Origin of the sequence: Streptomyces sp. NPDC085596 (assembly GCF_044541565.1) — a bacterium.
Taxonomy (GTDB): domain Bacteria; phylum Actinomycetota; class Actinomycetes; order Streptomycetales; family Streptomycetaceae; genus Streptomyces.
In genome coordinates, this window is the sequence record NZ_JBITTC010000004.1 from 307,183 (window position 1) to 420,248 (window position 113,066).

General features: G+C 72.9%; 99 protein-coding genes and 2 pseudogenes (1 of these 101 running past the window's edge). 44 read left to right on the forward strand and 57 right to left on the reverse strand.

The window, feature by feature from the left end:
- From ACIGA3_RS14495 to ACIGA3_RS14510, 4 genes are all read left to right on the forward strand, one after another.
- A protein-coding gene (locus tag ACIGA3_RS14495) for a nitrate- and nitrite sensing domain-containing protein (RefSeq protein WP_399714645.1) crosses the window boundary here: on the forward strand, positions 1–1,396 show its 3' portion. The gene continues 1,124 nt to the left of window position 1, outside the view; the window shows 1,396 of its 2,520 coding nt (coding positions 1,125–2,520); its start codon lies off the left edge, out of view; its stop codon occupies positions 1,394–1,396.
- Positions 1,393–1,830: a roadblock/LC7 domain-containing protein gene (locus ACIGA3_RS14500; protein ID WP_399714648.1), complete on the forward strand. Its 438-nt coding sequence runs from the start codon at positions 1,393–1,395 to the stop codon at positions 1,828–1,830. Before ACIGA3_RS14495 ends, ACIGA3_RS14500 begins: the two co-directional genes overlap by 4 nt.
- Positions 1,831–1,848: 18 nt before the next feature.
- A complete protein-coding gene (locus tag ACIGA3_RS14505) occupies positions 1,849–2,262 on the forward strand; it encodes a DUF742 domain-containing protein (protein ID WP_399714650.1) in 414 nt (137 codons plus the stop codon).
- Positions 2,263–2,453: 191 nt separating this feature from the next.
- Positions 2,454–3,056 (forward strand): ATP/GTP-binding protein, encoded by a 603-nt coding sequence (locus ACIGA3_RS14510; protein ID WP_031180290.1) that lies wholly within the window; start codon positions 2,454–2,456, stop codon positions 3,054–3,056.
- Positions 3,057–3,063: 7 nt separating this feature from the next.
- Here the strand turns inward: ACIGA3_RS14510 and ACIGA3_RS14515 are convergent, their stop codons facing one another.
- Positions 3,064–3,492 carry a PPOX class F420-dependent oxidoreductase gene (locus ACIGA3_RS14515; RefSeq protein ID WP_399714653.1) on the reverse strand — a complete coding sequence of 143 codons (429 nt, stop codon included), beginning with the start codon at positions 3,490–3,492 and terminating at the stop codon, positions 3,064–3,066.
- 92 nt (positions 3,493–3,584) lie between these two features.
- On the opposite strand from ACIGA3_RS14515, the gene ACIGA3_RS14520 reads away from it, so the two are divergent.
- The gene (locus ACIGA3_RS14520; protein WP_399714655.1) at positions 3,585–3,998 is read left to right on the forward strand and encodes a roadblock/LC7 domain-containing protein; all 414 of its coding nucleotides are present in this window, start codon (positions 3,585–3,587) and stop codon (positions 3,996–3,998) included.
- Positions 3,999–4,122: 124 nt separating this feature from the next.
- Complete coding sequence (locus ACIGA3_RS14525) at positions 4,123–5,187, forward strand: DUF6397 family protein (protein WP_399714657.1); 1,065 nt, start codon at positions 4,123–4,125, stop codon at positions 5,185–5,187.
- Here the strand turns inward: ACIGA3_RS14525 and ACIGA3_RS14530 are convergent.
- Both ACIGA3_RS14530 and ACIGA3_RS14535 read right to left on the reverse strand, forming a co-directional pair.
- Positions 5,174–6,040, reverse strand: a complete 867-nt coding sequence (locus ACIGA3_RS14530) for an acyl-CoA thioesterase (RefSeq protein WP_399714660.1) — start codon at positions 6,038–6,040, stop codon at positions 5,174–5,176. The two genes, ACIGA3_RS14525 and ACIGA3_RS14530, sit on opposite strands and share 14 nt — an antisense overlap.
- 19 nt (positions 6,041–6,059) lie before the next feature.
- The gene (locus ACIGA3_RS14535; protein WP_399714663.1) at positions 6,060–8,573 is read right to left on the reverse strand and encodes a DEAD/DEAH box helicase; all 2,514 of its coding nucleotides are present in this window, start codon (positions 8,571–8,573) and stop codon (positions 6,060–6,062) included.
- A gap of 145 nt (positions 8,574–8,718) precedes the next feature.
- Between ACIGA3_RS14535 and ACIGA3_RS14540 the strand changes: the two genes are divergently transcribed.
- Complete coding sequence (locus ACIGA3_RS14540) at positions 8,719–9,513, forward strand: metal-dependent hydrolase (RefSeq protein ID WP_399714666.1); 795 nt, start codon at positions 8,719–8,721, stop codon at positions 9,511–9,513.
- A gap of 15 nt (positions 9,514–9,528) precedes the next feature.
- On the opposite strand, the gene ACIGA3_RS14545 is transcribed toward ACIGA3_RS14540, so the two are convergent.
- From ACIGA3_RS14545 to ACIGA3_RS14565, 5 genes are all read right to left on the reverse strand, one after another.
- Positions 9,529–9,792 (reverse strand): type B 50S ribosomal protein L31, encoded by a 264-nt coding sequence (locus ACIGA3_RS14545; protein WP_399714668.1) that lies wholly within the window; start codon positions 9,790–9,792, stop codon positions 9,529–9,531.
- 42 nt (positions 9,793–9,834) lie between these two features.
- Positions 9,835–10,305, reverse strand: a complete 471-nt coding sequence (locus ACIGA3_RS14550) for a DUF5709 domain-containing protein (protein WP_399714671.1) — start codon at positions 10,303–10,305, stop codon at positions 9,835–9,837.
- Positions 10,306–10,572: 267 nt separating this feature from the next.
- Positions 10,573–12,354 (reverse strand): ABC transporter ATP-binding protein, encoded by a 1,782-nt coding sequence (locus tag ACIGA3_RS14555; RefSeq protein ID WP_399714674.1) that lies wholly within the window; start codon positions 12,352–12,354, stop codon positions 10,573–10,575.
- Positions 12,351–14,204, reverse strand: coding sequence for an ABC transporter transmembrane domain-containing protein (locus ACIGA3_RS14560; RefSeq protein ID WP_399714677.1), 1,854 nt, complete (start codon positions 14,202–14,204; stop codon positions 12,351–12,353). Before ACIGA3_RS14560 ends, ACIGA3_RS14555 begins: the two co-directional genes overlap by 4 nt.
- A 239-nt stretch (positions 14,205–14,443) precedes the next feature.
- Positions 14,444–14,890, reverse strand: a complete 447-nt coding sequence (locus ACIGA3_RS14565; protein WP_399714679.1) for a MarR family winged helix-turn-helix transcriptional regulator — start codon at positions 14,888–14,890, stop codon at positions 14,444–14,446.
- Positions 14,891–15,055: 165 nt separating this feature from the next.
- Between ACIGA3_RS14565 and ACIGA3_RS14570 the strand changes: the two genes are divergently transcribed.
- Together ACIGA3_RS14570 and mltG are read left to right on the forward strand one after the other, a co-directional pair.
- A complete protein-coding gene (locus ACIGA3_RS14570) occupies positions 15,056–16,831 on the forward strand; it encodes an ABC transporter ATP-binding protein (RefSeq protein ID WP_399714682.1) in 1,776 nt (591 codons plus the stop codon).
- Positions 16,832–16,913: 82 nt separating this feature from the next.
- Positions 16,914–17,798, forward strand: coding sequence for an endolytic transglycosylase MltG (gene mltG / locus ACIGA3_RS14575; protein WP_399714684.1), 885 nt, complete (start codon positions 16,914–16,916; stop codon positions 17,796–17,798).
- Between the two features lie 39 nt (positions 17,799–17,837).
- Here the strand turns inward: mltG and ACIGA3_RS14580 are convergent, their stop codons facing one another.
- From ACIGA3_RS14580 to ACIGA3_RS14600, 5 genes are all read right to left on the reverse strand, one after another.
- The gene (locus ACIGA3_RS14580; protein ID WP_399714687.1) at positions 17,838–18,995 is read right to left on the reverse strand and encodes an LLM class flavin-dependent oxidoreductase; all 1,158 of its coding nucleotides are present in this window, start codon (positions 18,993–18,995) and stop codon (positions 17,838–17,840) included.
- Between the two features lie 16 nt (positions 18,996–19,011).
- Complete coding sequence (locus ACIGA3_RS14585) at positions 19,012–20,025, reverse strand: ABC transporter substrate-binding protein (RefSeq protein WP_399715399.1); 1,014 nt, start codon at positions 20,023–20,025, stop codon at positions 19,012–19,014.
- Positions 20,026–20,076: 51 nt separating this feature from the next.
- Positions 20,077–20,832 (reverse strand): ABC transporter ATP-binding protein, encoded by a 756-nt coding sequence (locus tag ACIGA3_RS14590; protein WP_399714690.1) that lies wholly within the window; start codon positions 20,830–20,832, stop codon positions 20,077–20,079.
- Positions 20,805–21,668, reverse strand: coding sequence for an ABC transporter permease (locus ACIGA3_RS14595; RefSeq protein ID WP_399714693.1), 864 nt, complete (start codon positions 21,666–21,668; stop codon positions 20,805–20,807). Before ACIGA3_RS14595 ends, ACIGA3_RS14590 begins: the two co-directional genes overlap by 28 nt.
- A gap of 146 nt (positions 21,669–21,814) precedes the next feature.
- On the reverse strand, positions 21,815–21,898 hold the full coding sequence (locus ACIGA3_RS14600) for a putative leader peptide (RefSeq protein WP_343235472.1): 84 nt from the start codon (positions 21,896–21,898) through the stop codon (positions 21,815–21,817).
- A gap of 122 nt (positions 21,899–22,020) precedes the next feature.
- Between ACIGA3_RS14600 and ACIGA3_RS14605 the strand changes: the two genes are divergently transcribed.
- On the forward strand, positions 22,021–22,446 hold the full coding sequence (locus ACIGA3_RS14605; protein WP_399714695.1) for a YjbQ family protein: 426 nt from the start codon (positions 22,021–22,023) through the stop codon (positions 22,444–22,446).
- Positions 22,447–22,577: 131 nt separating this feature from the next.
- Here the strand turns inward: ACIGA3_RS14605 and ACIGA3_RS14610 are convergent, their stop codons facing one another.
- A complete protein-coding gene (locus ACIGA3_RS14610) occupies positions 22,578–22,967 on the reverse strand; it encodes a hypothetical protein (RefSeq protein ID WP_399714698.1) in 390 nt (129 codons plus the stop codon).
- A gap of 167 nt (positions 22,968–23,134) precedes the next feature.
- The gene (locus tag ACIGA3_RS14615; protein ID WP_399714700.1) at positions 23,135–24,355 is read right to left on the reverse strand and encodes a metallophosphoesterase; all 1,221 of its coding nucleotides are present in this window, start codon (positions 24,353–24,355) and stop codon (positions 23,135–23,137) included.
- Positions 24,356–24,830: 475 nt separating this feature from the next.
- On the opposite strand from ACIGA3_RS14615, the gene ACIGA3_RS14620 reads away from it, so the two are divergent.
- Positions 24,831–25,349, forward strand: a complete 519-nt coding sequence (locus ACIGA3_RS14620; RefSeq protein WP_399714702.1) for a hypothetical protein — start codon at positions 24,831–24,833, stop codon at positions 25,347–25,349.
- Between the two features lie 151 nt (positions 25,350–25,500).
- Here ACIGA3_RS14620 and ACIGA3_RS14625 read toward each other — a convergent pair whose 3' ends face one another.
- The 11 genes and pseudogenes from ACIGA3_RS14625 to ACIGA3_RS14675 form a co-directional block, all read right to left on the reverse strand.
- Entirely contained in the window at positions 25,501–26,154 is a 654-nt protein-coding gene (locus tag ACIGA3_RS14625; protein WP_399714705.1) for a hypothetical protein, read from the reverse strand.
- The gene (locus tag ACIGA3_RS14630; protein WP_399715403.1) at positions 26,151–26,771 is read right to left on the reverse strand and encodes a hypothetical protein; all 621 of its coding nucleotides are present in this window, start codon (positions 26,769–26,771) and stop codon (positions 26,151–26,153) included. The genes ACIGA3_RS14625 and ACIGA3_RS14630 overlap by 4 nt, the downstream gene beginning before the upstream one ends.
- 237 nt (positions 26,772–27,008) lie before the next feature.
- Positions 27,009–27,356: pseudogene (locus tag ACIGA3_RS14635) on the reverse strand (helix-turn-helix domain-containing protein).
- Positions 27,357–28,411: 1,055 nt separating this feature from the next.
- Positions 28,412–29,218: a M15 family metallopeptidase gene (locus tag ACIGA3_RS14640; RefSeq protein WP_399714708.1), complete on the reverse strand. Its 807-nt coding sequence runs from the start codon at positions 29,216–29,218 to the stop codon at positions 28,412–28,414.
- A gap of 49 nt (positions 29,219–29,267) precedes the next feature.
- A complete protein-coding gene (locus tag ACIGA3_RS14645; RefSeq protein ID WP_399714710.1) occupies positions 29,268–30,008 on the reverse strand; it encodes a class I SAM-dependent DNA methyltransferase in 741 nt (246 codons plus the stop codon).
- Positions 30,009–30,051: 43 nt separating this feature from the next.
- Positions 30,052–31,758 (reverse strand): hypothetical protein, encoded by a 1,707-nt coding sequence (locus ACIGA3_RS14650; RefSeq protein ID WP_399714712.1) that lies wholly within the window; start codon positions 31,756–31,758, stop codon positions 30,052–30,054.
- Positions 31,755–35,222: a DUF5682 family protein gene (locus ACIGA3_RS14655; protein ID WP_399714714.1), complete on the reverse strand. Its 3,468-nt coding sequence runs from the start codon at positions 35,220–35,222 to the stop codon at positions 31,755–31,757. Before ACIGA3_RS14655 ends, ACIGA3_RS14650 begins: the two co-directional genes overlap by 4 nt.
- A 5-nt stretch (positions 35,223–35,227) precedes the next feature.
- The gene (locus ACIGA3_RS14660; protein ID WP_399714717.1) at positions 35,228–36,424 is read right to left on the reverse strand and encodes an AAA family ATPase; all 1,197 of its coding nucleotides are present in this window, start codon (positions 36,422–36,424) and stop codon (positions 35,228–35,230) included.
- A complete protein-coding gene (locus tag ACIGA3_RS14665; protein WP_399714718.1) occupies positions 36,421–41,412 on the reverse strand; it encodes a hypothetical protein in 4,992 nt (1,663 codons plus the stop codon). The genes ACIGA3_RS14660 and ACIGA3_RS14665 overlap by 4 nt, the downstream gene beginning before the upstream one ends.
- Complete coding sequence (locus ACIGA3_RS14670) at positions 41,409–42,263, reverse strand: DUF4132 domain-containing protein (RefSeq protein ID WP_399714720.1); 855 nt, start codon at positions 42,261–42,263, stop codon at positions 41,409–41,411. The genes ACIGA3_RS14665 and ACIGA3_RS14670 overlap by 4 nt, the downstream gene beginning before the upstream one ends.
- 108 nt (positions 42,264–42,371) lie before the next feature.
- Positions 42,372–42,764, reverse strand: a complete 393-nt coding sequence (locus ACIGA3_RS14675; protein ID WP_399714722.1) for a DUF5997 family protein — start codon at positions 42,762–42,764, stop codon at positions 42,372–42,374.
- A gap of 58 nt (positions 42,765–42,822) precedes the next feature.
- On the opposite strand from ACIGA3_RS14675, the gene ACIGA3_RS14680 reads away from it, so the two are divergent.
- A complete protein-coding gene (locus ACIGA3_RS14680; RefSeq protein ID WP_399714725.1) occupies positions 42,823–43,581 on the forward strand; it encodes a LysR family substrate-binding domain-containing protein in 759 nt (252 codons plus the stop codon).
- A 50-nt stretch (positions 43,582–43,631) separates the two neighbouring features.
- On the opposite strand, the gene ACIGA3_RS14685 is transcribed toward ACIGA3_RS14680, so the two are convergent.
- Together ACIGA3_RS14685 and ACIGA3_RS14690 are read right to left on the reverse strand one after the other, a co-directional pair.
- Positions 43,632–45,119: an MFS transporter gene (locus ACIGA3_RS14685; RefSeq protein ID WP_399714728.1), complete on the reverse strand. Its 1,488-nt coding sequence runs from the start codon at positions 45,117–45,119 to the stop codon at positions 43,632–43,634.
- A gap of 63 nt (positions 45,120–45,182) precedes the next feature.
- Complete coding sequence (locus tag ACIGA3_RS14690) at positions 45,183–45,662, reverse strand: Lrp/AsnC family transcriptional regulator (protein WP_399714730.1); 480 nt, start codon at positions 45,660–45,662, stop codon at positions 45,183–45,185.
- Positions 45,663–45,924: 262 nt separating this feature from the next.
- Between ACIGA3_RS14690 and ACIGA3_RS14695 the strand changes: the two genes are divergently transcribed.
- Positions 45,925–47,418, forward strand: a complete 1,494-nt coding sequence (locus ACIGA3_RS14695; RefSeq protein WP_399714733.1) for an FUSC family protein — start codon at positions 45,925–45,927, stop codon at positions 47,416–47,418.
- A gap of 158 nt (positions 47,419–47,576) precedes the next feature.
- On the opposite strand, the gene ACIGA3_RS14700 is transcribed toward ACIGA3_RS14695, so the two are convergent.
- Both ACIGA3_RS14700 and ACIGA3_RS14705 read right to left on the reverse strand, forming a co-directional pair.
- Entirely contained in the window at positions 47,577–48,497 is a 921-nt protein-coding gene (locus ACIGA3_RS14700; protein WP_399714735.1) for a sirohydrochlorin chelatase, read from the reverse strand.
- A gap of 153 nt (positions 48,498–48,650) precedes the next feature.
- Positions 48,651–49,658, reverse strand: a complete 1,008-nt coding sequence (locus tag ACIGA3_RS14705; RefSeq protein WP_399714738.1) for an N-acetylglucosamine kinase — start codon at positions 49,656–49,658, stop codon at positions 48,651–48,653.
- 126 nt (positions 49,659–49,784) lie between these two features.
- Here ACIGA3_RS14705 and ACIGA3_RS14710 point away from each other — a divergent pair, with 126 nt between their 5' ends.
- Positions 49,785–50,462, forward strand: coding sequence for a uracil-DNA glycosylase (locus tag ACIGA3_RS14710; protein WP_399714741.1), 678 nt, complete (start codon positions 49,785–49,787; stop codon positions 50,460–50,462).
- Between the two features lie 147 nt (positions 50,463–50,609).
- Here the strand turns inward: ACIGA3_RS14710 and ACIGA3_RS14715 are convergent, their stop codons facing one another.
- The gene (locus tag ACIGA3_RS14715) at positions 50,610–51,695 is read right to left on the reverse strand and encodes a WD40/YVTN/BNR-like repeat-containing protein (RefSeq protein WP_399714744.1); all 1,086 of its coding nucleotides are present in this window, start codon (positions 51,693–51,695) and stop codon (positions 50,610–50,612) included.
- Between the two features lie 203 nt (positions 51,696–51,898).
- Between ACIGA3_RS14715 and ACIGA3_RS14720 the strand changes: the two genes are divergently transcribed.
- Positions 51,899–52,486, forward strand: coding sequence for a hypothetical protein (locus tag ACIGA3_RS14720; RefSeq protein WP_399714746.1), 588 nt, complete (start codon positions 51,899–51,901; stop codon positions 52,484–52,486).
- Positions 52,487–52,632: 146 nt separating this feature from the next.
- Here ACIGA3_RS14720 and ACIGA3_RS14725 read toward each other — a convergent pair whose 3' ends face one another.
- Entirely contained in the window at positions 52,633–54,285 is a 1,653-nt protein-coding gene (locus ACIGA3_RS14725; protein WP_399714748.1) for a DNA alkylation response protein, read from the reverse strand.
- A gap of 73 nt (positions 54,286–54,358) precedes the next feature.
- On the opposite strand from ACIGA3_RS14725, the gene ACIGA3_RS14730 reads away from it, so the two are divergent.
- The 3 genes from ACIGA3_RS14730 (at position 54,359) to ACIGA3_RS14740 (ending at position 60,099) form a co-directional block, all read left to right on the forward strand.
- On the forward strand, positions 54,359–55,105 hold the full coding sequence (locus ACIGA3_RS14730) for a PaaX family transcriptional regulator C-terminal domain-containing protein (RefSeq protein ID WP_399714751.1): 747 nt from the start codon (positions 54,359–54,361) through the stop codon (positions 55,103–55,105).
- 123 nt (positions 55,106–55,228) lie between these two features.
- Positions 55,229–55,738 (forward strand): hypothetical protein, encoded by a 510-nt coding sequence (locus ACIGA3_RS14735; protein WP_399714753.1) that lies wholly within the window; start codon positions 55,229–55,231, stop codon positions 55,736–55,738.
- 8 nt (positions 55,739–55,746) lie between these two features.
- Positions 55,747–60,099 carry an HAD-IC family P-type ATPase gene (locus ACIGA3_RS14740; protein ID WP_399714755.1) on the forward strand — a complete coding sequence of 1,451 codons (4,353 nt, stop codon included), beginning with the start codon at positions 55,747–55,749 and terminating at the stop codon, positions 60,097–60,099.
- On the opposite strand, the gene ACIGA3_RS14745 is transcribed toward ACIGA3_RS14740, so the two are convergent.
- From ACIGA3_RS14745 to ACIGA3_RS14775, 7 genes are all read right to left on the reverse strand, one after another.
- On the reverse strand, positions 60,096–61,439 hold the full coding sequence (locus ACIGA3_RS14745; protein ID WP_399714758.1) for a nucleobase:cation symporter-2 family protein: 1,344 nt from the start codon (positions 61,437–61,439) through the stop codon (positions 60,096–60,098). The genes ACIGA3_RS14740 and ACIGA3_RS14745 overlap by 4 nt on opposite strands.
- A 137-nt stretch (positions 61,440–61,576) precedes the next feature.
- Positions 61,577–62,917, reverse strand: a complete 1,341-nt coding sequence (locus tag ACIGA3_RS14750) for an FAD-dependent oxidoreductase (protein ID WP_399714761.1) — start codon at positions 62,915–62,917, stop codon at positions 61,577–61,579.
- Between the two features lie 114 nt (positions 62,918–63,031).
- Complete coding sequence (locus ACIGA3_RS14755; RefSeq protein WP_399714763.1) at positions 63,032–63,730, reverse strand: TetR/AcrR family transcriptional regulator; 699 nt, start codon at positions 63,728–63,730, stop codon at positions 63,032–63,034.
- Positions 63,731–63,844: 114 nt separating this feature from the next.
- Positions 63,845–64,555 carry an HAD family hydrolase gene (locus ACIGA3_RS14760; RefSeq protein WP_399714765.1) on the reverse strand — a complete coding sequence of 237 codons (711 nt, stop codon included), beginning with the start codon at positions 64,553–64,555 and terminating at the stop codon, positions 63,845–63,847.
- 10 nt (positions 64,556–64,565) lie between these two features.
- Positions 64,566–65,219: a phosphatase PAP2 family protein gene (locus ACIGA3_RS14765; protein ID WP_399714768.1), complete on the reverse strand. Its 654-nt coding sequence runs from the start codon at positions 65,217–65,219 to the stop codon at positions 64,566–64,568.
- Between the two features lie 70 nt (positions 65,220–65,289).
- Positions 65,290–66,222: a M56 family metallopeptidase gene (locus ACIGA3_RS14770; RefSeq protein ID WP_399714771.1), complete on the reverse strand. Its 933-nt coding sequence runs from the start codon at positions 66,220–66,222 to the stop codon at positions 65,290–65,292.
- An 84-nt stretch (positions 66,223–66,306) separates the two neighbouring features.
- Positions 66,307–66,852 (reverse strand): DUF5134 domain-containing protein, encoded by a 546-nt coding sequence (locus ACIGA3_RS14775; protein WP_399714774.1) that lies wholly within the window; start codon positions 66,850–66,852, stop codon positions 66,307–66,309.
- A gap of 175 nt (positions 66,853–67,027) precedes the next feature.
- Here ACIGA3_RS14775 and ACIGA3_RS14780 point away from each other — a divergent pair, with 175 nt between their 5' ends.
- Complete coding sequence (locus tag ACIGA3_RS14780) at positions 67,028–68,572, forward strand: FUSC family protein (protein ID WP_399714776.1); 1,545 nt, start codon at positions 67,028–67,030, stop codon at positions 68,570–68,572.
- 37 nt (positions 68,573–68,609) lie between these two features.
- Positions 68,610–69,164: a MarR family winged helix-turn-helix transcriptional regulator gene (locus ACIGA3_RS14785; RefSeq protein ID WP_399714779.1), complete on the forward strand. Its 555-nt coding sequence runs from the start codon at positions 68,610–68,612 to the stop codon at positions 69,162–69,164.
- A 3-nt stretch (positions 69,165–69,167) separates the two neighbouring features.
- Here the strand turns inward: ACIGA3_RS14785 and ACIGA3_RS14790 are convergent, their stop codons facing one another.
- Positions 69,168–69,560, reverse strand: coding sequence for a VOC family protein (locus tag ACIGA3_RS14790; RefSeq protein ID WP_399714782.1), 393 nt, complete (start codon positions 69,558–69,560; stop codon positions 69,168–69,170).
- Positions 69,561–69,630: 70 nt separating this feature from the next.
- Between ACIGA3_RS14790 and ACIGA3_RS14795 the strand changes: the two genes are divergently transcribed.
- Complete coding sequence (locus ACIGA3_RS14795; RefSeq protein ID WP_399714785.1) at positions 69,631–70,167, forward strand: GNAT family N-acetyltransferase; 537 nt, start codon at positions 69,631–69,633, stop codon at positions 70,165–70,167.
- Positions 70,168–70,188: 21 nt separating this feature from the next.
- Here ACIGA3_RS14795 and ACIGA3_RS14800 read toward each other — a convergent pair whose 3' ends face one another.
- Positions 70,189–70,872 (reverse strand): glycerophosphodiester phosphodiesterase, encoded by a 684-nt coding sequence (locus ACIGA3_RS14800; protein ID WP_399714788.1) that lies wholly within the window; start codon positions 70,870–70,872, stop codon positions 70,189–70,191.
- 342 nt (positions 70,873–71,214) lie between these two features.
- On the opposite strand from ACIGA3_RS14800, the gene ACIGA3_RS14805 reads away from it, so the two are divergent.
- From ACIGA3_RS14805 to ACIGA3_RS14815, 3 genes are read left to right on the forward strand one after another with little or no spacing between them, the layout of a single operon-like run.
- Positions 71,215–72,612 carry a DUF6421 family protein gene (locus ACIGA3_RS14805; protein WP_399714791.1) on the forward strand — a complete coding sequence of 466 codons (1,398 nt, stop codon included), beginning with the start codon at positions 71,215–71,217 and terminating at the stop codon, positions 72,610–72,612.
- A gap of 41 nt (positions 72,613–72,653) precedes the next feature.
- Positions 72,654–73,400: an SDR family NAD(P)-dependent oxidoreductase gene (locus tag ACIGA3_RS14810; RefSeq protein WP_399715406.1), complete on the forward strand. Its 747-nt coding sequence runs from the start codon at positions 72,654–72,656 to the stop codon at positions 73,398–73,400.
- Positions 73,397–74,467 (forward strand): threonine aldolase family protein, encoded by a 1,071-nt coding sequence (locus ACIGA3_RS14815; protein ID WP_399714793.1) that lies wholly within the window; start codon positions 73,397–73,399, stop codon positions 74,465–74,467. Before ACIGA3_RS14810 ends, ACIGA3_RS14815 begins: the two co-directional genes overlap by 4 nt.
- 65 nt (positions 74,468–74,532) lie before the next feature.
- Here ACIGA3_RS14815 and ACIGA3_RS14820 read toward each other — a convergent pair whose 3' ends face one another.
- The gene (locus ACIGA3_RS14820; protein WP_399714795.1) at positions 74,533–75,261 is read right to left on the reverse strand and encodes a lysophospholipid acyltransferase family protein; all 729 of its coding nucleotides are present in this window, start codon (positions 75,259–75,261) and stop codon (positions 74,533–74,535) included.
- Positions 75,262–75,481: 220 nt separating this feature from the next.
- Here ACIGA3_RS14820 and ACIGA3_RS14825 point away from each other — a divergent pair, with 220 nt between their 5' ends.
- From ACIGA3_RS14825 to ACIGA3_RS14845, 5 genes are all read left to right on the forward strand, one after another.
- The gene (locus ACIGA3_RS14825) at positions 75,482–75,871 is read left to right on the forward strand and encodes a TlpA family protein disulfide reductase (protein WP_399715409.1); all 390 of its coding nucleotides are present in this window, start codon (positions 75,482–75,484) and stop codon (positions 75,869–75,871) included.
- A gap of 192 nt (positions 75,872–76,063) precedes the next feature.
- A complete protein-coding gene (locus ACIGA3_RS14830; protein WP_399714798.1) occupies positions 76,064–76,573 on the forward strand; it encodes a flavin reductase family protein in 510 nt (169 codons plus the stop codon).
- 221 nt (positions 76,574–76,794) lie between these two features.
- Positions 76,795–77,580 (forward strand): electron transfer flavoprotein subunit beta/FixA family protein, encoded by a 786-nt coding sequence (locus ACIGA3_RS14835; RefSeq protein ID WP_399714801.1) that lies wholly within the window; start codon positions 76,795–76,797, stop codon positions 77,578–77,580.
- A 54-nt stretch (positions 77,581–77,634) separates the two neighbouring features.
- Positions 77,635–78,597, forward strand: a complete 963-nt coding sequence (locus ACIGA3_RS14840; protein ID WP_399714803.1) for an electron transfer flavoprotein subunit alpha/FixB family protein — start codon at positions 77,635–77,637, stop codon at positions 78,595–78,597.
- 136 nt (positions 78,598–78,733) lie between these two features.
- Positions 78,734–80,002 (forward strand): DUF6986 family protein, encoded by a 1,269-nt coding sequence (locus ACIGA3_RS14845; RefSeq protein WP_399714806.1) that lies wholly within the window; start codon positions 78,734–78,736, stop codon positions 80,000–80,002.
- 5 nt (positions 80,003–80,007) lie between these two features.
- On the opposite strand, the gene ACIGA3_RS14850 is transcribed toward ACIGA3_RS14845, so the two are convergent.
- Positions 80,008–81,057: a LacI family DNA-binding transcriptional regulator gene (locus ACIGA3_RS14850; protein ID WP_399714808.1), complete on the reverse strand. Its 1,050-nt coding sequence runs from the start codon at positions 81,055–81,057 to the stop codon at positions 80,008–80,010.
- Positions 81,058–81,275: 218 nt separating this feature from the next.
- Between ACIGA3_RS14850 and ACIGA3_RS14855 the strand changes: the two genes are divergently transcribed.
- Positions 81,276–82,229 carry an ROK family protein gene (locus ACIGA3_RS14855; protein ID WP_399714810.1) on the forward strand — a complete coding sequence of 318 codons (954 nt, stop codon included), beginning with the start codon at positions 81,276–81,278 and terminating at the stop codon, positions 82,227–82,229.
- Between the two features lie 43 nt (positions 82,230–82,272).
- Here the strand turns inward: ACIGA3_RS14855 and ACIGA3_RS14860 are convergent, their stop codons facing one another.
- Entirely contained in the window at positions 82,273–84,282 is a 2,010-nt protein-coding gene (locus ACIGA3_RS14860; protein ID WP_399714813.1) for an NPCBM/NEW2 domain-containing protein, read from the reverse strand.
- Between the two features lie 173 nt (positions 84,283–84,455).
- Here ACIGA3_RS14860 and ACIGA3_RS14865 point away from each other — a divergent pair, with 173 nt between their 5' ends.
- Together ACIGA3_RS14865 and ACIGA3_RS14870 are read left to right on the forward strand one after the other, a co-directional pair.
- Entirely contained in the window at positions 84,456–84,644 is a 189-nt protein-coding gene (locus ACIGA3_RS14865) for a hypothetical protein (RefSeq protein WP_202448389.1), read from the forward strand.
- A 142-nt stretch (positions 84,645–84,786) separates the two neighbouring features.
- Positions 84,787–85,830, forward strand: a complete 1,044-nt coding sequence (locus tag ACIGA3_RS14870) for an NUDIX domain-containing protein (RefSeq protein ID WP_399714816.1) — start codon at positions 84,787–84,789, stop codon at positions 85,828–85,830.
- A gap of 58 nt (positions 85,831–85,888) precedes the next feature.
- Here the strand turns inward: ACIGA3_RS14870 and ACIGA3_RS14875 are convergent, their stop codons facing one another.
- Entirely contained in the window at positions 85,889–87,244 is a 1,356-nt protein-coding gene (locus ACIGA3_RS14875; protein ID WP_399714819.1) for a dipeptidase, read from the reverse strand.
- Between the two features lie 171 nt (positions 87,245–87,415).
- Between ACIGA3_RS14875 and ACIGA3_RS14880 the strand changes: the two genes are divergently transcribed.
- Positions 87,416–88,681, forward strand: coding sequence for a geranylgeranyl reductase family protein (locus tag ACIGA3_RS14880; protein WP_399714821.1), 1,266 nt, complete (start codon positions 87,416–87,418; stop codon positions 88,679–88,681).
- 12 nt (positions 88,682–88,693) lie between these two features.
- Here ACIGA3_RS14880 and ACIGA3_RS14885 read toward each other — a convergent pair whose 3' ends face one another.
- Positions 88,694–89,149, reverse strand: a complete 456-nt coding sequence (locus ACIGA3_RS14885; RefSeq protein ID WP_399714824.1) for a nitroreductase family deazaflavin-dependent oxidoreductase — start codon at positions 89,147–89,149, stop codon at positions 88,694–88,696.
- Between the two features lie 129 nt (positions 89,150–89,278).
- On the opposite strand from ACIGA3_RS14885, the gene ACIGA3_RS14890 reads away from it, so the two are divergent.
- Positions 89,279–89,971, forward strand: a complete 693-nt coding sequence (locus ACIGA3_RS14890; RefSeq protein WP_399714826.1) for a TetR/AcrR family transcriptional regulator — start codon at positions 89,279–89,281, stop codon at positions 89,969–89,971.
- A gap of 10 nt (positions 89,972–89,981) precedes the next feature.
- Here the strand turns inward: ACIGA3_RS14890 and ACIGA3_RS14895 are convergent, their stop codons facing one another.
- A complete protein-coding gene (locus ACIGA3_RS14895; RefSeq protein WP_399714829.1) occupies positions 89,982–90,761 on the reverse strand; it encodes a DeoR/GlpR family DNA-binding transcription regulator in 780 nt (259 codons plus the stop codon).
- A gap of 122 nt (positions 90,762–90,883) precedes the next feature.
- Here ACIGA3_RS14895 and ACIGA3_RS14900 point away from each other — a divergent pair, with 122 nt between their 5' ends.
- Positions 90,884–91,765, forward strand: coding sequence for an SIS domain-containing protein (locus ACIGA3_RS14900; RefSeq protein ID WP_399714832.1), 882 nt, complete (start codon positions 90,884–90,886; stop codon positions 91,763–91,765).
- Positions 91,766–91,785: 20 nt separating this feature from the next.
- On the forward strand, positions 91,786–92,655 hold the full coding sequence (locus tag ACIGA3_RS14905) for a ketose-bisphosphate aldolase (RefSeq protein WP_399714835.1): 870 nt from the start codon (positions 91,786–91,788) through the stop codon (positions 92,653–92,655).
- On the opposite strand, the gene ACIGA3_RS14910 is transcribed toward ACIGA3_RS14905, so the two are convergent.
- A complete protein-coding gene (locus tag ACIGA3_RS14910; protein ID WP_399714838.1) occupies positions 92,642–93,775 on the reverse strand; it encodes a methyltransferase in 1,134 nt (377 codons plus the stop codon). The genes ACIGA3_RS14905 and ACIGA3_RS14910 overlap by 14 nt on opposite strands.
- Positions 93,776–93,889: 114 nt before the next feature.
- Here ACIGA3_RS14910 and ACIGA3_RS14915 point away from each other — a divergent pair, with 114 nt between their 5' ends.
- The 3 genes from ACIGA3_RS14915 (at position 93,890) to ACIGA3_RS14925 (ending at position 96,577) form a co-directional block, all read left to right on the forward strand.
- Positions 93,890–94,555 carry an alpha-ketoglutarate-dependent dioxygenase AlkB family protein gene (locus ACIGA3_RS14915; RefSeq protein WP_399714841.1) on the forward strand — a complete coding sequence of 222 codons (666 nt, stop codon included), beginning with the start codon at positions 93,890–93,892 and terminating at the stop codon, positions 94,553–94,555.
- A 61-nt stretch (positions 94,556–94,616) separates the two neighbouring features.
- On the forward strand, positions 94,617–95,855 hold the full coding sequence (locus ACIGA3_RS14920; protein ID WP_399714844.1) for an ROK family protein: 1,239 nt from the start codon (positions 94,617–94,619) through the stop codon (positions 95,853–95,855).
- Positions 95,852–96,577, forward strand: coding sequence for an NUDIX domain-containing protein (locus ACIGA3_RS14925; protein ID WP_399714847.1), 726 nt, complete (start codon positions 95,852–95,854; stop codon positions 96,575–96,577). The genes ACIGA3_RS14920 and ACIGA3_RS14925 overlap by 4 nt, the downstream gene beginning before the upstream one ends.
- A gap of 345 nt (positions 96,578–96,922) precedes the next feature.
- On the opposite strand, the pseudogene ACIGA3_RS14930 reads toward ACIGA3_RS14925, so the two are convergent.
- Positions 96,923–97,477, reverse strand: a pseudogene (locus ACIGA3_RS14930) (ATP-binding protein); the annotation flags it as partial.
- Positions 97,478–97,684: 207 nt separating this feature from the next.
- Positions 97,685–98,008: a hypothetical protein gene (locus ACIGA3_RS14935; RefSeq protein ID WP_399714849.1), complete on the reverse strand. Its 324-nt coding sequence runs from the start codon at positions 98,006–98,008 to the stop codon at positions 97,685–97,687.
- A 292-nt stretch (positions 98,009–98,300) separates the two neighbouring features.
- Between ACIGA3_RS14935 and ACIGA3_RS14940 the strand changes: the two genes are divergently transcribed.
- On the forward strand, positions 98,301–99,425 hold the full coding sequence (locus ACIGA3_RS14940; protein WP_399714851.1) for a PLP-dependent cysteine synthase family protein: 1,125 nt from the start codon (positions 98,301–98,303) through the stop codon (positions 99,423–99,425).
- Between the two features lie 35 nt (positions 99,426–99,460).
- On the opposite strand, the gene ACIGA3_RS14945 is transcribed toward ACIGA3_RS14940, so the two are convergent.
- The gene (locus ACIGA3_RS14945; protein ID WP_399714854.1) at positions 99,461–100,309 is read right to left on the reverse strand and encodes a DeoR/GlpR family DNA-binding transcription regulator; all 849 of its coding nucleotides are present in this window, start codon (positions 100,307–100,309) and stop codon (positions 99,461–99,463) included.
- Positions 100,310–100,624: 315 nt separating this feature from the next.
- Between ACIGA3_RS14945 and ACIGA3_RS14950 the strand changes: the two genes are divergently transcribed.
- Positions 100,625–102,973 (forward strand): hypothetical protein, encoded by a 2,349-nt coding sequence (locus ACIGA3_RS14950; protein ID WP_399714856.1) that lies wholly within the window; start codon positions 100,625–100,627, stop codon positions 102,971–102,973.
- A 3-nt stretch (positions 102,974–102,976) separates the two neighbouring features.
- On the opposite strand, the gene ACIGA3_RS14955 is transcribed toward ACIGA3_RS14950, so the two are convergent.
- From ACIGA3_RS14955 to ACIGA3_RS14970, 4 genes are all read right to left on the reverse strand, one after another.
- Positions 102,977–105,421, reverse strand: coding sequence for a right-handed parallel beta-helix repeat-containing protein (locus ACIGA3_RS14955; RefSeq protein ID WP_399714859.1), 2,445 nt, complete (start codon positions 105,419–105,421; stop codon positions 102,977–102,979).
- Between the two features lie 261 nt (positions 105,422–105,682).
- Entirely contained in the window at positions 105,683–106,288 is a 606-nt protein-coding gene (locus ACIGA3_RS14960; protein ID WP_399714861.1) for a hypothetical protein, read from the reverse strand.
- A gap of 203 nt (positions 106,289–106,491) precedes the next feature.
- The gene (locus ACIGA3_RS14965) at positions 106,492–107,316 is read right to left on the reverse strand and encodes an MOSC domain-containing protein (RefSeq protein WP_399714864.1); all 825 of its coding nucleotides are present in this window, start codon (positions 107,314–107,316) and stop codon (positions 106,492–106,494) included.
- 43 nt (positions 107,317–107,359) lie between these two features.
- A complete protein-coding gene (locus ACIGA3_RS14970) occupies positions 107,360–107,833 on the reverse strand; it encodes a DUF6643 family protein (protein WP_399714866.1) in 474 nt (157 codons plus the stop codon).
- A gap of 211 nt (positions 107,834–108,044) precedes the next feature.
- On the opposite strand from ACIGA3_RS14970, the gene ACIGA3_RS14975 reads away from it, so the two are divergent.
- Positions 108,045–109,226 (forward strand): TerD family protein, encoded by a 1,182-nt coding sequence (locus ACIGA3_RS14975; protein ID WP_399715411.1) that lies wholly within the window; start codon positions 108,045–108,047, stop codon positions 109,224–109,226.
- A 7-nt stretch (positions 109,227–109,233) separates the two neighbouring features.
- Here ACIGA3_RS14975 and ACIGA3_RS14980 read toward each other — a convergent pair whose 3' ends face one another.
- Positions 109,234–110,409 carry a glycosyltransferase gene (locus ACIGA3_RS14980; RefSeq protein ID WP_399714869.1) on the reverse strand — a complete coding sequence of 392 codons (1,176 nt, stop codon included), beginning with the start codon at positions 110,407–110,409 and terminating at the stop codon, positions 109,234–109,236.
- Between the two features lie 57 nt (positions 110,410–110,466).
- Here ACIGA3_RS14980 and ACIGA3_RS14985 point away from each other — a divergent pair, with 57 nt between their 5' ends.
- Both ACIGA3_RS14985 and ACIGA3_RS14990 read left to right on the forward strand, forming a co-directional pair.
- Positions 110,467–111,261, forward strand: a complete 795-nt coding sequence (locus ACIGA3_RS14985) for a glutamate racemase (protein ID WP_399714872.1) — start codon at positions 110,467–110,469, stop codon at positions 111,259–111,261.
- 95 nt (positions 111,262–111,356) lie between these two features.
- Positions 111,357–111,902, forward strand: coding sequence for a hypothetical protein (locus tag ACIGA3_RS14990; RefSeq protein ID WP_399714874.1), 546 nt, complete (start codon positions 111,357–111,359; stop codon positions 111,900–111,902).
- 6 nt (positions 111,903–111,908) lie between these two features.
- On the opposite strand, the gene ACIGA3_RS14995 is transcribed toward ACIGA3_RS14990, so the two are convergent.
- A complete protein-coding gene (locus tag ACIGA3_RS14995; protein ID WP_399715414.1) occupies positions 111,909–112,889 on the reverse strand; it encodes an O-antigen ligase family protein in 981 nt (326 codons plus the stop codon).
- Between the last annotated feature and the right edge of the window lie 177 nt (positions 112,890–113,066).

Below are 113,066 nucleotides of genomic sequence, written 5' to 3' on the forward strand. Positions count from 1 at the left end.
CGCTGTCGTCGCCTCGCTCGTGATCTCGGTCCGGATCGGACGCACGCTCGTGGTCGAGCTGGTGAGTCTGCGCAACGACGCTCTGGAGATCGCCCGCCGTAAACTCCCGGCGGCCATGCGGAAACTCCGCGCGGGTGCGGACATCGACATCCGCGCCGAGGCGCCCGCCGGACCGCCCGCGGAGGACGAGACCGGACAGGTGGCGGAGGCCCTGACGACCGTGCACCGGGCCGCCCTGCACGCCGCGGTGGAACGCGCCGAACTCGCCAGCGGCATCTCCGGAGTCTTCGTCAACCTCGCCCGCCGCAGCCAGGTACTGGTCCACCGCCAGCTCAGCCTGCTCGACAGCATGGAGCGCCGCTCCGACGACCCGAACGAGCTGAGTGACCTGTTCCGGCTCGACCACCTCACCACGCGCATGCGGCGCCACGCCGAAAGTCTGATCATCCTTTCCGGAGCGGCACCCGGCCGGGCCTGGCGTATGCCGGTGTCCCTGACCAATGTCGTCCGCGCGGCCGTCTCCGAGATCGAGGACTACGCGCGCGTCGAGGTCCGTCAGCTCCCCGAGGCGGCTGTCATCGGAGCGGCCGTCGCCGACCTCACCCACCTGCTCGCGGAACTGGTCGAGAACGCCGCCCAGTTCTCGCCGCCCCACACCCGCGTGCGCGTGTCCGGTGAACCGGTCGGCAACGGCTACGTCCTCGAAGTCGAGGACCGGGGCCTAGGCATGAGCGCCGAGACCCTCGTGGAGGCCAACCGGCGTATCGAGCAGTCCGAGACCCTCGACCTCTTCGACAGCGACCGCCTCGGCCTCTTCGTGGTCAGCAGACTCGCGGCCCGTCAAGGCATCAAGGTGCACCTGCGCACCTCTCCGTACGGCGGCACCACCGCCGTCGTGCTCCTGCCGACCGCCCTGGTGCACCAAGGCACTTCGGAGCAGCCCGCGGAGAAACCCCCGGCCGACCGAGAGCCGGAACGTGAGTACGCGCGCGTGCCCGACGTTCCCGCGCCGGCCCCGGTCGCGGTGACCACGCAGGCCGAGCGGCCCGCCCTGGCCGCCACCGTGCCACCGCCCGCCGAACCCGCCCCCGACACACCGCCTCCCGGAGTCAGTACCTTGAGGCCCCACCGCCCGCCGGCCGACTCCGAATCCTCGGACGACCTTCCGCGCCGCGTACGCCAGGCCAGCCTCGCGCCCCAGCTCCGCAAGGAGCGCCCAGCCGAACCGGCAGCGGAACCCGAACCTCCCGGCGACGAGGGGCGGACCCCCGAGATCGTGCGGGACCGCATGGCGGCCTACCGCGACGGCTGGGTACGCGGCGGCGGCCGCCGCCCCGGCCGCGTCGCACCAGCGCCCATCACGGGCAGCGACAGCACCGAAGGAGAACCGGCATGATCCAGGAGCCGAACACGACCGCGAACCAGCGATCCGGCGAACTCGACTGGCTCCTGGACGACCTGGTCAGGAGGGTGAGCGAGGTACGCCATGCCGTCGTGCTGTCCAACGACGGCCTCGCGGTCGGAGCCTCCACCGGCCTCGGCCGCGACGACGCCGAACACCTCGCCGCCGTGGCCTCCGGTTTCAACAGCCTCGCCAAGGGCACGGGACGCCACTTCGGCGCGGGCGGCGTCCGCCAGACCATGGTGGAGCTGGACGACGCCTTCCTCTTCGTGGTCTCCGCGGGAGACGGCTCCTGTCTCGCCGTCCTCACGGCGGCGACCGCCGACATCGGCCTGGTCGCCTACGAGATGGCGCGCCTGGTCAGACGCGTGGGCGAACACCTCTACACCGCCCCGCGCGTAGCCTCACGGCCGCCCGCAGCCGGCTGACCGGGAAGGCCGGAACGGATGACCGAGAACCCGCCGGGCGACCTCCGGGACGAGGGCAGCCAGTGGTACGACGGCGAGGCCGGGCCACTGGTGCGCCCCTACGCCATGACCGGCGGACGCACCCAGCCAGGCCCCACCGGCGTGCCCTTCGACCTCATCGCCCTCGTCACCCTCGACCCCGCCGCGCCTGGCACGGACGAGGACAGCACGCTCGGTCCGGAACACCGGACCCTGATCGAGCTGTGCCGCGCCGAGACACAGTCGGTCGCGGAACTCGCGGCGGACGCGGACCTGCCCGTGGGAGTGGTCCGAGTGCTCCTGGGCGACCTGCTGGAACTGGGCTGCGTCACCGTCAGCCGCCCGGTGCCGCCCGCCCAGCTGCCGGACGAGCGGATTCTGCGCGAGGTCATCGAAGGGCTGCGGGCCCTGTAGATGAGCGTTCACGACCGACCCGGCGCCTCTTCGATCGCCGCTCCGCACGCTTCCGGTGATCAATCGGCCGGAAGTCGGTCACATCTGGTGCTTTTCAGTCCGAACCCCCGAGGCGGTGTCGAAGTTGTCATGATGCTGACCTCACGCCCCGAGTACGTCGACCGCAGCCGGCCCTCCCGAGAGAAGTGATCATGGCCTCTGAGCACGTCGAAGCCGCCGACGACATCTCCGCGCTGGCGCTGAAGATACTGGTGGCGGGGGGATTCGGTGTCGGCAAGACCACCCTGGTCGGCTCCGTCAGCGAGATCCGGCCCCTGCGCACCGAGGAACTGCTCAGCGAGGCGGGCCAGCTGGTCGACGACACCGACGGCGTGGACCACAAGGTCACCACGACCGTGGCCATGGACTTCGGCCGCATCACCATCCGCTCCGGCCTCGCCCTGTACCTGTTCGGGACGCCGGGACAGGACCGCTTCTGGTTCATCTGGGACGAACTCTCGCAAGGGGCCCTCGGAGCCGTGGTCCTCGCCGACACCCGCCGTCTGGAGGACTGCTTCCCGGCGGTCGACTACTTCGAGCACCGGCGCATTCCGTTCGTCGTCGCCGTCAACTGCTTCCCCGGCGCACGCCCCTACGGCGCCCATGACGTCTCGCGCGCCCTCGACCTGGACCAAGGGACACCCGTGGTGCTCTGCGACGCCCGCGACCGCGACTCCGGCAAGGAAGTGCTGATCCGCCTCGTCGAGTACGCCGGGCGCATGCACACCGCCCGGCTTCTCGACTCGGTGAGCTGAGCCCGCCTCAGTCCGCGAGGTCCCGCACGGCGACCACGTGATCGATGTGCACCCTCACCAGCAGTTCACCCGGAACGCCGTTGCGGGCGCCGAACTCCTCGGCGCGGTCCTCGCCCATGTACCGCGCGGCGATCCGGGTCGCCCACCGGCGGATGTCGTCCAGATCCTCGGACAAACGGGCCTGGCCGTTCAGCACCACGAACGAGAACGGCGGCCGGTCGTCGTCCACGCAGAGCGCGACCTGTGGGTCACGGGCGAGATTGCGCCCTTTCACTGTCCCCGCACCGGTGTTGAAGACCAGCTCGTCACCGTCGAGCAGGAACCAGATCGGGGCGATATGAGGGCTTCCATCGGCCCTTACGGTCGCCAGCTTGCCGGTTCGGGTGCCGTGCGAGACGAACGCCCGCCATTCCTCGTCGGTCATCTTCTGTGCCATACGCCCATCCTGCTTGCCCGGACGCCGGAGGTGGGGAAGGCTTGCGGAAAGCTCCTCCAGCCAGGGGGAGAGGCCACACGGGGAGACGGAACATGGCGCAGAACCAGGGACTGGGATGGCTCCTGGACGATCTCACCCAGCGCGTGGACCACGTGCGGCACGCGCTGGTGCTCTCGAACGACGGACTGGTCACCGGGGCGAGCACCGGACTACGGCGCGAGGACGCGGAGCATTTGGCGGCCGTGTCCTCCGGACTGCACAGCCTGGCAAAGGGCTCAGGGCGCCACTTCGGCGCGGGCCGCGTCCGCCAGACCATGATCGAGTACGACGACGCCGTACTGTTCGTCACCGCCGCCGGGCCCAGTAGCTGCCTGTGCCTGCTGAGCGGTGCGGAGGCGGACATCGGCCAGATCGCCTACGAGATGACGCTGCTCGTGAACCGGGTCGGCGAACACCTCGGCGTGAATGCCCGGCAGCCCGAACACACTCCGGTATCCGACCTCTGACCTGCGGATTCACGGGAGTTCGGAGGGTTATCCACAGGCTCGCCACGGAGTGCGCGGCTCCGGCTACGGTGTGTGCACGGCGAACGCACAGGGCGTGAGCCGGACTCCACGGGGGAGCAGAGCCATGCCGGGAACCACCATCGCATCCGTGACCACCCTGACCCCAGAACGCCCCGCGCACTGCGCACCGATCCGCGCGGCTCGAGAACTGGGTCTCAAACGCTACGAGTTCGACCTGGCCGTCCAGCTCGGCCGCATCCGCACCGTGCCCGACGTGGGAGGCGGTGGCCGACGGGTCGCTTGGGAGGAGGTCGCCCGTCTCCAGGCGCAGGCCGGCTTTCCCGAGACGCTCCGGGCGCGGGTGCGGATCGTGGGCACCAAGGAGGGCGCCTCACTCATGGGCGTCTCCGAAGGCAGGTTCGCCCGGCTCGCCCGACTGGGGCTGCTGGTGCCGGTGCGCTTCTATCTCAACCGGTACCGGGCCGTGGTGTGGCTGTATCTGGCCGAGGAACTCAGGCAGTTCGTGGCGAACGGTGACCACGCCGACCTGATCAAGGGCAGGACGCCCGAGACACTCAGGAGCCAACTGACGTCCGGGCTCGATCTGCGCCCACGCAACTGGCGGGGACGACACCTCGGATTCCTTCTGCGCCAGGCCGAGGACCCGTGGACGCGAGCCGGAGCCATCGCCGCCTTCCTGCCGGGCGCGGAGATCGCGGAGATCGTCAAGAGTCCCTATGAACGGGCTCGATTGGACCGGCTCCGGCCCTCCCTGCCCGGCCATGGCGCCCCCGGGTCCCCCTCCGCGCTGCTCAGCGAGGAGATCATGACCGCGCAGGACGCGGACGAGATCGCCTGGCTGAGCGCGGACTTGGCGCGACAACTGGAGGCGACGCGCGTGCCGACGCCCGTCTCATCACCAGCCCTGGGCCTGCGCGATCACGCGACGCGACGGCCGCGCGTACGGCGACTGCCCACCGCGCCGGTGGTGCGAACGCCCGCACCGGCAGCGCCGAGCGACATCGCCACGGCGCGCGTCTGCCCCGAGGAACCGACCTCCCGGCCGCTGCCGCGAGGCGGCCACGCGCCCGCACCGGACGCGCCGCGACCGCCCCGAGGGCTGCTGACCTGGCTGTGCCGCAGAACCCCTCGGAGCGCGCCGCCCGGAGACCACGCTAGAGGGACCTGAACAGGCCCTCCTGGACGACCGACACGAGCAGTTGCCCGTGCACGTCGTAGATGCGCCCGCGGGCCAGACCACGGCCGCCGATGGCGATCGGGGACTCCTGGTCGTAGAGGAACCACTCGTCGGCGCGGAACGGACGGTGGAACCACATGGCGTGGTCCAGCGAGGCCATGTCGAAGTTCCGCTGACCCCAGAGGGGCTCGACCGGAATACGGACCGCGTCCAGCAGGGTCATGTCGCTGGCGTAGGTCAGCGCGCAGGTGTGGACCAGCGGGTCGTCACCGAGCGGCCCGACCGCGCGCATCCACACGGCGCTGCGCGGCTCGGCGCCCTCGATGTCATCGGCGTTCCAGCGCAGCCGGTCGACATAGCGGATGTCGAAGGGCTGGCGGCGCGCCATCAGCTCCAGCTGCTCCGGCAGCGCGCCCAGGTGCTTCCGGATCTCCTCGGCCACCGGCGGCAGCGACTCGGGGTCCGGTACCACACGGGCCGGCGGCAGCTGGTGCTCGAACGGTCCTTCCTCAGGCTTGTGAAAGGAGGCGGTCAGATTGAAGATCGTGCGGCCCTGCTGCACGGCCGTGACGCGCCGTGTGGTGAACGAGCGTCCGTCACGGACGCGCTCCACCTGGTACACGATCGGCACGCCCGGCCGGCCCGGACGCAGGAAGTACGCGTGCAGCGAGTGCACGGGGCGGTCGCCTTCCGTGGTGCGCCCCGCGGCGACCAGCGCCTGGCCCGCCACCTGGCCGCCGAAGACCCTCTGGAGGGACTCCTGCGGGCTTCGGCCGCGGAAGATGTTGACCTCGATCTGCTCCAGGTCGAGCAGGTCGACCAGGCTCTCGGCCGGATTCGTCATCGGTGGGTTTCTCCTGTGTTCACAACTGGCCGACATCGGTGACGCGGACGACCGCACGGCCTTCCGCGTCGGAAGCGGCGAGATCGACTTCCGCGCTGATGCCCCAGTCGTGGTCATCATTGGGGTCGTCGAAGATCTGGCGGACGCGCCACAGACCGTTCTGCGGCTCCTCCTTGATCACCAGCAGCTTGGGGCCGCGGGCGTCGGGGCCGGTGCCGAGGTCCTCGTACTCGTCCCAGTACTTGTCCATGGCCTCGCCCCACGCGTCCGCGTCCCAGCCGGAGTCGGCGTCCATCTCGCCGAGTTGGTCGACCTGGTCGAGAGCGGCCAGCTCCACGCGGCGGAAGAGGGCGTTGCGGACCAGCACACGGAAGGCGCGGGCGTTGGTGGTGACGGGCTTCACCTCGTCGGCCTTCTCCTGGGCCTCCTCGGCGGTCATCACCTCGGGGTTGGCCAGCTGCTCCCACTCGTCCAGGAGGCTGGAGTCCACCTGGCGGACCATCTCACCGAGCCACTCGATCAGATCCTGCAGGTCCTCGGACTTCAGGTCGTCCGGGATGGTGTGATCGAGGGTCTTGTAGGCGCCGGCCAGGTAGCGCAGGACGATGCCTTCGGTACGCGCCAGCTCGTAGAGGGAGACCAACTCCGTGAAGGACAGGGCTCGCTCGTACATGTCGCGGACGACCGACTTCGGCGACAGCGGGTGGTCGCCGACCCAGGGATGGCTCTTGCGGTACGTGTCGTAGGCGTGGAAGAGCAGCTCTTCCATCGGCTTGGGGTAGGTGATGTCCTGGAGCCTCTCCATGCGCTCCTCGTACTCGACGCCGTCCGCCTTCATCAGGGCCACGGCCTCACCGCGCGCCTTGTTCTGCTGGGCGGCGAGGATCTGCCGCGGGTCGTCCAGGGTGGACTCGACGACGGACACCATGTCGAGGGCGTAGGACGGCGACTCGGGGTCGAGGAGTTCGAAGGCGGCGAGCGCGAACGTGGACAGCGGCTGGTTGAGCGCGAAGTCCTGCTGGAGATCGACCGTGAGACGCACGATGCGGCCCTCGGCGTCCGGCTTGTCGAGCTTCTCGACGATGCCGCCGTCCAGCAGCGAGCGGTAGATGGCGATCGCGCGGCGGATGTGCCTCAACTGCTGCCTGCGCGGCTCGTGGTTGTCCTCCAGCAGGTGGCGCATCGCCTCGAAGGCGTTGCCGGGCCGGGCGATCACCGACAGCAGCATGGTGTGCGTCACCCTGAACCGCGAGTTCAGCGGCTCCGGATCGGCCGCGATCAGCTTCTCGAAGGTGTTCTCCGTCCAGCCGACGAAGCCCTCCGGAGCCTTCTTGCGCACCACCTTGCGGCGCTTCTTCGCGTCGTCCCCCGCCTTGGCGAGGGCCTTCTCGTTCTCGATGACGTGCTCGGGCGCCTGCGCGACGACCAGTCCGGCGGTGTCGAAGCCGGCGCGCCCGGCCCGTCCCGCGATCTGGTGGAACTCGCGGGCCCGCAGGGTGCGTACCCGGTTCCCGTCGTACTTGGTCAGCGCCGTGAACAGCACGGTGCGGATGGGCACGTTGACGCCCACGCCGAGGGTGTCCGTGCCGCAGATGACCTTCAGCAGACCGGCTTGGGCGAGCTTCTCCACCAGGCGCCGGTACTTGGGCAGCATGCCGGCGTGGTGGACGCCGATGCCGTGCCGTACGTAACGGGAGAGGTTCTGGCCGAACTTGGTGGTAAAGCGGAAGTTGCCGATCAGCGCGGCGATCCGCTCCTTCTCCTCACGCGTGCACATGTTGATGCTCATCAGCGCCTGGGCGCGTTCCACGGCCTGCGCCTGCGTGAAGTGCACGATGTACACCGGAGCCTGCTTGGTCTCCAGCAGTTCGGTGAGCGTCTCGGTGAGCGGGGTGAACCGGTACTCGTAGGAGAGCGGTACCGGGCGCGTGGCCGAGCGGACCACGGCGGTGGGGCGGCCGGTACGGCGGGTGAGGTCCTCCTCGAAGAAGGACACGTCGCCGAGCGTGGCCGACATCAGGATGAACTGGGCCTGCGGCAGCTCCAGCAGCGGAATCTGCCAAGCCCAGCCCCGGTCGCCCTCCGCGTAGAAGTGGAACTCGTCCATCACCACCTGGCCGATGTCCGCGTTCTTGCCGTCACGCAGCGCGATGGACGCCAGAACTTCGGCCGTGCAGCAGATCACGGGCGCGTCGGCGTTCACCGAGGCGTCGCCGGTCAGCATGCCCACGTTCTCGGTGCCGAAGATCTTGCACAGCTCGAAGAACTTCTCCGACACCAGGGCCTTGATCGGAGCGGTGTAGAAGGTGACCTCGTCGCGGGCCAGCGCCGCGAAGTGCGCGCCGGCGGCGATCATGCTCTTACCGGAACCGGTGGGCGTCGAGACGATCACGTTCGCCCCGGACACCACCTCGATCAGCGCCTCTTCCTGGTGGGGATAGAGGGTGAGGCCGCGATCCTGGGCCCACGACTCGAAGGATTCGTACAGGGCGTCGGGGTCGGCGGTCTGCGGCAGCTGATCGATGAGGGTCACGCCCCCATCTTGCCTGGCCGTGCCGTCAACCGGGGAATCGGCTGTGGGCGTCAAGATCATGGAGGCTACGCTGTGTCGCCGACGGAGCATCAGTACCGCAGGTCAACTGGACAGCGGCACACGAGGAATGGGGCGGGACGCGGCCATGATGGGACCAGCACACTCACTGTCGGGGGCCGCGGCCTGGCTCGGCGTCGGAGCGGCGGCCGCCGCCTTCGGACACCCGATGCCCTGGCCGGTCCTGCTGGTGGGTGCCCTGATCTGTGCGGGCGCCGCGCTCGCCCCCGATCTCGACCACAAGGCGGCCACCATCTCGCGGGCCTTCGGCCCCGTGTCCCGCTGGATCTGCGAGATCGTCGACAAGCTGTCGTACGCCGTCTACAAGGCGACCCGGAAGCCGGGCGACGCGCGCCGGTCGGGCGGTCACCGCACCCTCACCCACACCTGGCTGTGGGCAGTCATGATCGGCGCGGGCAGCTCCTTGGTGGCGATCACCGGTGGCCGCTGGGGTGTCCTGGGCATTCTCTTCGTGCACATGGTGCTGGCCATCGAAGGTCTGCTGTGGCGGGCGGCACGTGGTTCCAGCAGCGATGTGCTGGTCTGGCTGCTCGCGGCGACCAGTGCCTGGATCCTGGCGGGAATGCTGGACAAGCCGGGTCAGGGTGCCGACTGGCTGTTCACCGCCCCCGGCCAGGAGTACCTGTGGCTGGGCCTGCCGGTCGTGCTGGGCGCCCTGGTCCACGATCTCGGGGACGCGCTGACCGTGTCCGGCTGCCCCGTCCTGTGGCCGATCCCGGTGGGCCGCAAGCGCTGGTACCCGATCGGGCCGCCGAAGGTACTGCGGTTCCGGGCGGGCAGCTGGGTCGAGCTGCGGGTGCTCATGCCCGCGTTCATGCTGCTCGGGGGAGTGGGCTGCGCGGCGGCCCTCAACTTCATCTGACGAAGCGCCCCCCCGTCAGGCGGTAGCGTCCGGGGGCTTCCCGCCGTACCGGCGCTCGAACCGGTCGATGCGCCCCTCGCTGTCGAGCGTGCGGGCCTTGCCGGTGTAGAAGGGGTGGCTCTCGGAGGAGATCTCCACGTCGATCACCGGGTAGGTCTCGCCGTCGTCCCAGTCGATGGTCTGTTCGCTGACCGCGGTGGACCGGGTGAGGAAGGCGTAGCCCGCCGAGCGGTCACGGAAGACGACGGGACGGTACGCGGACTGCTTGTCCTGCTGCATGGCGGCTCCTCGCACGAGTCGGTGGGACGGGAGGCTTCCGGATCAACCGGGAAGGGAGTCCTCGTCGACGATGTGCACAGCGGCCTCCTCTGCGGAGGCGGCGCCCCCGTCGATGCCCACATCGGTGGCCACGAGCGCGCTCTCCTCGTCCTCGTGCGTGCCCTCGTCGGGGGCCACCAGGCGCCCCGAACGCCGGAGACCGACCTCGTTGTCGAGCAGTTCACCGTCGGTGCCGTCGCAGTCACCGAGGCCGTCGCCGTCGGGGCCGGCCAGATCGGGCAGCTCCTCGGCGAGCCGCTGGTCCAGCGTCTCCCCGGCCGCGCGTTCCGCCGCCGTCACGCCCTCGTGCTCGACCGCCCACGGCCGCTCGGGAGGGGACCAGCCCCGGTCGAGGGGGTCGTCGACACCGTCGGCGTCCAACGTGTCCTCGACGTCGAGCACACCGGAGTCCTCCTGGATCTCGTCGGTGCCGGGCTGGTAGACGTCGTCACCCCATCCGTCGGCGCTGTTCACGGGAACCTCCATCCGGTGAGCACGGCCCGGCGCCGCTGTGGCAGGTGCGGGCCCGTCGGCACACACGGCCCTGGTACCACTCGGAACGGCCGGGAAGACTTCCCCCGCGTTCCGGGCCCTGTGCCTTCGTCCAGCCTTCCACTCCGATTCGGGACCGCGCAACGGCAACGCCGTGCGGCCGGAGAGGGACGGCCGCGGAACCGCCCGCAGCGCAGCCGCCTCGCCCGTCTTCCGGCCGCGGTCCTGCCCGGCCCGGTACACCGCCCCTCATCCGTGCCAGGATCGCCAGAGCGCGGCGTAGGCGCCGTCCGCCGCGACCAGGTCGTCGTGGCTGCCCAGCTCGCTGATGCTGCCGTTCTCGACGACCGCGATCACATCGGCGTCGTGGGCGGTGTGCAGACGGTGCGCGATGGCGATCACCGTGCGCCCGTCGAGGACGCGGGACAGGGAACGTTCCAGATGGCGTGCCGCGCGTGGATCGAGGAGCGAGGTCGCTTCGTCCAGCACCAGTGTGTGCGGGTCGGCCAGCACCAGCCGGGCCAGTGCGATCTGCTGGGCCTGCGCCGGGGTCAGAGGCAGACCTCCGGAACCGACCTCGGTGTCCAGCCCCGTGTCCAGCGCGCGTGCCCAGGTGTCCGCGTCGACCGCGCCCAGCGCCGCCCACAGCTCGGCGTCCCGCGCCTCGGTGCGTGCCAGCAGGAGGTTGTCGCGCAGGGAGCCGACGAAGACGTGGTGCTCCTGGTTGACGAGGGCGACGTGCGAGCGGACGCGTTCGGCGGGCATCCCGGACAGCTCCGCGCCGCCCAGGGTGACATGGCCGGTCCGCGGCGCGTAGACACCGGCGAGCAGTCTGCCCAGTGTGGACTTGCCCGCGCCGGACGGGCCGACCAGTGCCAGCCGGGTGCCCGGCGCGACCCGCAGGGACACCGCACGCAGCACGTCGACACCCTCGCGGTAGCCGAAGTGCACCCGGTCCGCGTCCACGTCCCGCCCGTCCGGTACCAGCGAGGCGTCACCGGCGTCCGGCTCGATGTCCCGGACTCCGACGAGCCTGGCCAGCGACACCTGGGCGACCTGCACCTCGTCGTACCAGCGCAGGATCAGGTTGACCGGGTCGACCAGCATCTGGGCGATCAGCGCGCCCGTGGTCAGCTGCCCCACGTCCATCCAGCCCCGCAGGACGAAGACACCGCCGACCATGAGGACGGAGCCCAGCACGATGACGTGGACGGCGTTGATCACGGGGAACAGCACCGAGCGCAGCCACAAGGTGTACCTTTCCCACGCCGTCCACTGCGCGATTCGCTCGTCCGAGAGGGCGATGCGGCGGGCGCCGAGGCGGTGGGCCTCGATGGTGCGGCCGGCGTCCACGGTTTCCGCGAGCGCTGCGGCGACGGCCGCGTACCCGGCGGATTCCGAGCGGTAGCCGGAAGGGGCACGCTTGAAGTACCAGCGGCACCCGGCCACCAGCACCGGCACCGCGAGCAGGATGGCGGCCGCGAGCGGCGGGGCCGTCACCACGAGCCCGCCGAGCAGCAGAAGCGCCCACACGACGCCGATCGCCAACTCGGGAACGGCCTCCCGCATGGCATTGGACAGACGGTCGATGTCGGTGGTGATGCGGGAGAGCAGGTCGCCCGTGCCGGCCCGCTCCAGTACGCCCGGCGGCAGCCGCACCGAGCGGATCAGGAAGTCCTCACGCAGGTCGGCCAGCATCCGCTCGCCGAGCATCGCGCCACGCAGCCGCACCTGCAGCGTGAAGAGCGCCTGTACGACCAGTGCGAGCAGGAAGAGCCCGATCGTCAGCCCCAGACGGGGGTTCGGGACCCGGTCGGCTACGCGTTCGACCAGGCCGCCGAGCAGGAAGGGCCCCACCATGGAGGCGATGACCGCGATCGTGTTGACGGCGATGAGCAGCAGGAAGGCCCGACGATGACGGCGGAAGAGTTCCGCCACGTAGTCGCGCACGGTCGCCGCCGCGCCGATGGGCAGCGTCGTGGCGGTCGTCGGGGCCGCCGGGTCGTAGGCCGGTGGCGCTACGCCGATCATGCGCTCTCCTCGATCTCTTCGAGCGGTTCGAGAGCGCCCAGGAGAGCGGCTCCGTCGGTGGTGGCTGACCGTTCCCGTGCGGAGGGCGGCCCGGTGGCGTCCTCGGCCTGGCTCTGCTCGTCCTCGGTCTCCCGTGTCACGACGGCGCGGTACCGGGGCTCGGAGCCGATCAGCTCGCGGTGGGTACCCGTCGCCGCGACCTCGCCCTCATGGAGGAAGACGACTCCGTCCGCGCGGTCCAGCAGCAGCGGGGAGGAGGTGAGCACCACGGTCGTGCGGCCTGAGCGCAGTCGGCGCAGCCCGTCCGCGATCCTCGCCTCGGTGTGCGAGTCCACGGCCGAGGTCGGTTCGTCCAGCACCAGGACTTCCGGGTCCGCGACGAGGGAGCGGGCCAGGGCGAGACGCTGTCGCTGGCCGCCGGACAGGGAGCGTCCGCGTTCGGTGATCCGCGCGTCCATCGGGTCGGCGGCGTCCAGCGACCCCTGCACCAGGGCGTCCAGTACGTCCGCGCACTGGGCGGCCGACAGCGCGTCCTCGGCGCGGACGGCGCCGGAGGCGGGTACGTCGAGCAGTTCGCGCAGGCTTCCGGACAGCAGCACCGGGTCCTTGTCCTGGACCAGGACGACGGTGCGGGCGTGGTCGAGAGGAAGCTCGTCCAGTGGCACTCCGCCGAGCAGTACCGACAGGGCGGGCTCGGCGGGATGGCCGCCCAGACGATCGGCGAGGTGGCCCGCCATGTCCGGGTCACCGCACACCACGGCGGTGAATCCGTGTGCGGGGGCGAGCAGACCGGTGACCGGGTCGAACAGATCGCCGTCCGGCACCTCGCTCGCACGCGAGCCGACGATGTCCGTGGGGCGCCCCAACGACAGGACCCGCGCGGCCCGTTGGGCGGAAGGCCGTGAGAAGGAGTACGCCATGGCGATCTCCACGAAGTGCCGCAGCGGATAGTTGACGATCATGACCGCGCTGTAGACGGTGACGAGTTCACCGACCGTGATCCGTCCCTCGCGGGCCAGCTGGACGCCGCGCAGGACGACCACGATCATCAGCAGACCTGGCAGCAGTACCTGAAGCGCCGAGATGACCGACCACATCCGGGCGCTGCGCACCGCGGCGTGCCGTACCTCCTGCGAGGCACGGCGGTAGCGGTCCAGGAACAGTTCCTCGCCGCCGATGCCCCGCAGCACCCGCAGTCCGGCCACGGTGTCCGAGGCCAGTTCGGTGGCGCGGCCGGCCTTCTCACGCTGAACGTCGGCTCGAGTGGTGGCCCGTGGCAGCAGGGGCAGTACCGCGAGCGCGACCACCGGCAAGCCCACGGCGACGATCACGCCGAGCGCGGGCTGATAGACCACCAGCGCGACACAGACCACGACGACCGTCACCGCCGCCGCGGTGAAGCGGGACACCGCCTCGACGAACCATCCGATCTTCTCCACGTCACCCGTCGAAACGGTGACCACTTCCCCCGCGGCGACCCGCCGGGTCAGCGCGGAGCCCAGGTGTGCGGCCTTGCGTGCCAGTAGCTGCTGGAGGCGGGCGGCCGCCGTGATCCAGTTGGTGACCGCGGCGCGGTGCAGGAAGGTGTCGCCCACCGCGATGCCCGTGCCGCACAGCAGCATCAGACCGCCCGTCAGGGCCAGCCGGGTGGCGGAGCGGTCGACGGCCGACTGGACAGCCAGGCCCACGCAGAAGGGGAGGGCGCAGACGGAGACGAAGTGCAGCACGCCCCACAGCAGTGCCTTGCACTGACCGTCCAGCTGGTTGCGCCCGAGCCACCACAGCAAGCGGGGGCCGGAGCGCGCGTCCAGTACGCCGGGATCTGAGTACGGAAGGTCTTGGATCTGCATGGCGTCCCAGTGGCTCGTATCAGGGAGGGGCAGGCTGCGGCGACACCAGAAGGTGGCGGCAAGCCGTGAAAGGTTCGCCTTGCGTGGAGGTGAATTTCAAACGGTTTTCCCCGTGTCGCCCGACCATCACTGGGTTCCGGCCACGCCCCGTCGTCCGACTACGCGCAGATCAAGGACGCGCGGACGAGAAAAGTGAGGATGTGAGGAAAGCGAGGATGAGCGGAGGCCGAGCGGGGCGTTCACCGCTTCGTGGCGTCGCCGTCGACCAGGGTGTCCAGCAGGACGCCGAGTACCTGCCGCTCCTTCTCGGTCAGCGGAGCGAGGATCTCCGCGGCGGCGGAACGGCGCGCTCCGCGCAGTTCGCTCAGAGTGGCGCGGCCCTCGTCCGTCAGCTCGATCCGGGTGACCCTGCGGTTGGTCGGGTCCGGGACCCGGCGGACCTTGCCGTGCGCCTCGAGACCGTCGACCAGGGTCGTCACCGCACGCGGCACCACCTCCAGGCGCTCGGCGAGGTCGGCCATGCGCGGGGGCGAGTCGTAGTGCGCGAGGGTGCGCAGCAGGCGGGACTGGGCGGGAGTGACGCCCAGATCACGCCATTCGAGGTGGCGCTTCTGGATGCGGTGCACCCGGCGGGTCAGCCGCAGCAGCTGCTCGGCGAGCACACCCTCGGGATCTGGGGTCGTCATGCGGGAACAATATCAGGACCCCGCTCATTGTGAGTATAGGTAACAATGAGCTATGCTCAATGATCTGGAGTCGGCCGCCTCCCGGTCCGACCCCCGGTCCGACCCTTCTCGCCTCCGCCTCACCTCCGTAGGAGTCCTTTGAGCCTCGAACGAGAAACGTCCTGGATGCCGCCTCCTGACGCCGGGGAGCAGCCCCGGCAGGTGCGCCGCATCCTTAAACTCTTCCGTCCCTACCGCGGTCGACTCGGGATCGTCGGCCTGCTGGTCGGCGCCTCCTCGCTGGTCTCGGTGGCGACGCCCTTTCTCCTGCGGGAGATCCTCGACGTCGCCATCCCGCAGGGCCGTACCGGACTGCTGAGCCTGCTCGCGCTCGGCATGATCCTCAGCGCGGTCCTCTCCAGCGTCTTCGGTGTCCTGCAGACGCTGATCTCGACCACCGTCGGCCAGCGCGTCATGCACGACCTGCGCACCGCCGTCTACGGCCGCCTCCAGCGGATGTCCCTCGCCTTCTTCACCCGCACCCGCACCGGCGAGGTGCAGTCCCGCATCGCCAACGACATCGGCGGTATGCAGGCCACCGTCACCTCCACCGCCACGTCCCTGGTCTCCAACACCACCAGCGTGGTCGCCACGATCGTGGCGATGGTCGCCCTCGACTGGCGGCTCACGATCGTCTCGCTGCTCCTGCTCCCGGTGTTCGTCTGGATCAGCCGCCGCGTGGGCGACGAGCGCAAGAGGATCACCACCCGGCGGCAGAAACAGATGGCCGTGATGGCCGCCACCGTCACCGAGTCGCTGTCCGTCAGCGGCATCCTGCTCGGCCGCACCATGGGCCGCTCCGACTCGCTGACCGCCGGCTTCGCCGAGGAGTCCGAGCGCCTGGTCGACCTGGAGGTCCGGGCGAGCATGGCGGGCCGCTGGCGCATGGCGGTGATCACGATCGTCATGGCGGCGATGCCCGCGTTCATCTACTGGGCCGCGGGGCTGGCCCTCCAGTTCGGCGGCACCGGGGTCTCGCTGGGCACGCTCGTCGCCTTCGTCTCGCTCCAGCAGGGACTGTTCCGGCCCGCCGTGAGCCTGCTGTCCACCGGCGTTCAGATCCAGACGTCCCTCGCGCTCTTCCAGCGCATCTTCGAGTACCTCGACCTGCCCATCGACATCACCGAACGCGTGGACCCCGTCCATCTCGACGACATCAAGGGAGAGGTCCGCTTCGAGGGGGTCGAGTTCCGATACGACGAGAAGAGCGGCCCGGTCCTCGACGGCATCGACCTCGTCGTGCCCGCCGGAGGCAGTCTCGCAGTCGTGGGGCCGACCGGTGCCGGCAAATCGACGTTCGGCTGCCTGGTGCCCAGGCTGTACGACGTCACCGGCGGCCGCGTCACCGTGGACGGGGTGGACGTCCGTGACCTCGACTTCGACACCCTCGCCCGCGCGGTCGGTGTCGTAGCACAGGAGACCTACCTCTTCCACGCCTCCGTCGCCGACAACCTCCGCTTCGCCAAGCCCGGAGCCACCGACGACGAGCTGCACACGGCGGCCCGCGCCGCCCAGATCCACGACCACATCACCGCGCTGCCGGACGGATACGACACGGTCGTCGGCGAACGCGGACACCGGTTCTCCGGGGGCGAGAAGCAGCGCCTGGCGATCGCCCGCACCATCCTGCGCGACCCGCCCGTCCTCATCCTCGACGAGGCGACCAGCGCCCTGGACACCCGTACCGAGGCGGCGGTCCAGGAAGCGATCGACGCGCTGTCGGCCGACCGGACGACCATCACCATCGCCCACCGGCTCTCGACCGTCCGGGACGCCGACCAGATAGCCGTCCTCGACTCCGGCCGGGTGGCCGAACTGGGCACGCACGATGAACTGCTGGAGCGCGACGGACGCTATGCCGCCCTGGTACGCCGCGACGCTCAGCTCGAACCCACCGGCTGACCAACGGTCATGACGGGCGATCAAAAGCCGACAAGCTGAAGATATGTCGGGTTTGTGGTCATGTGCGTATTACCGTGCCCGCATGCAGACGAAGACTCCGTCACGGAGCATGACGCGACTGACGCGCCGGGGCAAGCTCGTCCTCGTCGGAGCCGCCGCCGTCCTGGCCGGCACCGCCGTGGGGGTGCCGCTGACCCTGTCGGGACTCGGGGACGCGGAGCCCGCCACCCTGGTCATCCCGGAGGGCTGGCGCGCGAGCCAGATCTACGACGCGGTCGACAAGGCGCTGGAGCTGCCGTCCGGCAGCGCCCGCAAGTCCGTCGCCAAGGCGGGTCTGAAGCTGGCGTCCGCCGCCGAGGGAAACCCGGAGGGCTATCTGTTCCCGGCGACCTACACCCTCACCGACGGCACCACGGCCGAGTCGCTGCTCCGGCACATGGTCGAGACGGCCAATCAGAGGTTCAACGGCGCACCGGTCGCGGCCGGGGCGCAGCGCAACGCGATGAACGTCTACGAAGCCGTGACCGTCGCCAGCATCGTCCAGGCCGAGGCCGCCACGACGAGCGACATGGGGAAGGTGGCCCGCGTCGTCTTCAACCGGCTGGAGCGCGGAATGCCGCTCCAGATGGATTCCACCCTCAACTACGCCCTGAAGCGCAACACCATCCACACCAGCATCGACGACACCCGGATCGAGAGCCCGTACAACTCCTACCAGCGCATGGGGCTGCCTCCCACGCCGATCGACAACCCCGGTGAGGACGCGATGCGGGCGGTGACCAATCCGCCGGAGGGGGACTGGCTGTACTTCGTCACCGTCAAGCCCGGCGACACCCGCTTCACGGCCGACTACACCCGGCATCTGCGGAACGTGGCCGACTTCAACGCCTATCAGAAGGCCGCCGCCCGATCGGCCAAGCCGTCCGGGAGTCCGAGCCAGAGCCCGGTCACGCGGCCGCCCCGGTGAGCGGCCGGGGCGGCCGGTGGTGAGCGGTGATCCAAGGGCTCAGCGGCCGCGGGCGACCAGCAGTGGGGCCCCGCGCCCGGTGGTCCGGGACGCCGTGTCGGCGGACAGCAGGCCACGGGCGGCCAGTTCGGGGATCACGCCCTCGCCGAACCAGTACGCCTCCTCCAGATGCGGATATCCGGAGAGCACGAAGTGTTCGACGCCCAGGGCGTGGTACTCCTCGATCCGGTCGGCGACCTCCGCGTGACTGCCGACCAGGGCGGTACCCGCGCCGCCCCTGACCAGGCCGACGCCTGCCCAGAGGTTCGGGTAGATCTCCAGCTGGTCGCGGGAGCCGCCGTGCAGTTCCAGCATCCGTCGCTGTCCCACCGACTCGCTGCGCCCCAGGGCTGCCTGGGCGGCGGCGATGGTGTCGGCGTCCAGGTCGTCGAGCAGCCGGTTCGCCGTCGACCAGGCGTCGGCGGAGGAGTCGCGGGAGATGGTGTGCAGCCGGATGCCGAAGCGGACCGTGCGCCCCTCCCGCTCGGCCAGTGAGCGAATCCAGTCGATCTTCGCCTTCACCTGCGCCGGTGGCTCGCCCCAGGTGAGGTACACGTCGGCGTGGCGGGCGGCCACCGGTCCCGCGGCCTGGGAGGAGCCGCCGAAGAACAGTTCCGGCACCGGGTCCGGCGGGAGGGAGGTGAGACCGCCGTCCACCTCGTAGTGGGCGCCGTGGAAGTCGTACGGCTCGCCCCGCCAGACGCCGCGCACGATGGACAGGAACTCGTCCGTGCGTTCGTAGCGCCGGTCGTGGTCGAGGTGGTCGCCGAAGCGGCGTTGTTCGGCCGAGTCGCCTCCGGTGACGACGTTGAGCAGGAGCCGTCCACGGGTCAGACGCTGGTAGGTCGCGGCCATCTGGGCGGCCAGGGTGGGGGAGAGCAGTCCGGGGCGGAAGGCCACCAGGAACTTCAGGCGTTCGGTGTGCTGGGCGAGGGCCACCGTGGTCAGCCAGGCGTCCTCGCACCAGGTGCCGGTCGGGGTCAGCACCGCCTCGAAGCCCAGCTGCTCGGCCGCCTTGGCTATCTGCGCCAGGTACTCGATGTCGGGGGTGCGCAGGCCGCGGGTCTCGCGGCCGATGTTGGAGCCGTAGGCGTGCCGGTCGACCAGGGTGCGGCCGTCGCCGCCGGTCGGCAGGAACCAGTGCAGTCGTACGGTCATGTCGGAGCCTCCCGTGTCAGTGCTTGGCCGGAGTGGTCGAGGGCGGCAGATCGCCGTTGAAGCGCGGGTCCACGAAGTCGCCGAAGTCGACCTTCTTCGGGATCAGGTTCAGCTCGGTGAAGGTGTCGGCGATCCGCTGCTCGGAGGCGACGAGGGGCTTGTCCACGGCGACGGCGACACGGGTGGCGTTGGTACGGCGTACGGAGGCGAGCGCCACCTCGTACGGCAGCCCCGTGTCCTTGGCCCACACCTTGGCCCACTCCTCCTGATGCCCGTGCACCCAGTTCTGCGCGCGCCGCAGCCGGGCCAGGTAGTCCTTGACGGCAGCGGCCTTCTTCGCGTCACGCAGCGCGCCGGGCGAGGCGACCTGGAAGGCGAGCCCGTTGGTGACACCGTCGCCGGTGGTGAGGACCCGGCCCTGCTTGCCCTGAAGGACCTGCGAGGTGTACGGGTCCCAGACCGCCCAGGCATCGACCTTGCCGGAGTTGAACGCGGCGAGCGCGTCGGCCGGCTGGAGGTACTTGACCTTGATGTCCTTCAGGTGGAGCCCGGCCGCTTCCAGGGAGGCGACCAGTTGGTAGTGGGCGGAGGAGCCCTGGGCGACGGCCACGGACTTGCCCTTGAGCTGCTTCGGGCCGGTCAGCTCGGAGTCGTTCCGGACGAGGATGGCGTCGCCCCGGGACGTGCCGTGCCAGGCGGCCACCACCGCGATCTTGGAGCCGGCGCCCGCCGCGAAGACGGGCGGCGTGTTGCCGACGCCGCCGATGTCCACGGCCCCGGCGTTGACCGCCTCCAGCAGTGGCGGGCCCGAGCTGAAGGTCGACCACTTGATCCGGTAGTCCAGGTTCTTCAGCTCCCCGGCGGCCCGCAGGATGGCCTCGGAGCCGCCCTTCTGGTCGCCGACGGCGAGAGTGACGGAGCCGTGGCCGTCGGTCCGCGTGCCCGTGTCGGCGGCGGAGTCTCCACCGCAGGAGGTGAGCAACAGGGCCAGTGGGAGGAGCAGCGCTGCGGGGACCAGGAGTCGTCGCATGAAGGTTCCGTTCATGGTGCGAGGGTCAAGACGGGAGGAGGTGGGGGAGGTTCAGGCCGCTTCCGCCGCCGGCGTGACACCGAGGCGTGCCAGCAGATCGGCGCGGATCGCGGCGAAGCGGGGGTCGGTCAGACCGCGAGGCCGGTCGAGTTCGACACGCTGCTCATGGGCGATGCGGCCGCCGTCCATCACCAGGACGCGGTCGGCGAGCAGCACGGCCTCCTCCACGTCATGCGTGACCAGCAGTACCGCGCAGCCCCGGCGCTGCCACAACTCACCCACCAGCCGCTGGGCGTTGATACGGGTCAGCGCGTCCAGAGCGCCGAACGGCTCGTCGAGCAGCAGGAGATCGGGTTCGCGGACCAGGGCACGGGCGAGGGAGACGCGTTGGGCTTCGCCGCCGGAGAGGGTCTTCGGCCACGCGTTCACCCGGTGGCCCAGCCCGACCTCCTCCAACGCCTGCTCCGCCAGCGCGCGTTCGGGTTTGCCCGGCAGGCCCAGCAGGACGTTGCGCCACACCCTCTTCCACGGCATGAGCCGGGGCGCCTGGAAGGCGACCGCACGGCGGCGGGGGACCAGTACGGTGCCGTCGATGTCCCGGTCGAGCCCGGCGAGAACCCGGAGCAGCGTGGACTTGCCGCAACCGCTGCGGCCGAGCAGGGCGACGAACTCGCCCGGCGCCAGGTCGAGATGAAGGTCGTCGATGACGGCGCGGCCGTCGAAGGCGCGGGTCAGCCCTTCGACATGGACGGCCTGGGCGACCCCGGTGGTCGCGGGGCTCACCGGCCCGTGAACGTCGGTCGCCATCGCAGCAACAGCCTTTCGAGGGAGCGGACGATGAAATCGGCGAGGAGGCCGAGGAAGGCGTAGACGATCAGGCAGACCACGATCACGTCGGTCCGCAGGAAGTCGCGTGCCTGCACCATCAGGAAGCCGATACCGGAATCGGCGTTGACCTGTTCGGCGAAGACCAGGGCGAGCCAGGCGATGCCGAGGGAGTAGCGCAGGCCGGTGAGCGCGCCGGGCAGGGCGCCCGGCAGCACCACATGGCGGACGAGACCCCAGCGGGAGAGCCCCAATGACTCTCCTGCCTCGATGAGTTGGGAGTCGACGCCACGAATGCCCGCGTAGACGTTCAGATAGAGCGGGAAGGTCACGCCCAGGGCGATGATCGCGATCTTGGGGGCCTCGCCGATGCCGAACCAGATGATGAAGAGCGGGATGAGGCCCACGAAGGGCACTGTCCGCAACATCTGCACCGGGGCGTCGACCACGTCCTCGCCGATGCGGAACAGCCCTGAGATCAGGGCGAGTCCGGTGCCGATCACCGTGCCGAGGACCAGTCCGGCGGCGACGCGTTGCAGCGAGATGGCCATGGCCGAGGGAAGCGAACCATCGGCCGTCAGATCTCCGGCGACCTGGGCTATTCGGCCCGGTGAGGCGAGTACATCGGGTGCCAATACACGCGTCGCGCTGAGGAGTTGCCACAGGGCGAGGAGAGCGAGCGGGCCGGTGGTGCGGCGCAGCCAGCGGGGGAGCCGGGTGCGCCGGGAGGAGGCGGGGACGAGGCGTTGCAAGGTGGGGGAGGTTTTGGGTGTGCTGGTGGTATCGGAGGGGTGGGGTGGGGCATGGCTGACGCTCATGGGTGCTCCACACGGTGGAGAGCGCGGAAAGAAGGTGCGCCGGCCGCCGTCAACGGTCGCCCTCGGCTCAGCGGAGGGTCACGCGTGGCGTGCGGGGAACGCGAGTAAGCCCGAAGGAAGGGCAGAGATGGAACGAGGGAAAGGCGTCAGCGGCCGGGGCGACACGCGGCGGAGGCCACCCGGAGCAGGTCGATGTGACCGCGCGTGGTGAGCAGGGCTGAACGCGACATGCCGGTGAACGTAGCCAGGCGGGCGTTCGCCGGTCAACGGTGTCTCGTCCAGTGGACGGCTCGTATCGCGGAACGGTCGCGCCGAGGGGCGTGAAACGCGATCGGCGGGTGAGGATGGAGGCATGTCAGATGCCTTCACCACGCGCGTGCTCGACGTCGCCACCGGGTCCCGTGAGCGGGTCGTAGACCTCACTCAGGAGTGCGAGCACTTCCTGGGCGAGGTCGCGGCGGGCCGCGACGGCCTCCTCAACATCTTCGTACCCCACGCGACCTGCGGTGTCGCGGTCATCGAGACCGGAGCCGGCAGCGACGACGACCTGCTGACCGCCCTGCACACCCTGCTCCCGGCCGACGACCGCTGGCAGCACCGCCACGGCAGCCCCGGCCACGGCCGCGACCACGTCCTCCCCGCGATCGTCCCACCCCACGCGACCCTGCCGGTGATCGGCGGCAGCCTGGAGCTGGGTACCTGGCAATCGGTCTGCCTGGTGGACACGAATCGGGATAGTCCGAACCGTAAGGTGCGGTTGAGCTTCCTGGGGCAGTGAGCCGCTCGGGTGTGACCGAAGAGGGAACCTCCGGCTGTACCAGCTGAGGTCTGCTCGTGGGCCTCTCCGAGCGGACACGCCCTGGATGGTCAATTCCAAGGGGTGCCTGCGGAGGGTGTGGGGGTGGGCGGTCAGGCGTCGGGGTCGACTTCGGGGTGCGTGAACCGCGCGGGCTTGCCCAGCGACCGGGCGTAGGCGATTTCGGCTCGGGTGCTGTCTCCGATGTAGTCGCCGACTACGAGCACCTCATCAGCGAGCCGGATCTTCGCTCGGCGCAGCTCGTCGAGTCGAACCTTCAGCGCCTCGGCCTCGACAGGATCGGACCAAAGTTCGTGCGGCGATTTCATGTCGCAACCCGGTTTGACGACAATCTTTCCGGCTTTGGTCTCCCGCAGATCGGCCTCGGTCATCTCGGTCATGAAACGGGTGGAGCCGCAGATCACGACGATACGCGGGAGGCCCAGCTGCTTCTTCGCGTCGGCGAGTTTCTCCTCGGGGGTGAGCGGTTGCGGGTATGACACGGGTTCCTCCTGGTGGTGTGGCCCAAGGGGTGCCTGTGGAGACGAGAACGAGGGTGTCCAAGATCGTCTCCGCGCTGACCGCCGCGATCTGACGCAACGACGCCACCGGACAAACCGTCCTACGCTCACTGATCGCCTACGACCACTGACCCCTTGGAATAGATCATCTAGGACGAGGTGGGCTGCTGCGGGGAGCGGAGTACGAGCAGGGTGATCTCGCTGGGGGCGAAGACGCGGAAGGGTGGGCCCCAGAAGCCGGTGCCGCGGCTGGTGTAGAGGAGGGTGCGGGTGCCGTGGTGGCTGAGGCCGGCGAGGGCCGGCTGGTCGAGGCGCACCAAGTGGTGGAAGGGCCAGATCTGGCCGCCGTGGGTGTGGCCGGAGAGCTGGAGGTCGATGCCGTGGGCTGCCGCGCGGTCGATGAACTTGGGCTGGTGGGCGAGGAGGAGGACGGGGAGGTCGGGGTCGGCGCCGTCGAGGGCTCCGGCGAGGTGGGCGCGGTGGCCCGCCAGTCCGGAGGACTCGGCGGTGACGTCATCGACGCCGGCGACCACGAGGGTGTCACCGCCGCGTTCCAGGAGCAGGTGGCGGTTGCGCAGTGGCTCCCAGCCCAGCTCGTCCATCAGATCGACCCAGCCCTGGGCCTCGCTGTAGTACTCGTGGTTGCCGGTGACGTAGACACGGGCCCGAGTAGCCTGCACGGTGCCCAGTGGGGCGGCCTGGTCGCGACGGCGTTCGGCCGTGCCGTCCGCGATGTCGCCGGTGTGGCAGACCAGGTCGGCTTCCAGGGTGTTCACCGTCTCGCAGACCCGTGCCGACCAGCGGGCGCGGTCGAGCGGGCCGTAGTGGGTGTCGGTGATCAGGACGACTCGGGTGCCGTCCAACCCGGCTCCCAGACGCGGCAGTCGCACGTCGAGTCGGCGTACGCGTGGCACGCGTCGGGCCTCGGCATACCCCCAGGCGAGCAGCACGGTGGTTACACCGAGGACGGCCCAGGTGACGATGCGCGCCCGGTCCTGTCCGTCACCGACGCCGGCCACGGCCAGGGCGAGCCGCAGCAGGACGCCGAGCAGAACGGACCAGGTGAACAGGACCCAGGCGCTGCCCAGCAGCGTGTCACCGACGATCGCCGCCCGGTCCTGCTGGCGCCGGCCGTGGCCGCGTGCCATCGCGAGCGGCATACCGATCAGGCCGAGCGTGAACAGCGTCGTGCCGATCAGGGACACGGGGAGCGACCAACGCTGACCGGTGTACAGGAGAACCCAGCACGGCACGGCCCACAGCAGGACAGGGGCGACCAGGGGGATGTAGCGCATCAGACGCTGCAGTCGGCTCCGTGGTGCCCCTTGCGCGTCACTGGCGGCGGATCGGGTGCTGCTGGTCTCGGTCACGCTTCCCCTTCTGAGGTGCTGTCCGGCGGACGTGGCCGCAGCGGAGCCGGGTGGTGGCCGCGAGACGGTCCTCGCACCAGCCACCCGCCCACGGGCCCTACATGGTCCATCGCCGCTGCCGTGATTGTGCTCCGGCCTCGACTACTGGAGTCTCCTGTTGAGCCCATTGTCCGCCGCCGTGGGGAAGGGCCGCCCTCGGGGGCTTCGATCAGTCCGTTCCGGAAGCGCGCGGGTTCCGGCCTAGCTGACGGGGCATGGTGAGCGAAGCCCGGTCTGCCAGGAGGGTCGGGAAGACCACAGCTGATCTGAAAGACGCATCCCACCTGGGGCTTCGACCGACGACGGCGACGAACTCACCCGGCAACTGCCCTGACAGGCTGCTCTGTACGATCACCGAATACTGGGCGCTGGTCCGCCTGTCCCGTGCGGAGATCAGCGAGTGATGCCCTGTCCGGATAGTTGAGGGAGTTGGCGGGTGTCCGCTTTGGACTTCTACGCTCACGTCGCCGTTTGCGGTGAGGTCCTGGGAGTTGGCCTTGGTGCCGACCCGGAAGCCTGGGAAGCCGCCCTGGGGGCGACACGCCTCGATGTTCCCGGTGGTGGCCTACTGCGGCGGGACTACGGGCTCGTGGAAATCAACTTCTCGCCGGACCAGCCAGGGCGGCAAGGGCAGATGTCGTGCTTCGGCTTCGGCGTGAAGATCCAACGACTGATGTACGACCAGTCCCCGAGCACCGTGCCGTCCCCGCTCTCGCGGGAGTACGGGGAATTCGCACCCAGAGTCCCCTTCAAGGAACTGCAGACCGCCATCCTGGCCCTGGGCCACACGATCGAACTCGACAGGCACAACACGTCGAGTGACATGGACTGCTACCGCGTATCCGCGTCCGCCGCCCGCATCCACGTCGTCGCTGACCCTGACCCGTACGGGTCAGGCGACCCAGATCCAGACGGACATCAGAGGGGCGACGTCTGGTCCGTCGACGTGTGGTGACCAACTGGCGACCTCCCAGCAGCGTCCGTGATATCTCTTCGCCACGAGGAGCGCCGGGCAACGATCACCTGCGCGGCGGGCAACGATCTGAAGAGCGCGCGCCACCCAGCTGATCAGCCACACTCAAGCCCCCCGTGCCGCATCCAACCGGCTAGCCCGCAGGCCAATGTGGGTTCGGCATGCCGTCATCGCTCATGTGCGCCCGCTGCCAGATCCCTTTCCAGTTGAACGGCGTCTCCGGGACGAACCGGTGCCGCTGCCCGCACGGACATGGCGCCAGCACCCACGCGCACCCACGGCACAGCTCCACCAAGCCGTGCCCGGTCGAGTTCGACACCAGCGGTCTCTCGTCCCCGCAGGCGGGGCAGCCAGGGAGGTCGGCGCCGTCCAGAATCGCGTTCTGTCGCCGAACGTACTCAGGCAGCCGCAGCGACGGATGGCGAAACGGGTCTTCGTACCAGGCGCGGTTCGGGCCCTCCCACCAGCTCCGCAGCCACCACGGTCGCGGGTTCACTAAGGCCCGCCGCCCCGCCCGCTTCTCCGCCCGGCGGTGCGCGGCGTACTCCTCCGCTCGCGCGAGCCACAGCACCCGCGCCTCATGCAGTTCCTCCATCGCCCGCACCAGCGCGTCCGGGTCCGCCTCCAGCCGCCGGGGGATCGCGGCGCTGAGCGTGAGGTGGTGGTACGTCGCCCGGAAGCCGTACGGAGCAAAGAGGGTGATGCAGGTCCGCAGCGCGCTGTGCCGGCGGCGGAGGGGGAGACGGGCGTCGTGCACGTGCGCTCGGTGGGTCAGGAAGCTGGTCATTGTGTGGGCGTCAGGTCCAGTGCCCGTGCCAGGGCGGCAGCGACGGCGGCGGCGTGTGCCGGCAGGTGTTGTTCAGCCCAGATTCCGGCAAGACCGAGGAAGTCCTGCAAATCCTGCTGGGCGCCCGCGACGAGCCTGCGTGCCTGGTCTACCGACAGCTCGATCACCGGGCTGCCGTCCGTTCCGTAAGCGTCGAACGTCAGCCGGGCAATGTCGCCAACGCGTTCGGCCACCGACGACGGATCGTGGCCGAAGTAGGAGCAGCCAGTGCCGTCGAGCACCTCCAGCCAGTCCCGCCAGGTCTCCAGGCCGTTGCAGCAGCCCGGCTCGACGAAGACGGTGTCGGTGGCATTCTCGGTCACCCGGAACCCTCCGGCGGCGAACAGATCAGGCATGGTGAGCAGCCCGTGCAGGAATGTGCCGAGCGGGTCGGTCGGGCACGGCCCGTGCTCCTCCTCCGGCTCGAAGGCGTTGCAGTCGGCGATCTGCATAACCGCCGTGCCGATCTCCGCCGGAGTCAGCTCCCCGTTCAGCACGAGGTAGCCATACGATTCCTGCTCGCCAACCGGCCAGAGCGCGAAGTCGTCGGCGGCGGAGATCTCCAGAACGGCTTGCATCACAATCACATGGGGATGATGCCGGACCCACTGCTACACCGCCACGGGCTAGGCAGGAACGGCACAGCCCGTCGGTGTTCAGGTAGCCGTCATGGCGGCAATGCGGGCACAAGCCTCGTCCTCGACGCTTCTGCTGCCAGGCTTTGCACCAAGCGCACACCCAGCTGTGGCGCAACAGGACCCAGCCCAGACACGACTCGCAACTCCGGGCCACGCCCCGTCCGTTCTCATCGGCTGTCAGCTCGGCGGCAGTGAGCGAGGCCCGCTGCCGTGCCGGGTACGCGGCACCGGCCGCAGCGGGCCGGCCGGCAGCTGTGACTCAGCACCAACGGCCTACTGCGCAGACTCCGGCGCCGCCTGCGTGTCTGGGAGCGGCTCCGCCTGAAGCAGATCAGCAACCGTGCAGTTCAGCGCCGTACAGATCTTGTCGAGGTCGTCGAGGCGTACTGTGACCGGGGCACCGCCCCACAACGCGGCGACCTTGCTCAGCGAGGGGTTGAACCCCACCTGCTGGAAGGCCGCCAGCACCTCGGTAGGCCGCCACAGGTCATGCTGGGCCGCCACCATCCGCAGATTCCACTTCACCGCAGGTTCCCCCTGTCCATCACCAGTCGTTGCGCCGCCTGCGCGCGAGGTAGTTCGTAGCCGCGGCGTGCAGCGACCGCCGGAATGCAGAAGGGGCGATCGGTAGATTCAGAGCGGCTACCGCAGTCGGCTTGCGTTCCGACGGCCACAGAGGCGCCCGTGGGTGTTCGGCGTCGTTCCCGAATCGCCCCGGATCTCTTCGATGTACCACCACAACAGGGCACGCCCCTCCTGGAGCATGTACGCCTCGCGAGGCCGGGCCCGGAAGCGCGGGCACCCTTACCTTGGACAACGAAGCGACCCCACTGGCCGTGCTCCCGGTGAATGTCACCCATGCACACCCCGCAGAGCTCCGCGGCACGGACACCGGACAGGTACGCGACCTTGGTCATCACATAGTCGCGGCAGGCGACGAAGTACTTCCGTGCGTTCGGCAGGTCCTCGCGCCAGCGCGAGAAGAAGTCGCGCATCGCCGTCCGTGATGGCGGGATCCGAAGCCCGAAGTTCCCACGGTGCCGGGGCCGGTTGAACAGGTCGATCGGTGACTCAACGGCAGCACCAAAGCGCCGCATGATCTCGCCGGCATGCCGCTGTTCAAGGAAGGCAAAGTACGCGTCGATCTTGTTGATCTTCGCGCGCAGAGCCGAGGACGCTCGTTTCCCAGGTCCCGCGAAGTACCGGTCAACCTCCCTCGGCGACAGCTGCCAGGGAACCGTGCCGTAGTAATTGCATACTTCGATGACTGGCTTGACCAGACCATCAAGGGTGGCCCGTGCCAGCCCTGCCGCGTCCCGGTCCCACTGGTACTCCGAGAGCGTGTCGAGGAAGAAACTCTCCTCATCATGCGGGGAAACCGGGCCTGCCGACGGCGCTGTAGCGTCACGACGTCCGCCAGCCCGGACTCCACCGCCACGGCCGCCGTGTCCCGAGTGAAGGCGCGCCACGGAGCGGTCTAGCTGCTGAGATACGGATCCGCCGTGTCACACAGCCTTGAAGGAACCCGCACGTACTCCACCGGGCGGCCGTAGGGCGCGAGATCCGTTGCGGACCGTGGGTCAGTGCTTGGTCAGTGACTTCCAGGTCACCGGGAAGTCGAAGTACGTGTTCGGGTACGGCTCCGGCTTGTACGTGTAGTGCCACCACTCCTCGGCCAGGTTCACGAAGCCCAGGTTCTCCAGGAGGTTCTTGAGCAGCAGGCGGTTGGCGCGCTGCGGGCCCTGGATGCGGGGGTCCAGGGTGTGGGCGAGGGGGTCGAAGCAGTCGAACCCGGTGCCCATGTCGAGGGAGTTGTCGGGGAAGCGCTGGAACTTGGGGGCGTAGCAGGAGACCAGGGGCCGGCCGGGGACGTAGGGGCGGGTCGGCCTTGCCGGGAGTTTGACGACCGTCAGGTCCATGGTCGAGCCGCGGCTGTGGCCGGACTTCTCCGCGATGTAGCCGTCGGCGAAGAGCCGGGTCTTGTCGACGTTCGGGTAGAACTCGGCCTTCATGGTCTCGTCGTCGAGGTCCTCGGCCCAGCGGACGAAGTGGTCGACGGCGCGCTGCGGGCGGTAGCAGTCGTACACCTTCAAGCTGTAGCCCTGGCGCAGCAGTTGGCGCTGTGCCTGGTGCAGGGCCTGGGCGGCGGGGCGGGTGAGGACGCAGATCGGCTGCTGGTAGCCGTCGATGCGCTCGCCGACGAAGTTGTGCGGGGTGAAGTAGCGCATCTCCTGGATGATGGTGGGGTCCACCGTGCTCAGGGCCACGAAGTCCCTCGGTGCCCTCGGTCCGGGTGTGGCTCGGGCCGTGGTGGAGGCGGCGGTCACGGTCAGCAGGGCGGCTACGGCGGTGATGACACCGCGTGCGGCGCGGGAGAGTCGTGTCATGCCTCCTGCGCCTATCAGGAGTGGACCATGGTGGGGAAGGCCCCCGAAGTCAGAGCGCCTTGCGCCAGACCGAGATGTGATTGGCCGAGGCATCCGTGAAAGGGGTCCCGGTCCAGTCCGCCACGCGGCGCTCCAGGCGCAGGCCGGCGATGCGGGCCATCAGGTCCAGCTCCGCGGGCCAGGCATAGCGGTGGCGGGAGGCCGAGCGCCGGTACCGGCCGTCCTCGCCGTCCCGCGTGAGGTGGTGGGAGACCAGGATCTGGTCCACCAGGTCGAAGGTGTCGAAGCCGATGTGCCCCGTCGACACGTCGAACGGCACCGCCGACTGTGTGGGCGGCAGGAGCCGCAGCGGCGGCACGGTCAGTTCGATGACGAAGCGTCCGCCGGGCGCCAGATGCCGGGCGGCGTTACGGAAGCACTCCACCTGCTCCTCCTGTGTCAGCAGGTTGGAGATGGTGTTGTAGACGAGGTAGACCAGGCTGAACTCGCCCGGTACGACCGTCGTGGCCATGTCTCCCAGCGTGACCGGGAGCGTCTCCTCGTCCACCTTCCGGCGCAGCACCGCCGCCATGTGCTCGGAGAACTCGATGCCCGCCACCGGCACCCCCCGCTCCCGCAACGGAACGGCCACCCGGCCGGTGCCGACGGCGAACTCCAACGCCCTTCCCTCTCCGGCCAGTTCGGCGAGGAAGTCGAGGGTGGGGCCGAGCACCGCCGCCGAGGACATCTCGGTCTCCTCAGTGTCGTAGCGCTCGGCACTGTCACGGTTCCACAGTTCGCTGCTTGTCACGGGCGGCTACTTTGCCGGGCGCAGTGGGGCGTTGTCGACGCGATTACCCGGACTGGACGCCCCACGCGGCCGCGCACAGCGCCCGGTCCAGTTCCGTGGTGTAGCGGGTCGCCGCCAGCCAGGTGCGGGCGAAGCGGGTGGTGTCGGCCGGGAGCAGGCGGCCGAAGACGTCGCGGGAACGCTCCGTCGCGGAGGCGTGCAGCTCGGCCAGGAGATCGGCGGCCGTGCCGAGGCCATGGGCGTTCAGGCGGCGCATGTCGGTGGCCATGGTGCCCGGGAAGGACAGGGTGCGACGGCCGCCCGCCACCGCCTGGTGCACACGGCGCCGCAGCAGGTGTACGGGCGCCTCCACCCCTGGCGGTACTTCAAGCGCCGCCGCACGCGGTGCGGCGGGCAGGTCGGCGCGCTGGAGGCGGTCCAGGCCGACATCGACACGGGTGCCGGTGACGGTGGGGTGCTCGGTCGCCAGCAGGGCGGCTCGGGCGTGCGGGGCCGGGGTCAGGCGGGCCACGATCCGGAGCCGGGTGCCCTGGGCGGCTGCCAGCAGGCGCAGATTGTCGCGGTGGGGGAGCGCCGGGTCGTCATGGGCGGAGGTCAGGCGCACGGTGCCGCCCTCGTACTCCGCCAGTAGACAGTCGCCCGCCGCCTCGCGGGCCGTGCCGCTCAGCGTCACTTCGAGAAAGAGCAGGCCGGAGCCGCCCGCCAGAGCACGCGCCACCTGTTCGGCCACGGGCAGCGTCCAGAGCCGGTCCACCGGCTCCGCGCGCCACTCCACCCCCGGCGCGCGGACCGCCCGTACGCCCGCTCCTGCCCCCAGCCGGCCCGACGGCGAGACCGTGGCCCCCGCCATGGCCAGCCCCGCCCGCGACAGCTCGCGGTGGGTCAGTGCCGTGTCGCCGACGCGTACGGTACGGTCCGCCGCGCCCACCGCCCGGCCGGGGCCGCCGGGTGCCACGTCGGAGACCTGGTACAGCCGGCCCTCGGCGTCGGCGGTCCAGGTGACGGCGCCCGCGTAGCCGCTCGCCGTCAGCACCGGCTCGGAGAAGAGGCCGTACAGGCGCAGCGAGCCGTCCGGGCGGTACGCCTGGCGTGCGGTGCCGCGCAGCTCGGCCAGCTCCGTGTCCTCGGCACCCGGCAGACGGTGGGCCACCGCCAGGGTGTCGCCGAGGGTGGCCGCGAGGTCGGCCAGACGGTACGCGGGGTCGGCGGAGCGGGCCGCGCGCAGGGCTGTGACCACCGAGACGGCCGAGCCGGCGAGCCGGGGGAGACCCGCGAGCCGCGCGATGTGCGCCGCGCGCAGCAACTCCGCCTGGAGCACCGCCCCACAGCCGTCCGTACCGGCGTCGAGCACGGCCGCCGCGGCGGCCCGCACGGCGTGCGCGGCGGCGGTCTGCTCGGGGGTGGCGCGGTCCGTCTCCGTACGCACCTCCACATCGCCCGCAGGCGCTTTGGAAGGGCCACCCTCCGCGATCGGCGCCGCCGAGGCGACGGCCGCCCGGTGCAGGCAGGCCGGGGCCAGCAGGCAGCCGCAGTGGATGTCGTCCGCGCGGGTCACCGTGCCCTCGGGGGCGCGGAGTTCGATGTCCGTGCTGTCGTCCACGGCGACGCGTACGGTCGTGCCGTCGCGGCTCATCGGGCGGTCCGCCAGCTTGGCGATGCCCGCGTCCAGCCGTTTGCGCAGCCGGGGCGAGAGCGCGGCGACGAGTTCGGCCGTCACGGCCGGGTCGACCGGCGGGAGTTGCGGACTCATGCGATCTTCTCCCCTATCCAGCGGGCGAGTTCCAGCGGGCTGAGAGTGGCGACCGGCATCCCCGCCGCGACCAGACGGCCGGCCACCCCGGTGGCGTAGCGCGGGCGGCCCGCGTCGTCGAGACTCGCGCAGCCCAGTACATGGCAGCCCGCCCCCACCAGCGCGCGGACCTCGGCCAGCAGCCCGCCGAGCGGATATCCCTCCTCGAAGTCGCTGATCACCACGACGAGGGTCCGCGAGGGCACGGTGACCAGCTCACGCGCGTGCCGCAGCCCGGCCGCGATGTGCGTGCCACCGCCGACGCTGACCTCCAGCAGCAGCGACAGCGGGTCCTCGACGTGCTCGGTCAGATCGATCACCTCGGTGGAGAACGCCAGGAAGTGCGTCGACAGCGTCGGCACCCCGGCCAGTACCGAGGCCGTGAGCGCCGCCCAGACGGTGGACGCCTCCATCGAGCCCGACACGTCGGTGACCAGGATCAGCCGCCAGTCGGCGGCCCGCCGGGCGCGCGTGCGGAACACGGGCCGCTCCGGGATGACCTTGACCGTGCCGTCGAGGGCGCGGCGCGCGGTGGCCAGATTGGCCCGCAGGGTGCGCGGGAGGTCGAGACCGCCGCCCGGGCGGCTGCTCGGGCGCGGCAGCGTGGCGCCGTGCAGCGCGGGTCGTAGCCGCGTCGCCAACTGCCGGGTCAGGGCGTCCACCAGGCGCCGGACCAGGGGCCGCAGCGCCGCGAGCCGCGCCTCCGGGAGACCGCCCGCGTGCCGCAGCACCGAGCGGAGCAGGTCGACGGAGGGGCGTACGGCGTCCGCGTCCAGTTCCGTGAGTACGTCCGTCCGGCCCGCGTCGGCGGCCGCCGCCAGCACCTCTTCGCGGACACCCGGCCCGAACAGCGCCGCCAGTTCCTCGGACCACTCCCGGACCCCGGGGTACGACGGCTCGCGGCCGCCCCTGCCCGCCGGCCCGGTGAGGTCGCCCCGGCTGCCCTCACCGCGCCCGCTGCCGTACAGCTCGTCCAGCGCGGTGGCCAGCGGGCGGGCGGACGCGGGGAGACGGTCGGTGCGGCGGCCCAGGACCAGGCGCCAGCGGTCGGCCGGAGCGAGCCGGTTCCCGTTCGCGGGGGCAGCCTTCACTGCCTCGGGGCCGGACTCGGCGGGATGCGGCGGGGGCAGCAGGCCCAGCGCCGCGAGGGCTTCGCGGGCCGCGAGGTCGGCGCCGGTCCACGCGGCCAGCGCCACCGGGTCGATGGCGCCCGTGTCCGCGAGGTGACGCTCGTCCAGGCGCTCCTCCACGGTCGACAGCAGACGCTCGCGGGCCGCCGGGCTCAGCGTGTCGAACCCGCCGCGCAGGGCGGGCAGCCGCTCCACGAAGTCCCGGTCGGACAGCTCCGACACCCGGCCCAGCAGCGGTTCCAGCGCGGGCGCCGCCGACTCCAGCAACTGCCCGGCCGCGGTGAGCAGTCCGGCCAGCCGCGCGGTCAACGCCGACCGGGACCCGGCGTCCACGGCCCCGTCCACCCAGGACGCCACCCGGTCCCCGAGCAGCCGCGGCTCCTCGTGCCCCAGCAGCACCCGTACGGCCCCGGCCGCGCCACGCATCAGCGGGGAACCCCCGGCGGCCAGCCGAGCGAGCGCGTCGGCGAGCCTGATGCCGCCGAACACATCGGCGCGGTGGGCGAGTTCGAGCAGGGCGCGGGCGTCGGCCGGGTCCTCCGAGCCGGTGAGACCGTCGACCTGGCGCACGGCGGCCGTGGTCAGCAGCCCGGCCACGGCTCCCGCGCGGGCGGCACGGTCGTCCGACGCGTCCAGCCCCGCCACGTGCCCGGCACGCAACCGGTCCAACAGGGCCAGACCGGCCAGGAGTTCGGGCAGTGTGCCTGCGTCCGGAAGGACGGCCCCGGTCTCCGTCAGCCGCTCGTCGACCAGCTCGGTCAGGCCGCACTCCGCCGCCTGCTCCAGCCCCCGCAGCGTCTGCGCGGCCATGGGACCGCCCTCGGCCCGCTGAGCGCGCAGCCGTTCGCGCAGCACACCCTCGGCGGCCTGGGCCGGGGTGACGCCCCGGACACCGGCCGCGGTCAGCAGCGCGGCCGTGGCCGGTGTCCAGCGCGCCTCCCAGCGGGAGGTCAGGGCCTCGGTGCCGCCCGCCCCGATGACCTCCTTGGCCTCCGCGTACGGCACACCGCACACCGACAGGCGGCGCAGCAGCAGTTCGCGGCGGCGGTCAAGATCGGAGCGGAGCGGGTTCAGCCGCAGATCACGCGCCGGACCGCGACCCGACTCCGTGGGACCGGGCAGCCCCAGCTCCGCCAGCTCTGCCTCGACCGCCGGAGCCAGCCCGCTGCGCGGAGCGCCCGGCGCGGGCCGCCCGGCGCGCGTGCCGACGAGCACCGTCTCCATCGCCCGCGCCACGGCCCGCCCCCGCCCGTACGGCTCGCCCTGTGTGAGCACCGTCTGCACGGCCTCCACCAGCTCACCCCGGCCCGCCGCGGGCAGCCCGCGCAGCCGGGCCAGATCCCCGGCCAGCCGGGCGATCTCCCGCGCGTCGGCCGGCCCGGAGGGGTGGCCGAGCGCCCGCAGCCCGGCGCACACCCGTACCGCCGCCCCGGTCAGCGCCTCCTCCAGCGCGCCCGGATCGCCGGCCGCGTCGAGCACCAGATGCTGCCACTCGGGATCGCGGATGCCGGCCGGATAACCGGAACGCGCGTCCAGCAGGGCGTAGGTGTAGGGGATGAGCGAGGTCGTCCAGGTGACGGAAGGCACGGCTTCGGCGGGTGCGTCGGACGGGGTGAGCAGGGCGGGCGCGTGGAAGGCGCCCACCACCAGGGCCGCGCGCCCGCCGTCCGTCGTGGCGGCGGCCAGGCATGACCGCATCCGGTGTTCACGCCGCAGGTCCACCTCCGGAACCCCGCCCGAGGCCGCCGCGTCCTCCCGCAGCGCCCAGCCCGTCAGCAGCGCGGCCCGTCGCAGCGCCTCCGGGGTGGAACCGGGGGCGATGGCCTCGACCAGCCGGTCCCACAGGTCGTCGTCACGGCGTCCGGTGAGCCGGGTCCGCAGCGCGGCGGCGACACCGGGGACCGCCGGCTCCGACGCGACGGCCGATTCCCCCCAGCCCCGGTCCGCCAGCGGCAGATCGCAGGCGACCACCGGTACCGAGTGCCGGGCCGCCCACCGGACGGCGGCCAGCTCCGGGGAGAAGTCCGCGAAGGGATAGAACGCCGGTCCCGCACCCCCGCCCTCGGGCGCCGCCGCCAGGGCGACCGGCGCCACCGTGTCCTCATGGGCGAGCCACGGCAGCCACTCCTGGAACTCGGCGGGCAGCTCGACCAGGAGCACGTCCGGCCGCGCGGCGTCCAGCAGCGCCGGCACCGCCCACGCCAGGGAGGGCGCGTGGTGCCGTACGCCGATCAGGAAGGGCGCCGCCGGATCGGTGAGGGCCGCCAGCGCGGCCTCGGGGGATGCGTGGGACACGACGGTCAGCCCTCCAGTACCGTGCGCAGGTCCCACAGGGTGCGCCAGGTGGCGGAGCCCTGTTCGGCCCGGCGCCGCACCGGACCGTCCCAGTAGCCGCGCAGCCGGGCCGCGTCGGCCGGGTCGTCCTTGCGGACCACGCCCAGCAGATGGCCCGGCAGCAGCCCGAGCACATCACGGTCGCCGGGGAAGTACGCCGAGGCCAGGCCCAGCGCGCCCGCGACGGACACGGCCTCCGCCGTGCTCATCACCGTGGACGGCCGCTCCACCTCCCAGCCCTCCGCCGACCGCCCCTCGCGCAGATCCCGGAACGCCGTCACCAGCGCTTCCAGCACCGCGTCGTCGACCTGGAAGGCCGCCCCGGCCCGCTCCACCGACGCCTTCGCCTGGCCGCGTACCAACGCGGTCTCGGCCTCGATGTCGGTGATGGGGCCGACCGTCTCGAAGTTGAAACGGCGCTTCAGCGCGGCCGACATCTCCGAGACACCCCGGTCCCGCAGGTTGGCGGTCGCGATGAGATTGAAGCCTGGCGCCGAGTGCGCCAACGCGTCTTCTCCACCCGCCAGTTCGGGAATCGCGATACGCCGCTCGGACAGCAGCGACACCAGCGCGTCCTGCACTTCGGGCAGACAGCGGGTGACCTCCTCGACCCGCGCGATCCCACCCCGCGACATGGCGGTGAGCACCGGCGACGGCACCAGCGCCTGCCTGCTGGGCCCCTGCGCGAGCAACAGGGCGTAGTTCCAGCCGTACTTGAGCTGGTCCTCGGTCGTGCCCGCCGTACCCTGCACCACCAGGCCGCTGGTGCCGCACACGGCGGCCGACAGCAGCTCGGACAGCATCGACTTGGCGGTACCCGGCTCCCCGACCAGCAGCAGCCCCCGCTCGCCCGCCAGCGTGACCACGCACCGCTCCACCAGCGCGCGGTCCCCGACGAACTTGCCCGCTATCTCCAGCCTGCGCGGCACCCCCTCCGGCACCTCCGCGTCCTCGGGCAGCGCCAGCGCCCGGCCCTCGCTGCCCATGACGAACGTGACCACGGCACGCGGGGTCAGCCGCCACGCGGGCGGGCGCGGGCCGGTGTCGTACGCGGCGAGAAAGGCCAGTTCGGCGGCGAACAGATCCTCCGGCGGGACGATCTGACGGGCGGGGGCGGTGCTCATCGTGAGGGCTTCCTTCACACGGATACGGGCGGTGGTCATCGGCGGCGCCCCTTGCGGACCGCGCGGGTGGTCAGCTCCTCGTACGCCGGGGCGTCGCCCGCGCGGACGCGGTCCCAGGCGCGGGCGAACAGCTCCGGTACCGGCAGCAGGGGCAGCGCCCGGCGATTGCCGGGGACCGGGTACAGGCCCTCCTTCCAGGTCTCCAGCGGCAGCGCGGGTGCCTTCAGATCGCGCCAGCCGCACGGCAGGAAGAGGGTGCGTCCGGCGCGCGGCCGCTTGGCCTCCACGACCAGCGCCGTCGCGGCCAGCTCGGCGCGGGCCTTCTTCGTCCGGGCGGGCTTCCAGCCGTTCCAGCGGACGATGTCGCGGTCCGTCGGGTCGGGCAGCGCCAGCAACTGGAGGTAGAGCGCGGCCGCGTCCTCACCGAGACCATGCGTCCGGGCGACCTCCGCGACCAGTTCCGGCACGCTGAGGGCCGGGTTCTGCGCGTACCCCTCGAAGGTGTCCGCACCGGGCGCGACCATGGCGTCCAGCTCCGGCCCGAGGATCAGCGCCAGCGCCCGCAGCCCACCGGTGCGGGCCGGGCCGACCAGCCCCTCCAGCAGACCGAACACGGGATCGCCGGGGCCGGACAGCCCGGCCGGACGCACCAGGACCGTCTCCGCCTCGTGGTGCCAGGGCCGCAGCACCAGCGCGTCGCCGAGCCGGGTCAGACCCTGTGCGTCCTGGCCGCCGGTCGCGGGCAGACCGTACGTCTTGCGCAGTTCGACGGCCGTGTGGGTGTTCCGCTCGGTCCACTGCACACCCAGGTCGAGCAGCAGCTCCGGGTCGGACATCCGGCGGCGTACCGCGGCGAGGCCGGCAGGGAGGGCGGCGCGCAGGGGGTGGCCGTGGGGGAGGACGTAGGTGAGCGCGGTGAGCGCGGTGACGGTGCCCGGCAGGGCGTGGCCCGTCGGGAGCGCCGCCGGGTCCTCCGGGACGAGTTCGCCGTCCTTGTCCAGCACGAGGCGCGTGGTGCGGCTCAGCCACGGGGTGCGGTCCGGGTTGAGGATGTCCTCGACGTTCGCGGCGCCCACCCCGGCCAGCTCGGCGGCGAGGTCCTCGGGCACCCGCACCAGCGAGCCGAGCCGCTCGGCCCACATCCGGCCCGCCGCCCGCGTGTCCGGGCCCGAGAGCCACAGGTCGGCGGGGTCCTCCGGCAGTAGCGCGCCCAGGAGAGCGGTCCGCTCCGCGAAGCCCAGCGCGTCGACGCGGGCGACACCGAAAGCGTACTGACGGGCCTTCAGCCCCAGTATCGCGAGACCCTCCGCGCCCGGCTCACGCGGCAGACCGGCGAGCAGCGCGGTGGCCTGCGCCGGGCCGAGCCCGCCACCGGTCGCCGCCTCCAGGTCGGCGGGCGCCTCGGGCCGCCAGGGAGCGGCGCCCTTGTCCCTCGTCAGACGTGCGACGGTGGCCAGGTCCCGCGCGGAGACCGTCGGCGTGTACCGGTCCTCGCGTTCCAGCGTGAAGTGGGCGACCGCGCCGAACTCCCCGCTCGGATCGTGGTCCAGGGCCAGCCAGTTGATCTGGTCGCGGAGATGGTCGACGCTCTGCGAGCCGAGGATCACCACCGTGCGCCCGCCGCGCCGCAGCACCTGCCCGGCCCGCCCGCCGGCGCCGCGCGGCTCACCGAGCACGACCGTGCGCAGCATGCCGTCCGCCGTCAGCAGCGGCCCCTCGGCCAGTGCCTCGAACATCAGCAGCAGCGGCTCGCGCCGGGCGTCCGGCAGCGCCGGGGACGCGGCCCGCAGCGCCAGCGCCCGCAGGTACGGCAGCACACCCGGCCACCCGGCGGAACTGTCCGGGACCGTGAACTCCTCGCCCCGCCAGTCGTCCCGGAGGGCGTTGAGACGCTTCGCGTCCGAGAGCGGCCTGCCGTCGGCGGGCGTGCCCGACAGCACATGGTTCACCGCGCGCATCTGCCGGAGAACGCTCCACTGCGGCGAGTGCCACCAGCCGCGGATGCCGCCGAACCCGGACAGCGCGTCGCGCAGGCTGCTGTCGTCGCCGTACTCGGGGCTGAAATCGGCGAACATGCCCTCGGTACGGGCCCGTGACCGGGTCTCCGGCTCCTTCGGCGGCGCCGCGAAGACGGCGGCCGAGTCGGCCAGCCGCACGGCCGAGCGCACCAGCGACGCCACGCCGAGCAGCAGCCGGGCATCGGTGATCCCCGGCAGCACCTGGCGTACGACGTCCACCGTGACCTCGTCGGCGGGCCGGACCGCGGCCTTCGCCGCCTCGTCCTCCCCGGCGCGGGCGAGCGCCTCCTGCCGCTCGGCGAGCGCCTCGGCCGCGCCGTGCGTCAACTCCGCCGCCTGCGCGTCGGTGACCGCGCGCAGCACGGCCGAACCCGCCTCGTCACGGGGGCGCAGGGCGTGCCAGAAGGGCAGTGGGGGCACCAGGCGGGTGCCCGCGGCGAACTCGCCGCCCCCGATGTTCGGCGTGACCTGACCGAGCCTGCCGGTGCCGGAGAGGTCGAACAGGCCAATGAAACGCGACAGTTGGGCGACGACCGGCTCCGCACCGCCCGGCAGCCGCAGCGCGCCCACCGGCACCCCGTCCTCCCCGCGCCCGGGCGCCACCGGTACCGACACCGTACGGCCGTCCGGCGTCCCGGCGGTCCGCAGTTCCCCGGCGCCCTCGCGCCCGGCCCGCACCCAGCGGCCCAGCACCGTGCCGTCGGTGCCGAACGGGCTGTTCTCCAGGCCCGGTTGGAGCGGCAGCACCTCGCACCGGCCCGCCAGCAGCTCGGTGCCCTCGCGGACGCCCGACGCCAGCAGCGCGGGCAGCGAGGCGCGGCCGTGGGTCCCCGTGGCCGGGTCGTACTCCAGCCACACCGTCCGCTTGCCGTGCCTGCCCTGCCGCCAGTACGCGGTGCCGTCCCCGAGGACGGGCCGGGCGGCGGGCAGTTCGGTGTCGCCCGCGTGCAGGGTGCGGCCGCCACTCGCCCGTCCGCCGCCGGGCAGCGGCAGGGAGGGGACGACCGTGTCGTTGCCGGACCACCAGGACGGCGTCCGCTCGCCACCGAGCGGGAACACCTCGGCGGGCCGGGCCGACCAGTAGCCGTACTGCTTGCTCTTGTGCCACCAGATGACCAGCAACTCCCCGTCCACGTAACGGAACCGGGGGCGCTGCCAGCGGTCCAGGCCGTCGGGCAGACGCAGATCGTGGTCGAGGAGCACCCGCTCCGGGCCGACCACGACAGCCTTCGCCCCTCGGGACAGGATCAGCGCGGGCCAAGCCTCGTGGACGGACAGCGAGTTGTCCGCGTTCTTGCGCTGCGGCTGGGAGTCCAGCACATCCAGTGCCTCTTCCAGCGCGGGCCAGCCCAGCTCGTCGAGGATGCCCGCGCGCAGCGTCCGGCCGAGCAGCGTCCGCACCGGGTGCGCGGCGACCCGCGCCACCGCGTCCGGGCCCGCCCCCGCGGCCACCGGGCGGAAGGGCCGCAGCCGGTCGAGTGCCGCGCGGGCGCCGGGCAGGCCGGCCGCGCCGGTGAACTCGGCGGCGGCCTCGTCCAGCCACTCCCGCAGCACCACGGACAGCACCGGGTGCGCGGCCAGCGGCTCCAGCACCTCATGGGCGAGGCGTCCCTCACCGACCTGGCCCACCGCCCGGTGCAGCAGCCGCCGCAGCCGGGGGTCGGCGGCCATGGCCGCCAGGTCTCGCCGACCGGGCCGGGCGTCGGTCAGCCACGGGTGCAGAGGCAGCTGGACGGTGACATCGGCGGCCGGGAGGGTGAGCGCGATGCCCTCGGCCGCGCACAGGTCGAGCAGGTCCAGGTCGGCACCCGCGTGCCAGCGGCCGGTGAACAGGTCCACCGGGCGCCCGGCCGCGCGCAGCGCCGCCGCCATCCGGGCCACCAGCGCAAGCGTGGCCGGAGAGCGCTGGGAAAGAGAACCGCCGTGCTTGCGGAACAGCGCCCACCGGGTCAGCCAGCCGGCCGGGTCGACGCCATGCTCCTCGGCCGCCGCCTCGTCCGTCAGCAGCCGGTCGGCGCCGGTCTCCGCGAGCAGGGCCAGCCACGACTCGTCGTCCTCGACCTTCCGCCCCAGCCCGCTCGGCATGATCTCCAGCAGCCGCGCCCCGATCGCGGGCCGCTCCTCGGCGAGCGCGCGCAGCACCGGGCGATAGGCGGCCCAGAACGACGCGGGCGCCCGGACGGCGGCCGGGGAGGCGACCAGATCGGCGACGAGCGCACGCTCCTCGGCGTCCCGGTCCAGCCCCGCCGACTTGATCAGCCCGCGCGCGTCCTGCGGCAGCGAGGCGTACGGCGGCATCCCGGCCGCGCACCGCTCCACCGTGAGCTGCCGGAACTGCGCCCACGCGGCCGCCGGGTCGAGCCGCCGGCCGAGGTCCTTCACATGCTCCTTGAGCGCCTTCACGGTCAGCGCCCCGGCGAAGGCGAACTCCAGGAACACCGCCCGCTGCCGCTCCTCGTCCACCGCGAGGGCGTGCACCCGCTCCGCCTCGCGGGCCTTGCCGAAGAACGCGGCGGCGTACGTGGTGTTCTCGTGCTGGAGGAAGACCCGCGCCGCCTGCTCGTAGAAGGTCGGCAGGAAGTGCGGCACGGCGCGGCCGAGCCGGGTGCCGAGCGCCTCGAAGCCCTCCTTGGCGTTGCCGGGGCGGGACTTGGCCTGGCGGGCGAGCCGCTCCACGTCCTTGACCAGGGCGAGAGCGTGGTGCCCGTTGGCCGGGTCGTGCACCAGCGCCCACGCCGGGAAGCCCAGCGTCTCCCGGCGCACCTGCCCGCCCTCGAACGGCTCCGCCGTCCGGGTCAGCCCGAGGAACTCCAGCGCGAGGTCCTCGGCCTCGCCCAGGGTGCCGGGGACCAGCCGCACGATCCGGCGGTCGGCCAGCGCGGGGTGGGCGTAGGAGCGGACGGTGAGGCTGTCGGCGTCCTCGCGCGCGGTGCTGCCCACGGGCAGGACGGCGCCCGCCTCCAGCAGGGCGGTCAGGGTGGTCTCGTCGTACTCGGCGATGTCCGTCATGCCGCCCGCTCCTCGTCCTCGATGTCCCGGCCGGCGTACAGCGCGGCGGCCATGCGGATGCCCTCCGACCAGGCGACCGGCCCGACCTGGCCGAGCCGCAGCACCCGTCCGGCGGGATCGGTCCAGGTCAGCGGGCCGGTCTCGGTCTCCTCGTAGCCGTCGTAGTCGCCGATCCAGACGCGGGCCTCGACGCCCCGGCCGTCCTCCAGGACGGAGCAGACGGCGTTGCCGCCACGCACGCGGTAGCCGAGCTGGGTGGCGCGGCCGTGCAGGAAACGCAGCTCCTTGAACGAGCCGCCCGCGTACTCCTCCACCTCACTCGCCTCGGCGGACAGGGCGGCCGGGCGGTGGAACACCTCACGGAAGAGCTGCTGGGCGCGCTGCTCCACGCCCAGCTCGACGGCGAACTCCCGCAGCTCCTCCAGGTCGGCGAGGAGGACCGGGTGCGGGATGCGGACCAGGTCGGGGGAGATGCGGACGGTGTCGCCGTCCAGGTCGACCAGGCCGAGTCCCCGCTCGGGATCGGTGTCCCGCAGGAAACCGGCGACGCGGCCGTCCTCGCCCGTGACCACCAGATCGCTGAGCGCGGCCCGCCAGGCCGGGTCGGGCCACACGCGCGTGACGACGGCGAGCGGTACCGGCAGGGAGCGGACCATCCACCGCTCCACGGCGGCGAGCGACTCCCGCTCGTGCCGCTCCAGCCACTCGGTGAGCTGCCGGAGCCCCACGACCGCCGGATCATCGGCGATCTTCGGGGGCACGGACTTCAGCAGCCGTCCGGCAGCGTTGCGGCACACCACCTTCCCGCCGTCGAGGGCGACCTCATAGCCGCCCGCCGGAACCCACCCCATACGTGCCTCCCCGCACCGCAAACGATCAAGTGAGGGGAACTGTAGGGGAGGCCACTGACAACGCCCCCGGGCGGGCCGGGGGCGCTGGTCAGGACGTACTACGGAGCGTCAGCCCTCCTTGGCTTCCTTCTCCTGGTGCAGCTTCTTCACGCGCGCGGTTTCCTTGCGGACCTCGGCCTGGGTGGCGCGCTCCTTCTCCAGCCACTCGGGACCCTCCTCGCGAAGGGCCTCGATCTGCTCGGTGGTCAGCGCCTCGGTGACACCGCCGCGCGCCAGACCCGCGATGGACACGCCCAGCCGGGCCGCGACCACCGGGCGCGGGTGGGGGCCGTTCTGCCGCAGCTCACGCAGCCACTCGGGCGGATTGGTCTGCAGCTCGTTCAGCTCGGTGCGCGAGACCACGCCCTCCTGGAAGGCGGCGGGGGTGGCGGGGAGGTACACACCCAGCTTCTTCGCCGCGGTGGCGGGCTTCATCGTCTGGGTGCTCTGCTGCGAACTCATGAGGTCAAGGGTATCGGCCGTGTGCGTGGGAGCCGACCACGGCCGATACCCTGGCCTGGTGACAGGCTCGGAAGAATCACCGTCGTTCCGGCTCGCGTACGTCCCCGGAGTGACGCCCGCCAAATGGGTGCGGATCTGGAACGAGCGCCTGCCCGGCACTCCACTCACCCTCACCCAGGTCCCCGCCGGCGAGGCGGACGCGCTGCTGCGCGCGGGGGAGGCCGACGCGGGCTTCGTACGGCTGCCCGTCGACCGCGGCTTCTTCAGCGCGATCCCGCTGTACACCGAGGCCACCGTGGTCGTCGTCCCCAAGGACCATGTGATCACCGCGGCCGAGGAGGTCACCCTCGCCGACCTCGCCGACGAGGTGCTCTTCCACCCGCTCGACGACGTCTTCGACTGGGACAGCCCGCCCGGTGAACCCGCCTTCGAGCGGCCCGCCACCACCCCGGACGCCCTGGAACTGGTCGCGGCCAACGTCGGCCTGCTGATCGTCCCGCAGTCCCTGGCGCGCCTCTACCACCGCAAGGACCTCACCTACCGCACGGTCGTCGACGCCCCGCAGTCCGGCATCGCGCTCTCCTGGCCGGAGGAGGCCACCACCGACCTGGTGGAGGACTTCATCGGCATCGTCCGGGGCCGCACCGCCAACAGCACCCGAGGCCGCGCCGGCGCGACGCCCCCGGAGCCCAAGCAGCAGAAGAAGCGGCCCGACCAGGGCGGTGCCCGGCCGAAGAGCGGCGGCGCCAAGTCCTCCGGCCGCCCGGTGCGCGGACGCTCCGGCGGCCGTACGGGGAAGCCGCGCCGCAAGTCCTGAGCGCGGCCGTCAAGTCCTGAGCGGGTCCGCCCTGGTGTCGGGCCGGGTGCTCACGCCTTCGAGGCCGTGCTCTCCACCGGCTCCGGCGCCGGGCCCCCGCCCATGGGCGGCTCCGGGTGCGCCTGCCGCTCCCGCAGGTCCGCGACGGCCAGCGCGAGCGCGACCAGGATGATCCCCACCGCCGTGAGCAGGCCCAGTTGCAGGGCCCCGGTGGAGGTGCCGTGGTTGGCGAGGTGGGCGAAGTAGACCGCGCCCACGGCCGCGATCCCGGCCGCCGAGCCGATCCGCTGGGCCGTCACCAGGATGCCGCCCGCGGCACCGGCCCGTCGTACGGGTACGCGGGTGAGGGTCAGCGTGGTGTTGGGGGAGATCGTCACACCGGAGCCCACCCCCGCGAGCAGCAGCGGCAGCGCCGCGGCCCACGCCGCACCGGGACCCTGGACCAGCTGCACGGCGCCGATGACGCCGGCCAGGCCCACCGCCACCCCGGCCAGCCCGACGACGACCAGCTTGCGGCCGTACCGCACCACCAGCCGGCCGCCCAGCGCCGCCCCGGCCGCCGAACCGATGGCGAACGGCAGCGAGGCCATCCCGGCCGCGAGGGGGCCGTATCCCAGGCCGTTCTGCAAGTACAGCGTGTACACGAAGAACACCGTGGTGAAGCCGCCGAAGTACACCAGGTTCAGCAGCACGCCCAGAGTGAAGGACCGCAGGGAGAACAGCTCCAGGTCGATCAGCGGATCGCGTCCGGACCGGCCCTGCCGCCGCTCCCACCGCCAGAACGCCGCCAGCAGCAGTGCCGCCACCGGCATCAGGGCCCACTTCAGCCGGCCCGTCCACTGCTGCTCCTGCACCAGCGGCAGCATCAGCGCCAGCACACCCGCGCCGAGCAGCAGGACACCCACCAGGTCCGCGCCCTCGCGCCTCTTCTCCGCCACCGGCGTACGGGGCAGCAGCCGCAGCGCCGCCCAGAACGCGGCCACACCGATGGGCAGGTTGACGTAGAACACCCAGCGCCAGCCGTCCTCGACGCCGAACGCCTGGATCAGCAGGCCGCCCGCCGGGGGTCCGACCGCCGTGGAGATGCCGACCACGCTGCCCAGCATGCCGAACGCGCGCGCCCGCTCGGCGCCCTGGAACATCTGCTGGATCAGCCCCGTCGTCTGCGGCGCGACGATGCCCGAGGCCGCGCCCTGCACCAGCCGGAACACCACCAGCCAGCCGGAGCTGGGCGCCAGCCCGCACGCCACGGAGGCCACCGTGAACAGCGCGAGCCCGAACAAGAACGCCGCCCGGCGCCCGCGCACGTCGCCGAGACGGCCCGCCGGGACGAGGGCGAGGCCGAAGGTGAGCGCGTAGCCCGACACCACCCAGGACACGTCGGCCGCGTCGGCGCCGAGCCCGCGTTCCATGGAGGGCAGCGCGACGTTCACGATCGAGCTGTCGAGCAGCGTCATGAAGCCCGCCACGAGACAGACCGCGAGCGCCTGCCACCGCCGTCGGTCACCGGCGGCAGGGCGGGTCTGGACTGTAGTCATGAGATCACGCTATGCAGTGACGGTGACCCGCGCACCACGGGAAACGCGCTCACGCGCGCGTGCTCAGGGCTGCGTGGCGGACCGGCCGACCGACTCCACCAGCGGCAGCAGCCGGAACGGCACCCGCTCCCGCAGGGCCACCTCGGTACGGGTGCGCACCACGCCCGGCACGCTGATCAGCTTCTGGATCACGTCCTCCAGGTGGGCGTTGTCCCGCCCCACCACCCGTGCCAGCAGGTCCCCGCCGCCGGTGGTCGAGAACGCTTCGACGATCTCCGGAACGGCCGCCAGCGCCTCCCCGACATCGTCCATGTGGCCCTGGGTGACCTCGATGTGCACGAACGCCAGCACCGGGTGGCCCAGCGCGGCGGGGGACAGGGAGGGACCCGTGCCCGTGATCACGCCGTCCCGCTCCATCCGGTCCAGCCGGGCCTGGAGGGTGCCCCGCGCGATGCCGAGGAGGCGGGCGTACTCGCGCACGCTGGTGCGCGGCTGCTCCAGCAGCAGTCGCAGGATGCGGGTGTCCAGCTCGTCCACGGCCATGGCGTTCCGGCCTCCTCGTGCCTCGTCGACCAGCGGTGACTGTACCAATGGCCCAGTCTCTCTCCGGGCCTCCATGCTGTGCGACCTGGACCGTTGGTCCGCCGACGGCTCATCGTGGTTCGCTCACGCTGGTCCAATGGCCCAATGGAATCGGGGCCAGTTGAGCCAATCGGCTCTGAGGTGCTGTCATAGGGGGGTCGATGGCGCTGCGGATTCCGCGGCGCCTTTTTCGTGCGAACGGCCACTAGGGGGCGGACGAGTAGTGCTGAAGAAGGTGTTCATGGCGCCGGATCCGGGGCGGGGCCGGCTGCGCTTCGCCGCGCGGGCCGTGCTCGGTATCGGCCTGGCCGTCGTCGTGTGCGGGCTCATGGGACAGTCCCTGACCGGCATGGTCGCGGGCGGGCTCGCCGCGCTGCTCGCCCTGTTCACCGTCGCCGACGCCACCGTGCGCGGGCAGGCCGTCACCACGGCCCTGCTGCCCGGTACGGGGGTGCTGGTGCTGGCCGTCGCGGCCGAGCTGCACGCCTACCCGGTCGCGCGTGACCTGGCCTTTCTCGCGGTCGTCGGTGTGGGTGTGTACGCCCGCCGCTGGGGTCCGCGCGGCCACAGCCTCGGCGTGTTCGCGTTCATGATGTTCTTCGTCGGCCAGTTCCTGCACGTCACGCCCGTGCAGCTGCCCGAGCTGTACGCCGCGGTCCTGCTGTCCGTGCTCAGCGCGGCCGCCGTGCGCTTCGGCCTCTGGTGCTACGAGCGTGGGCGCCCCGCGCCGACGGCACCTGCCCCGCCGAGCGGTACGGGACTCGCCCGCGTGACCACCCGGCAGGCCGTCCAGGCGGTCGCGGGCGCCGGCTTCGCGCTGGTCCTCGGGCAACTGCTGTCCGGACAGCGCTGGTACTGGGCCGTCGGCGCGACCTGGTGGGTCTTCGTCAACACCGCCTCACGCGGCGAGACGCTGGTACGCGGCTTCCGGCGCGTCCTCGGTACGGTCCTCGGTATCGGGCTCGGTCTGCTCGTCGCGCTGCCGGTGCACGGCGCCGTCGTCCCCTCGCTGGTGCTCGTCGCGGTCGCCGTCTTCGGCATCTTCTACTCGGCCGCCGTCTCCTACACCTGGATGATGCTCTGCGTGACCCTGCTGGCCGAGGTCCTCTACGGCCTGCTCGGCGTCCTCACCCCGTCGCTGCTCGCGCTGCGCGTGGCCGAGACGGCGGTCGGCGCGGCGGGCGCCGTGCTCGCCGTGCTGCTCGTGCTGCCCGTGACGACCCACACCACCACCGACGCCTGGATACAGCGCGCCCTGCGCTGCGTGCACGTCTGTACCGCCGAGGCCGCCGCCCGGCTCGCGGGTTCCGCCACGGCCGACCCCGCCCCGCGCGTGGCTGAGCTGGAGCAGCTGCTCGGCCGGGTCCGGATGTCGGTCGCGCCGCTCGTGCACCCGCTCAACCCGCTGCTGGGCCGCAAGAGGCGCGCCCGCCGGGTGCTCGCCCTGCTGGACGACTGCGCCCGTGAGGTGCGGGGTCTGGTCGCCGTCGCCGCCGACCCCGAGGCGTCCCACGACGCCCGGCTTGCCGCCGCCTGCTGGCGGGTGGAGGCGGCGGTGGAGGCGCTCACGGAGGGCGGCTCCGATCCCTTGCACCGGCCCACCGAAACCCCGGCGGAACCTGCCTTGGCCCACCTCCACAGCCTGGAGCACGCCTTGGCCGACCTGGCGGAGCCCCTGCGGGGAGCTGCGGCGCCGTCCCGGCTGGTGGGGGCCTGACGGCGCGGGTGCGTTGCGGCTGGTCGCGCAGTTCCCCACGCCCCTGAGTGGGTGTGGCAGAGGTCTGCTGGAAAGTGTGCGCGTGCCGGGCAGGACGAAGGGCCCGCTCCGGTCGTACCGGAGCGGGCCCTTCGGTGTCTGCGCGGAGCGGGGCTCCGTCAGAACGCGGGCGCGCCCTGGGGCTGCTGGGCGATGCCCAGGGAGGCCGTGTACTTGGCGAGGGCGAGCTTGCCGATCGCCGGGTAGGCGCCGAGAGCCTCGGAGGTGGCACAGCCGATCTCTTCGGCGGCGGCCGTCAGCAGCGCCGTGTCGATCTCCGGACCGATGAGGTACGGGGCGAGCGCGAGCTGCTGTGAGCCCGAGGCGCGGAGCTGGTCGGCGATGGAGGCGATCGAGCCGTCCTGGTCCAGCGCGGCGGCCATCACCGGCACGGCCAGGCGCGCGGCGAGCAGCATGCCGGTGATCCCGGCGGCCTGCACGGCCTCCTCGCCGCCCACGGACGCCAGGATGATGCCGTCGGCCGCGGTCGCCACCGTGAACAGGCGGGCGCGGTCGGCGCGGGCGAGGCCCGCCTCCGACAGCCGCACGTGCAGACCCTCGGCGAGAAGCGGGTGCGGGCCGAGGACGTCGGTCAGCTCGGCAGCGACCCGGCTGTCCATCACGGCCTGGCGGGTCTGCCGCAGCAGGGCGTTGTCGGGACCGGCCAGCAGCGGTACGACCACGGCCACCGGGCCGTCCGGCGCCTTGGCGTCGGAACCGGCGGCGACGGCCTGCTCATGGCGCGCGGTGCGCTCCTCGGCGGCGCGCGCCAGGATGGCGCTCAGGGTCGGGAATTCGTCGTCGTCCCCGTCCAGGTAACCGATCCGCGCGTCGAGGCCGGGCAGCTCGGAGCGGGCGATGCTCACGACCTCCTCGGCGAGACTGCGCGTGGCGGCGCTGGGCGCACCGGGCACCGCGAGGACGAACGCGGGCGCGTCCTCGGGAGCCACCAGCGGCTCCGGACGGCGGTGCCGTCCGGGCTGGCGGGGTCGCGGCATTCGTACTGGCAGGCCGGACTCGGGTCCAGTGGGGGAGCTCATGGCGCCGCATGTTACTGGTTTCCCGAGCTCCCCTGTTCGGGGAGGGTGCGGGTGAGCGGTATCCGTCCGGTTTTGTCGGATGAGTTGCGTACATGGGGTGGCTGATCCGTTCCCGTATCGGGCAGTTGGGGACTCCGTGGGCCCGATCTCCCTTTATGTCGCTCTCTTCCGTGCGCCGGTCACACAGAGCAGGCGCGGGTCCTCGGGCCAGACGGCGTCCCCCGCCGCCAGCGCGGACGCGAGCCGGGCGCAGCCGTGCAGCGGATCGCCCTGGGCCGCCGCGGACCGGGCATGCGGCACCTGCCGCGCCAACTCCTCGCGCAGGAAGGTGAGGAGTGGCTTACCCAGCTTCAACAGGCCACCGGTGCAGGCCACTTCAGGCTCCCCGGATGCCGGACACACGGCGGCGACGGCCTCGGCCATGTGCCGGGCGGCCGCGCGCAGGATGCTGGTGGATACGGGGTCGCGCGGAGCGCAGGCGGCGACCTCCGGGGCGAAGGAGGCGAGTACGGCGGCACGGTCGGGCCGGGGATAGACCAGCCCGGGCAGCTCCGGCGGTGGTCCGAACCGCTCGCGCGCCCGCGCCAGCAGCGGCGCGGAGCCGCCCGCGCGGCCGTCGTACGCGCGCAGCGCCGCCTCCAGACCGGCCCGCCCGATCCAGGCGCCGCCGCCGCAGTCGCCCAGCAGATGGCCCCAGCCGTCCGCCCGCCGCCAGCCGCTCAGATCCGTACCGATGGCGATCAGACCGGTGCCCGCCGCGAGCACGGCACCGGGACGCGGGCCGAGGGCGCCGATGTAGGCCGTGACCGCGTCGGCGGCGAGTCCGACGGTCCGCACGCCCAGCGCCCCGGCGAGCGCGTCCGGCAGTTCGGCGCGCAGGGCGTCGCCCAGCGTGGCGAAGCCGGCGGCGCCGATCACGGCCGTGGTCAGCTCGTCCACCCCCGCCTCCGCCGCGAGGGCCCGCGCCAACGGGAGGACGAGTTCCAGCAGATGGGCCGGGTCGATGCCGCGCTCCCCGGTCCGCACCGGCTGCCCGGACCTCCCCTCGGCGGGCGGCGCCCCGTCGAACGCCCCCACGGCCACCCGCAGGCCGGAGCCCCCGGAGTCGACCGCGAGGAAACCGGGGACCGCCGGGCGAACCGCCCTGCCCTCTGGGAACAATGGATTCCCCTCTCCTCGCCGGAGCGCGCGTACGACGGAGGCAGGGTAGCGGGGCCGGGGGAGTGCGCGTGGGTCGATCCACAGCCGTTCGGGTGATGTCAGTGCGGGCCAGTAGAGTGACTTGACGTGGCACGACGACCGTTGAACGAACTTGTAGAGGCCGGCTGGGCGAAGGCCCTGGACCCGGTGGCCGACCGCATCACGGCCATGGGGGACTTCCTCCGTGCCGAGGTGGCGGAGGGCCGGACCTACCTCCCGTCCGGGGCGAACGTCCTGCGGGCCTTCCAGCAGCCCTTCGACGAGGTGCGGGTCCTGATCGTGGGTCAGGACCCCTATCCGACGCCGGGCATGGCGATCGGGCTCAGCTTCGCGGTGGCGCCGGAGGTGCGGTCGCTGCCGGGCAGCCTGGAGAACATATACCGGGAGCTGAACACCGACCTGGGCCTGTCCCGGCCCTCCAACGGTGATCTGACCCCGTGGACCTCCCAGGGCGTCCTGCTGCTGAACAGGGCCCTCACCACGGCGCCGCGCAAGCCCGGAGCCCATCGCGGCAAGGGCTGGGAGGAGGTCACCGAGCAGGCCATCCGCGCGCTCGCCGCACGCGGCACGCCGCTGGTGTCCATCCTGTGGGGCCGCGACGCCCGCAACCTGCGGCCCCTGCTCGGGGACTACCCGGCGATCGAGTCCGCGCACCCGTCGCCCATGTCGGCGGACCGCGGCTTCTTCGGCTCCCGCCCGTTCAGCCGGGCCAACGAGCTGCTGACCGGCCAGGGCGCCGAGCCGGTGGACTGGCGCCTGCCGTAGCCCGATGGGATCGATGGCGGCCGGCCCGGCGCACCGGCTCGGGCCGCACCTGGGCCGGGCCGCACCGCCCGGCCCGGGGCCCCGCCCCCAGTGACCTGCCTAGCCGCCTAGCCGCCTAGCCGAGTGCCGAGTGCCGGAGGCGGCCCCTCAGCCGACCACCGCCGCCCGCACGCAGAGCACATCCGGCAGGTGGGAGGCCAGCTGCCGCCAGGTGTCCCCGTCGTCGGCGGAGGCGAACACCTCCCCGTTGCGATTGCCGAAGTAGACGCCCGCCGGGTCCGCGTCGTCGGTGCACAGGGCGTCGCGCAGCACGGTGCCGTAGTGGTCCTCCTGGGGCAGGCCCTCCGACAGCGGCTCCCAGCTCTTCCCGGCGTCGGGGGTACGGAACACCCGGCAGCGGTGGTCGGCGGGCACCCGGTCGGCATCGGCGTTGATCGGGAAGACGTACGCCGTGCCGCCCCGGTGCGGATGCGCGGCGACCGCGAAGCCGAAGGTCGAGGGGAGGCCCTCGCCGATGTCGGTCCAGTGCGCGCCCGCGTCGTCGCTGCGGTACACCCCCCAGTGGTTCTGGAGATACAGACGGTCCGGGTCGTCCGCGTCCCTGGCGACCTTGTGCACGCACTGGCCGAACTCCGGGTCCGGATCGGGCAGGAAGACGGCGGACACCCCGGAGTTCGACGGAGCCCAGCTCTCCCCGCCGTCCGTCGTGCGGAACACCCCGGCCGTGGAGACCGCCACCGTCACCGCGCGCGGATCGCGGGCGTCGGTCAGCACCGTGTGCAGCCCCTCACCGCCACCGCCCGGCACCCACCGGGAGCGGGTCGGATGCTCCCACAGCGGACGCACCAGCTCGAAGCTCTCCCCGCGGTCCTCGGAGCGGTACAGCGCGGCCGGTTCCGTGCCCGCGTACACCACGTCCGGCTCGGCGGCGGCCGGGTGCAGCTGCCAGACCCGCTCCAGCGAGGCGCCCGTGTCCTTGGGGAATCTGACGGCCGGCTGCGCGGGCTCGGACCAGGTGCGGCCCAGGTCGTCGGAGTGGAACACCGAGGGACCCCAGTGCGCGCTGTCGCCGCTGGCCAGCAGCCGGGGTGTGCCGCCGCGCGTGTCGATGGCGACCGCGTAGACGGCCTGGGCGTTGAACCGGGGGCCGTCGTCGAACTCCCAGGTGCCCCCGCGCCGCCTGCCGATGAACAGGCCCTTGCGGGTACCCACGGCGAGCAGTACCTCGGTCATGCCGACCACCTCCGGGACTTCGTCGTCCACTGTGCCGCACCGGCGTCGGACGCGGCATTCTTCGATTTCGCCCAGTCTGCACCCCGCCACTGACAGTGACCTTCAAGGCGCGTGTCATCGCAGGTCAGGGCGGTGTGTGAGCAACAGGCCGCAGGCGTCCGTATCGGAAGGCGGTCCGGCCTGTCGGCGCGCTCGTGAGGAGGATGGCCTTGAAGGCGTTCCGTGGTCCGCGTGTGTGGCTGTGGCGGTGGCGGCGCGGTCCGCTGCGGCGCCGTGCCGACGTGGTGGAGGGGTGGGTGCTGCTGGGCGTCTGGCTGCTGACCCTGCTCGCCGGGATCGCGGCCGGGCTCACGGCCGCGCGGTCGGTCGAGCGCGGCCTCGCCCATGAGCGCGCCACCTGGCATCCGATGGTCGCCTACGTCGTCGCGCACGCCCCCGGCCGGTCCGGGGCCCGTAGCTCCAGCCGCGAACGGGTCTGGGCGGAGGTCCGCTGGACCGCGGGCGACGGCTCGCCCCGCACCGGCCAGGTCCGGGTCGCGCCGGGCGCGGCGACCGGCGCGCCGGTCGCCATCTGGACCGACGAGCGAGGACGGCTCGCCGGCCGGCCCGCCACCGCCACCGAAGCCGCCGTCCGCGCCGCCTTCGTCGGCACCCTGTTCGGCGCGGGCGCGGCAGCCGTCCCCTTCGCCGCCGGCCGCTTCCTGCTCGCCCGGCTGGAACGCCGCCGCCTGGCCCTCTGGGACGCCGAGTGGGCCCGGCTGGGCCCGCAGTGGGGCCGTACGACGGGGTGAGACTCGCCCGAGGCCCCCGGCTCAGGGCTTCCACCTGAGATCCCCGCTCGGGGTTCCGGCCCAGGGGCCGCCCAAGGGCTCCCCGCCTGGCCCCTGCGCCAGGCCCAGCCTGCTCGGCCAGGCCCGAGCCCACGGTCCCGCCCCGCTCAGGCCGGCAGCGCCCGGTCGAGGATGGTGTCCAGGTCCGTGCCCGGGGGCAGGGTGCCGAAGGCGTGGCCCCAGTCGCCGCCCAGCCGGGTCGCGCAGAACGCGTCGGCCACCTCGGGCGGGGCGTGGCGGACGAGGAGGGACGCCTGGAGGGCCAGCGCCATCCGCTCGACCACCCGGCGCGCGCTCAACTGGTCCGCCTCGGCCAGCTCCCGCTTCAGCGAGGCCACGGTCGCGTCCAGACGGGCGTCGGCCCCGCGCGCGAGGGCGAGTTCCCCGAACAGCGACTCGGCGCTCCCCGGCTCCCGGACCAGCGCCCGCAGCACATCGAGGGCGTTGACGTTCCCCGAGCCCTCCCAGATCGACAGCAGCGGCGCCTCCCGGTAGTGCCGGGGCATGCCGGAGTCCTCGACGTACCCGTTGCCGCCCAGGCACTCCAGCGCCTCGGCGGTGAACGCCGGACCCCGCTTGGTGACCCAGTACTTGCCCACAGCCGTGGCGATCCGCCGGAACGCACGCTCCTCCTCGTCCCCGCGCACCGCCCGGTCCGCCGCACCCGCGAGCCGCAGGGTGAGCGTCGTCGCCGCCTCCGACTCCAGCGCCAGGTCCGCGAGGACGTTGCGCATCAGCGGCTGGTCGAACAGCCGGGCGCCGAACGCGCTGCGGTGGCGGGCGTGGTGGCCCGCCTCGACCAGGGTCTTGCGCATCAGGGTCGCCGAGGACATCACACAGTCCAGCCGGGTGCAGTTGACCATCTCGATGATGGTCTTGACCCCGCGCCCCTCCGGCCCGACCAGCCACGCCACCGTACGGTCGAACTCCGGCTCGGAGGACGCGTTGGAGCGGTTGCCGAGCTTGTCCTTCAGGCGCTGGATGCGGAAGGTGTTGCGGCTGCCGTCCGGCAGCACCCGCGGCACCAGGAAGCAGGAGAGCCCGCCCGGCGCCTGCGCCAGCACCAGGAACACATCGCACATCGGCGCCGAGGTGAACCACTTGTGCCCGCGCAGCGTGTACACGCCGGGCTCGTCCGTCGGCGTGGCCACGGTGGTGTTGGTGCGGACGTCGGAGCCGCCCTGCTTCTCGGTCATGCCCATCCCGGCGAGCAGACCCCGCTTCTCGGTGGGCACACGCAGCCCCGGGTCGTACTCCCGGCTGGTGAGCAGGGGTTCGTAGACCTTCGCCAGGTCCGGCTGGGCGCGCAGGGCGGGGACGGCGGCGTACGTCATCGAGGTCGGGCAGCCGTGCCCGGCCTCGGTGTGCCCCCAGACCAGGCCGCCCGCCGTACGGGCCACGTGCGCGCCGGGGCGGTCGTCCGCCCACGGGGTGCCGGCCAGGCCCTCGGCGACGGCGGTGCGCATCAGATGGTGCCAGCTGGGGTGGAAATCGACCTCGTCGACACGGTTGCCGTAGCGGTCGTGGGTGCGCAGCTCCGGCTCGTGCCGGTTGGCCAGCTCACCCCACTCCTGCGCCTCGGCGCCGCCCGCGCGCAGCCCCAGCAGCCGGACGCCGTCCTCGGCCCACCCGGCACCCTCCCGGCGCAGCCCCTCCAGCAGGGCTACGTCGGCGGACGCGTCGTAGGGAGCCAGCGGCGGGGGCTGGTTGGTGACGTCGTGGGTGGCGTACAGCGGCGACTGCTCGGGCATCGGGACCATACGGCCATGTTGCACTCTCCGTACGATTGCAGCAATGACGCAACACGAATCGCCGCACGTACAGTACGTGCCCATGCGCATGAACCCGTCGGCCGAGCCCGTGACCAGGCCGTTGTCCGCGCGGTCGGTCGTGCTGAGCCTGCTGCTCGGCGCGCATCCGCCCCGGCTGCCGGTGCGGGAACTGGTGCGGCTGGTCGAACCGTTCGGCGTCGGCGGCTCCACACTGCGCGCCGCGCTCAGCCGCATGGTGGCCGCGGGCGACCTGAAGCGCACCGACGCCGTGTACGGGCTCAGCGACCGCCTGCTGGCCCGGCAGCGCCGCCAGGACGAGGCCGTACGGCCGCACGCGCGCGCGTGGGACGGCGACTGGGAGATGGTCGTGATCACGGCGACCGGACGCGGACCCGCCGAGCGCGCCGACCTGCGGTCCCGGCTGACCGCGCTGCGTCTGGCCGAACTCCGCGAGGGCGTCTGGCTGCGCCCCGCCAACCTCGCCCGGCCGCTGCCCGACGAACTGGCCGAGGTGGCCCTGACCTACACCGCCCGCCCCGACGAGCCCGCCGCCGAACTGGTGGCCCGGCTGTGGCCGCTGGACAGCTGGGCCGCCGACGCGCGCGCCCAGCTGGGCCGGGCCACGCACGCCCGGCACCCGGCCGAGCGCCTCACCGCCTTCGCGGCCGTCGTCCGCCATCTGCTCACCGACCCGGTCCTGCCCGCCCCCCTCCTCTCCGAGGACTGGCCGGGCGATGCCCTCCGGGCGGCCTATGCCGGGTACCAGCGGGAGCTGGCCGCGTCGGTGGGACTGCCGGGCGGCGCGTAGCGGAGCGGCCGAGTGGCGCGGGCCCGGTGCTTGGCGTCTCCTGGGAATGGAGGGGGTGACCAGCGTGCGCGTGCTTCCGGGCACCGGGTGGGGCACGGCAGGCGATCTCGCCCGAGGAGAGTCATGGCTGAGCACAAGTCGTCGTCGGTCCTCACCGCGCCCCTGCGCGGCGCCGCCTCCGTCCTGAGCAAGGTGCCGGGCGCCTCGATGGTCTCCAAGGCGGCCCAGGACACGCTGGACATGGTCGGCGTGGTCTCGCCCCGAGGGCGGCGCTTCTTGGTGTACACGGGGGCGGGCGCGCTCGGCGTCGCCGGGGTCGTGGAGTGGCCCGTGGCGCTGACCGGAGCCGCCATCGCCTGGCTGACCCAGCCCCGCCCGGCCCCCGCCGACGGCGCCGTGAAGACCCCGGTGGCCGAGACCGGCGGACCGGCCCCCGCGAGCGAGGCCGAGGTGGGCGAGGCGGCCCTGCGGACCGGGCACCATGACGCTCCCGGCCCCGTGAAGGCCACGGACGCCGAGTCCGCGCACCCGGAGCCCTCGCCCAAGAAGCACGGCAAGAAGTCCGGGAAGCAGCCCAAGGGCGCCACCAGCCAGCTCGGGCCGACCGCCCGCCCCGAACGCACGAGCCTCTGACGGCCGGAATGGTCCTCAACCTCCTCACCGCGCCCTCGGCCGCCGCCCGCCTGCCCCGGCTCCTCGCGGAGGCCGCCGTACCCCTGATCGGCGCGGCGGCCGGCGCCGCCGCGGGCACCGCACGGGCGGGCGTACGCGGAGCGGACGCGGCCGTACGCGTGACACGGGTCGCCCGCACCGCGCTGCCCGGCGGCCCCGCCCACTGGCGCTCCGGCGCCCGCCTCCACCTCCCGTTGCGCACCGCCGAACCGGACCGGGTACGCGGCGCGGGCGGCCGCGCCCACCTGGCCCGCCGGATCGCCGCGGCGCTCGCCGACCGGCCCGACGTGCTCCTCGCCTACTGGGACGAGGGACTCGCCCGCCTGGTCGTGACCATGACCGAGGACGCCGTCAGCGACCGGGTGGTGGACCGCGTCGCCGACCTCGCCGTACGCGACGGGCTGCTCGTACGGGGCGGCGACCCCGAGGAACACGTCCACCCCGCCGACCCGGCCGGCGTGCGGGCCGCCGCCACCACCCTCGGCGTCGACCTGATCGGCATCGCCGGCGCCCTCACCGGCTACCTCCTGCGGCTGCCCCCCACGCCCCGCGCGGTCACCGCCTGCGTCACCCTGCTGCGGGAGAACCCCCGCGTCCGCGCCCTGCTGCGCGCCCGCCTCGGGGTCGCCCGCATGGACCTCCTGCTGGCCAGCGCCAACGCGATCGTGCACGCCGCCGGGCAGACCCCCACCTCGCTCGTGCTCGACGGCACCCTGCGCTCCCTCCAGCTCACCGAGACCATGGCCCGCGCCGCCGCCTTCGACTCCCTCCACGACGAGCTGTGCGGGCCCGAACGCGTCAGCGTCGCCCCCTCCGGCTCCCCGCGCCCACCGCTGCGCGAGTCCCCGGCCCAGGTGTACGCGGCTCACGCCTCGGCGGGCAGTGTGCTCGGCGCGGTGGCCGCGCTGCTGGTCAAGCGGAACCTGAACTCCGCCGCCGAGGCCGCACTCGCGGGCTCGCCCAAGGCCGCCCGGTACGCCCCCGCCGCCTTCCACGCCGTACTCGGCACCGCCCTGGCCCGCGCCGATGTGCTGGTCCGCGACCCGGAACGGCTCAGACAGCTGGAGATGGCCGGAACCCTCCTGCTGCACCCGAGCGCGCTGCGCACCGACGAAGGGCTGCCCGACCCGTGGACCGAGGCCGTGCTCGACGCGGCCCGCCGCGCCCGGCTGCGCGTCGTCCTCGTCGACGACCCCGCCCTGGAGGACTTCATCGCACTCGCCGACCAAGTGGTCGACGCCAGAAGGCCGTTGGACGACGTCGTGCACGCCCTGCGCGGCGAACTGGATGCCCGGGCGGAGGACGAGGAGGACGCCGACGAACGCGTCGTCATCACCGTCGCCCGGCCGCGCGCCATCGAGGAGAGCGACGTACTGGCCGGACTCGACGCCGCCGACATCGCCATCGCGCTCACCGACCAGGAGGGTGCCGTCATCTGGGGCGTCGACATCCTCGCCCCGCACGGACTGCCCGACGTGTGGCGGCTGCTCACCGCGATCCCCGCCGCCCGCACCGTCGGCAGCCGGGGCCAGGTCCTGGCCCGCTCCGGCGCCGCGCTCTCCGGCCTCCTGGTGGCCATCGGCGAGGCCCGGCGCGGCCGCGGGCGCCGCTCGGTCCTGCCCGGCCTGCGGCACGCCCCCGTCGACACCGGCGCGCTGACCGCCCTGGCGTACGGCGTCTGGGCCGCCCTCGGAGTGGCCACCGCCCGCGCCCCGCACCCCCACGCCCGCGTGCGCTGGCACGAACTGGACCCCGACGAGGCGGTGGAACGGCTGGACCGCGAGGCGCCCCCCGAACCCGGCGCCCTGGAGCGGGCCGCCACCGAAGTCCGCAAGACCGCCGGCCGGATCGCCCGCGTACCCGCCCTCGCCCCGGCCCGCTTCACCTGGCAGCTCGGCCAGGCCGTACGCGGTGAACTCGACGACCCGCTCACCCCCGTACTGGCGGTCGGCTCCGCCGCCTCCGCGATCCTCGGCTCGGTCGTGGACGCCCTGCTCGTCGTGGGCGCCCTCGACCTGAACGCGCTCGTCGGCGGCGTCCAGCGGCTGCGCGCCGAGCGGGCGCTGTCCGGGCTGCACACCGAGCAGCAGCGCAAGGCGCGGGTCGCGCCCCCGCCGGAGGAGGCGCCCGCGGGCGGCACCCGCACCGTGGACGCCGGACAACTGCTGCCCGGCGACGTGATCGAGCTGAAAGGCGACGACGTGGTCCCCGCCGACGCCCGTCTGCTGTGGCAGGACGGCCTGGAGGTGGACGAGTCCGCGCTGACCGGCGAGTCCCTGCCGGTGCACAAGCACGTCGGGGCCACCCCGCACGCGGCCGTCGCCGACCGGCGCTGCATGGTCTTCGAGGGCACCACCGTCGTGGCGGGCACCGCCCACGCCGTCGTCGTCGACACCGGCGAGCGCACCGAGGCGGCCCGCGCCGTCCACCTCGCCGCCCGCACGCCCCCGGCGGCCGGAGTGCAGGCCCGGCTCCAGGAACTCACCCGCAAGACACTGCCGTTGACCCTGGCCGGTGGCGCCGCCGTGACCGGACTCGCCCTGCTGCGCGGCACCCCCGTGCGCGAGGCTGTCAGCGGTGGCGTGGCCGTCGCGGTCGCCGCCGTGCCCGAGGGGCTGCCGCTGGTCGCCACCGTCGCGCAGCTCGCCGCCGCCCGCCGCCTGAGCCGCGCAGGCGTCCTGGTCCGCACCCCGCGCACCCTGGAGGCGCTGGGCCGCGTCGACACCTTCTGCTTCGACAAGACCGGCACCCTCACCGAGAACCGGCTCCGGGTCGTCCGGGTATCCGACGCCGAGGGCACCGAGTGGGCGGCAGGAGACGCGGGCGAGGCGGGCCCCGCCGCGACCCTGCGCCGCGCCGCGCGGGCCTGCCCCCGCGTGAACGGCTCCGGACGCCCGGTGCACGCCACCGACGAGGCCGTCATCCACGCGGCCGCCCCCGACCCGGACTGGACCCAGCTCGGCGGCCTCTCCTTCGAGGCCGCGCGGGGTTACGCGGCCGCCGTGGGCCGGGAGGGCGACGGCCCCCGCACCCTGGTCGTCAAGGGCGCCCCCGAGACCGTGCTGCCCGGCTGCGCGGATCTGTCCGACCGTGCGCACGACTCCGCCCACTCCCTCGCCGGAGCCGGACTGCGCGTCCTCGCGGTGGCCATGCGGCGCCTCGACGACGGCGAGACGGAGTCTGACGCCCTCCAAGAGCCGCTGCACGGACTGGAGTTCACCGGCCTGCTCGCTCTCTCCGACGTACCCCGCGAGACCTCCAAGGCACTCGTGCGCGGCCTCTACGAAGAGGGCGTACGGCCGGTCATGCTCACCGGCGACCACCCGCAGACCGCCCGCGCCATCGCCCAGGAACTCGGCTGGCCCGAGGACACCGAGGTGGTCACCGGGGACGAACTGGCCGCCGCCGACCGGCGCACCCGCGCCCGCATGCTGCGGGACGCCGGGGTCGTGGCCCGCGTCGCTCCCGAGCAGAAGCTCCAGGTCGTGGAGGCGCTGCGGGACGCGGGCCGGGTGGTCGGCATGGTCGGCGACGGCGCCAACGACGCCGCCGCGATCCGCGCCGCCGACATCGGCGTCGGCATCAGCGCACGGGGCTCGGCCGCCGCGCGCAACGCCGCCGACATCGTCCTCACCGACGACGACCTGACCGTCCTCATCGACGCCATCGGCGAAGGACGTTCGCTGTGGCACAGCGTCGCCGACGCCATCGCCATCCTCATCGGCGGCAACGCGGGCGAGGTCGCCTTCGGCATCCTCGGCACCCTGCTCTCCGGCACCGCCCCGCTGTCCACCCGGCAGATGCTGCTGGTGAACCTCTTCACCGACCTGTTCCCGGCCATGGCGGTGGCCGTGACCCCGAAGGACGGCGACGACACCGAGGTACGCAGCCGGACCGCGTCCCCGGAGGACGCGGCGGGCGGAGTCCTCGGCGCCCCGCTGATCCGGCAGATCCGGCACCGCGCCCTGACCACCGCGCTCGGCGCCATCACGGCCTGGCTCATCGGCCGGTTCACCCCCGGCACGGCCCGCCGCTCCAGCACCATGGCCCTGTGCGGCGTGGTCGGTACCCAGCTCGTCCAGACCCTCCTGGACCGCCGGGACAGCAACCTGGTCCGCTTCACCGCCCTCGGCTCCGCCGCGGTCCTCGTGGCCGTCATCCAGACCCCCGGCGTCAGCCGCCTGGTCGGCTGCACCCCGCTGGGCCCGGTCGCCTGGACGGGCGTCGCCCTGGCGATCGCCCTCGCCCTCGCCGGCCAGCGGGCCCTGCCCCGGCTGGAGGAACTCGTCGCCGGACTGGTACCGACGGAGGACCGGGCCTAGGCGCCCTCGGCGAGTACGGGCGCCCCCTGGGCCTTGCGCCCGGGCAGGTGGTTGAACAGCAGGTTCAGGGTGATCGCCGTCAGGCAGCCCGCGCTGATGCCGCTGTTCATGACCGTCTGGAACCAGTCGGGGAACTTCGCGTACACCGTGGGCACGCCCACCGGGAGCATGCCGACCGCGACCGAGACCGCTACGACGGTGAGGTTGTGGTTGCCCCGGAAGTCGACGGAGGCCAGGGTGCGCAGACCGCTCGCCGCGACCGTTCCGAACATCACCAGGCCGGCCCCGCCGAGCACCGGCGCGGGGACGGCGGCCACCATGGCACCCAGCTTGGGCAGCAGGCCGAGGAGGACGAGCAGGGCGCCCGCCGCGGCGACCACCCAGCGGCTGCGTACGCGCGTCATGCCGACCAGGCCGACGTTCTGGGCGTACGCGGTGTACGGGAAGGTGTTGAACACGCCGCCCAGCACGGTCGAGAGGCCGTCCGCGCGGAGCCCGTCCGCCAGGGAACGCGGCTCGACCTTACGGCCGGTCATCTCGCCCACCGCGATCAGGTCACCGGTGGTCTCCGTCATGGTCACCAGCGCCACCACGAGCATGGACACGATCGCCGACACCCGGAATTCGGGCGCCCCGAAGTGGAACGGGGTGCTGATCCCCACCCAGTCCGCGCCCGCGACCCCGCCGAAGTCCGTGAAGCCGAACGGCACCGCCACGGCCAGGCCCACCACGATGCCGGTCAGCACGGCCACCCGGGCCAGGAAGGGCGGGGTGAAGCGCTGCACGCCCAGCACCACCGCCAGCACGAACGCGGCCAGCGCCAGATTCCGGGGTGCCCCGAAGTCCTTCGCGCCCACCCCGCCGGCCGCCCAGTTGCCCGCCACCGGCAGCAGGGAGACACCGATGATCAGGATGACGGTGCCGGTGACCAGCGGAGGGAAGAACCGCAGCAGCCGGCCGAAGACGGGCGCGAGCAGCACGATCGCCAGCCCCGCGACGATCACCGAGCCGTAGATCGCGGGCAGCCCGCCGCCCGTCGTACCGATCAGCACCATCGGGGACACGGCCGCGAACGTGCACCCCTGCATGATCGGCAGCCGTACGCCGAACCGCCAGAAGCCGACGCACTGGATCAGCGTCGCCACCCCGCACACCAGCAGATCGGCGGTGATCAGATACGCCAGGTCGGCGGGGGAGAGCCGCAGCGCGCCGCCCACGATCAGCGGGACCGCCACGGCACCCGCGTACATGGCCAGCACATGCTGGAGCCCGAAGGCCGCGAGCCGGCGCAGTGGGGGTATCTCGTCGACGGGGTGCACTTCTTCGGCGGTCGTGGCCATGGGGCCTCCTGAGCGGCGGGCGGGGAGCGGCAACCGGACTGCACGAGACCGTAGGGGGCTTGAACAGTTTGTTGATTTCCGGTGCGTTGCCGCTGTGTGTCATGCCCACGTAGAGAATGGGGACACCGCCCGCCGACCTACTCCGACCGAGCCGCCGCCCACAGCGCGTCCCAGTCGGACAGCTTGACCGGGTTCCGGCCCAGGCTCGCGCCCAGCTCCGCCTCGGCCCGCTCGATCGCCAGCCAGCCCGGCCACGCCACCGGGTCGGCGCCCGCCGCCCGCAGCCCCGGCAGCGGGTCCTCCGGCACCTCACGGGACTCCAGCGCGGGGGCGTCCTCCAGCAGCGAGGTCACCGTCTCCTTGGCGCAGGAACGGTTGCTGCCGATGACGCCCGTCGGGCCGCGCTTGATCCACCCGGCCACGTACTCGCCCGGCACGGGGACGCCGTCGCTCAGCACCCGGCCCGCCAGATGCGGCACCATCCCGGTCACCGGGTCGGACGGCAGCCCCTCCGGCGGCATCCCGCGATACCCCACCGAGCGCAGCACCAACTGCGCCGGCACGTCCTCGTACACGCCCGTGCCCCGCACCCCGCCCTGCCCGTCCGGCGTGGTCCGCTCGAAGCGCACCCCGCCCACCCGGCCGTCCGACTCCAGCACCTCCACCGGGCGGAGGAAGAACCGCAGCCGGATCGTCCGGTCGGTCTCCGGGGGAGAGACGGCGGCCCAGTCGCGCAGCACCTCCGCGTTACGGCGCTGGGCGGCGGGCAGCGCCGGCAGGTCCGCGAAACCCGGATCGAGCGCCAGTTCCGCCGGGTCGACCGAGACCCCGACACCCGGCAGACCGCCCAGCTCACGCAGTTCCTTGGTGGTGAACCGGGCCTGCGTGGGACCGCGCCGCCCGGCCATCAGTACCTCGCCGACCCCGCCCCCGGCCAGCATCTCCAGCGCCGCCTGCGGCATGTCCGTCCCGTGCAGCTCGGCCGCGCCGCGCATCAGCATCCGCGTCACGTCCACGGCCACATTGCCGACCCCGATGACCACGGCGGAGCGCACATCGCGCAGGAAACCCTCGTCGGCCGCGTCCGGATGCGCGCTGTACCAGGAGACGAACTCCGACGCCGACCAGCTGCCCGGCAGCTCCTCGCCGGGAATGCCCAGCGGACGGCCGGCCGCCGCGCCCACGCAGTACACCACCGCGTGGTACAGCTCCCGCAGCCGCTCCACCGGCACCCCGTCCGGGCCGCCCACCCCGACGCCGCCGAGGAACCGGACCCGGTCGTGCTCCAGCACCGTCCGCAGGTTGCCCTGGAGCGACTTGATCTTCTCGTGGTCCGGGGCGACGCCGTAGCGCACCAGCCCGAACGGGGCCGGCAGCCGGTCCAGCACGTCCACGTGCACGTCTGGGTGGCGCTCCACCAGGTTCTGCGCGGTGTAGCACCCGCTCGGTCCGGAGCCGACGACGGCGACCCGCAGCACGGCGTACTCCTCACCCCGTGGGCATCGGGAGACAGCCCTGACGGCTCCAGCATCGCACCACGCGCCCGCGTCGGCAGGGGCTGGCGGGCCATCCGGTCACGGAGACCGGCCGGGTCACTCGCCCCGCTCGTCCGTCCGCCCGTCTGTCCGCCTGTCCGTCTGCTCGTCCGTGGCGAAGAACCGGGACAAGTCTCCCCGGCCGGACCCGTCGTCCGGGTCGCTCCCCGGCGGGACGCCCAGCTCCCCGTCGAGCCCGTACCGCTCGAACAGCTCCGCGCGCAGCACCGGCACCGGCATCGGCACCCCCGGCACCAGCGCCGCGTACACCGCGCCCATCAGCAGGGCTCGCAGCATCGGATAGTCGGCCGTGACGTCGTCCGAGCCGCAGCGGGCGACCGTGTCCCCGAGGAGTTCGGACAGCCGCCGCTGCTCCGGGCACTGCACGAAGCCCTCCGCGTGCAGCAGGCCCGCCATGTGCTGGCGCATGAGCACCGGCCGCTCCCGCGCCAGGCCCAGGATCGCGTCGATGGCACGGGCCAGCCGCTCCCGGCCGTCCTCGGTACGCGGCTCCCGCTCCAGCGCCTCCTCCAGCGTGCGGTGCATCAGCCGGTGCACGGCGGACTGCACCAGCTGGCGCTTGCCGGGGAAGTAGTACGAGACCAGTCCGCGCGCCGATCCGGCGCGGTCCGCGATGTCGCCCAGGGTGGTCGCCTCGAACCCGCGCTCGTCCACCAGCTCGACCGCCGCCTGGAGGAGCCGCTCGCGCGAACGCCGCCGCAGCTCTTCATTGACCGAGGCGCTGCGCGGGGACATTACGGAACTCCTGCGTTGACTGGCTGTCAGCCAACTATACTCAAGGTGTGAGGCGCCGGATCGCGCGGGGCCTTCTCAGGGCTGCCGTTCGTCTGAGCGCCGCGGGGGAGCGCCTCAGACGGACGGCAGTTCCGCTTCCGGCATCAGGTCCAGTACGGGCAGCAGCGCGTCCGGGCGGGCGGCCACCGGCAGATGGTCCACGAAGTGCACCCGGCAGCCGAGCGCGGCCGCACCACCGTCCGCCGCCCTGCTGTCCCCGACCATCAGCGTGCGCTCGGGCTCGACACCCAACTCCGCGCAGGCCACGGCGAACAGCCGGGGGTCCGGCTTCCGCATCCTGTGCTCGTACGACAGCACGTACGCGTCCACGTAGGCGTCGAGCCCGTGCTCCCGGAAGACCGGCCGCAGGTCCCAGCCGATGTTGCTGACGATGCCGACGGCGATCCCGCGCTCCCGCAACTCCCGCAGCACGGGGGCCGCGTCGGGGTACGGGGTCCACGCGGCGGGGGTCATGTGGCGGTCGTACAGCACGTCGTGCAGGTCCTTTCCGGGCAGAGCCACCTGCCGGGACAGGCCGGTGAACGCGGCCCGGTGCTCCGTGGCTCCGAGGTCCCGGTCCGCCCACGCCCCGGCCAGTTCCTCCGGTACGGTCTCCGGTTCGGCGCCGCCCGGCAGCGCTCCCGCCGCCTCCAACGCGGCTGCCGTCCGCATGAGTTGCGGCTCGGTCAGCGTGGTGCCGGTCGCCGCGAGGGCGGCGCGCAACCAGGACTCGGTGGACTCGACACGGCACAGCGTGCCCGAGAAGTCGAACAGCACAGCAGTCATGCGCGGGACCCTACTCCCGGGGTTCCTGGCGTCGCTCGTAGACCAGTACCGAGACGGCCACCAGCAGGGCCCCGAGCAGCCACCCGCCGAGCACGTCCGAGAACCAGTGCACCCCCAGCCACACCCGCGTGACACCGACGCCCACCACCGAGACGACGGCCACCGCGACCGCGCCGTACCAACGTGCCCCGCGCACGCCGTGACGGTGGATCAGCCACAGCAGCAGCCCGCACACCACGGTGGCCGTCATGACATGCCCCGACGGGAACGCGGCGTACCGTGCGCTGTCCACGGGGTCCGGCCACACCGGCCGCGGCCGCGCGACGCCCGCCTTCACGGCCTGCTGCACCACCGCCGCCACCCCGCAGGTGATCACCAGCCACAACGTCGTCCACCAGGCGGCCGTCCGCCACAGCAGCCACAACGCGACCCCGGCGCAGAGCAGACGCATGGTCACCGGGTCCCAGATCCAGTCGGTCAGCACGCGGAAGGCTTGGGTGAGGCCCCGCTGCCGCACGGCCCAGCGGTGGGTGGTGCGGGCGATGTCGTCGTCCAGGGCGAGGAGGGGCCCCCACTCGACGGCGACCAGGGTGAGCAGCAGGGCGGAGGAGAGGGCGAGGAGAGTGGTGGTGAGGAGGGCGGTTCGGGGGGTTTGGTGGTGCATGGGGCGATCCTCGTTGATGAGGGCCGTGGGGGCCATCACCCGACGCGTCGCCCGCTCAGGACGGCCGACCTCAATGCAACGCCCGCAGCCCCGGAACGAAAGCGACCAGTACCGGGAGTACCGGGACCAGCGCGGCCGTGGCCGTCAGGCGCAGGCGTTGTGGGGCCGGGAGGCGGGGCGGGGCGGTGAGGAGGCGGTCCACGCGTTGCGGGAGTTGGGAGTGCGGGGTGGGGGAGGGGCCGAACACGCCCCGGTCCTCGTTGAGTTCGACCAGGGCGAGTGCCGTCGTCACCCGGCCGAAGCGGCGGGACGCGGTGTCGTCGGCGGCCAGTTCGACCAGGCGGTGCATCTCGTCGCGGAACGCGGCGAACACCGGCACCTGCGGAAAGCCGCCCGCCAGCGCGGCCGAGCAGTGCAGCAGCCAGTCGTGACGGAAGCGGGCGTGGCCCTGCTCGTGCGCCAGCAGGGCGTCGAGGCGGCTGCCCTTGAGGCGGCGCAGCGCGGCCGTGGTGACGACGAGCCGGGGCGTCGCTCCGGGCAGCCACCACGCGTCCGGCCGCTCACCCTCCAGCACCACCAGTCGTCCACCCGGCCCCTCGCCGGGCAACAGAGGCGCCCGCAGCAGGAGTTCGGCCCGCCGCACCCGCCGACCGCGCCTCGCGTGCAGCACCTCGCCGACCAGCATCGTCAGGCTCCACAGCCCGCCGCAGGCGAGCGCCACGGCGGTCGGCGCGGCCCACGGTCCGGCCGCCCCGAGGGCGTACGCCTCGACGACCCCGTGCGGAGCCCCGCTGAACAGTTGCCCGCGCACCGCCTGCCAGGCCGCCGCCGCGCTCAGCGTCATCGACAGCGCGCAGCACAGCAGGACGGCGGCCACCACGCACTGCCAGGCCCACAGCGCCACCACCGGCTCCCGGTCCGGCCAGTCGGCCCGGGCCAGCAGACGCGGGGCGGCGACGGAGGTCAGGATGCCGAGCAGCAGCAGTGCCACGGGGACCATCATGGGCAGCACCCTATGAGCACCGGACCGCCCGCCGGTGCCGAAGTGACGCAGACAACTCCCGCGCCCCGCCCACCGCTTGAGGTGTCACATCGTCAGAAGCATCGCCAGCATTCCTATCCCCATCGACAGCCGGCACACCCGGGACAGCTCGGGCCGGTCGCCCCACCGCACCGCACCCGGCCCGCCCCGCACGGTGACGGGCACCAGGCGGGCGCCGGTCAGCAGTACGTAACCGGTGAAGTACAGCAGCAGCGCGCCCGTCAGCCAGGCCGGGCCCGAGCCGCCCGTGTGGTGGTGCTGCGCCGGAGCGGCGGCCATCAGCAGTGCCATGTACACCATGGCCGTACTGCCCAGCAGATGGTGCAGATGGTGGGCGCTCCGCCGTGCCGACCACAGCGCGCGCAGCGCGGCCAGCCCGAACACCGCGGCATACAGCGGCCACACCCAGCGCGGCGGTGCGAACACCGCCGCGGGCACCGCCATCGCCGCCATCCCGAAGCCCATCAACGCCTCGCCGCCCGCCGCGCGGCGCTGCTCCTCGATGCCGCTGCGCATCCGCAGCAGACAGTAGGCGCCGGTCGCCGCGCACAGCGCGACCAGCAGCCACGCCGGTGACACCGGTCCGTGCACGCGCACCACCCCCGTTCGACGCCGTATCCAGGGATGCGATGCCCACGACACGCGGAGCGCACGCGAGCGCAAGGAGGTGCACGGGGAGCGTTCGGCGGAGCACGCCGTGTGACCAGGGCGGTTGTGGAGCGAGGAACAAGTCTTTTACTGGTGAAACACCTGCTAAATTCTTTACATGAGCAGCCGCCGCTTCCCCCTCGCCCAGGCGCTCCGCCTCCAGGGGCCCTCCGTCATCTGGTTCAAGCCCGCGCTCAGCGTGGTCGTGTCGGCGGCCCCGCCCAACCTCCTCCTGCTGACACTCGGCCGCCTCGACCTGGCCCTCTACACGATGGCCGGGTCCCTCTGCGCGCTCTACGCCCACCAGCGCCCCTACGCCGCCCGCGCCCGCGTGCTGACCTGGGTGGTGCTCGGCATGACGGCCGGACTCGCCGTCGCCCTGCTCACCTCGGCGCTCACCCCCGGCCCCGTCGTCCTGGTACTCGTCGGCGCCCTGCTGGCCGCCGCGCAGAAGACGGTCTGTGAAGCCACCCGTGTCGGCCCGCCCGGCAATGTCGTCGTCACCTTCATCAGCTCCGCCGCCCTGTTCGTCCCGCAGACCCTCGGCCAGGTCCCCGCCCACCTCGGGCTCGCCCTCGCCGCCGGAGCCTGGGCCTGGCTCGTCTGCATGGCCCCCGGAGCGCTCCGCCCGCACGGCCCCGAGCGCCGCGCCGTCGCCGCCGCCCTCCACGCGGCCGCCGACCTCGCCGCCGAGGGCCACACGCCGGCCCACACCGCCCTGCACACCGCCTGGGGGGTCCTGCGTTCCCCCGGCACCCGCCCCGACCCCACCCGCCGCGCCCTCGAACACCTCCTGCTCAGCGCCGAGACCGCCGACGCGGGCCCCGGACAACTGCGCGCCTGGGCCCAAGCCCTACGCGGCACGGGCCCCGTACCTCACGCAAGAGCCTCGGACTCGGCCGACGTACACCCCCGCCCCGCCCGCGTCCCCCTGAGGCACCTGGCCCCCATGGCCACCCGTACCGCCCTCGGCTGCGCGCTGGCCGGTCTCGCCGCCCTCTCCCTAGGGGTGGGCCGCCCCTACTGGGCCCTGGTCACCGCCGCCTCCCTCTTCCAGGCCAACATCACTCTCACCTGGAGCCGGGGCGTCCAGCGTGTCGTAGGCAACCTCCTCGGCGTCCTCGTCTTCGCCGCGCTCACCCCGCTGACCCACCTCCACCCCGCCGTCCTCGTGCTCTGCTGCCTCGCCTGCAGCTTCGGAGCCGAGGCGCTCATCGCCCGCAACTACTGGCTCGGCACCGTCTGTGTCACGCCCATGGCCCTGCTCATCACCGAGTTCACCCGCCTCCAGGACCCCGGCCCGCTCATCACCCAGCGAGTACTGGACACCCTGGTCGGCGCCCTGGCCGGATTCGCCGCCGCCGTGATGGTCACCAACCGCCGGGCCGGCGACCGCGTGGACGACGCCCTGACCGCCGTCGAAGACGCCCGCGCGCACACCGAGCGCCTGCTGGCCCACCCCGCGTCCCAGGCCATGCCCACGGCCCGCCGCAACCTCGCCGCCGCGCTGACCGACCTGCGTGCCACGGCCGACGCCGCCCAGGGGGAGTGGTGGCAGCGGCCCTTTCCCGCGGAACGCCTGGCGCTCGCCGAGCGGACCGGACACCGTACGCTCGCCGCGGCGGTACGACACCGAGGAGTCGCACCCTTGAAGCAGGACTGACACGGCACGACAGCGGGACCACGGAGGACACACGGCCATGACGGACACGGGAAGCCAGCACCCGAGGGCGGCGCACGAGGAGGCTGCCCGGGCCGACACCGTCGCCTCGGTCGTCCGGCAGTGGCGTGCCGTGCACCCCGCGCTCGACACCGGTCCCATGGAGGTCATCGGCCGGATCAACCGCTGCGCCGCGCTCCTCCAGCAGGCCGAGGACGCCCCGCTGCGCCGCGCCGGGCTCAGCCGGGCGGAGTTCGACCTGCTCGGCGCGCTGCGCCGCACCGGCCACGAGCTGACACCGGGGGAACTGGCCCGGGAGACCTTCTCCTCCGGGGCGGCCGTGACCAAGCGGGTCAAGCAGCTCACCGCACGCGGACTGGTCGAGCGGCGCGGCGACACCCGGGACCGCCGCGTCTCCCATCTCAGCCTCACCGACGCGGGACGCGACCTCGTGGACGGCATCCTCCCCGAGCAACTCGCCTATGAGGAGACGGTGTTGTCCGTGCTGACCCCCGAGCGCCAGGACGAGCTGTCCGCCCTCCTCGCCGGCCTCCTCGACGGACTGGAAGGCCGGCTGGGCGCCCTGCGCGGCTGACGCTCAGATGCCCGGCCGGTACCGCAGCGGATGGTCCGCCGGGATCTCCACCAGCACGATCGGGATGCCGTCCGGGTCGGCGATCCACATCTCGATCAGCCCCCACGGCTCCCGGACCGGCGCCCGGACGATCTCCACCCCCTCGGCCCGCAGCTCGTCCTGCGCGGCGGACGCGTCCGCGACCTGGAGCCACAGCCGCACCGACGGCACGAGCGGGGCCTCGGCCCGGCCGGACAGCTCCAGGAAGCCGCCGCCCAGGAAGTAGACGGTCCCGCGCTCCGGTCCCGTGCCGAACTCACGGTGGACGGCGAGCCCCAGCCGGCCTCCGTAGAAGGCGCGGGAGCGGTCGGGGTCCGTGGGACGGATCAGGGTCCTGCTGCCCAGTACATGCACCATGTGAGGGGAGACTAATCGCCCGGTTACCCTCATGCGTGGTCGAGCCGCGCCCCAGATCGGAGTACACCCCATGGACACCGCCACCGGACTGACGTTCCGCGACGCCACCGACGCCGACGTGGACGCACTCGTCGCGCTGGTCGAGTCGGCGTACCGGGGTGACGCCAGCCGGGCCGGGTGGACCACCGAGGCGGACATCCTGGACGGGCAGCGCACCGACCCCGAGGGCGTGCTCCAGGTCATCAAGACGCCCGACAGCAGGCTGCTCGTGGTGGAGGGGGAGGGCGGGATCGTCGCCTGCTGCCAGCTCGAACACCGGGGTACGCACGCCTACTTCGGCATGTTCGCGGTCAGCCCCACCCTCCAGGGGTCGGGCCTGGGCAAGGCCGTCATGGCGGAGGCGGAGCGGCAGGCGCGGACCGCCTGGGGCGCCACCGAGATGCACATGACGGTGATCTCCGTCCGCGACGACCTGATCGGCTGGTACGAGCGCCGGGGCTACCGCCGTACGGGCGAGACGACCCCGTTCCCGTACGGCGATGAGCGCTTCGGCATTCCGCGCCGCCCCGACCTGCGGTTCGAGCTGCTGGTCAAGCCGCTGGTGTGACAGCGGCCGGCCACAGCCGTCTCACGCGGTGAAGCGGCCGGTGCGCTTGATGTCCGGGAGGTCGGTGGTCGCGCCGTCCAGCTGGAGGGCGCGCACCAGCCGCAGCTCGTCCTGGGTGTTCACCACCCAGGCGAAGACCCTCAGGCCCGCCGCGCGCGCCTTCTCCACGACCTCCAGCGTCACCCGGCGGACGTCGAGACAGAGCGTCGCCGCGCCCACCGCCACCGCGCGGTCCACCACCTCCGGGCCGTAGTGCTCCGCGACCAGCGCGGTGCGCACCCCCGGCACCAGCCGGGTGATCTCGGCGAGCGCCTCGTCGTGGAAGGAGATGACCTCCACCCGTGAGACCAGGTCCCGCCGGAGCATCACCTCCGCCAGCGCCTTCGCGGCCGCCACGTCCTTGATCTCGGCCTGGATCGGTGCCCTGACCGCGTCCAGCACCTCTTCGAACACCGGCACCCGCTCGCCGCGCCCCGCGTCCAGAGCGCGCAGCTCCGCGAGGGTCTTCTCGGCGATCTGCCCGGTGCCGTCCGTGGTGCGGTCCACCTTGGCGTCGTGCATGACGATCAGCGCACCGTCCTTGCTCAGGTGCAGATCGAGTTCGATCAGGTCCAGCCCGGCCTGCTCGGCGGCGGCGAAGGAACGGAGCGTGTTCTCGGGCTCGACACCCATGACCCCACGGTGCCCGATGGTAAGGAAGTTCAAGGTTCAACTCGCTTCCGTCGACGGCGGATCGGCTTTCGCGGACCCGACGGAGTGTCGTCGTCCGCACGCCTGGCTCGCAGCCTAACGGCCCTGCCCGCGCTGGTGCGATCGCGGACATCCTGGCGTGCCGTCGGACGCTCGATGGCCGGAACGGGACGCTCGGTCACGCGCCCGCGCCCTCTCCGTACCCGCCGTGAAAGTGAGCGCGGTCACGGTTTGGGGCGGGAAAAACAGCGGTGACCATGCGGTCGCGCAGAATAATTTCCCGATCCCCCTCTTGTTCGGCGAAACGGGGTATGCATACGGTGTCCATACGCGAGGTTCTCCCGTGGAGGATGGGACATGACGGAAATTCTTGTGCAGCCCGGTATGGAAGGACACGTTCCTTCGCTGACCAGGGTGGTCGAGCACGCGGCGTGGCCCGTCCTCAAGAGTGCGGTGGAGCAGATCCGGCCATGGCAGTCGAAGGACGGCTCGATCGACTTCGCCGCCGAGGGCGCCCCCGGGCGGGCCGAGGCCGAGGCGGCGGTGAGCCGGGTCGCGGCCGCGGTGGAGGAGCTCTCCCCGCTGCTCCCGCATGACGCCGAGTACCACCGGGCACTGGTGAGCGACCTGCGCCGCTGGGCCGAGGGCGGTTTCGAGGTGCCGGACTTCCTGGACTCGCTGCTGGCCTTCCAGCCGGCGGCCAACCGTGCGGACGGCCTCCAGCACCTCGTCGTCTTCCCGATGTACACGCAGAACGGCAATCCCGACCGCAATCTCGAGGCGGTCGTGCTGCGCATGGTCTGGCCGGACTGGCTGGCCGAGCTGGAGCGCACCCGGTACGACAACCCGCTCTTCTGTGGCATCACCTTCGAGGACTTCACGGCGGGCTACGACACCAACTCCGCCGTCCTCTTCCCGGAGACCATCGCCGTCCGCGAGGCGCCGGAACGTTTCTCCTGGGGTGGCATCTTCTGCGACCGCGAGGCCGCCCGCTTCCGCCGGGTCACCGACGCCGCCGTCGGCATCCTGGGCCTGGAGCTGCCCGAGGACATCGCCGCGATGGTCCACGACCAGAAGCGCTGCGAAGAGGCGTTCGTGCTCTGGGACATGGTCCACGACCGCACCCACAGCCACGGCGACCTGCCGTTCGACCCGTTCATGATCAAGCAGCGCCAGCCGTTCTGGATGTACGGCCTGGAGGAGCTGCGCTGCGACCTCACCGCCTTCAAGGAGGCCGTGAAGCTGGAGGCGGACGGCGTCCCGCAGGCCCGTGACGTGCAGTACGCGGTGCTCTTCGACCGGATGTTCCGCTTCCCGGTCACCGGCGACCGCGTCCGCAACTACGACGGGCTCGGCGGCCAGCTCCTCTTCGCCTACCTGCACAAGCACGACGTGGTCCGCTGGACCGACAACCGCCTCGCCATCGACTGGGAGCGCGCCCCGCAGGTCACCAACCAGCTCTGCGCCGACATCGAGCAGCTCTACCGCGACGGCATCGACCGCCCCAAGCTGGTGCACTGGTTCGCCGGGTACGAGCTGGTCGCCTCCTACCTCGCCCCGCACCCCGGCTCGAAGTGGGCCAAGGGCCCCGACGCCCTCGACGTCAGCCTGCCGCCGCGCAAGCTCGTGGACGACGTGCTCCCGGACGAGTTTCCGCTGAGCATGTTCTATGAGGCGCTGGCCAAGAAGCTGAAGAATGTGATCGCCGCCACCAAGGGCATCACGGCGGACGGCGCCGAGCGGATCGCCGCGTGAGCGACCGCGTGCACGACATGGCAGACGAAGAAGGGAAGACGATGGGGAACGGGGCTCTTCGGGGCGCGGTGATCGCGGTCGCCGGAGCGGGCGGACCGGCGGGACGGGCCACCCTGATCAGGCTCGCCGAGGCGGGCGCGACCGTGGTCGGCGCGGACAACGACCCGGCCCGCCTGGCGGAGGCCGTGGACGCGGCCCGCTACGCCAACGGCGGCGCCACGGTCACCGGCGAGACGGTCGACCTGCTCGACCTCGACTCCACCCGCGCCTGGGCCTCGGGCATCGAGAAGGAGTACGGCCGCGTCGACGGCCTGGTCCACCTGGTCGGCGGCTGGCGCGGCGGCGCCAAGTTCGACGCCACCGACCTCGCCGACTGGGACCTGCTGGAGAAGCTGCTCGTCCGCACCGTCCAGCACACCTCGCTGGCCTTCTACGACGCCCTCCAGCGCGCCGGTGACGGCCGCTATCTGCTGATCAGCGCCGCCGGCGCGTCCAAGCCCACCGCGGGCAACGCCGCGTACTCCGCCGCCAAGGCGGCCGCCGAGGCGTGGACGCTGGCCATGGCCGACGGCTTCCGCAAGGCGGGGGGCGAGGAGGGTCCGACGGCCGCGGCTGCCATCCTGGTGGTGAAGGCGCTGGTGCACGACGCGATGCGCGCGGAGCGCCCGAGCGCGAAGTTCGCGGGCTTCACGGACGTCAAGGAGCTGGCCGAGGCCATCGAGGGCGTCTGGAGCAGGTCCGCCGCCGAAGTGAACGGAAACCGTCTGTGGCTGACCGAGAAGCCGTGAACCCTCCCAGGACCGACGCCCGTCGCCACCACGACCCGCAGGTCCGCGGTTTCGCCAGCGACAATTACGCCGGGGCGCACCCCGAGGTGCTCGCGGCCGTGGCCCTGGCCAACGGCGGCCACCAAGTGGCGTACGGCGAGGACGAGTACACCGAGAACCTCCAGCGGATCATCCGCAGCCACTTCGGTGCCACCGCCGAGGCGTTCCCGGTGTTCAACGGCACCGGCGCCAATGTCGTCGCGCTCCAGGCGGTCACCGACCGCTGGGGCGCGGTGATCTGCGCCGAGAGCGCGCACATCAACGTCGACGAGGGTGGCGCGCCCGAGCGGATGGGCGGCCTGAAGCTGCTCACCGTGCCCACGCCGGACGGCAAGCTCACCCCCGAGCTGATCGACCGGCAGGCGTTCGGCTGGGACGACGAGCACCGCGCGATGCCGCAGGTCGTCTCGATCACCCAGTCCACCGAGCTGGGCACGCTCTACACGCCCGACGAGATCCGCGCGATCTGCGAGCACGCCCACGCGCACGGCATGAAGGTGCACCTGGACGGCTCCCGGATATCCAACGCCGCCGCCTCCCTGAACGTCCCCATGCGGGCGTTCACCAACGCGGTCGGCGTCGACATCCTCTCGCTGGGCGGGACGAAGAACGGCGCCCTGTTCGGTGAGGCGGTCGTCGTCATCAACCAGGACGCCGTCTCGCACATGAAGCACCTGCGCAAGCTGTCCATGCAGCTCGCGTCCAAGATGCGCTTCGTCTCGGTGCAGTTGGAGGCCCTGTTCGCCAAGGACCTCTGGCTGCGCAACGCCCGCCACGCCAACGAGATGGCCCAGCGGCTCGCCGAGGGGGTCCGCGCGGTGCACGGCGTGGAGATCCTGCACCCGGTGCAGGCCAACGGCGTCTTCGCCCGGCTCCCGCACGACGTGAGCGTGCGGCTCCAGAAGCGGTTCCGCTTCTATTTCTGGGACGAGGCGGCCGGTGACGTCCGCTGGATGTGCGCCTTCGACACCACGGAGGAGGACGTCGACACCTTCGTGGCTGCACTCAAGGAGGAGATGGCCCGCTGAGGGCCTCGCCGAGAGGCGAGAACGGCCCGGCCGGACGGTGAACGTCCGGCCGGGCCGTCGGCGTCTCAGAGGGCCTCGGCCGCCCGCAGCTGCTCGTTCGTCGGAGCCGTACCGCCCAGGTGGGCGGGGAGCCACCAGGAGTCCTCGGCGCCCTTGGGGCGGGCCGGGTAGGCGCGCTGGGCGGCGTCCAGCAGCTCCTGGACCCCCTCGCGCAGCCGGCGGGTGATCGCGCCCGCGTACTGCTCGCGCGACGCCTCCAGCGCCTCGCCGACCCGGATGGTGACCGGGGTGTGACTGCGCTTGAAGTTGCGCGGCTGGCCCTTGGTCCACAGCCGCTGGGTGCCCCACAGCGCCATCGGGACCAGCGGGACGCCCGCCTCCTGAGCCAGGCGCGCGGCACCGGACTTGAAGCTCTTCAGGGTGAAGGACTCCGAGATCGTCGCCTCCGGGAACACCCCGACGATCTCACCGGCGCGCAGCGAGGCCAGGGCGTGCGCGTACGCCGCCTCGCCCTGCCCCCGGTCGACGGGGATGTGCTTCATCCCGCGCATCAGCGGCCCCGACACCTTGTGCCGGAAGACCGACTCCTTGGCCATGAACCGCACCAGGCGCTTCTGCGGCAGCGCGGCCAGGCCGCTGAAGATGAAGTCCAGATAACTGATGTGATTGCTCACCAGCACGGCGCCGCCGGTACGCGGGATGTTCTCCGACCCCTGGCAGTCGATCTTGAGGTCCCACACCTTGAACAACGTCCGGGCGAAACCGACGACGGGGCGGTAGACCAGCTCTGCCATAAGCGGGGTGGTCCCTTTCTGCTCTGCTCGGGAAAGGGGGCTCCCGGCGGGAAGTTACGGAGCCGTAGGTTTACGGCTCTCGCAGATCGTGCCCCAAGAACGGGCGGGTGACCAGTCTTGGTGCCCGGTGGCGGCGAGATCCTCGTCACGTCCGCCCGAACGCCCCACTTTCGGAGGCCGGGAATCCATTCGGCCCTCGATGCGCTGGTGTTGAGGACGGATCGGACGACCAGTGCCGCACAGGGCGGCGGAGCGGAGGACACGGGTGCGCGGGCCAGGCGACGTACGGCGGCTGACGGCGGCCGAACTGGGCGGCGAACTGGGGGAGCGGGCCACCCTCGTGCAGTTCTCCACCGCCTTCTGCGCGCCCTGCCGGGCCACCCGCCGCACCCTCGCCGAGGTCGCCCGGATGGTTCCCGGCGTCGCCCACGTCGAGATCGACGCGGAGGACCGCCTCGGCCTCGTCCGCGAACTGGAGATCCTGAAGACCCCCACCGTGCTGGTCCTCGGCCCGGACGGCGAGGTCGTGCGGCGCGCCCAGGGGCAGCCGCGCAGGGCCGATGTCATCGCCGCGCTGGGCGAGGCCGTGGGCGGGCGGCACGATGACTGAACGCCGCACGGCAGCCCGGCGGCGACTTGACGGCACCCGCCGTCGGTCGTCAGCCTGGCCCGGTGCCGATCGAACACCTTCTCGCCGGACCGGTCCCCAGCGGCCCGGCCCCCGTCGGGCGCGCCCGCTGTCCCGGCCGCTGAACAGCCCCGGACCGGATCAGCTCGCCCCCGTCAGCAGAAGGACGACCCCATGACGGCCACCCCCGGCCTCGGCTCCCGCCACCCCGCCTCGCCGGACCTGCTGCGGTCCGTCTTCCGCCGGCACGCGGCCGGTGTCGCGGTGATCACCGCGCGCGGCGAGCACGGCCCGGTCGGCTTCACAGCCACCTCGCTCAGCTCCGTCTCCGCCGAGCCCCCGCTGATCTCCTTCGGCATAGGCACCGGCGGTTCCAGCTGGCCCGCGATAGCGCGGACCGACCACGTCGGCGTCCATGTGCTCGGTGAGCACCAGAGCGACCTCGCCGCCACCTTCGCCCGCAGCGGCACCGACCGCTTCGGGGCGTCCACCCGCTGGAGCGAGGGGCCCGAGGGGGTGCCCGTGCTGGACGATGTGCTCGCCTGGCTGGTGTGCCGGATCGTGGGCCGGGTGCCAGCGGGGGACCACCGGATCGTGCTCGCCGAGGTGATGCTCGGCGACCCCTCCGGCGACGGCCGTCCGCTGCTCTATCACCAGGGACGTTTCAACGCCCTGCGGGACTGAGCGGGTTGGGCCCCGGCTCCGCGGAGCCGTCGAGTTCCGGTTACGCTGCGTTGCGAAGGTCACAGTTCAAAGCGCTTGCTCAGCGGGCAGGAACTGGGTGTACTGACGAGTAATATTTCGGTCGGAGCGCGCGGACGCCCCGACCGCGATCGGCCGCTTGAGGCGCCTATGCTGCACTTCAAGAGGCAGCCCGGAAAAGACGATGCAGTAGGAGAGCCGGCGTGAGCTTGAGGATCGTTGTCACTGTGAAGTACGTGCCCGACGCCACTGGCGACCGGCACTTCGCCGATGACCTGACCGTCGACCGCGACGACGTGGACGGTCTGCTCTCCGAGCTGGACGAGTACGCGGTCGAGCAGGCGCTCCAGATCGCGGACGAGGCGGACGACGCCGAGGTCACCGTGCTGACCGTGGGTCCCGAGGATGCGAAGGACGCGCTGCGCAAGGCTCTCTCGATGGGTGCCGACAAGGCGATCCACGTCGAGGACGACGACCTGCACGGCACCGACGCGCTTGGCACCTCGCTGGTGCTGGCCAAGGCGATCGAGAAGGCCGGCTTCGACCTGGTGATCTCCGGTATGGCGTCCACCGACGGCACGATGGGTGTCGTTCCGGCGCTGGTCGCCGAGCGTCTTGGTGTGCCGCAGGTGACCCTGCTCTCCGAGGTCTCCGTCGAGGACGGCACCGTCAAGGGCCGCCGTGACGGCGACGCCGCCTCCGAGCAGCTCGAGGCTTCCCTGCCGGCCGTGGTCTCCGTGACGGACCAGTCCGGTGAGGCGCGTTACCCGTCGTTCAAGGGCATCATGGCGGCCAAGAAGAAGCCGGTGGAGTCCTGGGACCTGTCCGACCTCGACATCGAGGCGGAGGAGGTCGGTCTCGAGGGCGCGTGGACCAAGGTCGACGCCGCGAACGAGCGCCCGGCGCGCACCGCGGGCACGATCGTCAAGGACGAGGGCGAGGGCGGCAAGCAGCTCGCCGAGTACCTCGCGGGCCAGAAGTTCATCTAAGAACTCGCACCCCGCCTTCCGCCCCTCAACTTCGTTACGCAGGAGAGCAATCCCATGGCTGAAGTCCTCGTCTACGTCGACCACGTGGACGGTGCCGTCCGCAAGCCCACCCTGGAGCTGCTGACGCTGGCCCGCCGCATCGGCGAGCCCGTCGCCGTCGCCCTGGGCAACGGCGCCGCCGACACCGCCGCCACCCTCGCCGAGCACGGCGCGGTCAAGGTCCTCACCGACGACGCGTCCGAGTACGCCGACTACCTGGTCGTACCCAAGGTCGACGCCCTCCAGGCCGCCGTCGAGGCCGTCTCCCCGGCCGCCGTGCTGGTCCCGTCCTCCGCCGAGGGCAAGGAGGTCGCCGCGCGTCTGGCGCTGCGCATCGGCTCCGGTCTGATCACCGACGCCATCGACCTGGAGGCGGGGTCCGAGGGCCCTGTCGCGACCCAGTCGGTGTTCGCCGCGTCGTACACCACCAAGTCGCAGGTCACCAAGGGCATCCCGGTCATCACGGTCAAGCCGAACTCGGCCGCCGTGGAGGCCGCCCCCGCCGCCGGTGCGGCCGAGGCCCTGTCGGTGTCCTTCTCGGACAAGGCGACCGGCACCAAGGTCACCGCCCGCACCCCGCGTGAGTCGACGGGCCGTCCGGAGCTGACCGAGGCCGCGATCGTGGTCTCCGGTGGCCGTGGTGTGAACGGCGCGGAGAACTTCGCGCTGATCGAGGCCCTCGCCGACTCGCTCGGTGCCGCTGTCGGCGCCTCGCGTGCCGCGGTGGACGCGGGCTGGTACCCGCACACCAACCAGGTCGGCCAGACCGGCAAGTCGGTCTCGCCGCAGCTGTACATCGCCAACGGCATCTCCGGCGCCATCCAGCACCGCGCCGGTATGCAGACCTCGAAGACGATCGTCGCGGTCAACAAGGACCCCGAGGCCCCGATCTTCGACCTCGTCGACTACGGCGTCGTCGGCGACCTCTTCGAGGTCGTCCCCCAGCTCACCGAGGAAGTCAAGACTCGCAAGGGCTGATCCCACCACGCTGAACGAGGCCCCGGGACCGACACGGTCCCGGGGCCTCGCCCTGTTGTTGACCCGCCGGAATCCCCCTGGATACCGTCCCTCAACGGTTTGTTGAGGCCGTACCGCGGACGCCGGAGGGTGTGGGATGAGTCGGCAGGAGCATGTGAGGACGAGCCTCGGCGGGGAGGTCGGCAAGGAGGTCGACGGTCTGCTCGCGCCGGTCGACGCGGAGCTGACGCTCCGTTACCCCGGCGACCCCGGCACCCGGCAGCCCGTCCACACCGTGTACGTGCCCGGTGACGTGTTCGCCGAGGGGACCGTGCGTGAATGGGGCGACCGGGCGCTCGCCGCGCTCGACGAACACGCCCCCGACGCGGCCTCCTTCGCGGCCGTCCTCGGTCTGCCCGACGAACTCGCCGAGCCGGTGTACACCCGCGTCCGCGCCAAGCTGGAGCGCGAACCCGTGGAAGACCTGCGCGTCGACTTCGAGGACGGGTACGGGCACCGCCCCGACGCCGAGGAGGACGAGGACGCCGCCCGCGCCGCCCGGCTGCTCGCGGAGGACGGCACGGCGCCTCCGTACCTGGGCGTCCGCGTGAAGTGCATGGAGGCGGGGGTGCGTGAGCGGGGCATCCGTACCCTCGACGTCTTCCTCACCGGGCTGATGACCGCCGGCGGGCTGCCCGAGGGGCTGAACCTCACGCTGCCCAAGGTGACGTACGCCGAGCAGGTCGGCGCCTTCGCCCGCGTGCTGGACGCCTTCGAGCGGGCGCACGGGCTGGAGCCGGGGCGGCTCGGCTTCGAGATCCAGATCGAGACCAGTCAGGCGATCCTCGCCGCCGACGGCACCGCCACCGTCGCCCGTATGATCCAGGCCGCCGGGGGCCGGGCCACCGGACTGCACTACGGCACCTTCGACTACAGCGCCGCCCTCGGTGTCTCCGCCGCCCACCAGGCCCCCGACCACCCCGCCGCCGACCACGCCAAGGCGGTGATGCAGGTGGCGGCCGCCGGGACCGGTGTACGCGTCTCGGACGGCTCCACCAATGTGCTGCCGGTCGGCCCCACCGCGCAGGTCCACGACGCCTGGCGGCTGCACCACCGGCTGACCCGCCGCGCCCTGGCCCGCGCCTACCACCAGGGCTGGGACATGCACCCCGGTCATCTCCCGACCCGGTACGCCGCCGTCTTCGCCTTCTACCGCGAGGGCTTCGCCCAGGCGGCGGCCCGCCTCGCCCACTACACCGCCCGCACCCAGGGCGACATCCTGGACGAGCCCGCCACCGCACGCGCGTTGAGCGGCTATCTGCTGCGGGGCCTGCACTGCGGCGCCCTGGACAGCGCGGAGGTGACGGCCGCGAGCGGGCTGACACGGCCCGGGCTGGAGAACTTGGCGGCAGTCCGGCCCCAGTAGCGGCCTCAGTCCGCCGGAGGCAGCTCCCCCGAGCCCCGGGTGATCAGACGGGTCGGCAGCTCCAGGCGTTCCGGGGTGCCGGGGGCGCCGTCGAGGCGCTGGAAGAGGCGGTCGGCGGCGGTGCGGCCGAGGGCGGCCGCGTCCTGGGCGACCACCGTCACGCCCGGCTGGAGCAGATCGGCCAGCTCGAAGTCGTCGAACCCGACCAGCGCGACCGGCCGGGCGTGCTCGGCCAGCACCCGGATCACGGTGACCGTCACCCGGTTGTTGCCCGTGAAGACGGCGGTGACCGGCTCGGGCCCGGTGAGCATCTCCTCCGTGGCCCGCCGCACCCGCTCGGGATCGGTCGCCCCCAGAGAGATCCACTGCTCCGCGACCGGTATCCCCGCGTCCTCCATCGCCGCCCGGTAGCCGCGCAGCCGCTCGGCGGCCGTGTGGATGCGGGGCATGTCACCGATGAAGCCGATCCGGCGATGGCCGTGGGCGATCAGATGGGCCACGCCGTCACGGGCGCCGCCGAAGTTGTCCGACAGGACCACGTCCGCGTCGATCCGCCCGGCCGGACGGTCCACGAACACCGTGGCCACGCCCGCCCGGATCTCCGGCTCCAGATAGCGGTGGTCGTCCCCGGCCGGGATCACCACCAGCCCGTCCACCCGCCGCGCGCACAGCGCCAGCGCCAATTCCTGCTCCCGCTCCGGGTCCTCGGCGCTGGAGCCGTTGATCAGCAGCGCGCCGTGCGAGCGCGCCACCTCCTCGACGGCACGGCTCAGCGGCCCGTAGAAGGGGTCCGCCAGATCCTCCAGCACCAGACCGATGCTCGCGGTACGGCCCTTGCGCAGCACCCGCGCGCTGTCGTTGCGCCGGAAGCCCAGCGCCTCGATCGCCTCGCGCACCCGCCGCTCGGTGTCCGGGGTGACGCCCGGCTCGCCGTTCACCACGCGGGACACCGTCTTCAGGCCGACCCCGGCCCGCGCGGCCACGTCCTTCATGGTGGGCCGGTTGCCGTAACGGCTCCCGTTGGCGCTCTCTGCTCGGCGGGTGGTCTCGGGCACGGTGCGGTGTCCTGTCCTGTTGTCCGGGGGTGTCGCAGGGTGGTGCGGTCGATCGTGGGCCGGTACAAGCATGTGGCGTCGAGCATAGAGCCTGGACAACGTTGTCAGGTGCGCGAGAGACTGTCCACCGCCGTCCCGGCCCGCGCCCCCACCGCGACCGGCCCGGGAGGCTCACCACCACATCGCCACCTACGGCTCGACGGGGAGACCAGACTCTGATGCACACCGACCTCGTGGCGGCCCTGGACATCGGCGGCACCAAGATCGCCGGTGCGCTGGTGGACGGCCATGGCCGGATCCAGGCGCGCACCCAGCGCGCGACGCCCGCGCGACAGGATGGCGAAACGGTCATGCGGGCCGTCGAGCAGGTGCTCGGCGACCTCGCCGCCTCGCCGTTGTGGGGACGCGCCTCAGTGATCGGCATCGGCAGCGCCGGCCCGGTGGACGCCTCGGCGGGCACCGTGAGCCCGGTGAACGTGCCGGGCTGGCGCGGCTTCCCGCTCGTCGAGCGGGTGCGCGCGGCGACCGGCGGACTGCCGGTCGAGCTGATCGGCGACGGAGTGGCCATCACGGCGGCCGAGCACTGGCAGGGCGCCGCGCGCGGCCATGACAACGCGCTGTGCATGGTGGTCTCCACCGGCGTCGGCGGCGGACTGGTCCTCGGCGGCCGGCTGCACCCCGGCCCCACCGGCAACGCCGGTCACATCGGCCACATCAGCGTCGACCTGGACGGCGACCCCTGCCCCTGCGGCGCGCGCGGCTGCGTGGAGGGCCTGGCCAGTGGCCCCAACATCGCCCGCCGCGCCCTTCTGGACGGCTGGCAGCCCAGCCCCGACGGCGACACCTCCGCCGCCGCGGTCGCGGACGCGGCTCGCCGGGGCGACCCGGTCGCCGTGGCCTCCTTCGAGCGGGCCGCGCAGGCCCTGGCCGCCGGGATCGCGGCGACCGCGACCCTGGTCGAGATCGACATCGCGGTGATCGGCGGCGGCGTGGGCAAGGCGGGCGACGTGCTCTTCGCACCCCTGCGCAAGGCCCTCACCGACTACGCCACCCTCTCCTTCGTCCAGCGGCTCACTGTCGTGCCCGCGCAGATGGGCACCGACGCCGGCCTGGTCGGCGCCGCGGCCGCCGCGCTGGCCCTCAGGCCGGACACGGCCGCCGCCGGGGTCTGAGCACCGCGTGGCCACGGGGACGCCCCCGTGGCCACGGCCGGGCTCAGCAGCTCAGCCGGGCGTCCGCCCAGTCCGCGTGGTCGGAATCGATGCCGTCGCCCCCGTCGGTGACGACCAGCCGCACCACTCGCGCGCCGGTGACATCGGCGGTCAGCGGCTGGGCTGCCCGGTCGTTGGTCAGCACGCCCGTCGAGGCGGCCTTCGCGCCGTCCGCCCAGATCTCGAAGGCCACACTGCCCTTCGTGCCCTTCTCGTCGTCGACGCCCACTTCGGCGGTGACCTTCTCGCAGCGCTGCCCGGCGTAGTACGCGACCTCGCCGGCGGCATGCACCCCGAGCCCCTTGGCGTACACCGTGGAGCCGATGGTGAGCGGGGAGCCGTCGCCCGCCTTCTCCTCCCCGTTGCTGGTGTCACGCTCCACCGGCCCCCAGCCGCTGACCGCCGACAGCCAGGGCAGATCGCTCAGGTACGAGGTCCCGGACGGTGGCGGCACCACCACGGACGCGGTCACCGGCAGCTCGCCCGTGACGCGCTCACCGGCGGGCGAGCGGTACCGGACACGCAGGGCGAGGGCGTACGACCCGGCGGGCGTTCCGGGTGGTGCCGTCACCCGCCAACGAGTGCGCAGGGAAGTGCCGTTGGCCAAGATGGTCGCCGTGGCCGGGGAGAGGGCGCGTACGGTCCAGCCGGCGGGGCCGGTCAGCGCGGCCGAGACCTCGCGGGCCGGGGTGCGGCCCAGGTCGGTGACGGTCGTGGTGAGCGTGGCCGGGGTGTCCCGCTCGATGAACGGGGCTTCGTCCAGGCCGAGTTCGACGGCGGGCGGATGCTCCGCCCAGCGGCCGTCGGCCGAGACCCGGAGCAGGACCGTGCCGTGGGCCGGGACGGCGGCCGCGATGGTGCCCGCCGTGTTGGAGTCCCGGTGCTGCCAGAGGTCGCGCTGGGTGTAGCCGGAGGCGCGGGGCAGGCCCACGGCGGCGGCACTGGTGGCGATGCGCTGAGCGGTCCCGGACTCGTTGAAAAGGGCGACCGCACGGCTGCCGTCCGCCATCTCCTTGACGACCACCCAGCGGCCGCCCTCGCTCGACACCACCGTGCCCTGCCTGCCCAACGGGTCCTGGTCGACCGCGATGACCTCCTTGTTGCCGAGGATGTCCAGGGTGGCGGGGGAGGCGGTGCGCAGGTCGGTGCCGATGAGCAGCGGGGCGGCCATGACCGCCCAGAGCGAGAAGTGGGAACGGTACTCGGTGTCCGTCATGCCGCCGTTGCCGACCTCCAGCATGTCGGGGTCGTTCCAGTGACCGGGTCCGGCGTACGGGGCCAGCGGCAGGTTCTGCTTGAGGATGGAGAGCATCGAGCCCCAGCTGTCGCTGATGTCCCCCGTGGTACGCCAGAGTTGGCCGACGTCGGAGGCCCACTCCCAGGGCTTGTTCTCGCCCCACTCGCAGATGCTGTAGACGATGGGGCGCCCGGTGGCCTTCAGGGCGTCGCGCATGGTGCGGTAGCGCTGTCGGGCATCCACGCCCTGGTTGTTGCAGTTGTCGTACTTCAGATAGTCCACGCCCCACTCGGCGAACTGCCGGGCGTCGCTCTCCTCGTGGCCGAGTGCGCCGGGGAAGCCCGCGCCGTCGCACGTCTTGGTGCCGGCGCTGGTGTAGATGCCGAGCCCCAGGCCCTTGGCGTGGACGTAGTCGGCGACCGCCGAGATGCCGTGCGGGAAGCGTGCCGGGTCCGGCACCAGCTTGCCGTCGGCGTCCCGCTGGGGGAGTGCCCAGCAGTCGTCGAGGTTGACGTACTGGTACCCGGCGTCTCTCAGGCCCTTGTCCACGAAGAGGTCGGCGATGCCCTTGACCATGTCCTCGTTGAACTCGGCCCGGCAGTGCGTGGAGTTCCAGTTGTTGAAGCCCATGGGCGGGGTGAGGGCCGGCCCCTCGGCGGGGGCTGCGGGAGGGGGCGCGGCCGTGGCCGGGGCGGCGAGACCGCCCGCGCTCAGCAGCGCCGTCAGGAGTAGGGCGGCTGCTCTGATGCGGTGCGTGCGGGGGTGAGGGTGACGCATCGTCGACGTTCCTCCGGCTCGCGGCAGACAGGGACGGGCACCGGTGCGCGATCACGGTAGGACGTGTCCGAGTCTGTTGGAAGAGGCGGGACAGACACGTTCGATCCTGTTGGTTCGGCTGGCCGAAAGTCGTCCAGCGTGACTCCCTGGGCCGTCCGGCAGTTGATCACGGCATGAAGAAGCGCAGCATGCTCGCCATCGCCAGCCTCGCCACCGGATTCGTGGTGGCCGCCCTCACCCCGTCCCACGCCGCGGAGAACGCCGGCCTCGGCGACCTCAAGGTGGACGACACCCTGAGCACCGTCGACCACATCGTGAGCCAGGACAGCTTCGACGTGGACGAGGGCGCGCTCGGCCAGTAACGGCCTGAATAGACCGCGAACATAGTGCCGGGACCCTTGCCCCAGGGGCCCCGGCACCGTCCTGTGCGTCCTCAACTGCGCGTGGTTTCCGGGACAGGGTGGAACGGGCAAGCCCCAGGGGGCCAACAGAAGAGGGGGAACCGTGACCGTCGTCTGGATCAACGGCGCGTTCGGTGCGGGCAAGACCACCACCGCACGGGAATTGATCGAACTGATCCCGAACAGCACGCTCTTCGACCCCGAGCTGATCGGCGCGGCGCTCTCGCGTCTGCTGCCGCCCAAGCGGCTCGCCGAGGTCGACGACCACCAGGACCTGCCGATCTGGCGCCGCCTGGTGATCGACACCGCCGCCGCGATGCTCGCCGAGCTGGGCGGGACCCTGGTGGTCCCCATGACCCTGCTGCGCCAGGAGTACCGCGACGAGATCTTCGGTGGTCTCGCCGCCCGCCGGATCTCCGTGCGCCATCTGCTGCTCGCCCCGGCCGAAACGATTTTGCGCCGGCGCATCGCCGGACGTGAACCATCGCCCGGCGTACCCGACGCCGAGATGCGCGAGCGGCAGTGGGCGTACGACCACATCGAGCCCTACCGCGCCGCCCTCGCCTCCTGGCTCACCGCCGACGCGTACCCCATCGACACGAGCCGGCTCACCCCGTACCAGAGCGCCGTCCGGATCACCGAGGCCGTGGGGAGCGGCGCGGCCCGGCCGTGCGAGATCGTGCAGACTCCGGAGCCGACCGGCGAGACCCTGGCCGCCGGGGTGCTCCTCTTCGACGCGGAGGACCGGGTGCTGCTGGTCGACCCCACCTACAAGCCGGGCTGGGAGTTTCCCGGCGGCGTGGTCGAGCGGGGCGAGGCCCCGGCCCGCGCCGGGATGCGGGAGGTCGCGGAGGAGGTCGGCATCCGGCTGCGGGAGGTGCCCCGCCTGCTGGTGGTCGACTGGGAGCGCCCCGACCCGCCCGGCTACGGCGGCCTGCGCCTCCTCTTCGACGGCGGCCGCCTCGCCCCCGACGAGGCCGCCCAGGTGCTGCTGCCCGGCCCCGAACTGCGCGCCTGGCGCTTCGCCACCGAACGCGAGGCCGCCACCATGCTCCCCCCGGTCCGCTACGAACGCCTCCGCTGGGCCCTCAGAGCCCGCGAACGCGGCGCGGCGCTGTACCTGGAGGCGGGCATCCCGGTCGGCTGAGGGGCGGCCCACGAGGGCGCGCCCGTTCCCGGGCGTGGGCGCGCCGTCGTCAACTCGGTCAGCTCGCGGCGTAGTTGTTCAGGAACAGGGCCTCCGCGACCGACAGGCGCTCCAGCTCCTCGGGGGAGACGCTTTCATTGACCGCGTGGATCTGGGCCTCCGGCTCGCTCAGGCCGATCAGCAGGATCTCGGCCTCCGGGTAGAGGCCGGCGAGGGTGTTGCACAGCGGGATGGAGCCGCCCTGGCCCGCGTACTGCATGGTCTCGCCGGGGTAGGCGACCGCCATCGCGTCGGCCATCGCCTGGTAGGCGGGGCTCGTGGTGTCGGCCCGGAACGGCTGGCCCTGGCCGATCTGTTCGACGCTCACCCGCGCGCCCCACGGCGTGTGGGCCTCCAGGTGGGCGCTGAGCAGCTTGGTCGCCTCGGCCGCGTCCACGCCCGGCGGCACCCGCAGGCTGATCTGCGCGCGGGCGCTCGACTGCACGGACGGGGTGGCGCCGACGACCGGCGGGCAGTCGATGCCGATGACCGTCACCGCGGGACGCGCCCACAGCCGGTCGGCCACCGAGCCGTCACCGATCAGCTCCACGCCGTCCAGCACCTTGGCGTCGACACGGAACTGCTCCTCGCCGTACTCGAGCCCCTCCCAGTGGGCGTCGGCCGTCAGGCCGTCCACCGTGGTCGAACCGTCCTCGGCGCGCAGCGAGTCCAGGAGGCGGATCAGCGCGGCGAGCGCGTCCGGGGCGGCGCCGCCGAACTGGCCCGAGTGCAGGTTCCCGGCCAGGGTGTCGATCTGGACCCGGAGCATCGTCATGCCGCGCAGGGTGGTGGTCGCCGTCGGCAGGCCCACGCGGAAGTTGCCCGTGTCGCCGATCACGATGGTGTCCGCCGTCAGCAGCTCCGGGTGCGCTTCCGCGTACCGCTCCAGACCGCCCGTGCCCTGCTCCTCGGAGCCCTCCGCGATCACCTTGACGTGGACCGGCACCCCGCCGTTCGCCTTCAGCGCCCGCAGCGCCAGCAGGTGCATGATCAGGCCGCCCTTGCAGTCGGCCGCACCGCGCCCGTACCAGCGCCCTTCCCGCTCGGTCAGCTCGAACGGCGGCGTGGTCCAGCCGGCCTCGTCCAGCGGCGGCTGCACGTCGTAGTGGGCGTAGAGCAGGACGGTCTTCGCGCCCTCGGGGCCGGGCAGGTATCCGTACACCGACTGGGTGCCGTCCGGGGTGTCCAGGAGTGCCACGTCGGTGAAGCCCTCGGCGGTGAGCGCGTCGACGATCCAGTTCGCGGCGCCCTCGCTCTCGCTCCTCGGGAACTGCCCGAAGTCCGCCACCGACTTGAAGGCGACCAGCTCGGTGAGCTCCGCCTTGGCGCGGGGCATCAGCGAGGCGACGGTCTCGGCGACCGGATTCGACGACATGGGCACGGCTCCTCATGGGGTTACGACGTTGAACTGCTGGAATACACCGATCCTCCCACAGCGGCCCGAGCCGGGGACCGGCCGTAGGATGCGTGGGACATGGGGTTCCCCGTCCCGTGTCATCGGTGCACCGGGGGAGCGGCAGCGGCTTGATCGGAGCGGTAGACCATCGTGAGCGGCGAGAACACTTCGGCGGAGGATGAGCGGCGGGTCTGGGACGTCGTCGTGGTCGGCGCGGGACCCGCGGGCGCCTCGGCCGCCTATGCGGCGGCCGTCGCGGGCCGCCGGGTGCTGATGCTGGAGAAGGCGGAACTGCCCCGCTACAAGACGTGCGGCGGCGGCATCATCGGCCCCTCCCGCGACGCGCTCCCGCCCGGCTTCGAACTCCCCTTCCGGGACCGGGTGCACGCGGTCACCTTCTCCCACAACGGCCGTTTCAACCGGACCCGGCGCTCCCGGCAGATGCTGTTCGGGCTGATCAACCGGCCCGAGTTCGACCAGCGGCTGGTGGAGCACGCGCAGAAGGCGGGCGCCGAGCTGCGCACCGGCGTGACCGTGCAGCGCGTGGAGCAGCACGGCTCGGCGGTCCCCGACCGGCGCACCGTCGCCGTGGTCCTCCAGGGTGGCGAGACGGTACTGGCCCACGCGGTCGTCGGCGCCGACGGCAGCGCCAGCCGGATAGGGGCCCATGTCGGGGTCAAGCTGGACCAGGTCGACCTCGGTCTCGAGGCCGAGATCCCGGTCCCGGACACCGTCGCCGAGGACTGGAAGGGCCGCGTCCTCATCGACTGGGGCCCGCTGCCCGGCAGTTACGGCTGGGTCTTCCCCAAGGGCGACACGCTCACCGTCGGTGTGATCTCCGCGCGCGGCGAAGGCGCGGCCACCAAGCGGTACTTGGAGGACTTCATCGCCCGGCTGGGTCTCGCCGGTTTCGAACCGAGCATCTCGTCGGGGCACTTGACCCGCTGCCGCGCCGAGGACTCCCCGCTCTCCCGCGGCCGGGTGCTGGTCTGCGGCGACGCGGCCGGACTGCTGGAGCCGTGGACTCGTGAGGGCATCTCCTTCGCGCTGCGCTCCGGGCGCCTCGCGGGGGAGTGGGCGGTACGGATCGCCGAGGCCCACGACGCCGTCGACACCCGCCGGCAGGCCCTGAACTACGCCTTCGCCATCAAGGCGGGGCTCGGGGTGGAGATGAGCGTCGGCAAGCGGCTGCTGGCCGCCTTCGAGCGCCGGCCCGGTGTCTTCCACGCCGGGATCACCGGATTCCGGCCCGCGTGGAAGGCGTTTCGGGACATCACCACCGGCGCGACGACGCTCGGCGAGATGGTCAGGTCCCGTCCGCTCGCCCAGCGCACGCTGGCCGCGCTGGACCGGGGACGGACCGCGCCGGAGATCCAGCCGGAGCAGCCGGAGCAGGAGGACAGCGTCAGTCCGTGACGGTGAGCACCGTCAGTTTGTGACGGTGATCCGGAACACCGGGTGGTCGCAGGCGGCCGCGAGGATCTCCGCGTCTGAGGAGCTCGCGGTCACCCCGGCGAAGAACTTGTCGACCTGCCAGCCCCACCGCTCCAGATAGGTCCGCAGGATGGGGAGCTTCTCGTCGTCGGGAAGCTCCACCGCGCTGAAGGCGCGCACCTTCCGGCCGACCCGCAGCTCGCCGCCGTTCGCCGCGCGCATGTTGCGCACCCACTGGGAATGGCCACGCGCCGAGACCAGGTACTGCCCGCCCTCGTGGGTGTGCGGGTTGACCGGGATGCGCTGCATCTCGCCGCTCTTGCGGCCGCGCACCGACAGCTCCGCGCTGCCCGCGAGGCTGACCCCGAGGCGGGCGAGCTTGCCGACGAGCCCGTTGAACCACGTGCCCAGCGGGCCCGCCTTCAAGTAGTACGGCGCGGACGACGACATGACGACCCCCAGGGGTTCGGGAGAGCGGTGCTCTCGCTTCGGTCTCCAGTGTGCCGAGATCGGTGCTCTCGCGCAAGAGCGGTGCTCTGCTTCGTGTGCACTGCTCCGTCGCATGGCACACTGGCCCGCATGAGCACCACAGAGGGCGCCCGCGCGCGGGCCAGGACCGAGGTCACCGCGGCCATCAAGGACGAGGCCCGTAGACAGCTCGCCGCCGAGGGCGCGGCGAAGCTCTCGCTGCGCGCCGTGGCCCGCGAGCTTGGCATGGTGTCCTCCGCGCTCTACCGGTACTTCCCGAGCCGCGACGACCTGCTGACCGCGCTCATCATCGACGCCTACGACTCCCTCGGCGAGGCCGCCGAGACCGCCCACGCGGGCGTCCCCGAGGCGGACTTCATGCGCCGCTGGACGGCCGTGTGCGAGGCGGTGCGCGTCTGGGCGCTGGCCCACCCGCACGAGTACGCCCTGATCTACGGCTCACCCGTACCCGGCTACGCCGCTCCCGCGACCACCGTCCCGTCGGCGGCACGCGTGGCCCTGGTCCTGATCGGCGTCGTCCGCGACGCCCATGAAGGCCCCGGCCTCACCGGGCTGTCGCTCCCCGCCGAGCTGCGGTCCGAGGCCGAGCGCATGGCGGCCGACATCGCCCCCGAGCTGCCGGCCGAGGCAGCGCCCGCCATGGTCGCGGCCTGGGCCGAGCTGTTCGGGCTGGTCGGCTTCGAGGTGTTCGGGCAGTTCACCCGGGTCGTGGACGACCGCGAACGCTTCTTCCGGCACGCCGCCGTCCGGCTCGGCGAGAGCGTGGGCCTGCCCGCCGCCTGACCGGGCGGGCTCAGACGGTGAGCACCCGCACGCCCGCCTCCTCGAACCGGCGTACCGTCTCCGGGGTCACCGCGGTGTCCGTGACCAGCGTGTCCACCGGATCCGGGCCGCAGATCCGGGCGAACGCCCGCCGCTGAAGCTTGCTGGAATCGGCCGCGACCACCACGCGCTCCGCGCGCTCGCACAGCAGCCGGTTGACCGCCGCCTCCGACTCGTCGTGCGCCGCGGCACCGTGCACCGGGTCGAAGGCGCCCACTCCGAGCACCGCCACGTCCAGCGTGACCGCGCCGAGCACCCCGTCCGCGAGCGGGCCGACCAGCTCGAACGACTGCGGGCGAGCGACCCCGCCGGTCACCACGATCTTGAACTGTGGCCGTACGGCGAGTTCCCCCGCGATGTTGAGCGCGTTGGTGACCACGGTCAGCGCGGGCGAGCCGGCGGCCAGGTCGGCGCGGACGGCCAGCGCGCGGGCCACCTCCGTGGTCGTCGTGCCACCGGTCAGCCCCACCGCCTCGCCCGGTGCCACCAGATCCGCCACCGCCGCCGCGATCCGCTGCTTCTCGGAGGCGTGCCGGGCCGTCTTGTAGCGGAGCGGCAGCTCGTACGACACTCCGTGCGCGACCGCGCCGCCCCGCGTGCGCACCAGCATCCGCTGCTCGGCGAGCCCGTCGAGGTCCCGGCGGATGGTCGCCGCCGACACCGCCAGCTCGGACGCTGCCTCCTCGACCTCCAACCGGCCCCGCTCTGCCAGGAGTTCGAGCAGTGCCTGCCAGCGGGTGTCCCGCGCCATCGGATCTCCGTTCCTGTGATCTCCCGGCGACCCTAACGCACCGCGATCCGCGTCCTGATGCTTGATTGTGCGCGAAAGTCGGCAGTATCTTGCAGAAACGATCAGCCAGGGGAGGGTGTGGCATGAGCCATGTCGAGGACGAGCTGAGGAGCCAGCCCGAGTGCTGGGAGCGGGCGGCAAAAGAAGCGGCCGCACATCGCGCGGCCCTGCCGGTGCCGGGGGAGCGGGTCGCGGTCGTCGGCTGTGGGACCTCGTACTTCATGGCCCAGGCCGTGGCCGCACTCCGCGAGGAAACGGGGCAGGGTGAGACGGACGCCTTCGCCGCGTCGGAGTTCCCGCGCGGACGCGCCTACGGCCAGGTCATCGCCCTCACCCGCTCCGGCACCACCACCGAAGTGCTCTCTCTGCTGGCCGAGTTGAGGGGTGCCGCCCGGACCACCGCGATCACCGCGGACCCCGAGACCCCCATCAGGCGGGCCGCCGACCATCTCGTGGTCCTCGATTACGCCGACGAACGCTCCGTCGTCCAGACCCGGTTCGCCACCACCGCCCTCACCCTGCTCCGTGCCCACCTCGGACTGCACACTCCGGCCGCCGTCACCGACGCCCGCGCGGCTCTCACCGTCCCGCTGCCCGAAGGGCTGGTGAAGCGAAGGGAGTTCACCTTCCTCGGCCGGGGCTGGACCGTAGGGCTGGCGAACGAGGCGGCGCTGAAGATGCGGGAGGCGTCCCTGTCCTGGACCGAGGCGTACCCGGCGATGGAGTACCGGCACGGCCCGATCAGCATCAGCGCCGAGGACACCGCGACCTGGATGCTCGGCCCGGCCCCCGAAGGGCTCGCCGAACAGGTGCGTGACACCGGCGCGTTGTGGATCGAGGGCGGACTCGACCCGCTCGCCGAACTGATCCGCGTCCAGCGCCTCGCCGTCGCCGTGGCCGCCGCCCGAGGACTCGACCCCGACCGGCCCCGACACCTCACCCGCTCGGTGATCCTCGCCCCCTGACGCGGAATGGAGAAGCCGCCGTGCCCCTCACCACCACCGGTGAACTGATCGCCCGAGCCGCCCGACTCCGCACCGCCGTCGCCGCGTTCAACATCATCACCCTCGAACACATCGAGGCCGTCGTCACCGGAGCCGAGACGGCCGGAGCGCCCGTCGTCCTCCAAGTCAGCCAGAACGCCGTCAAGTTCAGGGGTGGGCGTCTCGGGCCCCTCGCCCGGGCCGCCGTCACCGCAGCCGAACAGGCCCACATACCCGTGGCGTTGCACCTGGACCACGTCCAGAGCGACGACCTCCTGCGCCAGGCCCCCGACGCCGGCTTCAGCTCCGTGATGTACGACGCCGCCCGCCTGCCCTACGCCGAGAACCTCACCGCCACCCAGGCGGCCGCCGACTGGGCGCACGCCCAAGGGCTCTGGATCGAGGCGGAGTTGGGGCAGATAGGCGGCAAGGACGGCAGGCCACCGCTGGACGCCCACGCCCCCGGCGCCCGTACCGACCCCGCCGAGGCGCGGGACTTCGTCGCGCGGACCGGCGTCGACGCACTCGCCGTGGCCATCGGCAGCGCCCACGCCATGACCACCCGCACCGCGGCCCTGGACCACGCCCTGCTCAAGCGGCTCTCCGCCGAACTGGCCGTACCCCTGGTGCTGCACGGCTCCTCGGGCGTGCCGGACGACGAGCTGGCCGAGGCGGTCGAGGGCGGCATCGGCAAGGTCAACGTGGGCACCGCCCTCAACGCGGCCCTGACCCGGGCGCTCCGCGACCACCTGGGCCGGCACCCCGAGGCCGTCGACCCCCGCGCCTACCTCGCCACCGGCCGAACGGCCATGACGGACGAGGTGACCCGGATCATCCGCGTCCTGGACCGCGCGGGCGTCAGCCCTTCTTGACCGCCTTCAGCACCACGAACTTCGGGTCGCTCGCCACCAGTTCGCAGTTGCCGAACAGCCGCTTCAGCTTCACGTGGTAGCCCAGGTGCCGGTTGCCGATCACCCACAGCTCGCCGCCCGGGCGCAGCGCCCGCTCGGCACCGGTGAACATCCGCCAGGACGTGGCGTCGCTGGTGGCCTGGTGGGAGTGGAAGGGCGGGTTGTTCAGCACCAGGTCCGCGCTGCCGGACGCCACCCCGGCCAGCCCGTCCCCGACCCGGAACTCCGCGTGCCCCGGCACCCCGTTCGCCTTGTACGTGGCCTCCGCCGAGGCGACGGCCTGGAACGACTCGTCCACGAACAGCACCTCGGCCTCCGGGTCGGCCAGCGCCACCGCCGTACCCACCACACCGTTGCCGCAGCCGAGGTCCACCACCCGGCGCCCGCGCGTCTCCGGCAGGTGCCCCAGGAAGAACCGGGTGCCGATGTCCAGCCGGTCGGCGCAGAAGACGCCCGCGTGATTGACCACCGGCCGCCCCGACGCCACCCCGAGCCCGTCCGGCAGGGTGTACCCGTACGGCCAGGGATTGTCCGGCGGGACGAGCGACGGGTCCGGGGTGCAGAAGATCAGCCGGGCCTTCTGCCGCGCCAGCGAGGTGCGGGTAGGACCCAGAATCCGCTCGAACAGCAGAAGCGTGGAGGTGTGGATCTCCTTCACCATGCCGGTGCCGATCACCACCGTCCCCGCGTGCACGGCGGGCGCCAGCCGCAGCAGCTGGTCCTCCAGCAGCGCCAGGCTCTTGGGCACGCGCACCAGCAGCACGTCCACCCGCTCGGGCACCGAGTCCCGCGTGGTCAGCAGCCGCACCACGCCGGGCCCGACCCCGGCCCGCGCCAGGTTCGCCCGCGTGGCCTCCTGACTCAGGAAGGAATCGGTGATCTGCGTCGGCCGGTGCGCGGCGAGCGCCGTCGCCAGCGCGCCCCAGCGGTCGCCGAGCACCACGACCTCGCCCGACAGCTCCACCCCTTCCTCGGCCAGATGCCGCAGCAGATACGCGTCGGAGGCGTCCCAGGCACGCAGCCGGTCGCGGGGATCGTCGGGGAAGCGGGACAGCTCGGTCTCGCCCCACGGAGTCGTCATGCGGTCGTTCATCGCCCCCCAGGCTAGCCGAGCCCCAGCTCAGGACCGGTCGGCCGCCCCAGGGGGTGTCTCGTCGCAGGCCGACGAGACACCCCCTGAGGGAGGATGGGGCGCATGGACGTGGAACTCTTCCCGCGGGAGCGGGCCGAAGCCGCTCCGGGCGCCGTGCACGTCCCGCACTGGCTCGACGCCGACCGGCAGCGCGCGCTGCTCACGGCCTGCCGCGAGTGGGCCCGCCCCCCGGCCGGGCTGCGCACCGTCCGCACCCCCGGCGGCGGCACCATGACCGCCCGGCAGGTCTGCCTCGGCTGGCACTGGCACCCGTACGCCTACGCCCGCACCGTCGTCGACGGCGACAACGCGCCCGTGAAGCCCTTTCCGGCCTGGCTGGACGAACTGGCCCGGCGCGCGGTCGCCGACGCCCTCGGCCCGGCGGCCCTCCCCGGCGACCCCTACGACATCGCCCTGATCAACTTCTACGACGGCGACGCCCGCATGGGCATGCACCGTGACGGCGACGAACGCTCCGCGGCCCCGGTGGTCTCCCTCAGCCTGGGCGACAGCTGCGTGTTCCGGTTCGGCAACCCCGAGACACGCACCCGCCCCTACACGGACGTGGAGCTGCGCAGCGGCGACCTCTTCGTCTTCGGCGGCCCCTCTCGCCTTGCCTTCCACGGCGTCCCACGCGTGCTGCCCGGCACCTCACCACCCGAACTGGGCCTGACCGGACGGCTCAACATCACCCTGCGCGTGAGCGGCCTGACGGCCCCCGCCCGCTGAGCATGTCAAATCGGTCACGAGACGGGCCACGACCGGGGCGGATCATGCGAGACTCGCCCCCATGAGCGGCATGGCAGACCCCCGGAAGTCGGGGGCAGGACCCATCTCACGGGCGCGGCTGGACCGGGGGCGCGGTGCCCTCGGCCCCGCGCTGGAGCTGGTGCACACCGGGCGCGCCCCGACCCGCGCCGTGCTCACTGCCGAACTCGGCGTCACCCGCGCCACCGCCGGTGCCGTCGCCGCCGAACTGGAGGCGCTCGGCCTCATCCGGGTCGACGCCCGCCCCAGCGCCCCCGCCGGTTCCCAGGGCCGCCCCTCGCACCGCCTGGAGGTCGCCGAGAACGGCCCCGTCGCGCTCGCCGCGCAGATCCACACGGACGGCTTCCGGGCCGCCCTGGTCGGCCTCGGCGGACGGATCGTGGCGACCGCGCCCGGCTGCGAAACCGTCGACGCCGACCCGGCCAAGGTGCTCGGCGCGGTGATCGAGGCGGGCGCCGACCTGCTGCGCGCCACGGGCCGTCGCTGCGTGGGCGCCGGGCTCGCCGTCCCCTCCGCCGTCGCCGAACCCGAGGGGCTCGCCCTCAACCCCCTGCACCTGGCCTGGCCCGCCGGAGAACCGGTCCGCCGCATCTTCGCCGACCTCGTGCGCGCGGCCGGCATCACCGGCCCCGCCTTCGCGGGCAACGACGTCAACCTCGCCGCTCTCGCCGAACACCGGCACGGCGCGGGCCGGGGCGCCCGGCACCTGCTGTGCGTGGCCACCGGCCACCGGGGCGTCGGCGGCGCGCTCGTCCTCGACGGCCGCCTGCACACCGGCAGTTCGGGCCTCGCCCTGGAGGTCGGCCACCTCACCGTCAACCCCGAGGGCCGCGTCTGCCACTGCGGCAGCCGGGGCTGCCTCGACGTCGAGGCCGACCCGCTGGCCCTCCTCATGGAGGCCGGTCTCGAACCCGGCCCCGAGGTCTCCCTCCTCGACCAGGCCGACGAACTGCTGCGTACCCGATACGCCGAGCCCGCCGTACGCGCCGCCGCCGAGACCCTGATCGACCGGCTCGGTCTGGGGCTGGCCGGGCTGGTCAACATCCTCAACCCCGACCGCGTCATCCTGGGCGGACTGCACCGCGGCCTGCTCGCCGCCGACCCCGAGCGACTGCGCGCGGTCGTCGCCGAGCGCAGCCTGTGGGGACAGAGCGGCAGCGTCCCCATCCTGCCGTGCACCCTGGACCACGACAGCCTCGTAGGCGCCGCCGAACTCGCCTGGCAGCCGGTCCTCGACGACCCCCTCGCGGCCCTGCGGTGACCTCGGAGCCGGCCGAGCTGTGGGACGTGTCCCGCCTGCGCTTCGAGGAGACGGCCCCGCCCGTCCTCACCGCGCGGCAACGTACGGCGATGGACCACCGCTGGGAGGCCGCCGTCCGCGTCAACCCGACTCTGTTCGACGGCCCGGTGGCCGCGCTCACCGGCCTCGAGCGCGATGACGCGGGCGGCCTGCTGGTGTCCTGGACGCGGCTGACGTACCGCTTCCGCGCCCTGCGCGGCCTCCCGGACGCGCCCGCCGTGTCGGGGCTGTTCGTGGCGGTGCTCCAACCCTGCGACGACGGGCGTCTGCTGGTGGGCCGGATGTCGCCCACCACGTCGGCCCCCGGCGTGTGGCAACCACCCGGCGGAACCCTCGAACCCCCCGGTGGCGGCGCCGCGTTGGACGTCGCCGTACTGCGGCGGCACGCGGCACGCGAACTGGCCGAGGAGACCGGCTCCGACATCCCCACTGACGCCCTTGTACCGGGACCGGTGGTCCGCGACGCCCGAGGCAGCGTGGGCTTCCTCTTCATCGCCCCGCCGCGCCCCGCGCGCGAACTGCGCGAGCGGTACGCGGAGTTGGCGCGCACCGAGATCGCGTCGGGGGTGGGCCCCGAGTTCGACCGGGTGGAGCTGATCGGCTCGCTGGCTGAACTCCGGGCGCTGCCGGGGCCGTTGGCGTCATATCTGGAGCCGGCGGTGGAGCGGTTCTTCGGGTCGTAGTGTGGAGCGGTTCTTCGGGTCGTAGTACGGCGGGACCCGGTACGGCACCGGAGCCGTACCGGGTAGGACGCGCCGCTCGGCTCAGCCGGGGACGGCCGACGGCGCCGGAGCCGCTACCGCCACGGCGGACACCGACGGGGTGTGCGCCACGACGGGTTCGGGGGCGACGGGCACGGCCGGCTCGGGCGCCGCGTGCGCCAGGGCGGGTTCCGGTGCCGGCGCGCCGGCCGAGGCGTGGGCCACGGCGGGCTCGGGAGCGCGGGCCGGACCGCGCACCACGACCGGCTCCGGCGGAGCGGACACCGGGGAGGTGTGCGCCACGGCGGGCTCGGGGGCGTCCTGCGCCACGGCGGGCTCGGGTGCCGGTGCGTGGACCACGACCGGCTCGGGCGCGCGGGCCGGCGGCTGGACGGTGAGCGGCGGGGGCGCGGGGCGCTGTTCCGTCGCGCGGGGCGGCTTCGGCGCCGGTGGGCGCGGGGCCGGGGAGGCGGTCGCGGACAGCGCGAACCACACGACCTTGCCGTCCTCGCCGTCCGGCCGGCACCCCCAGCTCTCGCTGACGGCGGCCACCATCACCAGGCCCCGCCCGCAGGTGGCGAGCGGTCCGGCGTCCGGCGCTTCGGCGGCGTCGGCCACCACGGGAAGGCGTGGATCGCGGTCGCGGACCGAGACGGTGAGCCGGTCGGACTGGAACTCCAGCTCCACGGTGCACGACTTGTCGGGCCGGGCATGTCGGTGGACGTTGCTCAGCAGCTCGGTCACACCGAGCGCGGCCCGGTCTATCAACGGGTCCAGATGCCAGTAGCGCAGTTGCGCAGATACGATTCTGCGGACCTGGCCGATCCGCGACGGCAGGGCTTGGAGCTCCACCGTGCAGTGCCTGTTCGGGTAACTGATCACGGCTGCGACTCCCCGATGTGAGGTCCGGACGAACCGGAGGAACACGGAGAACAACGGAAATCCGGGAGGGTGCTGGCGTCCCTGTGGCCGCCTGCCGTCGAGGCCGACGGGCCGGTCCGCAGCGTTACCTCCGGTAAACCCAGAGTGACGTGAGATCAGCGTGCCGCAGTGCCCGTCCTCCCGCAACTCGCCACGGTGGCCCGCAGGTCAGCCACCCCGTCCGGCGGCGCGGCGTACCGCCTCGATGAACCTGCGCGCGGCGGGCGGCCCGGGCTCATCCGCAGCGGAGTCACGTTCGGTGAGCGTCAGCTGGTAGCGGTGGCCGTTCAGATCGGCCTGCGCCCGGTCGTCCGGGGCGAACCACGGTTTGGAGGCCCGTACGGTCCCCACCGGCGCGCTGTCGATCTCGCTGCCCTCGCTGGTGAGCAGCTCCAGCCTGCCGTCGCTGATACGGACACGGCCGGCCCGGGTGAGCGAGCGCATTCCCTTGCCGATGCGCACGCCTCTCGCCGTGAACTCCGGCTCCGCCATCCCGCACCGCCCCCTCGCGCGCCCGGCCCACCGGCCCCCGTACGGCGGCCGGTCCACGCGGTGCAGTCTGCCCCGGCGCGGACGGGAGCACCAGTGCGCGCGGACGGGGCGCACGTGGCGCTGGAGCACTCGCGCCAATGCGCCCCCGCGCCCCTCGTACGGGTGTGCCCCAGGCTGCCTTTGGGTGGCTCAAAGATGCGTTGATGCAGGTGAGGAGCGGTGCGTCTGATGCCTATGATCGGGCTGCCGGCCGCGCTGGGCGTCGTCGGCGCCCAGCGTAAGGAGCCCCGCCGTGAACACCACTCCACCGGCCCGGACCGGCGCCACCCTCGATGTGGACCGCAGTGACCCGGCCTACCGGGACTGGCTGAAAGAGGCCGTACGCAAGGTCCAGGCCGACGCCAACCGCTCGGCGGACACGCACCTGCTGCGCTTCCCGCTGCCCGAGGAGTGGGGCATCGACCTGTACCTGAAGGACGAGTCGACCCACCCGACCGGCAGCCTCAAGCACCGCCTCGCCCGCTCCCTCTTCCTCTACGGCCTGTGCAACGGCTGGATTCGTCCCGGCCGCCCGGTGATCGAGGCGTCCAGCGGCTCGACCGCCGTCTCCGAGGCGTACTTCGCGTCCCTGATCGGTGTGCCGTTCATCGCCGTCATGCCGCGCACCACGAGCGCCGAGAAGTGCAGGCTGATCGAGTTCCACGGCGGCCGCTGCCACTTCGTGGACGACCCCCGCACCATGTACGCCGAGTCCGCGCGGCTCGCGGCGGAGACCGGCGGCCACTTCATGGACCAGTTCACCTACGCCGAGCGCGCCACCGACTGGCGCGGCAACAACAACATCGCCGAGTCCATCTTCCGCCAGCTCGCGCTGGAGCGGTTCCCGGTGCCGGCCTGGATCGTCGCCACGGCCGGCACCGGCGGCACCTCGGCCACCCTCGCGCGCTATGTGCACTACCTCCAGCACGACACCCGCGTCTGTGTGGCGGACCCCGAGAACTCCTGTTTCTTCGAGGGCTGGACCACCGGCGACCTCGATGTCACCTGTGACTGCGGCTCCCGGATCGAGGGGATCGGACGGCCGCGCATGGAACCCAGCTTCGTGCCGGGCGCGATCGACCGCATGATGAAGGTCCCGGACGCCGCCAGCGTGGCCGCCGTACGCGCGCTGGAGCGGGCGCTCGGCCGCAAGGCGGGCGGTTCGACCGGTACCGGCCTGTGGAGCGCGCTGAAGATCATCTCCGAGATGGTGGCCGAGGGCCGGACCGGCAGTGTGGTCACCCTGCTCTGCGACCCCGGCGACCGCTATCTCGACAAGTACTACTCGGACAGCTGGCTGGAGGAGCAGAACCTCGACATCGGGCCGTACACGGCCGCGATCGAGTCGCTGCTCGCCACGGGCGTGTGGCCGGACTGAGGACGTTCCCGGGCAGTTGCGTTCCCGGCGCGCCGTCAGTCCTCCTCGGGGGCCTCGGGCTCCTCGTCGTCCTCCGGCTCGCCCGCCACCACCAAGCGCCGCAGCCGCTCGGAGATCTCCGCACGGGCCTCGGCGGGCAGCCCCCCGTCCGTGACGAGCGTGTCCACCTCGTCCAGCGCGGCGAACGAACTGAGGCCCACGGTGCCCCACTTGGTGTGGTCGGCGACCACCACGACCCGGCGCGCCGAGCGCACCAGCTGCCGGTTGGTCTCCGCCTCGGCGAGATTCGGCGTGGACAGCCCGGCCTCCGCCGATATCCCGTGCACCCCGAGGAACAGCAGATCGAAGTGGAGCGCGGCGATGGCCCGGTCCGCGACCGGACCCACCAGCGAGTCGGACGGCGTACGCACCCCGCCGGTCAGCACCACCGTGGCCGCGCCCTGACGCCGGCCCGAGGTGCGCTGCGCCGTGTGGAAGACGTCCGCGACCCGCACCGAGTTCGTCACCACGGTCAGATCGGGCACCTCAAGCAACTGCCGGGCCAGCGTGTAGGTGGTCGTACCGCCGGACAGCGCGATCGCCGAACCCGGCGCCACCAGGCGGGCGGCCGCCCGCGCGATGTCCTCCTTGGCGGTCGGCTCCAGGCCCGACTTGGCCTCGAAACCCGGCTCGTGCGTGCTCGCCTCGACCACCGGCACCGCGCCGCCGTGCACCTTCTCCAGCACACCCTGCCGGGCCAGCGCGTCCAGATCCCGGCGCACGGTCATGTCCGACACGCCCAGCTGACGGGTCAGTTCATTGACCCGGACACCGCCCCGGCGTCGGACTTCGTCCACGATCAGGGCGCGCCGCTGCTCCGCGAGGAGGTTCTGATTCTCGCTCACGTACGCTCCGGTCCTTTCGCCACACCTGTCCGAGCCGCCTGGCACACCTGCGGTGACCTGCTCGTTCCATAGGTCCACCACATGCGCTGGCTTCTCATCTTGTCACGGGCCGCCATGGGTCGCGCCACTGCCTGTCACCACGCACACATAGGGTGCGCGCACATGTGTGCGGCCCCTATGTCGGCCGTCGTCACCCGGATCGGGGAGATTCCGTGACAAGCCGTTCCCGCAGGTGTACGCCACACCGGAAACGGAGAACCTGAAGCCCGCACGGACTCAGAACTCCTCAGGTGACAACGGGGGTGCGGACGACAAGTGGAACACGCGCGGGAACGCACCACCGAACCCCGGCCGGACCTTCCGGCCCCGACGGCCACGCCGGCGGAACGCGGCCTGGAACTGCTGGTGCACGGCGTCGGAGGCACCACACCGGAGAAGATGCTCGGCGACCCGCGCACGGTCCGCGTCACCGGCGACGACACGGCCGCCGTCTTCCGCCGCGCCGAAGACGTCCCGGAGACCGCCGGGGGAGCGGGACCCGCACTGGACGAACCCCCCGGCCGGGGCCCGGTGCGTGAGGCGTACGTCTGGTGCAACCTCACCTCCGGCAACGGCACCCGCGCCCTGTGGCTGTTGCTGCTGCCCTTCATGGTGGTCAACCTCGCCCACTGGATGCGCCCCACGGCCGAACGCCCCGGCCCCCCGGTCCGCCTCTACGGCCTCCTCGTCCGCCTGGCCGCGCTCACCCTGACGGTGCTCCTGGTCGCGGCCGCCTGCGAGGTCGCGCTGGACCTGGTGGCCTGGCAGTGCGCCGGCGCCCCCGCCTGCGCCGGACGCCACACCTGGCTCGCCTTCCTCTCGCCCGCCCTCTCCGACGGCGGCTGGTGGAGCGAGCCCGGCCGCCGCCTCGCCCTCGCCGCCCTGGCGCCCACCCTGCTCACCGCACTGCTCTGGTACCTCTCCCACCGCACCTGGAGCGCCTACGAGTCCCACCGCCCCCTGACCGCCACCGCCGAACCGGGACCCGACGAGAGCGCGCTGGCCCGCCCCGGCTTCTGGTACGGACGCCGCCTCGGCGCCCGGCTCCGCGCCGCGCACACCGCGGCCGGCCTGCTCACCGTCGCCGCCGCCGTCACCCTGCCCACCGCACGCTTCGACCACCGCCCCGGCGGCCCCGCGCCCCTCCACACCCTCGGCGTCCTGCTCGGCGCCGCCATCCTCGCCGGGGCGTGCGCCGTCGTCGCGGTGGTGTGCCGCCGGGGCCGCAGCGAACGCCGACCCGACCAGACCCTCGACCGCCACCTGCTGCGCGCCCTCCCGCTCGGCGCCCTCGCCCTGCTGCTCCTCGCCGTCGCCTACGCGGGCTGGTCCCGGCCGGGCTGGCGGTCCGCCGGACGGCTGCCCGGCGACCCGGCGTTCGGCGCGCTCATGCTGGCCCAGGGCATCCTGGTCGTCGCGCTCGCCGTCGTCGCCCACGGCCTGTACCGGCGTCTGCCCGACCCCCGCGCCGCGATGCGCGGCCTCGGCGGACCGGCCGTCGCGCTGCTCGCCTGCGCGCTCGGCGGGGTCGCCTCCGGCGGGGTCGCCCAGCGCGTCGCCGACTGGCTGGACGGCACCCGCGCCTCGCTCACCGGGCCACCCGTCACCCTCACCTGGCAGGCGTCCGCGATCCCGCCCGTGCTCGCCGTGCTCCTCGTACTGATCGCCGTCCTGGCCCGGCGCACCGCCCGCCTCGCCCGCGCCGAACGCCGACGGGTGCGCGCCGAGCACCCCGGCGAGCCCGAGGACCCCACCCGCACCCGGCGCATCGCCCACGTCCGCGCCATGGCCACCCTCACCGACCAGGCGCCCCTGATCCTCGCCGTGGGCTCCGTCGCCACCCTGATCGCCGGCGCGGGGGCCCTCACCGGCGCCCTCGCCACCGGCCGCGCCCCCGCCCATGCCGCCCGGCACGCCGGCGACACCGTCCGGATCGCCGCCGAGACCTGCCAGACGCTCGGCTCCTGGCTGATCGGCGTCGGCTTCCTGCTCTTCGTCACCTGGGGACGCCGCGCCTACAAGGACGCCTCGGCCCGCAGGACCATAGGCATCCTGTGGGACGTCGGCACCTTCTGGCCGCGCGCCGCCCACCCCTTCGCGCCCCCCTGCTACGCCGAGCGCGCCGTACCCGACCTGACCTGGCGCACCGCGACCTGGACCGAGCGCACCGGCGGCCGTCTCGTCCTCTCCGGCCATTCGCAGGGCAGTGTCCTGGTCGCCGCCGCGGCCTGGCAGCTGACGCCCGCCGTCCGCGAACGCGTCGCCCTGCTCACCTACGGCTCACCGCTGGAGCGGCTCTACGGGCGCTGGTTCCCCGCCCACTTCGGCCCGGCCGCCCTCGCCGCCCTGCACCGCGACGTCTGCTGCTGGCGCAACCTCCACCGCCGCACCGACCCCATCGGCGGCCCCGTCCGGCTGCCCGCCGGGCACCGCCCCGAGGTCGACCACGAGCCGCTGCCGGACCCGCGCGCCTACGGCCGCACCCCCGAACACCCGCTGCCCGCACCGATCCTCGGCCACTCCGACTACCAGGAGGACCCGGTCTTCACCCGCGAACGCGACCGGCTGCTGGCCAGCCTCCACCCCGACCTCCCCGCGCCCCGCCCGGAACCCGGCCAGGGATGAACCTCACGGCAGCTCCGGCAGATCCTCCGGGTACAGCAGGGTCAGGTCGTCGGTGCTCGGGTCGGGGAACTGCGCGACCCGGCTCGCGTGCCGCTCCACCATCGCCTCGAACGTCTGCCGCGCGGTACGGCCGTTGCCGAACGCCGGGCCCTTCGGGAGCACCGTGAAGTACTTCAGCAGCGCCTCCCCGGTGCCCGGCGCCAGCCGGTACTCGTGCTCGTCGGACTGCTGCTCCACGATCCGCAGCAGCTCCTCGGGGCCGTAGTCCCCAAAGGTGATCGTCCGCGAGAAACGGGACGCCACACCGGGGTTGACCGACAGGAAGCGCTCCATCTCCGCCGTGTAGCCCGCCACGATCACCACCACCGCGTCCCGGTGGTCCTCCATCAGCTTCACCAGCGTGTCGATGGCCTCCTTGCCGAAGTCACGCCCGGCGTCCTCCGGCGACAGCGCGTACGCCTCGTCGATGAACAGAACACCGCCACGCGCCCGTTCGAACGCCTCCTGGGTGCGGATCGCGGTGGAACCGATGTGCTCACCCACCAGGTCGACCCGTGACACCTCCACCAGATGCCCTATCTCCAGCACACCGAGCGAGGCCAGGATCTCGCCGTACAGCCGGGCCACCGTCGTCTTGCCGGTGCCGGGGGAGCCGGTGAAGACCAGATGCCGTTTCACCGAGGCGGCCTTGAGCCCCGCCTTCTGGCGGCGTCTGCCCACCTCGATCATGTCGGTCAGCGCCCGCACCTCGCGCTTGACGCTCTCCAGGCCCACCAGCGCGTCGAGTTCACCCATCACCGCCTTCGACGTACGGGTCTCCCGCTCCGGTACCGGCGGCGCGGCGGCCGGCTCCTGGCCGATGGCACGCTGTCCCGGAATCGCGCCGAGCAGCCCGCCCGTGGACGCCGGAACCGTCTGCACCGCCGTGTCCTGCGACGACGTCGGGGGCCGCAGCGCACCGCTCTCGTCGCTGGTGCACTCCTCCACCACCGGTCCCACGCCCGAACCCGCGTCCGGGCCGCCCTCCGCGAACTCGTAACCGCCGCGCGCACACCGCTCCGTACGGCACTTGCGCAGCGTCGTACGGCAGCCGTCGAGCACATGGAAGCCGTAGCCGCCGCTGCCGGTGACCTGGCAGCCGACGAAGCTGCCCCGGCCGCCCGCGGAGACGTAGAACCCCGCCTCGGCCGGGCTCTCCACCACGCAGCGCTCGATCGTCGGATCGGCGCCCTTGGTGACGATCACGCCGGTCTGGGTGCCGTCCACCGTGCAGTTGCTGAGGGTGCCGCCGCTGCCGTGGTCCCGGAACCAGGCGCCGGTGGCCGCGTCCCGGATGCGGCAGTCGTCGAGCTGCGCGGTCGCCCCGTCACTCACCGACACCGCCGTGTTGCGCACCTGGGAGAGATCGCTGTCCACCACGTCCGCGCGGGAGCCCCGGTCCAGCACGAACAGCGCGTCCGGCACGTCGTGCACCCGGCAGGAGTCCAGCACCGCCGTCGCGCCGTCGCTCACCCATACCGCCGGATAGTCGCCGGTGCTGTCGAAGATCTCGCACTGGTTGGCGTCCACGCGGGTGCCGGGGTCCCACACCGACAGCCCGTTGCGCCCGAAGCGGCGCACCGTCGTCCGGGTCAGCGTCAGCACGGACCGGGAGCGCAGGTCGACCGCGTTCTCCGGGATGTCGTGGATACGGCAGTCGGCCAGCGTCAGCACCGCGTCCGTGTCGAGTGTGACGCCGTCCGCCGAAGTGCGGTGCACCTCGCAGTCGGTGAGCTGGGCGGTGGCCCGCTGGGTGATCTGCACCCCGGCGCCCCGTACCTCGTAGACCTCGCAACCGAACGCCTCCAGCGCGGAGTTCTCCCCGGTCGCGCTCAGCCCGGTGCCCGAGGCGTGGTGCACCCGGCAGCGCTCCAGCCGCGGATGCCCGCCACCGCGCACGGCCACGCCCGCCTGGCCGGCCGAGACGACCTCGCAGTCCTCGAACACCCCGGCGGCGCCGTCGAGGACGAGGATGCCGATGCCGGCCGGATTGTCCACCGTGCAGCGGCGCACGGTCGGGCGGGCCCCGCCGCGCACCTCGATGCCGGAGGCGGACCGGGTCACGATCCGCACGTCCAGCAGTTCCGGCGTGCCCTCCTCCACCAGCAGCGCCGGGGCGGCGCCGTCCTGGCCCTCCACGTGCAGGCCCTGCACCACGGCGGAGGCCCGTACGGTCAGCGGTACGCCGTCCACGGGCGCGATCCGCACCGAGCCCGGCGCGTTGTCGGGGCCGCGCAGTGTCACCTCCCGCCGCACGACGAGGTTCTCCCGGTAGGTGCCGGGGGCGATGGTGAGGACGTCGCCGTCGGAGGCGGCCTCCAGGGCGGCCGCGAGCGACGCGTACTCACCCGTGCGGCGCCGCCACCGCGATGTGCCGGTGTGCGTCACCTGGACCGTGCCCTGTGCCATGGCGTTGCCGTGCCCCCACCTCGTGGTACTTGTGCTCGTCCGCCTCAGGGGCTCCGCGGCCGGTGCCCGGACGGCGGCCGCGTGCCGCCCTCTCGGGCGTTCGCGTACGCGCGTCTTCCGGACTCCGGCGCGGCCTGCGGCTCGCTCGCGCGCGGGTCGATGCCGAAAGCGAGTCGGCCGGTCCACCGTAGCGTGCGCGCGGGCGGCGGGCCGACCAGAGCCGGAAGCCGGCCCCGGGGCCTGTCGCGAGAGTTCCTAGCCCTAGCTGCCCGTACCGGCCTTGCCCCAGTCCGGGCCCGCCCGGTCCCAGGCGTGGTCCCAACTCGCGTACCGGCGGCGGACCATGCGCCAGACGGCGAGACGCCGCACGCTCTCGACGAGGCCGGCCGCCACCACGGCGGCCCCGAAACCGGCCAGCACCGCGTGCGCCCGCGCGGTGGCGGAGTCCAGGGGCCGGGTCGTTATTCGCCCGCTCGGGTCCGTCCAGAGTTTGAAGTGCTCACCCGTGCGGGGGGACTTCACGTCCGCCAGTACCGCGCCCTGCCGACGGGTGCCGTCCGGCGCGGTCCACCCGGCCAGGACCCGGCTGCGGGAGGTGCGGGCCGCGCCCGTGTCGGGATCGGTCTCCGGCGGAGCCTGCGCGAGGGTGCGCAGCACGGTGGCCGTGACGAGATGGCGGGTGTGCCGCTGCTCGCGCACCGACCGGCGCAGCGAGTCCTGCGCGGCGGACCCGGTCACCGTACCGACGACGGGCATGGCCACGATGGTCAGCAGCAGTGCCAGGAGGCACACCCATGCCTCGGCGACGTCGGTCGGGCGGCGCAGCGGATTGCCGCGCCAGCGCCACAGACCGCTGATGGTGCGCACGCCCCCACCCCCTTCGCTCCGACGCCCCCGTCCTGCCCCGTGTCGGCCCCGCTCATCCCCCGGCCCGGTGAAGAGGGCACGGGAGAAGGACATCACGTCGATGCGGTTTCTCTCACGGATTTCTCATGTTCCGCCCAACGACCCGGGTGGGCTCCGAGTTCCCCGTCCGCGCGCCCGAACAGCCGACCGGAGGTGAGGGGGCGTCAGGTGTGGACGCGCACGGGGTCGCCGACCCGGATCGTGCCGGTCGTGAGGGGCACCAGGTTCTGGCCGAAGAGCAGCCGCCCGTCGCGCCTGCGGAGCCGCGCCAGGGTGTAGAGGGGCTCGCGGCCGCGTACGGCGGTCGCCTGGTCGACGGTGGTGACGACGCAGCGCCCGCTGGGCCGGGCGACCCGGAAGTCGACGTCCCCGATGGAGATCCCGGTCCAGTGGTCCTCGTCCCACGCCTCGGTGCCCGCGACGACCACGTTGGGCCGGAAGCGGTTCATCGGCAGCGGTCCCTCGCCCGCGTGACGGCCCTCGGCCAGCGCCGAGTTGAGGGCGTCGAGCGAGGCGAGCGTGGTGACCAGCAGGGGGTAGCCGTCGGCGAGGCTCACCGTCTCGCCGGGCCGGGCGTAGTCGGGGTCGACGGGACGGCGGGTGGCCGGGTCGTCGAGGTGGACCAGGCGGACGGGCATCCCCAGGTACGCGGAGCACCAGTGGTGGGCGGCCTCGGAGGCGAGGACCGCCTCGACCTTGCGGCCGAACAGGGTGACCGGCATGGTCCCGGCCGGACGGGGTACGGGCACCGTCAGCGGCGGATGACCGGACGCCGACAGACGGATGCCGCCGCCGGGCGACAGCTCGGCGACGGCGCACGCGAGACGGGGCTGTTCGCGCTGGGTGACGACCTTCCCCCCGTCGTCGATCAGCGCCCACCGCCGGTCACCGGCCAGCCCCCAGGGCTCCACCTCGGCCCGAAGGAGCGGCAGGCTCCGGAATGCCTTGACCGGGTGGATGTGGATCGATCGCAGTGCCGCGTTCCCCATGCCGCCACCTTGCCAGACGGCGCCTCACGGAGACGGAACGGGATCAGTACCCGCGGTACTGCTGGTTGTTGTACGGCTGCTCCTGGTACGGCTGCTGCGGCGGCCTGGGCGCGGCCGGGCGCATCGCCTCGTACCCCGTGGGTGCCGCCGGGCGCGGCTGCTGGGGCTGCGCGCCGGGGTAGCCGCGCGGGGCGCCGGCCTGCTGCGGGATGTACGCGGTGGGCGTCGGCTGCATGGGGGCCGCCTGCGGCGCCTGCGGGTAGCCGTACGCAGAGGGCTGCGGCGAGGGGGCCGCGGGAAGGGCGGGGAGAGCGGAGGGCAGCGCGGGGAGGTTGCCGCCGGGGGAGGGCATACCGGGGGAGGACGGCATGCCGAGACCGGTGTCGTACGCGGCCGGGACCCTGATCGGGGCGATCTGCGGGGTGCCCCGCTCGGCCACGAGCGAGTCGTAGATCGGGGTGTCCGGGAAGGAGGCGGAGTAGTAGCCGCCGCCATAGGTGGAGCGGGGGGAGGTCATGGCACATAAGTTAAGCCCACGATGTGCTGGTTGGGGAGACCGATAAGAGGGTTGTTTTCCGTGTCGACGGCGATCTGGGATCGCTAATCCGAGCGAACTTGCCAAAAATGGACTCCATCCGGCGTTTGGATCGTGTAAAAGCCGAGTTCCTGCCGGGTTACCGGCGGTTGACGGAGCGTCGGAAGATCTTCAGATGGGGGCGGACATGTCCATGCCGAAGGGGTCGAACACACCGGTGCCCACCACCGCGCTCCGCGTCGAGGTGACCCGCCGGGCAGGCCCCGGCATCCCCGACGTGGACGCCTCGGCGCTGCTGCTCGCGAACGGCAGAGTCCGCGCGGACGGCGACTTCGTCTTCTACAACCAGCCCGCGCACCCCTCCGGCGCGGTCCGCCACCAGGGCAAGGAGACCGCCGGGGCGCACGTCACCGACACCCTGCTCGTCGACCTCGCGCGCGTGGAGGCCGGCATCGAGCGGATCGTCCTCGCCGCCTCGGCCGACGGCGGCACCTTCGGCCAGGTCCCCGGCCTCGCCGTCCAGATCTCGGACGCCGTCACGGGAGACAGCGCCGCCCGGTTCGACAGTACCGGCGCCACCGTGGAGACCGCGTTCGTCCTCGGCGAGTTCTACCGCCGCCAGGGCTCCTGGAAGTTCCGCGCCGTGGGACAGGGGTACGACAGCGGACTGGCGGGCCTGGCGACGGACTTCGGCATCACCGTCGACGTACCCCAGCATCCGGCCGCGCCCCCCGCTCCTGCCGCGCCCCCGCTCCAGCCCTCCAAGGTCACGCTGACCAAGGCCGCCCCCTCCGTCTCGCTGGCCAAGCAGGGCGGCACCTCCGGCGTCATGCGCGTCAACCTCAACTGGCAGACGCGCAAGCGCATCACGGGCCGCCACCGGGGCGCCGGACCCGGCGACCTCGACCTCGACCTGTGCGCGCTGTACGAACTCGCGGACGGCCGCAAAGGCGTCGTACAGGCCCTCGGCAACGCCTTCGGGGCGCTGGACCGGCCGCCCTACATCCACCTCGACGGCGACGACCGCACCGGTGCCGCGGCGAACGGCGAGAACCTCACCATCAGCCTCGACCACAAGGAGCACCTCAGACGCGTCCTGGTCTTCGTCACCATCTACGAGGGCGCCAGTTCCTTCGCCGACCTGCACGCCACCGTCACCCTCCGGCCGCAGCACGGCGCCCCGATCGACTTCTCGCTGGACGAGTGCACGGTGCCCTCCACGGTGTGCGCGCTCGCGCTGATCACCGACACCGGCGGCGACCTGGTCGTCCGGCGCGAGGCCCGCTATCTGGTCCCGGAGCGCGGGGTGAGCCCGCAGCGCACCGTCGACGGGGCCTACGGCTGGGGCATGAACTGGACGCCCGGCCGCAAGTGAGCCGCGCTCAGCCCTCGTCCGGCACGGCGTCGGGACGCGCGTAGGTGCGGCCCTTCCAGGCCGCGCCCCGGCCCCGGTAGTGCTGGACGGCCGAGTCGAGAGTCATCAGCAGATAGAGGAACGCAGTGAACGGCAGCAGAGGAGCGAGCCACAGCGGCTGCCGGTAATAGCGCAGCATCGGCATGTACGTCCCCACCATCACCGCCCACGCCACCGCGCCGAGCACCCACGTGGGCGTGTCCCCCATGGCCGCGCCCACCACCACCGCCGCGGGCGGCACCAGATACACCAGCGCGAGCCCCGCCACCGTGCCGAGCAGCAGCGGCGGACTGTGCCGGAGCTGGGCGTACGCGCTGCGCGAGACCATGCGCCACAGCTCGCCCAGCCCCGGATAGGGGCGGACGCTGTCCACCCGGTCCGCCAGACCCAGCCACAGATGGCCGCCGCTCGCCCGTACCGCGCGCGCGAGGGCCACGTCGTCGATGACCGCGTGCCGGACGGCGTCCGGAATCCGCGCCCGCTCGGCCATGTCCGCCCGCAGCAGCACACAGCCCCCGGCCGCCGCCGTCGTACGCGCGCCCCGGCGACCGATCCACCGGAACGGGTACAGCTGGGCGAAGAAGTAGACGAAGGCCGGCACCACCAGCCGCTCCCAGGGGCTCTCGGCGCGCAGCCGGGCCATCTGGGACACCAGGTCGAAGTCACCCGTACGGGCCGCCGCGACCAGCGAGTGCAGGCTGTCCGGGGCGTGCGCGATGTCCGCGTCCGTCAGCAGCAGGTACTCGGGGTCACGCGCGCGTGCCAGGGCGATCCCGTGCCGCACCGCCCACAGCTTGCCCGTCCAGCCCTCGGGCGGCTCACCAGGCGAGCCCACCGTGAGCGGCAGCCCGCCCTGCCGCCGGGACAGTTCGCGGGCCAGCTCCCCGGTACCGTCGCGGCTCCCGTCGTCCACCAGGAAGACCTCCGCCCGGCCCGGATAGTCCTGGGCGAGCAGCGAGGGCAGGCTCGCGGGCAGCACGGCCGCCTCGTCACGGGCCGGGACCACCACGCAGACCGGCGGCCAGACCTCGGGCTCGCGGCGCGGAGGCAGCCGTACATCGGTGCGCCAGAAGAAACCCTGGCCCAGCAGCAGCCAGCACCAGACGGCGAGGGAGACGGCGGCGGTCCACACGATGGCGCTCACGGCCGCAGTCTGCCCCACCGGAACGGCCCACCGGCGGCCATCGACTATCGTGACCGGGTGAAGATCGCGCTCATGGACTCCGGAATCGGCCTCCTCGCAGCCACCGCGGCGGTACGCCGCCTTCGGCCCGACGCGGATCTCGTCCTCTCCCTGGACCCCGACGGCATGCCCTGGGGGCCGCGCACCCCCGAGGACCTGAGCCGGCGTGCCGTCGCCGTCGCCGAGGCCGCCGCCGCACACCGGCCGGACGTCCTCATCGTCGGCTGCAACACGGCCACCGTGCACGCCCTGCCCGCGCTGCGCGCCCGCTGCGAACCCGGCATCCCGGTGATCGGTACCGTCCCCGCGATCAAGCCCGCCTCGGCCGGCGGCGGACACGTGGCGATCTGGGCGACCCCCGCCACCACCGGCAGCCCCTATCAGCGTGGCCTGATCGCGGACTTCGCACACGGCGTCCAGGTCACCGAGGTGCCCTGCTGGGGCCTGGCAGAGGCCGTCGAGCACGCGGACGAGCCGGCCATCGCCGCCGCCGTCGCCGCCGCCGCGGAACTCACCCCGCCCGACGTGACGACCGTCGTCCTCGGCTGCACCCACTACGAACTGGTGGCGGAACGTATCCGCACCGCCGTACAGCAACCCGGCGCCGCCCCCCTCGTCCTGCACGGCTCCGCCGGGGCCGTCGCCGCCCAGGCGCTGCGCCGAATCGGCGAGCGGCCCGCGCCCGACGCCCCCGCCGAAGGCGCCCTCACCGTGCTGCTGAGCGGCCGCGAGGGCGCGCTGCCCGCGACCGCGCTGCACTATGCCGAGGGCCGTCTGCTGCCCGCGGCGGGCCCGCTCGCCGACCGGATGTGACACCGGGCACGGCCCCCGCCGGGGGCCGCCCGCACGGAGCAGTACCTCTCCGTGAGCACGTACCACCTCGGCGAAACCTGGGTAACCTCATAGACATGAGGGAGCACCGCGACGCCGAGGACGCCCCGCACCCCGACGTCTGGACCGGACGCGCCACCAACCGCGTGCAGTGGGTTCTGGCGCTGGCCGGCGCCGCCTGCATGGCGCTCGGCATCGAGCTGGCCGTGCAGTCCGCCTGGACCTCCGGGATCATCGCCCTGGTCATGTCCGTCGTGGGCTGCATCGCGGTCGGGCTGCTCGTCCTGTTCGGAACCCTCGCCTTCGTGCACGTGGACCTCAAGCTCGACCAGGACTCCCTGGAGGTCCGCTGCGGCCACGTCGGGCTGCCGCGCCGCCGCATCCCGCTCTCCCAGGTCGTCGGCGCCGACTACATCCCGCACGTCACCCCCCGTAACTGGGGCGGCTGGGGCTACCGCTGGCGCCCCGAGAAGGGCACCGCCGTCGTCGTCCGCCGGGGCGAGGGCATCGTGCTGAGCCTGTGGGACGGCCACACCTTCACCATCACCGTGGACGACGCCGAGTCGGCGGTGCGCGCCATCCGGGCCCGGCTGCGCGCGACCACCCCGGACAACGCGCACTGAACCCGCTCAGCCCACCCGCTCCTGCCGGTGCGACGGCTCCGCGCAGGGCACCCGCTCCTCCTCGCCCCACGGCCGCGCCGTCGCCCAGCCGACCAGCAGGCCCGCGCCCGCCGTCACCGTGGTGAAGCTCAGCGCGTCGCCCACCGACGCGATCACCGCCAGCGCCGCGAGCGCCGCCCCGGCCGTCAGCACCACCGGCGTCGGACGGGCGGCCCGCCACAGGGCATGCAGCACCCAGGCGAACACGCCCGCCAGCAGCAACACCCCCACGACACCCTGCTCGGCCAGCAGCTGGAGCGGCGCCGAGTGCGGCCGCCCCGCCGGATCGCCCGGCGTGCCGAAGCGCCCCGGCCCGACACCCCACACCGGTGCCTCACGGGCCAGCCGCAGCGCCCGGCCCCACAGCCCCACCCGGTACGGCCCGATCCGCTCCGTGAACTCCTCGGCGAACCCACCCGGCAGCACCCCCGACGCCAGCCCCCACACCGCGCCCACCGCCACCCCGGCCGCGACCGCCAGCCCCGCGAGCCCGGCACCCCGGTGCGGCATCGAACCCGCGGCCACCGAGCACAGCAGCACGGCGCCCCCGGCCGCGCAGCCGCCCGGCGACCCCAGCAGCCCCCCGGCCGGCACCACCGCGGCCGCCAGGAGCCACAGCAGCGGCCGCAGCCCCGGCACCGGGGTCGACCAGGCGGCGCAGCACAGCGCCCCGGTGGCCAGTGCCAGCAGCGCGGCGACGGCACCGGCCTGTCCGAGCGGAGCCGCGTAGGCGGGACCGGGTATCGGGCCGGGCATCGTCACGGCCAGTACCAGCGCGGCCGCCGCCCCGGCGCACGGCGCGGCCACCGGCAGCAGTGCCCCGGACATCCGCCCGGCCGCGCAGCCCGCCGTCGTGGCGAGCACCGCCAGCAGCATCCCCTCCGGCCGCCCGTCGTGGGCCGCCGCCGAGATCAGCGCCCAGGCCGCGCACAGCCCGAGCAGGATCATCCCCGTCCCGTCGGAAACGTTCCGCCCCGCACGGTCCGCGCCCGCGTCGGACGCGCACTCCATCCCCGTCGACGCCACCCGTAGCCCCTCGCACCCGGTCCCCCGACCTGTGGCCGCACCTCGCGACAGCATCCGGCCGGGACCGGCCGCACTGCCGAGGCTCGGCACACGCTAACG

Coding starts and splice junctions, on each gene's coding strand:
- ACIGA3_RS14500 (WP_399714648.1), top strand. CDS start 1,393: ATGATCCAGGAGCCGAACACGACCGCGAACCAGCGATCCGGCGAACTC.
- ACIGA3_RS14505 (WP_399714650.1), top strand. CDS start 1,849: ATGACCGAGAACCCGCCGGGCGACCTCCGGGACGAGGGCAGCCAGTGG.
- ACIGA3_RS14510 (WP_031180290.1), top strand. CDS start 2,454: ATGGCCTCTGAGCACGTCGAAGCCGCCGACGACATCTCCGCGCTGGCG.
- ACIGA3_RS14515 (WP_399714653.1), bottom strand. CDS start 3,492: ATGGCACAGAAGATGACCGACGAGGAATGGCGGGCGTTCGTCTCGCAC.
- ACIGA3_RS14520 (WP_399714655.1), top strand. CDS start 3,585: ATGGCGCAGAACCAGGGACTGGGATGGCTCCTGGACGATCTCACCCAG.
- ACIGA3_RS14525 (WP_399714657.1), top strand. CDS start 4,123: ATGCCGGGAACCACCATCGCATCCGTGACCACCCTGACCCCAGAACGC.
- ACIGA3_RS14530 (WP_399714660.1), bottom strand. CDS start 6,040: ATGACGAATCCGGCCGAGAGCCTGGTCGACCTGCTCGACCTGGAGCAG.
- ACIGA3_RS14540 (WP_399714666.1), top strand. CDS start 8,719: ATGATGGGACCAGCACACTCACTGTCGGGGGCCGCGGCCTGGCTCGGC.
- ACIGA3_RS14545 (WP_399714668.1), bottom strand. CDS start 9,792: ATGCAGCAGGACAAGCAGTCCGCGTACCGTCCCGTCGTCTTCCGTGAC.
- ACIGA3_RS14555 (WP_399714674.1), bottom strand. CDS start 12,354: ATGATCGGCGTAGCGCCACCGGCCTACGACCCGGCGGCCCCGACGACC.
- ACIGA3_RS14560 (WP_399714677.1), bottom strand. CDS start 14,204: ATGCAGATCCAAGACCTTCCGTACTCAGATCCCGGCGTACTGGACGCG.
- ACIGA3_RS14565 (WP_399714679.1), bottom strand. CDS start 14,890: ATGACGACCCCAGATCCCGAGGGTGTGCTCGCCGAGCAGCTGCTGCGG.
- ACIGA3_RS14570 (WP_399714682.1), top strand. CDS start 15,056: ATGCCGCCTCCTGACGCCGGGGAGCAGCCCCGGCAGGTGCGCCGCATC.
- mltG (WP_399714684.1), top strand. CDS start 16,914: ATGCAGACGAAGACTCCGTCACGGAGCATGACGCGACTGACGCGCCGG.
- ACIGA3_RS14580 (WP_399714687.1), bottom strand. CDS start 18,995: ATGACCGTACGACTGCACTGGTTCCTGCCGACCGGCGGCGACGGCCGC.
- ACIGA3_RS14585 (WP_399715399.1), bottom strand. CDS start 20,025: ATGCGACGACTCCTGGTCCCCGCAGCGCTGCTCCTCCCACTGGCCCTG.
- ACIGA3_RS14590 (WP_399714690.1), bottom strand. CDS start 20,832: ATGGCGACCGACGTTCACGGGCCGGTGAGCCCCGCGACCACCGGGGTC.
- ACIGA3_RS14595 (WP_399714693.1), bottom strand. CDS start 21,668: ATGAGCGTCAGCCATGCCCCACCCCACCCCTCCGATACCACCAGCACA.
- ACIGA3_RS14600 (WP_343235472.1), bottom strand. CDS start 21,898: ATGTCGCGTTCAGCCCTGCTCACCACGCGCGGTCACATCGACCTGCTC.
- ACIGA3_RS14605 (WP_399714695.1), top strand. CDS start 22,021: ATGTCAGATGCCTTCACCACGCGCGTGCTCGACGTCGCCACCGGGTCC.
- ACIGA3_RS14625 (WP_399714705.1), bottom strand. CDS start 26,154: ATGACCAGCTTCCTGACCCACCGAGCGCACGTGCACGACGCCCGTCTC.
- ACIGA3_RS14630 (WP_399715403.1), bottom strand. CDS start 26,771: ATGCAAGCCGTTCTGGAGATCTCCGCCGCCGACGACTTCGCGCTCTGG.
- ACIGA3_RS14640 (WP_399714708.1), bottom strand. CDS start 29,218: ATGACACGACTCTCCCGCGCCGCACGCGGTGTCATCACCGCCGTAGCC.
- ACIGA3_RS14650 (WP_399714712.1), bottom strand. CDS start 31,758: ATGAGTCCGCAACTCCCGCCGGTCGACCCGGCCGTGACGGCCGAACTC.
- ACIGA3_RS14660 (WP_399714717.1), bottom strand. CDS start 36,424: ATGACCACCGCCCGTATCCGTGTGAAGGAAGCCCTCACGATGAGCACC.
- ACIGA3_RS14665 (WP_399714718.1), bottom strand. CDS start 41,412: ATGACGGACATCGCCGAGTACGACGAGACCACCCTGACCGCCCTGCTG.
- ACIGA3_RS14670 (WP_399714720.1), bottom strand. CDS start 42,263: ATGGGGTGGGTTCCGGCGGGCGGCTATGAGGTCGCCCTCGACGGCGGG.
- ACIGA3_RS14675 (WP_399714722.1), bottom strand. CDS start 42,764: ATGAGTTCGCAGCAGAGCACCCAGACGATGAAGCCCGCCACCGCGGCG.
- ACIGA3_RS14685 (WP_399714728.1), bottom strand. CDS start 45,119: ATGACTACAGTCCAGACCCGCCCTGCCGCCGGTGACCGACGGCGGTGG.
- ACIGA3_RS14690 (WP_399714730.1), bottom strand. CDS start 45,662: ATGGCCGTGGACGAGCTGGACACCCGCATCCTGCGACTGCTGCTGGAG.
- ACIGA3_RS14700 (WP_399714735.1), bottom strand. CDS start 48,497: ATGAGCTCCCCCACTGGACCCGAGTCCGGCCTGCCAGTACGAATGCCG.
- ACIGA3_RS14715 (WP_399714744.1), bottom strand. CDS start 51,695: ATGACCGAGGTACTGCTCGCCGTGGGTACCCGCAAGGGCCTGTTCATC.
- ACIGA3_RS14720 (WP_399714746.1), top strand. CDS start 51,899: ATGGCCTTGAAGGCGTTCCGTGGTCCGCGTGTGTGGCTGTGGCGGTGG.
- ACIGA3_RS14725 (WP_399714748.1), bottom strand. CDS start 54,285: ATGGTCCCGATGCCCGAGCAGTCGCCGCTGTACGCCACCCACGACGTC.
- ACIGA3_RS14730 (WP_399714751.1), top strand. CDS start 54,359: ATGCGCATGAACCCGTCGGCCGAGCCCGTGACCAGGCCGTTGTCCGCG.
- ACIGA3_RS14735 (WP_399714753.1), top strand. CDS start 55,229: ATGGCTGAGCACAAGTCGTCGTCGGTCCTCACCGCGCCCCTGCGCGGC.
- ACIGA3_RS14740 (WP_399714755.1), top strand. CDS start 55,747: ATGGTCCTCAACCTCCTCACCGCGCCCTCGGCCGCCGCCCGCCTGCCC.
- ACIGA3_RS14745 (WP_399714758.1), bottom strand. CDS start 61,439: ATGGCCACGACCGCCGAAGAAGTGCACCCCGTCGACGAGATACCCCCA.
- ACIGA3_RS14755 (WP_399714763.1), bottom strand. CDS start 63,730: ATGTCCCCGCGCAGCGCCTCGGTCAATGAAGAGCTGCGGCGGCGTTCG.
- ACIGA3_RS14760 (WP_399714765.1), bottom strand. CDS start 64,555: ATGACTGCTGTGCTGTTCGACTTCTCGGGCACGCTGTGCCGTGTCGAG.
- ACIGA3_RS14765 (WP_399714768.1), bottom strand. CDS start 65,219: ATGCACCACCAAACCCCCCGAACCGCCCTCCTCACCACCACTCTCCTC.
- ACIGA3_RS14770 (WP_399714771.1), bottom strand. CDS start 66,222: ATGATGGTCCCCGTGGCACTGCTGCTGCTCGGCATCCTGACCTCCGTC.
- ACIGA3_RS14780 (WP_399714776.1), top strand. CDS start 67,028: ATGAGCAGCCGCCGCTTCCCCCTCGCCCAGGCGCTCCGCCTCCAGGGG.
- ACIGA3_RS14785 (WP_399714779.1), top strand. CDS start 68,610: ATGACGGACACGGGAAGCCAGCACCCGAGGGCGGCGCACGAGGAGGCT.
- ACIGA3_RS14790 (WP_399714782.1), bottom strand. CDS start 69,560: ATGGTGCATGTACTGGGCAGCAGGACCCTGATCCGTCCCACGGACCCC.
- ACIGA3_RS14795 (WP_399714785.1), top strand. CDS start 69,631: ATGGACACCGCCACCGGACTGACGTTCCGCGACGCCACCGACGCCGAC.
- ACIGA3_RS14805 (WP_399714791.1), top strand. CDS start 71,215: ATGACGGAAATTCTTGTGCAGCCCGGTATGGAAGGACACGTTCCTTCG.
- ACIGA3_RS14810 (WP_399715406.1), top strand. CDS start 72,654: ATGGGGAACGGGGCTCTTCGGGGCGCGGTGATCGCGGTCGCCGGAGCG.
- ACIGA3_RS14820 (WP_399714795.1), bottom strand. CDS start 75,261: ATGGCAGAGCTGGTCTACCGCCCCGTCGTCGGTTTCGCCCGGACGTTG.
- ACIGA3_RS14830 (WP_399714798.1), top strand. CDS start 76,064: ATGACGGCCACCCCCGGCCTCGGCTCCCGCCACCCCGCCTCGCCGGAC.
- ACIGA3_RS14840 (WP_399714803.1), top strand. CDS start 77,635: ATGGCTGAAGTCCTCGTCTACGTCGACCACGTGGACGGTGCCGTCCGC.
- ACIGA3_RS14845 (WP_399714806.1), top strand. CDS start 78,734: ATGAGTCGGCAGGAGCATGTGAGGACGAGCCTCGGCGGGGAGGTCGGC.
- ACIGA3_RS14855 (WP_399714810.1), top strand. CDS start 81,276: ATGCACACCGACCTCGTGGCGGCCCTGGACATCGGCGGCACCAAGATC.
- ACIGA3_RS14860 (WP_399714813.1), bottom strand. CDS start 84,282: ATGCGTCACCCTCACCCCCGCACGCACCGCATCAGAGCAGCCGCCCTA.
- ACIGA3_RS14865 (WP_202448389.1), top strand. CDS start 84,456: ATGAAGAAGCGCAGCATGCTCGCCATCGCCAGCCTCGCCACCGGATTC.
- ACIGA3_RS14875 (WP_399714819.1), bottom strand. CDS start 87,244: ATGTCGTCGAATCCGGTCGCCGAGACCGTCGCCTCGCTGATGCCCCGC.
- ACIGA3_RS14885 (WP_399714824.1), bottom strand. CDS start 89,149: ATGTCGTCGTCCGCGCCGTACTACTTGAAGGCGGGCCCGCTGGGCACG.
- ACIGA3_RS14890 (WP_399714826.1), top strand. CDS start 89,279: ATGAGCACCACAGAGGGCGCCCGCGCGCGGGCCAGGACCGAGGTCACC.
- ACIGA3_RS14895 (WP_399714829.1), bottom strand. CDS start 90,761: ATGGCGCGGGACACCCGCTGGCAGGCACTGCTCGAACTCCTGGCAGAG.
- ACIGA3_RS14900 (WP_399714832.1), top strand. CDS start 90,884: ATGAGCCATGTCGAGGACGAGCTGAGGAGCCAGCCCGAGTGCTGGGAG.
- ACIGA3_RS14910 (WP_399714838.1), bottom strand. CDS start 93,775: ATGACGACTCCGTGGGGCGAGACCGAGCTGTCCCGCTTCCCCGACGAT.
- ACIGA3_RS14915 (WP_399714841.1), top strand. CDS start 93,890: ATGGACGTGGAACTCTTCCCGCGGGAGCGGGCCGAAGCCGCTCCGGGC.
- ACIGA3_RS14920 (WP_399714844.1), top strand. CDS start 94,617: ATGAGCGGCATGGCAGACCCCCGGAAGTCGGGGGCAGGACCCATCTCA.
- ACIGA3_RS14935 (WP_399714849.1), bottom strand. CDS start 98,008: ATGGCGGAGCCGGAGTTCACGGCGAGAGGCGTGCGCATCGGCAAGGGA.
- ACIGA3_RS14955 (WP_399714859.1), bottom strand. CDS start 105,421: ATGGCACAGGGCACGGTCCAGGTGACGCACACCGGCACATCGCGGTGG.
- ACIGA3_RS14965 (WP_399714864.1), bottom strand. CDS start 107,316: ATGGGGAACGCGGCACTGCGATCGATCCACATCCACCCGGTCAAGGCA.
- ACIGA3_RS14970 (WP_399714866.1), bottom strand. CDS start 107,833: ATGACCTCCCCCCGCTCCACCTATGGCGGCGGCTACTACTCCGCCTCC.
- ACIGA3_RS14975 (WP_399715411.1), top strand. CDS start 108,045: ATGCCGAAGGGGTCGAACACACCGGTGCCCACCACCGCGCTCCGCGTC.
- ACIGA3_RS14990 (WP_399714874.1), top strand. CDS start 111,357: ATGAGGGAGCACCGCGACGCCGAGGACGCCCCGCACCCCGACGTCTGG.
- ACIGA3_RS14995 (WP_399715414.1), bottom strand. CDS start 112,889: ATGATCCTGCTCGGGCTGTGCGCGGCCTGGGCGCTGATCTCGGCGGCG.